The sequence below is a fragment of the Flavobacterium phragmitis genome (genome assembly GCF_900112575.1).
In the GTDB taxonomy this organism is placed as follows: Bacteria; Bacteroidota; Bacteroidia; order Flavobacteriales; family Flavobacteriaceae; genus Flavobacterium; species Flavobacterium phragmitis.
The window spans coordinates 57672-173014 of the sequence record NZ_FOMH01000006.1; the positions used below are offsets into that span (position 1 = coordinate 57672).

The window sequence follows — 115343 nt, forward strand, 5'->3', positions numbered from 1 at the left end:
AAAAATCAAATTTTGATTATCGACTAGAAACTCCTGACAGAATTGGAACTGCTGGAATTCACAAAATTGGTTTGGGTGTTTTACTAGGTTTGGAAGATTGGCGAACAGATAGTTTTTTCAACGCTTTGCATTTAGATTATTTGCAGAAGAAATATTGGCAGACGAAATATTCGGTTTCATTTCCGCGTCTGCGACCTGCTGAAGGCATTATCGAGCCTAATTTTATTATGGATGATAAAGATCTAACACAATTAATTTGTGCTTACCGATTGTGGAATGAAGATTTGGAAATCTCAATTTCAACTCGTGAAAACGAAAAATTCAGAAACAATATTATACCAATAGGTGTTACAAGTATGAGCGCTGGTTCCAAAACAAATCCGGGCGGTTATGTTGTTGATCCGCAATCATTGGAACAATTCGAAATCAGCGACGAGCGCTCAGCAGAAGAAATTTCAAAAATCATAAAAAACGCAGGCTACGAACCCGTTTGGAAAGATTGGGACAAGAGTTTTGTGTAATAAATTCCAATATTAAAATTCCAAATTCCAACCTCAATCTAAAATCTACAATCAACAATCTAAAATTTCAAGATGAACATTATACAAGAATTCCTTCGTTACAACAGGCAAACTATGCTTCCTGAAATTGGAGACGAAGGTCAGGAAAAATTAAAAAAAGCTAAAGTTTTAGTAATTGGAGCTGGTGGTTTGGGCTGTCCAATTTTACAATATATTGCTACTGCTGGAGTAGGTTTTATCGGAATTATGGATTTTGATACTATTGAAATTCACAATCTTCACCGACAGATTTTATATACCGAAAATGAAATTGGCGAACAAAAAGCAATTGTTGCACAAAAAGTAGTTTCAAAATTAAATCCGTTGATTGAAGCTGTTGCCATTAATGAAAAATTAACTGCTGAAAATGCATCGAAAATTATAGAGCAGTTTGATATTATTGTCGATGGTTCTGATAATTTTTCGACACGTTATTTAGTGAACGATACTTGTGTGAAACTAAAGAAAACTTTGGTTTACGGAAGCATTTTAAAGTTCGAAGGACAAATTGCAGTTTTCAATCATAATGGAAGTAAAAATCTCCGCGATTTGTTTCCAGAAATGCCAGATCCAAAAGATGTTCCAAATTGTAATTTGAACGGCGTTTTAGGAACTTTGCCTGGAATTATCGGGAACATGATGGCACACGAAACACTAAAATTGATTTTAGAATTACCTTCTTTAAAAAATGAAATTATAATTTTTAATACGCTGAATTGGAATTTTACAAAGCTGAATTTCTAAAAAACAACCTCATCACCAACAGCAATAATTCCTGAATTCAAACTCACAATATTAGTTCCAAATAAAACCGAATTATCGACATTTCTGTATTTGCTGAGAGTTTTTAAAGGTTCTTTTTTTAAACGCCCATTTTCCGGATCATTGTTCACCATAACACATCTTCCGCAAGGTTTTATGTTTTTAAATTGAACTTCTCCTATCGAAAAAGTCTTAAAATCATCTTCTTCATGAGGATTTTCAGTGCTTACTACTAGGTTTGGGCGAAATCTTTTTATGGTAATTTTTTCATCCAATTTATCATTCAAAAAATCAAGGCTTTCTGTTCCGATCAATAAATACGGATAACCATCTGCCAAACTCACATTGAAGGTTTCTTTTAATCTAGAGCTTTCATGTTTACGGGCTCCGTTATTAAGTATTTTGACCAATTTACATTCAAAACCCAAATGCAGGCTGAACCATTTTGAAGTTTCCTGATTTACCTCAACCACTTTGCTTTTATCATCCCAGACATTTACTTCAAGTGTATCGTCCAAAGATTCATCAATAGAAAATTCATGTTTTTGATTCTGAAAAGTAATGTTGATTTTTCCATCTAAAATCTGTGGATAAAACTGACTCATGATTCGATGTTCTCTCTGTGTCAGCATTTGATTTTCAGCATCAATCAACATCCATCTGCGGTCGTTTACAAATCCCATTTCTTCCGCCTTAGCAGATTGAAGACTAATTCCGGCAAGGCTTTTAATTGGATAAATATAAATTTCTGTTACAACATGAACTTTACTCATCTTATTTACTGCTTAAAATAGACATAAACTCTTCGCGATCAATTTCACGACAGCCCAAACTGTCTAAATGAGGGTTATAAACTTGACAATCCAGCAATTTATAGTTTTCTTTTCTTAGATGATTTACCAAAGATATAAAACCTACTTTTGAAGCATTGGACACTTTAGAAAACATACTTTCACCGCAAAAAATATGGCCCAGATCAATTCCGTACAGACCTCCTACCAAAACCTCATCCTGCCAAACCTCAACCGATTTTGCAATTCCTTGATTATGGAGTTCACAGTAGGATTCCACTATTTCATCTGAAATCCATGTTCCATCCTGGCCATCTCTTAATATCTGCTGGCAATTTAAAATTACTTCCCTAAAACGTGTATTAAAGGTAACAGTAAAAATATTGCGGTTCAAAATGTTACGCATACTTTTGGAAACATTCAGTTCATCTAGAAACAAAACCATACGCGGATCTGGAGCCCACCACAGAATAGATTCTCCTTCATTAAACCAAGGAAAAATACCTCTTTTATAAGCCAGTTTTAATCGTTCGGGACTTAAATCACCGCCCACTGCCAATATGCCTTCTTCATCAGCTTCTGTGACTGGAGGGAAATATAAATTATCAAATAAAAAATACATCTTTTAAAATATTCAATTTTAAAAATTCCAAATTCCAACTTTCACAATCTTCTCATTTCTACGGAGGATAAATCACACTCGAGACTCACCAAAGATTGTCGATTTAGTTTGTGGAATTACTTGTGTGATTTCTCCTTTCAGTCGAAATGACAAATAATCCGCAACTTCTTATTTCTGTAAAAAGCTCAAAAACAAAATTCCAAATTCCAAATTCAGTTATATGAATTGGAATTTGGAATTTATGATATTGGAATTTAAACCTTTTTAGAACGGTAAATCGTCTGGTTCGTCGTCACTTACATTTGTTGCTGGAGCAAAAGTTTCTGCTGTTGGCATTGGCGGTGCTTGTGTAGGCGCAGCGTCTGCTAATCTTTCGATTCTCCAACCTTGAATACTATTAAAATATCTAGTTTCTCCTTGTGGGTTAACCCATTCTCTTCCTCTTAAATTGATAGAAACTTTTACTGCCTCTCCCTGTTTATAGCTACTCAACAAATCGCATTTATCTTGCGTAAATTCGATTAAAATATGTTGTGGATATTGTTCCTCAGTTGTAACAACTAATTCTCTTTTTTTGAATGAGGCACTAACTTGCTGCTCTGGGTTAACCACTTTTACTTTTCCTGTAACTTCCATCTTCGTCTATATTAATTATTGTTTCTATTTCTTTTATTTTTTGGCTAAAAGCACTTTCCAAGCCGATTCTACGTCTCCTTTATCCAAATACTTTTTGGCCTCCAAGTGTACTTTTTTCTGGTCATCAGAGCTTAAAACTCCTTTGACTGCAAAATTTTCTTTCACAAATATACTAACTTCTTCTTTTGTAGGCAAGGCTTCGATGTTCCCAAGTTTTCCCAAATCATTCCCGTCAAAAACAGGACTTTCTTTTACAAAATCCGGTATCGCATCTACTCCTACTCCCAGTGTTGTCAAGGGTTTTGCCACTTCAAAAAGGCCTTGATTCGATCTTGAATACCAGTTATTTCCTAATCGCGAAACCAAATCAATTTTATGCTGATCGATTGCTCCGTTCTCATCCAGAATTGATTCGTGAATGTGAATTTTTACTACTTCACATAAAATCAAATTTCCAGCTCCGCCTTCTTCTCCTAACGGAATAATCTGCGTTACCTTGCATTCAAACTGAACCGGAGATTCTTTTACTCGATACGGTTTTACTAAATCTGAAGGAATCTGAGTTAATCCCGCTTTTATAAATTCATTTACTCCGTCTCCATATTCTGTACTCGCTAAAGAAGTTTGCTGTACTAAATCAAAATTAACCACATTAATTACCACTTCTCTAGTTGCTTCGGCGTTAATTAAAGTATGTTTTATGGTATTATCTCGAACGCGTCTTGATGGCGAAAAAACCAAAATCGGCGGATTGGCACTAAACACATTAAAGAAACTAAACGGAGAAAGATTCGGAATTCCTTTTTCGCTGATTGTACTGGCAAAAGCAATTGGTCTTGGACCTATCGAACTCTGCAGATAGCCCTGCAACTTGGCCGTTGGTATCTCTTTTGGGTTAATGCTGATCATACTTTTTGATTTAAACCAAATCTCATTTTGGTACCTGCAAAAGTATTGAAATCGTTTAATTATGAAAAATAGTTTTGAAGATAAAACAAAAAAACTTTCGGCTTCAGCAAAATATAGAATAGGTATATTTCGTTATATTTATACCACAAAAAAATGAATATGTCTTTTTCTGAAAGAACAAATACAACGCGCTGGATTATAATTTCTATTTGCTTTTTAATCATTTCTCTAATTCTTTGGAATACTTATACTTTCTTCCAAATTTTTAAGAATGAGGAACGTTTGAAGATGAAACTTTTCGTAAATGCGCAGATTACAATTTTGAATGCCAACGAAAATACCGACGTAGAATTACCGCTTCAAATTATCAATAACAACACTTCTATTCCGGCTGTAGTAATATTGTTTGATAAAGTAGTCAGTGCCACAAATGTGCCTGATGAAATTCTTAAAAACAAGAAAAAAAGAAACTCCTATTTGAATAGATTGAGAAATGAAAATGAACCAATCACTTTTGAATATGCTCCAGGAAAATACCAAACCTTATATTACGGAAATTCAGGATTACTGAATAAACTTAAATACTACCCAATTGCCTTATTTCTAATTATTGTTTTGTGTGTTGCTTTGATTTATAATTTTTACAAAAGCACCAAAATGGCTACTCAGAATAAACTTTGGGCGGGAATGGCAAAAGAAACAGCGCATCAAATCGGGACGCCTTTATCATCTTTAATTGGCTGGGTTGAAATATTAAAAACGGAAGATATTGATCCGTCCATTAGTCTTGAAATCGAAAAAGATATTGAACGTCTGCAAACTATTACCGATCGTTTTTCTAAAATTGGCTCAATCCCTGTTTTGGAACCCCGCAATATTATAGAAGAAACCAAAAATGCCTACGAATATCTTCAATCCCGTTTTTCTAAACAGGTTGAGTTTTCATTTAAAGCACCACAAGAACCTATTTATGTCATGATAAATCCAACATTGCATAGCTGGACTATCGAAAATCTGGTCAAAAATGCCATTGATGCCATGAAAGGAAGAGGAACTCTGGATCTTCAAATTGAACAGGATGCTTTCAATATTAAAATCAATATAAAAGATTCTGGAACAGGAATTTTGAAAAAGCAGTTTAAAACGATTTTTGAACCTGGTTTTACTACCAAAAAACGTGGTTGGGGACTTGGTCTTTCTTTAACTAAAAGAATTGTCGAAGAATATCATAATGGAAAAATCAAAGTTTTGAGTTCTGAAATTGGAAAAGGAACTACTTTTCAAATTTCATTAAATAAAAAAGTGCAGTAAAGATTACTGCACTTTTCGTTATTTTTTTGTCTGACTAATCGAAATCTCTTCAACTAAAACGAGGTTTCGACTTCGCTCAGCCTGACATTCATGAAGTCTTTACAAATTCGATTGGATATCTTTTGCCAAAGCTTCAAATTCTTCTTTTGTAAGCGAAACTTTATTGATAAAACGCATTTCATCCATTTCATTTAACGGAATCAAATGTACGTGTGCGTGAGGCACTTCAAGTCCAACAACGGCTATACCTACTCTTTTACATGGAACTGTTTTTTCTAAGGCTCCTGCAATTTTTTTAGAGAATTTCATTAACCCTAAATACAACTCTTCATCCATATCAAAAATCTTATCGATTTCTTGTTTTGGGATACAAAGTGTATGTCCTTTAGCATTTGGATTTACATCTAAAAAAGCCAAATAATTATCGTCTTCAGCAATTTTATAAGCTGGAATTTCTCCGTTTACTATTTTAGTGAATATTGAACTCATTGTCTTTTGTTTAATCATTTCAACTAAAGTTAGTCTCTTGTAATTTCAAGGATTTCAAATTTCAAAACTCCATTTGGAACTGTAATCTCAGCCACTTCTCCAACAGATTTTCCTAGTAAACCTTTACCAATAGGAGATGTTACAGAAATTTTACCTGTTTTCAAATCAGCTTCACTTTCTGCCACAAGTGTATATTTCATCTCCATTCCGTTACTTTGATTTTTGATTTTCACATTTGATAAAACCAAAACTTTAGAAACATCCAATTGAGACTCATCGATTAGTCTTGCATTTGCATATACTTCTTCCAGTTTAGAAATTCTCATTTCTAATAAACCTTGTGCTTCTTTTGCTGCATCATATTCCGCATTTTCAGACAAATCACCTTTATCTCTCGCGTCTGCAATATCTTGAGATGCTTTTGGACGCATTACACTTTTTAAGTGCTCCAATTCATCTTTTAACTTTTTTAGTCCTTCTGCTGTATAATAAGATACTTTACTCATAACTTCATCGTTTATATAAATACAAAAAATCCCATCGCGACGGGATTTTCTTACCACAAATATACTATAATTTTTAATAGTACATAATTATATGTTAATCATATAGATTTCAAATCTAAATAAATTATTTTTGTTTCACTAATTCTTATTCAAATAATGAAAAAAATCTGGTTCTTTATCGCACTTTCCACTGTTTTATTCTCTTGCAGTGACAATAACAGAAGCAATAACAATCCGTATATTCCGAATTATTCTATAAATGCCTATTTGGACACCAATCTGCCAACTTACAATAAACTGCTGTATCCAAGTAATCCTGTTTATGTTGCCAATTATGGTGCTAAAGGAATTATCGTAATGAAAACTGGCGAAGGAACGTATACCGCTTTTGATGCTGCCTGTCCAAATCAAGCTCTTACTTCTTGTACGGCCATGACAATCGACGGAATTTATGCTGTATGTTCTTGTGATAAAGCACAATATAACTTATTCACTGGACTTGGAGGAAAAGAATACCCGATGAAACAATATCGTGTGGAATCTTCTGGAAGTGTGGTTCATGTATATAATTAAAAACTACAATTTATAAGACACCGAAAACATAATAGCTCTTGGTAAAATATAAGTTGACTGCTCACTAATAATATAATCTGAGAACTTGTTGCTGTATTTCTTTTTCACATCAAGCAGGTTATTTACACTCAGCTGAAAACCAAAAGGGTTATTTTTTTTCTGATAAAATAAGGATGTATTTATCATGTCATAAGAGTTGGATTGTTTTTGATTATCCGTATTTTTGAGATAATCATAATCGATTTTGTATTTCCAGAATTTAAAAAATACAGCTTCAAATGCTCCTGTTAATGCATCTGACTGAAAATGAGATTTTGTTATTCCAGAAAAACTACTGAAACCTTTATTATAACCAATACTAATATCTGGCCATTTTTTATAGGCGGTTTTAAAAACCAGACCAATATCCTGACTGTCTCTTTTGTTAATTGTTGTAATATCATTTAATGTTTGTGAATACTCAAACAAGGACAATCTGGTGTTTAGTTTTAAATTAAATCGATAAATTCTTTTAGAAACTGAACCATTAAAACCAATATTTGTTTCGGGATTATCTGTCATCACAGGAGTATTAAATTGATTTATGCCGTCCAATTCTATTTCATTGCGAATTACTTTTGTTTTTTTTGAATAATTTAGCATTCCATTCCAAATAATTCCTCTGTAAGAATTCATTTTTGAGTAACGTAAATTGGCTGTGTGATATTTTTCATTTTCTAATAATGCATTACCTTTAAAAACAGTATTATAAAACTCTAGAGTATATTTGTCTGCTAACTGATTTACTTCTGGAAATCTATTTTCCAATTTATAAGTAAAACTCAGGCTTTCAGACTTATTAAACTCATAATCACTATTCCATTGTGGTTGAAAAAGCGCTTTTGCAACAATATGATCATTATCATTTTGAATGGCATTTAGATGATACCCATGCAAATATAATCCTGGTTTATTGACCCATTTTCCTATTCTGAATTTATACTCTAAACCAATATAGACGTCATTTAGTTTGTATTTAATAGTATTGCCAAAACCTTTATCTGAAAAGTCATTAATAGAACCGTCAGTTAGAATTTGTTTTTCAGTAGTCTGAAAAGCTGAATATTCATGATTATTTCCTGCAACAGTATATAAATGATTGGCATTATTAATAATCCAGTAATACTTAAAAAGCATATCAATGCTATTGGCTTCTGTTTTCTTTATTTGATTTAAAGTGTAGGTATAGTCTTTTTCCAAAGGTATTAATCCTTGTAAAAAAGGCTCATTTGTAAACCAATTATTTATTGGAGTAATTTTATTATAAGCCTGATTAATTACAAATGTTGTCGTATTACTGTTATTATAACTTTTATGCCATTCGACGTACTGTTTTACCGAGATATTATCTGCTTTGTTTATAGTTTCAAAAATCGAAGTCCCTAAATTTGTTGTTGAGTTTAAGATACTCTCCAAATCATTTGTGCTTGATTGATATTGTCCGTTATAATACCATTTTTCTTTATTAGATGGCGAATAATCCAGTTTTACGTTTCCAATTCCTAATACTGCTTTGTTTTTTGCATTTCTGTCTTTATCTTCAAATGCAATGGTGGAATTATTTAAATATTCTACATTATTTTCAACCCTAGAAGCCATTAAAGTTTTAGAAAATATTCCAAAGCCTGAAACTGTAAGCTTCGCTGAAACGTCATGACTAAAATTAAATGCACCAAATTGTGATTTATTTTTCAAAACATCAGTATTATCATTAGAAAAAGAATACAAGTTAGACAATGATTTTCTCCCCGAAAGAAAACTGCTTATCCCACCGCCAAAACGCATTAAATCATCAAATGTAAAAGTACTTTTACCAATAGAATTGGCATCGCCTATAAAACTCACGTTTGTTTTTGGACTGTAATAAAACAAAGCTGTATGTGCCCGATAAAAACCGTTATCGCCTGCTCCAACCTCTGCACCAGCTTCTACGTCTCCAAAAACAAATTTCTTTTTGTCTTCTTTAAGTTTAACATTCATAGCCAGATCATCACTATCCGAAACCTGCTTCATAAACCCCACTTCATTAAAATGATCTATAATCTCAATTTTATCCAAAGCATCTGCAGGAATATTCTCAACTGCCAGTTTAGAACCGCCTCCAAAAAAAGACTTCCCTTCTACGAGCATTTTAGTTACTTTTTTGCCTTGTACTGTAACTATTCCATTTTTATCCACCTCAACACCAGGCAGTTTTTCAAGAATTTCTTTCATTTTACGTTCGTTGCCATTCGCAAAACTATTAACATCAAAAACCAATGTGTCTTTTTTAACTACAATAGGTTTGAACTCGTGTTTGATAACAATTTCTTTAAGGTTTTCGCCCGTCGCTTTAAGATGAAAATCGTGTGCTACTATATCAGAGAATGGCTCCAAAATAAAAGTTTCTTCAACATACCCAATATACGAAACTGTAATTTCATATTTCACTTCTTTTTCAAGCTCCAATCTATAGCGCCCTTTATTATCTACAATAGCAAATTTTAAACTTGCTTTTTCCTGCAGCGGTTTTGCAATGACATTGGCAGATTCTAGAGGCAAATTGTAATTATCAGAAACTGTTCCTTCAATTTTTTTAGTTTGCGAAAAAACAGCAACGGTAATAAAGAAAAAAAGAAAAAGCTTTAACATTTTAAACTCAAATAAATTATTGATCTCTTTTAAAATTTTCAATCATTATATTTTCAAACTCTTTTTCTGTCAGATTTTTACCTCCTTTAGGCTTTTCAATCTCCTTTATTTTTTTATAATCAAACTCTATTTTTGTAGCGTAAATATATTTTTTTCCATTAATAGTCCCCTCTAACACTAATCCCGGTAAACCATCTAGTCCTTTAGGACCAAAAGAAGCTGGTATATCTGGTGTAAACCAAACTACAGGATTAAAAATAAGCTTTCTGTCTTTACGTGGATTATACAAATCCTCGTAAGTGGTTGTTGCTTTATAACATTTATACCCATTAATCTCTTTAGTTTCTGTTGTTATATTCCATTTATATTGTTCAAAAGGAACAATCACATTGTAAAGTACAGAACTTTCAGTTTGATACAATTTTATTTTATTTGTAAGGTTCTTATAATACTTAGCATTATTTGATGGAAAAGTAAAATTAGGCTTTTCTGAAATATCTAGTTTTTCTATTTTTTGATACAGACTCTCTTCTTTATTATACAAAAGTTCAAATTCCATATTAGCTTCATTTTTCATTACCTCGTCTAACAATTCAATTTGCTTAGCAGAAAGAACTTTCATTTTCTCTGGAGGTAACTTTGTTGTGTTAATATCTCCTCCATACAAACTATTTTTATAAATAACTCTAGTCACTTGACTTGACAATGAATTTATAAAAATAAAATTGATAATAACAATCCATATTATTCTTTTTATCTGTGCATTTAACTTTCTCATATTTTAATCTTTTATCCTTTATTCAATAGAACTAGGATAAATTATCCCAGCTCTATTAAATTTAGAATTAATTTAAAACTTATATTTCGCAAATTGCTTTAAAATAGTGATAACCTGCATTATAATCAGCACTATTTAAACATTCATTTAATTCTTCATATGCAGCCATCATGTAGGAAGCAAATGCTCCACAGTCAGCTATAACTAAAATTTCTTTTGCTGTTTGCTTGTTTTTTACATTTTTAGAAGTCTTTGCGAATGAAACACCACAAAAAGCCACTACTGTAAAAGCAGTAAAAATTACTTTTTTCATAATTAAAATGTTTAAAATTTATTAATAATGTTTTGGTTAACCATTTCAAACATCTAAAATTAAATTAACAAAAATAAGAAAAAACTTATTTTTAACATTTTATTAACAAGTTTTTATGTTAATAAAATGGCAATATTTATAATGTAGTTTACCTTATAAATCAAGACTTATTTGAAAATATATTTTAAAAAAAAGCCCGAAAGTGTATCTAAACACCTTCGGGCTTTTCTTAATTATTTAAAAAATTCTTAGAACTTCAACGTCAAACCAACTAAGAAATTAATTCCTGCCTGTGGATAATAATATGGATAAATATCCCACATGGCACCGTTTGAAACATATTTTTTATCTAATATATTATTCACCATTCCGGTAATCGTAATCGATTTGAAAACAGTATTTGGTTTAATCTCATAGGAAACATTCAAATCATTTACAAAGTAATCTGCCAGTTTAGCCGACGCTAATTCGATGTTATTCATGTATTGTTCTCCAACATATTTCTGTAACAATGAAATATATAACCTTTCGATAGGTTTATACACAATTACGTTTCCTGCAATTACTTCCGGAGAATAAGCGATTTTAGTTGTTCCATAATATTCGCCATCAACTGCTAAATCAACATTTTTGTTGCTGCTTAAAGTAAAATTTGGTCTTAATGTAAACTTTTCTGAAAGTGCAATTGTAGCATCAACTTCCAAACCTAAACGATAACTTTTATCTGTATTGGAACGAATCGGGTTTCCAACATCGTCTAATCTTCCTGTTAGAATTAACTGATCTTTGTATCCCATAAAATACACATTCGAATTCAATTGAAATTTCTCTGAATTGAATCTCCATCCTAACTCAAAATCATTTAGTTTTTCTGGTTTTACATTTCCGCCTTCGTAATCTGTTCTGTTTGGTTCACGATTGGCACGAGCATAAGAGAAATAAAGCGTGTTTTTTTCATTGAAAGCATAGTTTAAACCTGCTTTTGGATTAAAGAAATTAAAAGTATCATCAACCAAACCTGTTTCTGCACTATTAGCTTGGTAACGAACTCTTCTATATTGTAAATCTCCGTAGAAACTTAATTTTTTTGTGAATTGATAATTTGCTTTCGCGAAAATATTCCCGTCAGTTTTAGTTGAGAAATCATCATAATAGTGGTCTCCTAATTCTGATTGAGAAGCATATCTTGCCCAGATTACTTTTCCGTAATGATCACCTTCATATTTATTCCAGCCTCCACCAAGAATTACATCCAGTTTCTCATTTTTATATTTTGCCGAAAAAGTAGTTCCATAGAAATCATTATCTAACCATTTCTGACGCACTAAATCGGTTTCTGTAACTGCCCCTACCGGATTTAAACCATATTCAGACATAGCTGCATCTTCTTTATAATTTTCGTAATATCCTTTTCCTTTTGTATAATGAAGTGCTACGTTTGTGCTCCATTTATCAGAAATCGATTCATTCCAATGCAGTTGATAATGATCCTGGTTGTAATTATCAGTTTCGTTATCATAGTAACGAATATTTCCAAACTCGTCCGTGTATGCACCAGCCGAATTGTATCTTCTGTTTTCATTTAAAGTCTCAGCATCAATTCCGTTCCAGGATTGGTATGTTTTCTGAGTTCCACCAAAAACCAATGCTTTAATTAAAGTCGTTTTTCCAACATAAGTCCCTTGAAGAAAATACGATTTTAAATCAGAACTCGCGCGATCTACATAACCATCCGATTTAATTGTAGACAAACGTCCAGCAAGTTCAAAATGATCATTCATTAATCCTGTACTGAATTTTACAGTGTTTTTATTGGAATTGAAACTTCCGAAAGAACTTGAGATTTCTCCTGTAGCTTTAGTTGCATAACTATCTGTAAGCATATTTAAACTCGCACCAAAAGCTCCGGAACCATTTGTGGAAGTTCCTACTCCACGTTGTAACTGAAGGCTTTCTACAGAAGAAGCAAAATCAGGCATATTAACCCAAAAAGTTCCCTGACTTTCAGCATCATTGTATGGAATTCCGTTTATGGTAACGTTTACCCTTGTAGCATCACTACCACGAACTCTAATTCCGGTATAACCAATTCCGCCTCCAGCATCAGATGTTGTTACTACAGATGGCAAATAATTCATCAGAACAGGAATATCCTGACCCAAATTTCTGTATTTGATTTCTTTTTTATCCATATTACTAAACGTAACCGGAGTTTTTGAAGTAACACGAACCGCAGAAACCAAAACATCATCAAGTTGATTTACTTTAGTTGAATCTTGCTGTTGCGCAGAAGAAATAAGAGTAAAGAAAATAGAGAATAGAGTAAAAAAAATAGATTTGGTTCTACTACGGCTTTCAACCTTAGAACCTTTGTTTCTTAGTACCTTAGTACCTTTAAAATAAGTTTTCATTCGTAAAGAATTACGAATAAAAGGGGGAATTATTCTTTTGTTAAATTAATAAATGTGTTTCACGACAAAATAAAGTGTGCACGCTCGATAGTGTCGTTTTCCCTTAGCAACATTACTCGCTCAGGTTCTTTGGGTATGATCTCAGCTCGTTATTTAGAGCACCCCTTTGAGACAGTGCAAATGTAACGTGTTAAATTCCAAAAAACAAATTCCAAATTCCAAAAAATGGCTTTCGACTTATTCTCTGGAATTTGGAATTTTAAAACTTGGAGTTTAATCTATATTCGGTTTTCTTCGCGATTGCTTCAAATCAGAAATATTTTTTTTATCCTTAATTCTTTTCTTAATCACAGATTTTGGAACTTTTGTCGCTTTTCTAACTTTTGGTACATATAATCCTTTCTTAATTATCTCTAAAAATCTTTTAGTAACAATTTCTTTGTTTTTAAGCTGACTTCGGTCCTCATCACAGTTTAAAATTAAAATGTTTTCAGAAGTTAAACGAGGGGCTAAATTATTTTTCAAAAGCATTTTCTCCTCATCAGACAAAGCTTGAGAAGCATTCAAATCAAAACTCAAAACAATCTTTGACGAAACTTTGTTTACGTTTTGTCCTCCTGAGCCACTGCTTCGTACGGCTTTAAAATTTAATTCTGATGTGATTTTTTCTGTATCCATTTTATTGTGGCTGATGTGCCGCTTTCAATAAATCATTTACTGTTTTTACTGGGTTAAAAGTAATCAAAGGAACCGCAACGAAAACAGTCAGCCAATTTGCCATTGATCCATTCCATAAACCTGGTAGTTCATAACTTCTTACAGTTTTACCATCAACACTTTTTTCTACTATAAATCCCGCATTTTGATCTACAAAATCTAATAAATCAAATTTTTCGTTTTTATAATTTTTAGTACCGCAAACCAAATCAACTGGGTTAAAATGTGTTGCTGCTTCCAAAACTGCAAGCTGTTTTTTATTGCTTAAATCAACTTGAGAAGTTTCTACAATTTGAAGAGAAGAAGCTCCCTTATCATTAATTACCCAAAAAGGTCCTCCACCTGGTTCTCCTTCATTTTTAACCATTCCGCACACACGAATTGGCCTATCCAACAGTGATTTTATTTTAGTGATTTTATTTTCAAAAGTAAACTTATTAAAATCATCATTCATTTCAATACTCAGCTTTTCCTTTAGAAAAAGAAGAATCTCTTCCAATTGATTTTCGCTGATTTCATTATCGTCAATAGCATTCAGACATGCAAAAACTTTTTGTTGTATTTCAATTAAAATACCTGCTAAAGCTTTTTTATATAATGTAATTTCTTCAATATGATTTTGAATTACATTATCTATATTTTTAATAAAGATTACATCTGCATCGAGATCATTTAGATTTTCGATTAAAGCACCATGTCCGCCAGGTCTAAAAATTAAATTTCCATTTTTATCTTTTACCAATTTATTGTTTGCATCTATAGTAATAGAATCTGTGCTTTTATTTTGATAAGAATAGCCAATATTAATATCAATTCCCGCCGGTTTTTCAATCTTATCTTTGACCTCAAGAACCGCTTTTTCAAACAAGTCCTGATGTATTTCTGAAACTGTAAAATGCAAATGAGACACATCGTTTGAAGATGCATAGTGCACACATTCATTCAAATGTTCCTCTATCGGATTGGCAATATGGGTTTTATATAAATGGAAAGGCAAAACCGCTTTGGGTTTATTCGCTGAATTAAAATAATCTGGAGACAATAATAATTTTATAAAATAATAATTTTTATAATCTCTTTCTAAACTTTCAAAATCAGGATAAATTGCTCTAAGTTTTTTATCTACCGTTTCAAAAAAAGGAAACTTTTCCATTCCAACAATAAAAATGGCAAGTTCTTTATCATTTTTCCTGTTGATATAAGCATTTATGGTTTCTTTCGTGATATCAAAATCATTTAGAAAAGCAGTCAAAAACTTATACATTCTTGTAGCCGCGCCAGACGCCGGAACAAACTTCTTAATCTTAAATTGATCTTTTTGATTGTCAAAAAACACTGCTTTTTCTTGAAACTCATTTTGAGACAAACTCAAGATTCCATCATTAATCGTTGCCGGTCTAATTAGATTACTCTTTGCAATTCCTTTCTCGAAATTTTTTAATTGTTTTAGAATAGTATCAAAAGAAATTCCTCTATTATAAATCTGAACAAAATCTTCCGAAGAAAAACCATTTTCTTGCGCTAGAGCCAAATCATTTATAATCGAAACTGCTTTTTTCAAACGGCATTCTTTATCTCCTGAAAGTGTAATAAAAGGCTTTTTGGTATCTACTAATGTTTGTTTAAAAACGGAGAAAACGGTTTCTCTTCCTTCAGGAGTGTCTCGAATATCATCTTTTTCCCAAGGCACATCAATATCTGTCAGGAAAAACAAATCGTATTCATGCTTTAATGCAGCTTCATTTAAAAGCGGATCGCAAAAACCATAATACATTTCCGAAAAAACTTTGGTTACCATTAAATTGGTATCGCAAAACAAATATTTATTTGCTGTTTGAAGTTTTTCATTTTCCAGTGCAGTCTGTCCATAAGCAATAGGCATCATATCATCTGCAGTACAGATATGCTTATTTTCTTCCCATTTTTCTTGTAGATAGTCGCGTGCAAACTCAGGAACCCATTCGGTTTCATAATAGTCTGCAAGTTGTTTTGCTAGTGTGGTTTTTCCTGTACTTTCAGGGCCAAACAAAGCAATTTTTATGATAGTTGTTTTTTGCTGTCTAAGATCTTTCTCCATTCTAAATAAGCTGAAATAGCCAAAATTGTAAAAATTATATACTGAAGTGACAGCATCCCTAAACCACGATAAGCGTAGAGAGGCACAACAATAATATCACCAATAATCCAAAGTGTCCAGTTTTCTATTTTTTTTCTGGCCATGTACCACATTCCTGCGAAAAATATTCCCGACGAAATCATATCGACATAATTGTCTGGATGAATTTCGTAATCAAAATATTTATAAATCCCGAAAACTACAAAAACGGTTACAATAAACAGTAAGATTCCAATTATTTTTTCATTAAAAGTTGTACGAGTAATCGGCAGGTTGTCTTCAACAGTTCCTCCTTTTGCCCAAACATACCAACCGTAAATGCTCATAATCGAAAAATATCCATTAATGATCATATCCCCAATGTATCCGGCAATATAAAGCAGATAAACCGAAATTACTGTTGCAATCAAACCTGTTGGATACACCCAGATATTTTCTTTTTTAGCAAACCAAACGCTTAAAATTCCAAAAACAAATACTAAAAACTCCAAAGCGATATGCCATAGTGGAGCATTTTTATAACTATTCAAAAAAAAGTCGATCATTTTGTGGTATTTAAAGGCGTTTAATTTTATTTATGAATCAAAAAAATGACTGTTATTCTCAAAAGCGGTACCAATTACCACCAAATCTGCCCCTGCATTATGCGCTTTTTGAATCCCGTGTAAATCTGCAATTCCACCGCCAACAATAACGGGAATTTCGATATTTTGAGAAATTAATTCAATCATTTTTAATGGAACAGGCTGTTTTGCACCACTTCCCGCTTCCAAATAAATCAACTGGTTTCCTAGCATCTCCCCTGCCTGTGCTGTAGCCAGTACCAAATCAAAATTTTCACGGCTTAACGGTTTTGTTTTACTCACGCGCGCAACAGCTGTTTCATTGCCACTTTCAATCAAAATATAACCTGTAGAAATAACTTCAAGATTTGTCTTTTTTAAAATTGGAGCTGCTTGAACCTGATATTCGATTAAATAATCAGGATTACGCCCAGATAATAATGATAAAAACAAAATTGCATCTGCCTTTGGTGAAATCTGTGAAGGATCACCTGGAAAAAGGATAACTGGTAAATTTGTTTTTTGTTTTAATCCCGAAATTAATTCTTCTAAAATAGTATTCTGCACAATACTTCCTCCCACAAAAACATGCGTTGCAGGCGACTGATTAATCTCTTCAATTAAATGTCCTAAATTTTCCAGTAGAATCTTATCTGGATCCAGAAGTATAGCTAGTAGTTTTTGACCATTACTTTTGGCCTCTAAAATCTGCTGTCTAATTGTGAGTATCTGTTCTTGCATCGTGGGTGTAAAAGTAAAAGTTTTTTAGTGCAGAAGAACTATTATGAATGAATTATATTTGTAATCTCTCTGTTAACAATAAAAGAAAACCTTTATGATTGCAGTTGAATTATTGGAAAAATATGGTGCAATAAAAAAATCTTTCCAGAAAAATGATAGTATTTTCGAAGAAGGAAATCTGCCCACATATTATTACCAGATTATTTCGGGCGAAATTAAAATGTGTAATTACAATGATGACGGACGCGAATTCATACAGGGAATCTTTTATAAAGAACAATCTTTTGGTGAACCTCCTTTATTCTTAAACCAAAAATATCCAGCCAATTCAATAGCCGTTGAAGACAGTCAGATTCTTTTACTCCCAAAATCCAGTTTCACAAAACTGCTGGAAGAAAATCCAGTTATCAGCATCAAAATAATCGAAAATCTTGCGCAAAGATTGTATTACAAATCGGTTATGGCAGCAGAGATTTCTACACATGAACCAGAACATCGTGTTCTAAAATTAATCGATCATGGAATAGCTTATTTCAATTTTCAAAAAGAAACCAACGGTTATTTAATCAATTTTACCCGACAGCAAATTGGAGACTTAACAGGTTTACGCGTAGAAACTGTTATTCGAGCCATAAAAGCTCTCGAAAAAAAAGGCAAATTGAAGATCATTAATCGAAAAGTATACAGATAAAAAAGTTCTCGTTTTATGATTTTAATCATAAAATGCAGTTGTATTGCGGGCGTATCTTTGTCATATAAAAATCTGAATATCATGACACTATATCAAACCACATTTGACATTTTCAATAGAAATTATATGGGTTCTGCTGCAATGGCAGTAATTGGACAAAGCTGTTTAGGAGGCGCTGCTGCAATGTATGTTTTGGCTAACGGAACTTCAATTCCTCAAATGATTCAATTAGGCATTATTGTTTTAGCTTGTGTTTTCGCAAACACTTCAATTTTAGCGCAAATGAAACACAAAGTGGTCTTCAACCTTATTGCACTAAGCACATTCATAAGTATTTTGTTTATACTTTTAAATTGTTTTGTATTTTGAAAAAACAAATAGAAAACAGAGAAGATATTTCATTCTTAGTTAATCAGTTCTACTCTAAAATAAGAGCCGATAAAGAAATCGGCTTTTATTTCAATGAAATGATTACCGATTGGGATTTACATCTGGAAAAGTTAACCGATTTTTGGGAAACCAATTTATTTGCCGTTCGCAAATACAAAGGAAATCCCCATGAAGTTCACAATGAAGTCGATGCGCATTTTGACGAAAAAATTACAGCAAATGAGTTTGGAATCTGGCTCAATCATTGGGCGCAGACTTTAGACGAACATTTTGAAGGCGAAAATGTAGAAACCTTAAAAAGGCGCGCAAGAAAAATGAGTACATTCCTGTATATAAGCATGTTTAAACATCGACAAAAAGAAAGTGAAGTTTAAAACTGAAAACTGCTACTGAGGCTTTCAGCTAAAAACTACTTTTCAAAAGCATAAACTAAAGTAAAAATACCCTCAAAATTATCCGATTTGATTTCCTGATAATGCACATCAAAATCTTTAATCAAATCATCAAAATGAAGACTTGCCTGCGTTTGGGTTTCTCCTAAAGAAAAGTTGTTTATATTAATGTGATCTTTAAAACTAATCCCTTTTTCATTTCTGATTTTAAAGATTGCCTCTTTGGCTCCCCAGATAACGGTAAGTTTTTTTATATACTCTTCAGTAACTTTCGGTTCTAAATAATTGCAATCATAATCTGTGAATTTATCCGCAATTCTCTGAATCTTTTCACGCTGTAATTCCATATCAATTCCAACCTTTTCATGGCTAATAATAATAGCCGCGAAATGATACGAATGCGTAATCGATATATGATTATGGCAATCAAAATAAGGTTTTCCAAACTCATCATAATGCAAGTCTTTATCTGTAAAACCCATTTCCTGAATCAGCATACGAACACTCAAAAAGGCACGCTGATGCATTTGAGATTTCATTCCGTCTAGTCTACGTTGTGTCTTTTCTTTCAAGGTAACGCGACTATACAAATCATCAAAGGATTCTGTAATTTCCCAAATTAAAATTTTAGTCGTTTCGTTGAATTGTATGGTCTGAAATAGAGGCATTATAGTAAGTTGTATATTATTAAGTTATTGTCTTCTTAAACCATATAAGTCATATAAGAAAATATAACTATTGGCAAAAAAACACATTTAAGTTAATATAAGCAATTCATAACAAGGGTAATTTATGCAAGAAACTTTATCAAATGAACTTACATCACTTATATGGTTAAAAAAAGCGTTACGTAAATTTAAGCAATTCCCAAGAATTCTGCATAGTTAAGAATCTTTTTTAAATGAACTTATAACACTTATAAGGTTAAAAACAATTTTTAGAGTAACATTCTAGAGATTAAGAAATTAAAGATTTCACAAATCTTACGGAAATTAGTAAAAATAAAAAGCTATTCCTTAAATTTGCAAAAATTTCACACCCGAGCCTGAAAGGCGAACGGACGAAGTAATTATACAAATATAATATTTAAACTATAAATGAGTACAACGACTACGCCTTATGTGGCTTACAAAGTAAAAGACATTTCTCTGGCTGCTTGGGGAAGAAAAGAAATTGAACTAGCTGAAGCTGAAATGCCAGGTTTAATGGCGCTTCGTGCTGAGTACAAAGACGAACAACCATTAAAAGGTGCTCGTATTGCTGGATGTTTACACATGACTATTCAAACTGCAGTTTTGATCGAAACTTTAATCGCTCTTGGTGCAGAGGTTACTTGGTCTTCTTGTAACATTTTCTCTACTCAAGATCAGGCTGCGGCTGCTATTGCTGCTGCTGGAATTTCAGTTTACGCTTGGAAAGGTCTTGACGAAGAATCATTTGACTGGTGTATTGAACAAACTTTATTCTTTGGTGAAGACAGAAAACCATTGAACATGATTTTAGATGACGGTGGAGATTTAACTAACATGGTTATCGATCGTTACCCAGAATTAGTTCCCGGAATCAAAGGTCTTTCTGAAGAAACTACAACTGGTGTACACAGACTTTACGAAAGAGTAAAAGCTGGAACTTTACCAATGCCTGCAATCAACATTAACGACTCTGTTACTAAATCTAAATTTGACAACAAATACGGATGTAAAGAATCTGCTGTAGATGCTGTACGTCGTGCAACTGACTTAATGTTAGCTGGAAAAAGAGTAGTAGTTTGCGGATACGGTGACGTTGGAAAAGGAACTGCAGCTTCTTTCAGAGGTGCTGGTTCTATCGTAACTGTTACTGAAATCGATCCAATTTGTGCTTTACAAGCTGCAATGGACGGTTATGAAGTTAAAAAATTAAACACTGTAATTGCTAATGCTGACATCATCATTACCACTACAGGAAACAAAGATATCGTTCTTGGAGAGCACTTCGAGCAAATGAAAGACAAAACTGTTGTTTGTAACATCGGACACTTCGATAATGAAATCGACATGGCTTGGTTAAACAAAAACCACGGTGCTTCTAAAATCGAAATCAAACCGCAGGTTGACAAATACAACATCAACGGAAAAGATATCATCATCTTGGCTGAAGGTCGTTTAGTAAACCTTGGTTGCGCTACAGGTCACCCAAGTTTCGTAATGAGCAACTCATTTACAAACCAAACTTTAGCTCAAATCGAATTATGGAACAACAGCGCAGCTTACAAAAATGAAGTTTACATGTTACCAAAACATTTAGATGAAAAAGTGGCTGCTTTACACTTAGCTAAATTAGGTGTTGAACTTGAAGTTCTAAGAGAAGATCAGGCTGCTTATATTGGTGTTGAAGTTCAAGGACCATTCAAACCAGAATACTACAGATATTAATATAATTGTAGATTTAAGATTGTAGATCTTAGATTTTTAATACATATTCAAACCCGACAGTTTTTAAAACCTGTCGGGTTTTGTTTTTGTTTCAAGTCTCAGGTTTCAGGTTTCACGTTCCCGAATAACTTCAAACCTGAAACTTAAAACAAATAATAATTCGGGCGTGCCACCAACCCGATAAAAGGGCAAACTCACTATACGCTTATACGCCCTTTTATCGGGTTGCTGTCGGGCTATCCACGCTACTTCGGTAGCTTGCTCCTATCCCTCACGCTTACGTAGCCCAAGAACCAATTAAATTAACAAGATCTTTATAGTCTTTAAACTTTATAACTTTAAATTTGAAGTATAAACTTATGAAATGAAAGACGAAAAGAGTTCTCAAACCGCCTTCCACCTAAACTCCGAATTAGTAGAAAATATTAATTCTATGAACTTTGAAAACTTAAAAACCAATTTCGGAATCAATTCAGCTGTTTTTGAAGAAATAAAAGAAGAATTATTCGACTATTTTGAAACCGAAGATCTCCCAAAACTAAAAATCCTTGAAACAAATTTCACTATCTTTAAATATGATTCAATGGAAGGATTTGGAATCGAGACAAAGTTATTTACAGCCGACAACAAAGAAACCGAATTGACTTTACATACTGAATTCAACAATAATACAGTACGTTTTAAGTTAATTGAAGTAATGTAGAATTGCTTTTTGCCAAAAATAAACATAAAAAATGATTGAAAAAGTTTCATGCGAAGTACACGGTTTAAAAGAAATGTCTTTTTCCTGCATCCATATTGCAATGACAATAGATTCAAAAGAGAAAATCGGTTTTTTCTATTCAGAAGCTGAGGAAGATTTACCCCAAATTGCCTGGTGTAATTCATGCGAACAACATCTTCTGGAAAATGGCGAAGAATGGACGGAAGTTTTTCAAGCCAAAGCCGATTTTAAAATGTTGTGTTCCGATTGTTTTGAAGAAGCAAAAAACAAGGAATCAGAAGCCCATCTCCGATAAATAAATTTTCATGAAAAAGATTCTCGCCCTTTGGATATTTTTATTTCTTAATTTCCTAGTATCTGCCCAAAACAACGATATCTGGACTTCATTTCCAAATAAAGACACCACTCTGATTGGATTTAAAGACAAAAATGGAAATGTCAAAATAGAACCCAAATTTTCAGGTTTCACAACAGCCCGACAATTCGAAAATATTATTGCCGTTACAGAAGAAAAAAAAGGAAAATGGGAAAGTTATTATTTAACCAAATCCGGAAAAATAATTGGGCGTGACAGTTTATACGTTTTTGATAATGGCCCAGACTGCGAAAACGAAGGTTTTATCAGATTTACAGATCGTAAAACAGATAAAATGGGAATATTTAACAGTGACGGAAAAATAGTTATTCCAGCAGAATACAGCAATTTGACCAAAGTCAAAAACGGAATGTTTATTGGATTAAAAGACGCTAAAAAAGAGACCGATGGAGAACATTCTTTCTGGACGGGCGGAAAAGAATTCTTAGTTGATATTCATAATAAGATTTTAGTTGAGAGTTTTACCTATAATGATGATTTGAACTTTTATTCAGTAGAAAAATCCAAAGAGCCAAGTAAAGATCCAATTAGAGATAACTTTCTGGGAGTCGACGGGCAATATTATTCGTTTATCAATTTTGGTAAAGAGTTTAAAGAATGGCTCCAAAACACCTTTCTTAAAAATTTATCTAAAGCTAATTTAGAAAAACATTCTTTTGACAAAATAACGTATTGGAAAGAACCAAATGGTTGGATTAGTGAGCCTAAAACTAAATTTGTCGATCAGAATTATACCTACCTGAAATTAAAACTGGAAGAACTCAAAAATCCAAAAACAGATTACTTTGTTACTTCAGATGGATTAAATCAGTTTATTTTTGAAACAGAAGAATACGATATTTATTTCAATAATTGTAATGAATCTAAAGATTGGATTTATCCTGTAAAAAGTATAATCATAAACCCAAAAAACAAAGCCGATTTCAAGCAAGATCATTTTGAGTTTCTACGAACCGAAAACGGCTATAAATTAATTAGTATTTCATTGGCAAAAGATAATCTTAAATAATTCTTCTCCTTCAATAAAGATTAACTTTGTAGAAAAAGTCAATCATGAAGAATTTCCTATTTCTATTTATTGCCATTGTATTCGAGATTATCGCAACCTCAGCATTAAAGAAGTCCGAAGAATTCACCAAACTGCTTCCAAGCATTATTACAATTATTGGTTATTGCGGTGCCTTTTATTGCTTAAGTTTTGCTATTAAAACCATTCCTGTTGGATTTGCGTACGCCATTTGGTCTGGAGTCGGAATTGTTTTAATCACAATAATTGGTGCTATTTTCTTCAAAGAAATTCCTGATTTACCTGCTATTATCGGATTGTCATTAATCATTGCAGGCGTTGTTGTGATTAATGTTTTTTCTAAAACTACGGCGCATTAAATCAAAAAACATTATTTTTGATAGTATCAAATGATACTATCATGAAACCTCCGTATGACATTACTCCTGTTATTTTAAAACTGATAAGTTCTATATCTGAAAAGATTGGGGCAATAAATGCAATGTATCTAGACAAACATTCGCCTCAACTTAGAAAACAAAATAGAATCAAAACGATTCATTCTTCTCTGCAAATTGAAGGAAACACTTTAACAGAAGAGCAAATAACAGCTTTAATAGAGAACAAAAGAGTAATTGGCCCACAAAAAGATGTACTAGAAGTTATAAATGCAATTAGAGTTTATGAAGATTTAGGAAAATATAAATCTACCTCGTCAAAAAGCTTTTTAAATGCTCATCAGTCATTGATGAAAAATCTTATTTCAGATGCTGGAAATTACCGAAAACAAGGTGTTGGAATTATAAAAGGAACAAAAGTTGCGCACATAGCGCCTCCTCATGAGAATGTTCCGTTTTTAATGAACGATTTGTTTGATTATTTAAAAAACAAGGATGAACTAGCCCTAATAAAAAGTTGTGTTTTTCATTATGAAATGGAATTTATCCACCCTTTTTTAGACGGAAATGGCAGAATGGGCAGATTATGGCAAACTGTTATTTTAATGGAAGAATATCCCGTTTTTGAATTTCTTCCTTTTGAAACATTAATTAGCAAAACACAAGATAGTTATTACAAGTCTCTCGCGATGAGTGACAACAGCGGGAAATCGACTCATTTTATTGAATACATGCTCGATGTAATCAATAAATCTTTAGAGAACCTTCTTAATTACGAAAACCGAATAATAAAAGACATTGATCGTTTGGAGTATTTTTGCTCTCTAAAGATTAAAGAATTTACACGAAAAGATTATATGCATGTTTTCAAAGATATCTCTCCAGCCACAGCCAGCAGAGACTTAAAAAAAGGGTTAGCATTGAATTTCTTTAATATCACTGGGCATCAAAGCACTGCCAAATACACTTTAGTTGAATCTTAGTTTTCTTTCATAATTAATTTACAAATGGATTTTAGAAAAGCCACAATTTCAGATTTGACCGAGATGCAGGAATTGTATATCGATACCATTAAATCGGTTTGCAAAAACGATTACAATCCGGAACAAATTGAGGCTTGGATTTATGGTGTAAACAATAAAGAAAGATGGATTGAAGTTATCGAAACTCAATTTGTTTTACTGGCTATTATTGGAGATAAAATTGTGGGTTACGGTACGTTAGAAAACGGGAATTATATTGATTTCTTCTACATTCATAAAGATTTTCAACGAAAGGGAATTGCAGATAAAATTTTAGCAAAATTAGAACTGGAAGCCCAAAAACAATATTCCAAAATTATAACTTCGGATATTAGCATAACGGCAAGGCCTTACTTTGAAAAGAAAGGTTATATAGTGAAAGCAGAACAAAAAAATATACGTTTAGGAGTCGAATTGATTAATTATAAAATGGAAAAAGAATTATGATTTTTTGTTTCAAGTTTCACGTTCCAACAACCTGAAACCTGAAACTTGAAACAAAACAAAAAAACTCCGCAAGTTTCGGATTTTATTCCCGCCTAAACCAATCGATCTTTGTCTTATAAAATTGAATGAAGATGAACACACAGGAAACCATCAATTATAATCGTATTGCGGAAGCTATCGATTATATCAAAGCGAACTTTAAAGATCAGCCTAATCTTGACGAAGTGGCTGAAAAAGTACATTTGAGTCCGTTTCACTTTCAGAGACTATTTAGCGATTGGGCAGGAACAAGTCCGAAGAAATTTTTGCAGTATACGAGTTTAGAACATGCTAAAAAATTACTCAAAGACAATCGGGCAACGATTTCTGAAACAGCCTACGAAACGGGTCTTTCAGGTACAAGCCGACTGCACGATTTATTTGTAAATATCGAAGGCATGACGCCAGCAGAATATAAAAACGGTGGAAGAAATCTGGCAATAAATTACAGTTTTGCCGAAAGTCCGTTTGGAAATATCATTGTTGCTTCTACTCAAAAAGGCGTTTGTTTTATGGCTTTCGCCGAAGATGAAGCAAACGGATTTTCTGCTCTGAAAGATAAATTCCCGAATGCGGAATTCTCAAGGAAATTAGATTTAGTACAACAAAATGCGTTGTTTATTTTTCAAAATGACTGGAGCAAATTATCAGAAATTAAGCTTCATTTAAAAGGAACCGATTTTCAGTTAAAAGTTTGGGAAACCTTATTAAAAATCCCAATGGGACAACTTTCAACTTACGGAACAATTGCCCAACAAATTGAAAAACCAAATGCATCCAGAGCTGTAGGAACTGCAATTGGAAGCAATCCTGTTGCATTCCTTATTCCTTGTCATCGTGTAATCCAGTCTTCAGGTGTTTTTGGCGGTTATATGTGGGGAAATACCCGAAAAACAGCCATAATTGGCTGGGAAGGTGCGCAAACAAATCATCAATTATAATTTATACACAAGTCACATCTGTAGAGACGCACCGCAGTGCGTCTACGCAAAGATTGTCGACAAAGAAATCCGTTGTATAAATACAAGACGTTAGACGCACTGCAGTGCGTCTCTACAGATAAACGGTATGAATTATTTATCATTTTTTTTATTCCTCAAAAAAATATTATGCAAAATATACAATCCAAAATTGCTTCTCAAAACTGGGAAAGCATCACCGAATCTATGCACGAAAATGGATTCGCCATAATTCCAAATATTCTCAATGACGAACAATGCGAAGACTTAAAATTCGATTACGATAACCCAATGACATATCGAAAAACGGTTGTAATGGAACGTTATCGATTTGGTCTGGGCGAATACAAATATTTCAATTATCCGCTTCCTGATTTAATTCAGAATATACGGACTTCAATTTATCCAAAATTGGCACCAATTGCAAATGCCTGGATGAAAGCCTTAAAGATCAATACTTCTTTCCCAAATGAGCATTCAACATTATTAAAACAATGCCATGATAACAATCAGCTTAAAGCGACCGTTTTAATTCTAAAATATGGCAAAAGTGGCTTCAATACTTTACATCAGGATTTGTATGGCGATATTTATTTTCCGATTCAGATTGTGCTTTTTCTTTCGGAACCTGATGAAGATTTTACGGGTGGCGAATTTGTTTTGACACAACAAACGCCGAGAGCGCAATCAAAAGCGATTGTTTTAAAACCTAAAAAGGGAGATGTTTTGGTTTTTACAACTAATTTCAGACCCGTAAAAGGAACAAAAGGCTATTATCGCGTGAATATGAAACACGGCGTAAGCGAAGTGTATTCAGGCGAACGTTTTACATTAGGAATTATTTTTCATGATGCGTTAAATTAAGGTGCAAAGAGGCAAAGGTTCAAAGGCGCAAAGATTGGAAGCCTTTGTCTCTTTGTAACTTTGAACCTCTGCAACTAAAAAAGAAATGATTCAACATAACAAAATTTCAGATTCAGAGCTTCGAAATAAAATTAAAAAAGGCGAAATTTGTTTCGGTGGCAACCAAAAATTAAAAATCTACGGAAGATTGAAATGTTCTTCCGGAAAAAGAATGAAACGGGAAAATCGTGTTTTCTTTTCTTCAGAGAATGATGCAAAACAAAACGGTTTCAGACCTTGCGGACATTGCATGAAATCCAAATATCAAAAATGGAAAAATGGACTTATTTAATCCTCATACAGACGAAAATACCAACTTACTTCCTCAAGATGGAACCGTAAATTACTACGGAAAATTGTTCTCGAGAGAAGAAGCCGATTTCTATCGTGACACTTTATTGGAAACAATAGAATGGAAAAATGACGAAGCAATTATCTTTGGAAAATTAATTTTAACCAAACGAAAAGTGGCTTGGTATGGCGAAAAAGAATTTGAATATACGTATTCCAATACCACAAAAAAAGCGCTTCCGTGGACTCCGGAATTATTAAAATTAAAATCGATTATTGAAGAAAAAACAGGAGAAACATTCAATTCTTGTCTGCTCAATTTGTATCATTCCGGTGAAGAAGGAATGGCGTGGCACAGCGACGGTGAAAAAGATTTAAAGAAAAATGGCGCTATTGGTTCTTTAAGTTTTGGTGCCGAACGTAAATTTGCTTTTAAACATAAAGAATCTAAAGAAAAGGTATCTTTAGTTTTAGAACACGGCAGTTTATTAGTCATGAAAGATGAAACACAAACTTACTGGCTTCATCGTTTACCGCCAACAAAAACAACTCACAAACCCAGAGTGAATTTGACTTTTCGAACTATTGTGGAATAAAACATAAAGTTTTTTATTTGAACCATTAAGAGATTAAGAAAATTAAGTTAAACTTTATGAACCTTTATTTCTTAATGGTTAATTTATTTCTTTCTTGGAGTGACATTTTGGTAAGAAAGCTGTAATGCATCTTCAAACATTTTAGGTCTTACTCTCGCTAAATCTACAATTGTCCAACCCTGTTTTCCCCACTTATTCGGAATTGGATAAAAAATCTTTTCGCTCGAAGCACAGAAAACTGACTGATCTATTTCGTTTAATTTTAAAACAGCGTGGTTGTTCTTTTCATCAAAAGTGGCAAATATTTTCTTATTTACACGGAAAGAAGTTTTCTCAAAATGAGCTTCCTCTGTTGTATTTGGAAACGACAAAGCTAATTTTCTAAAATCTTCGATTGTAACCATAATTACAAACTTTAAAATTAAACCTTAATTTACCAACCTTGATTCAGTCCATTTTTTAAAACCTCATCGTATTTTTCTTTATCAAAAGAATATAAGTTTGGCGCTTTATGTGCTACGTTGCTTTTCTTTTCGTCCAGTTTTGTCAGAATTCCAATATTGGTTATTTTCCGCAAAAAATTTCGACGATCCAGTTTTTTATCTAAAATAGTCTCATATAATTTCTGAAGCTCCGGAATTGTAAATTTCTCTGACAATAAATTATATCCTATTGGCATTAAATTTAATTCGACTCTCAAAGTATCCAACGCTTTATCCAGAATTTCACGATGATCTAATATCAATTCAGGAACTTCCTTATGATCGATCCATTCTACAATTTCATGTTTATTCACCGGATTAGGCAGAATTTTAGAAAAATCTACCAAAGCATAATAACCAATTGTAACAAAACGGCGTGTAAGCCATTTTCCTTTTTCTTCTTCAATCTGAAGATATTCCAAAGTCTTTTTATCAAAATGCTGTTCATTTCTTTTTACTTTTCCAAAGGTTGCAAATTGCCTTAAAAAAACACCTTCTACTCCGGTTCTGCCATTTAGAACTGTAATTGCTGCAGTATCTATATCCTGATCAACAGGAATAAATCCGCCTGGTAAAGACCATTTATCCGCTCGATGGGCTTTAATTAATAAAACTTTCAGCTGATTATCATGAAAACCAAAAATTACGCAGTCAATAGAAAGTCCCGGCTGATAATTTTCATTATTATCTATAATGTCTTTTAACATTCAAAATTTGTATAAATTCTTTCTTTTAATACCCTGCAATTTACTTGATTTTTGGAAATTCATGAGCTTTCTTAAAAAATTAGGATTTTATTTCCATTAAAATTAGAAGTGTATAAATCACAATTTTAACGAAAATTTAAAGTCAAATTTAAAAAAAATAATTACATTGCGTCACAATAACACATTAAAGGTTCGGATTGTTAAAATTCAGATCAAAAACAAAGAAAAATAATACAAACTGTTCCATTTTTCTTCAAGTGAGCGTAGAAATTTAAATACAGAAGTTATGATTGCCAATCCATTAAAAAATATTAATCAAAAAATTAGAACAAAAATCTGGACATCATTCGGATTTGTTTCAAAAACTTATCTTCTGGAAGCTTCTTTAAAATACAGTGAGGAACAGGAAAGAATTTTTAATGAAATGATTGTTGATAAAGATGCCAAAAATAAAAAAGCAAAACAGGAAGCTTATGAAAAAGCCTTGTTTGCTTCATATAAAGGAATAGGCGCAATGGATTTTATAAATACCGTTTTAAAGTGACCATTTACACATTTCTATAATTTATAATGCCAACCTCGCTTCTTTCCAGCGAGGTTTTTTTATTGTCATAAATTTCACATTTTTAATCGAACGAAATCGAACATTATTACTTATTTTAGCTATTTCAAAAGTAAGAATATACCCCTGTAAAATCATAAATATGGAAAACATCCTCGAATCAGAAAGTTATAAAATTCAACAGCCTGAAAACTGGGCCTCTAAAATTGATGATAATCAATTAATCGAATACATCAAAGAATCTGATTTCTCCAATAAACAAGTAGAAGAAGGCCGTGATTTTTGCTACTTTTTAGATAAAATCTATTATACAAGCGATACTGAAAACAGCGAATATGCCTGCGTTGCCTACACTCTTAACGAGCCAGGAAATCTTGAAAGTGCTTCTGCCAGAGATGTAATTGTGGAAGAAAATGAGACTTATATCATACATAGAATTAGTGTACTTCGTGAAGGGGTTTTAATTGATAAAATTGCGGATACAAAAATTAAAGTTCTGGACAATGAAAACCAAAGTGAGGGCGGTATTCTGAGCAGTAGCAAAAAAGTAAACATTACCATCAAAGATTTACGTCTTTATGATGTTTTAATTACTGAAGATTCCAGAGTTAAAATTTTTACGGATCGTGATTTTCTTCGTAAAGAGTTTTTAAAATATGTTTACATTACTCCTAGCACCTATTGGGCTTACGGAAATTATAAATTTACTTTTATTAATGACCGAAAAGAAACTATTGCTTACAAAAAAACTTTCTTTAGAGATGAAAATGGAAATGTTCTAGAAGCAGAAACTAATTATCTGAAAAAAGGAGAACGTTTTGTAATCGAAAAAGAAGATTACATCAATTCTTTTGATCAAAATAGAGAAATTGCTCCTTACATCGATTTTGCCACAGACCGCAACTGGACTGATTTATCAAATTATATTTCACCTTTATATGAAGAAATATACAGCAAATCTTCACTAAAAGAATTTGCTCCAAAACTGGTTGAAAAATTGGATGCCATTACAGACAAAGATGAACAGTTACAGTTTGCCATAGATTATGTACAAAACCATATCTATTACGTATATAATGCTGACGAAATGAACGGCCACAAACCGCAGGAACCAGCCATAACTTACGAAAATAAACAGGGTGATTGTAAAGCAAAATCTGTTTTATTGAAAGTAGTTTTAGATTACATCAATGTTGATTCTTCTGTGGTTTTGGTCAATTTTAATTCAGATCATTACATCACACATTATTTGCCTTCGCTTCTCACGTTTAATCATGTGATTGTAAAAATTAATCACAAAGGCGAAACGTATTTTATAGACGCCACAACAAGAGACGAATTTGGATTGATTGAGAATCGTGGTTTTATTTACTTTTTACATTATCTGGAAGTAAAACCAAACAAACAATTGGAAGTTAGAAAACCATATAAATTCCCTTATTATGGAATTAATGAAAAGGTTGATTTAACAGCTCAGAATCAAAAAGGAGATTTAAAACTTGTAACAACTTACAAAGGAAATCGCGCCAATTATATGCGCAAGTATTTCAAAAACACTAATAAAAGAGAGATTGTAGACAGCTGGAATAATTTCTTATTTTATACTTTGAATTACTCCGGAGATCGTGAAGGAACAGATATCAGAACTATTTTTAATGATGCTTCTATTGAAATTGTAAATGATGATAAAAAACTAAACGAATTTACAATTCAGTATAAAACCAGTATTGAGAATCCTTATTTTACGGATCAGCAAAAGAACCGTTTCTTAATGTATTTTGATCGCAATGTAGTGAAGAATAATGCTAGAGATTTTATGCATAAGGACATTTTGTTCTGGCATAATTTCGATAATGAAAAATATGAAATCAACCTTCAGACGGATCAAAGAATAGATACTGAAGAGAAATTTACGATTCAGGAAAGCACCATTAATAATCCGTATTTTGATTTTACAAGCCGTAAAAAAGTGAATAAAAACGGAGCTTCTATAGTTGTTGATTTCAAACCTTTGGTCAATTTAGAAATTCCTTCAGCCGATTTTGAGAAATTCAGAAATGACCACCATACTATTGCTGACAGTAATTTCGGAATTGGAATTGATATTATTGAACAAGGTTTGCTGAATCTTTTGAAATTCAATTTCAAAAAACGTCTTAAATAATTTCAATAAAAAAATGGAGCTTTTAACAGCTCCATTTTTTTGTTTGATTAAGTATTTATTAAAACACATAGAAACATAGATTTTGCTGGTACAATAAAAGGCGTTTCACTTGCATAAATACACATAGTCTATGTGGAAATAGATTTACTTGTCAGACAGTCTGCAAGATTGGAAAGCTTAATATTTGCCACGAATTACACCAATTTTCACGAATTAATTTGCGGAAATTGGTGTAATTCGTGGCTAAAAACTTTTTTTATTAATTTGCCAGCAACTCAAAATCTGATCTTAGTTTAATATCTGCTGAAGAAGTTCCAATCATTACTTCGAAATCTCCAGGTTCAGTTCCCCATTCTAGTTTGTTATTATAGAATGAAAGTTTTTCTTTGTCAATGGTGAACTCGATTGTTTTAGATTCTCCTGCATTTAATTTCACTTTTTGGAAATCTTTCAATTCTAAAACCGGTCTTACCACCGATCCGAATTTATCTTTTAAATACAATTGAACTACTTCTTCTCCAGCCACTTTTCCAGTGTTTTTTAATTGGAAAGAAACTTTAATCGTTTCATTGTTTTTTATTTTTGTTGAGGATAATTTCAATCCTGAATAATCAAAAGTGGTGTAGCTCAAACCGTATCCGAATGGGAATTTAGGAGAATTTTTTAAATCGATATAAGCCGAAACATAGTTCGTTGAATTTTCATCTTTTGCTGGTCTTCCTGTGCTGAAATGATTGTAATAAATTGGCACCTGTCCTACTTCTCTTGGGAAAGTCATTGGCAATTTCCCAGACGGATTATAATCTCCAAACAGCACATTTGCAATCGCATTTCCAGCTTCTGATCCTAACCACCAAGTGTAAACTACAGCTGGAACATTGTCTGCAATCCAATTGAAAACAAGCGGTCTTCCTGCATTAATCAAAACTACAACCGGTTTTCCTGTTGCCTGAATTGCCTTTACTAAATCTTCCTGAACGCCTGGTAAATGAAGATCGCTTCGGCTTTTTGCTTCACCGCTCATATCGTGTCTTTCACCAACGCTCAAAATCACAACATCTGCTTGTTTTGCAGTTGCGACAGCTTCAGCAAAACCATCTTTATTGTCACCGGTTACATCACAGCCTTTTGCGTACAATAATTTGGTGTTTTTGCCTACTTTATTTTGTAAACCGTCCCATTGCGAAACCACCCATTTATCGTAATTAACTTCTGGTAATTCTACAGCCCAAAAACCCATATTGGCTTTGTACTCTTTTACCATTGGCCCGATAAAAGCAATTGTTTTCATACTTTTTGAAAGCGGTAAAATCTGTTTTTCATTCTTTAATAAAACAATACTTTTCTCCGCTATTTCCAGAGCAGCTTTTCTGTGCTCTGGATTTGCCAAAGCTTTTTCTTCTCTTTTTGGATCTGAATATTTGTATGGATCATCAAATAATCCTAATTCGAATTTCTTACGAAGAATGCGTCTTACCGCATCGTCAACCAAATCTATAGAAACTCTGCCTTCTTTTACTAATTCTGCTAAATTCTTGCGGTAGGCATTACTTTCCATATCCATATCGCTTCCTGCTGTAATGGCTGCATAAGCTGCTTCTTTAAGATCTTTAGAGTAACCATGAGCTACCATTTCTCCAATCGATCCCCAGTCAGAAACTACGAAACCTTGAAAGTTCCATTTTCCTTTTAGAATATCTCTTTGTAAATGGGCATTTCCTGTTGCCGGAATTCCGTTTATATCATTGAATGAGTTCATGAAAGTTGCTGCACCTGCATCTAAAGCCGCTTTAAATGGAGGTAAATAGGTTTCTAAAAGCATTCTTTCACTCATATCTACAGAGTTGTAGTCTCTTCCTCCAACACCTGCTCCATAAGCTGCGAAGTGTTTTACGCAGGCCATAACGGAGTTTAAATCACCTAATTTAGCCCCCTGAAAACCTTTTACTCTTGCATAAGCAATTTTAGACCCTAGATAAGTATCTTCTCCGGCACCTTCCATTACGCGTCCCCAACGTGGGTCACGTCCAATATCAACCATCGGTGCAAATGTCCAATGAATACCGCTTGCCGAAGCTTCTGTTGCGGCAACTCTTGCACCTAATTCAATTGCAGCTAAATCCCAGCTTGCCGCTTCTGCTAACGGAATCGGGAAAGTGGTTTTGTAACCGTGAATTACGTCCTGACCAAACAACAACGGAATTTTAAGTCTTGACTGCATCGCCAATTCCTGATATCCTCTGGTGTATTTTGTTCCAATTACATTCAACATCGAACCAATTAAACCTTGTTTAATTTCATTTTGTTTGTTCGGATTGATTGTAATTGGTCCTGTTGCCTGATTGTCACCAGTGTATTGATTTAACTGGCCGACCTTTTCTTCAATTGTCATTTTCTTCAACAGATCATTGACTTTCTGATCTATTGACTGCTGCTGTGCCGACGCAAAAAGCGAAAGCACTAACAGCGTGATTGTGGTTACTTTTTTCATCTATTTTAAGTTTTTACCAAACGTAAGTTGCTACTGCACCTGCGTTTAGTGAGGTTGAAGTTTGTTTTTGGTTGTATTTAATATTAAATGTTTCAGCCGAAGCTCCGTCATTTTCTACAATTAAAACGATTTGTCCTGATGGCGTTTTGAAAGCAACATTGTGCAATTTTCCTGCAATATTACTTCCAATTCTCACTGAACCTTCCGGAACAAATTTAGAAGCATGTCCGATAATATAATATCCTACTTCTCTTTTAATATTCTGATTTTGATCAATCATCAAAGCACCTTTGCAAGTCGAACATCCTCCTGGCGTGAACGGTTTATAAAACTCATCATTTGCCAATCCCCATGAAAGTGCATTTTTACTCCAGTTACGCATTGAACCAATTACTACATTCTTCACACTCCATTTCAAATCATTTTCAAAATTGCTTCCGGAACCTGTATATTGTTCGGTAAAATACAAATCTTTATTTGGAAATGCATTATGAACTGTTGTTAAAGCACTAATATCTCCTTCGTACAAATGAAAAGCAGAACCTGCCACATACGGATTTGCTTTTGGATCTTTCAAGATTGTTAAAGGATATTCTGGTTTGTTGCAGTTATGATCGTAAACGATAATCTTGGTTTTGATTCCTGCTTTCGCGAAAGCGGGACCTAAATGATTTCCAATAAAATCTGCCTGCTGTTCTGCCAGCATCAATAAACTTGGATTATTTCCCGGGTGCAATGGTTCATTTTGCGGTGTAATTGCATCGATAACAATTCCGTGAGATTTCATTGCCTGAATGTATTTCACAAAATACTGTGCATACACTCCATAATATTTTGGTTGTAAACTGCCACCTTTTGAGCTTCCGTTGTCTTTCATCCAAACTGGAGGCGACCATGGAGAGCCCATAATTTTAATCTTTGGATTTATGGCTAAAATATCTTTTAAAACAGGGATAACATCGTTTAAATCCGGACCAAGATTAAAGTGCTCCAGATTCATATCTGTTTGTCCTTCTGGCATATCATCATACGAAAAAACTTTTTCATTCAAATCAGATGCTCCAATACTTAATCTTAAATAACTTAAACCGATTGCGTCATTTTTTCTGGAAAACAATTCCTGAAGCAATGCTTCTCTTTTTGGTTTGTCCAGTTTGATAATCGCCTGAGCGCTTCCTCCTGTTAACGAAAATCCAAAACCTTCTATAGTTTGAAATTTCTCAGCTGGATTGATCTCAATAGTCTGATTTGAATTTGTTTCTGAACTGAAAACTAAATCAGCTTGTTTTTTAAGTTTTGAAGTTTCGTCTGTAGTGGTAATCCAAGATTCTACTTTTCCAGCATTAGCCGTTACATTTTTTGAAGACCCACAGTTTAACTGCATTGCAATTAAAGGCAGTAAAACCAGAATTTGAAGTTTTTTGTTGATGTTTTTCATTTAATCTATTTCTATTAAAACAGGCAAATGATCCGAAGGATATTTTAAATCTTTAGAATCACTCAGCACTGCGTGTTTTTGAATTGTAAGTCCGCTGTTTTTGGATACAAAAATGTAATCCAATAATAATGTTACGGGCTCATTATGCTTGAAATCGTTAAACGTTCCTGATGGTCCAAAAGGTTTTTCTTTAGAAACATCTTTGGTATCATTCATGACGTTTTTGATTGCTGCAATTTGTTTTGTGTCTGGTTCTGAGTTAAAATCTCCCATTAAAAAAACAGGATATTTTTTTGTATTTAATGCTTCAATTTTAGACAATACAAGCTCTACGCCTTTTACTCTGGCTACTTCTCCCATATGATCCAAATGAAGATTAAAAACCCAAAACGTTTTTTTTGTTTTTAAATCTTTAAAAAGTCCGTAAGTACAAACTCGGTTACAAGCGGCATCCCAGCCTCTGGAAACAACATCCGGTGTTTCGGATAACCAAAAAGTATTGGATTGTTCTACTTTAAAACGATCTTTTTTGTAATAAATCGTACATGCTTCTCCCAATCCTCCTTCTTCTCTTCCTACTCCAAATCGATTATATTTTGGTTGAGCCGACGCGATATCGGTAACCTGACCTGGCGTTGCTTCCTGGACACCAAAAATGTCTGGGCTATAAAATCCTATCTGCGCATTAAAATAATCCTTTCGTTTTGGCCAAGCATTTTCTCCGTCAGATTCGACATTCAGACGAATATTATAGGTCATAATTTTCAAGTTTTGACCATAGAATGAATTTCCTGCCACAAGGAGTAGTAATGCTAAAACAAGTTTGTTTATCTTTTTCATGTTTAAAAATTTTAATCCGTAAAGCTAGTTTTTCCAGAACTTTAGAGAAAAAAATCCGTTTAAAACTTATGTTAATTAATCAATTGGATAATTATTTTTAAACACATAGGAACATCGTTTTTGCAACCGCTAAAAGACATTTCATTTGCATTAATTCACATAGCAAGCTATGTGTTAGAAACTAGTTCCTTTCTGCTTTCTATTTTAGATAAGTAAATACCTATGTTTCTATGTGTTTACTTTTTAATCCCCATAACGAAATGTTAATTATACACCCTTACATAATCAATTTCGTAAGTCGAACTTTTGTAGTTTGGATCAACTGCTCCGCCAAAATTTCCTCCCATTGCAAAATTTAAAATCACGAAAAATTTAGCATTGAATGGTGTTGTCGCTGAGTTTTTGTAGGTATAAAATAAATTATCATCTACATAAAACTTAATACTTTCGGCACTCCATTCTGCCGCATAAATATGATAAGCTGTAGCCGAAGTCGGATTGGTAGTTGTTGCTGTATCTGGCGTATTTCCTGAACGTCCCGGAGAATGTAAGGATGAATGAATCACATTAGGATTATTCCCTACTGATTCTAAAATATCAATTTCGCCACAAGCTGGCCAGCCAACAGTATCAAGATTATCTCCCAAAAGCCAGAAAGCAGGCCATGTTCCTCCGCCAACTGGAAGTTTAGCTCTAATTTCAGCTCTTCCGTACTTGAATGAAAATTTTCCTCTTGTTAAAATTCTTGCCGAGGTAAATTGGCTTCCCATATAGTCCTCTCTAATAGCTTTGATTTTTAAGATTCCGTTCTCTACAATTACATTTTCTGGACGTTTGGTATAATATTGTAATTCATTATTCCCCCAGCCGTCTCCAGTTCCTGTATTGTAATCCCATTTGTCTGGATTTGGAGCACCATTAACATCAAATTCATCTGAAAAGATTAGTTTTCTTGCTACGAAAATATTTACTGATGTAGAGGCATTTGTATATTTTAAACCATCAAAAGCGGTAACTTCAATGGTGTAAGTTTTGGTTCCCGGCTCTGTAAATTCGTATGTAAAATCGCTGGTTGTAATCTCTTTCGTTTCATTATTGATTTTTACTTTATACGATTTTGCATTTGCTGCTGTAATCTTCAAGTTTATCTTTCCGCTTCCGTCTCCATTTGGCATTTCTGTCGTTTTTCCTACTATATCAACTTGAACAGACATTTTTTCAGGAGCAACTACTTCTGGAGTATCAGCCGAATCATTACTACTGCTGCAAGACTGAAATACAAATAACAGGATTAGCGTAAAAATTCCTGCTCTATTTACGAGATTGATCATTTTCATCTTTATTTATTTTTAGTGGTTTAGTTAATAAATTGATTATCAAGATAAATATTATTTCTTCTACTTTTTTGTTTTGCTCAAAACAAAGTCAAAATAGTTCAAATTGAAACCGCCTTTTTCAAAGACAAACTTTACTTTATTCGATCCTGATTTCAATGTTACATTAGATAAAATAACAGTCTGCCATTTTTCATTCCCACCTGTTGAAGGAAGTGTAATCAAAGTTGATTTTTTTCCTCCATTCGTTTCTAAATACAATTTCCCTCCAGCTTTTTCATTTGAGTAACGAATGGCAACATTGTAAGTTCCGGATTTTGCATCCAGCGTATATTGAATCCATTCTCCGTCTTCAATAAAAGATACCTGATAACCATTTGAACCTTTGTCTTTACACGGCAAAATATCTACCCCGTCGTTTCGCATTGAATTTCCGCGATTCCACTCGTCAAATTTTCCTGTTACAGATCTGTAGTTTATAAAATCGGTATCGGAATAAGCTTTGCCGTTTGTTCCTAAATCATAATGAGTCGCAGCAATTTTACCCGGAACTGCATTTTTCTTATATGGTTTTGTGTCATCTGTTTGTACTTGTCTGAACATAGCATCAACTACATCTGGTTTAACGGTTACGTTTTCCATTTTATAATTATCAGCCATTTTCATTAATGCTTTTTTAGCAAAATCTGCAGATGGTTTTTGTCCGCCATCTTTCCAGTATTTTAACAAAACATCGTATTCCGGAATTTTGGTTACTGAAGTGACACCGGCAATGTTTTCGATTTTTTTCATTGGCCAAAATGCCCAGCCAATGTTGTTGCTTTCCACCAATGTCAAGACATCTTTAAACCAGACATTTGAGTTTTCGCCACTTTCTCCCATCCAGATTGGAACATTATATTGGGTTCTGTATCCCATAATCTGTTCAATAGAAGCTTTATCATTATAATTCCAATATTTATGAAAACTTAAAGCCAGATTATCATCCCAAAGTGGAAAAATTCCGTTGTAGTTATTTCCCCAACAGTTTCCTTCAATAAAAATTAAATGATTGGTATCGACTTCGCGAATGGCTTTTGTAACCGCCACCATTAGATCTCTTAGAGGTCCGTTGGAGTTCTCGTCGCAACCATTTTTGTTAGATCCTGTAAAATTCCAGTTCGGTTCATTGATAATATCATAAGCTCCAATCCACTGATTATCTCTGTAACGGGAAGCTAGTTTTTTCCATAAGGCAATCATCTTTTTCTGATTGGCTTCGCTTTCCCAAAGTGATGGTTTAGTCGTATCATAATCAGAAATTGCAGCATCATTTCCTTGTCCGCCCGGCGCTGCGTGTAAATCGAGAATCAAATACATCTTATTTTCTGCACACCATTTCAAAAGATTATCTGTCATGGTAAAACCTTCTTCAATCCAAGTGATTTCTCCATTCTTTTCCTCCTGAATTGGCGGTGTATACAGATTGTAATGCATTGGAAGACGAATCGAATTGAAACCCCATTTTGCTAAAGAATCGATATCTCGTTTTGTAATTCCGTTTGCTTTATAGGTAGCATAAAACTCTTTGGTCCCCTGCTCTCCTATTAAATCTTGGATTTTCTGCTTAATTTGATACTGTGGACTGGCAAATGACTGTGTCTGCAACATATATCCTTCCTGCACCATCCATCCGCCAAGACCTAAACCTCTTAAAAGAACATTATTTCCATTTCCATCAACAATTTTTTGTCCGTCTCTATGGAGAAAACCTTGTCCGAAAGAAGCGATTGAAATTAAAAACTGTATAATTAAAAATATCTTTTTCATGGAGAATTTTTTAAGTTTCTATTTCCACGTATAAGTTCCAACGGATCCAGCTTCAAGAGAAGTTGCCACCCATTTTCCGTTAAATTTGATATTGAAAGTTTCTGTTGCGTTTCCATCATTTTCAACAATTAAAACTTTTGTTCCTGAAGGAGTTATAAAAGCTACATTTTGTAAATTCCCTCCAGAATTACTTTCAATTCGAACAGAACCCATTGGAACAAATTTTGACGCATGAGCTATAATATAATACGCTACATTTCGCTGATAAGCATCACCAGATGTTATGGTTATTGCACCTTTACACATTGTACAACCACCATCTGTATGAGGGCCAAAACTTGAATTATTAGCGACATTCCATTCTAATGCATTTTTACTGTAATTTCTCATCGAACCAATAATTACGTTTCGAAGATGCCATTTTAAATCTCCCGCAAACTGCCCTTCTGAAGAAGTCCATTGTTCTGTGAAATAAACATTTTTCGTTGGGTACGAATTATAAACATTAAGCAAAGCACTAATGTCTCCAGCGTACAAGTGAAATGCAGATCCGTCAACAAAAGGAAAAGCATCGGCATCGGCTAAAATTGCTTTTGGATAATTTGGATTGTCACAGTTATGATCGTAAGCAATAATTTTCACATTTAAGCTTGCTGCTTTAAATGCCGGACCTAAATTATTTTTAATAAAGTTTGTCTGGTCTGTAGCAGACATGTACATACTTGGATTATTTCCGTCGTGAAGCGGTTCGTTTTGAGGCGTTACGGCATCAATAGTAATTCCTTCTGCTTTCATTTGCTGAATGTATTTTACAAAATACTTCGCATAAACATCATAATATTCCGCTTTTAGTTTTCCGCCTTTAAAACTATTCACATCTTTCATCCAAACAGGAGCCGACCACGGTGTCGCTAAGATTAATATTTTAGGATTAATTGCCAGAATTTCTTTTAGCATAGCAATTAGATTTTTATCTTTTTCTAAACTAAATTTAGCCAAATTCAAATCTGTTTCTCCGGTTGTAAGATCATTATAAGTAAAAGGTTCCGCATTTAAATCTGATGCTCCGATACTTATTCTGATATAACTTACTCCAATTGCATTTTCGCCTGAACCAAATAATTCCTGCAAAAGCGCAGTTCTTCTTGTTGGGTTTAATTGATTGATTACATCAACACTTCCTCCCGTTAATGTATATCCAAAACCATCAACAGTTTGATATTTCTGAGATTCTTTTACTTCTATCGTATTGTATGCATTTACTGTTGTTCCAAATCCTAATATTCCGGATTGTTTTGCCAATAAAACACTTTGGTCTCCTTTTGTAAGCCAAAAATCAACATCATTAGTCGTTACAGGTGGATTCACGACAGGAGGGTTAACAACTGGCGGATTCTCTACTGCATCATTAGAAGAAGAGCATTTTACCTGAGCCAGTACGGCCGCCATAAAGAAAAATGCTTTTATGGTATTTTTAATATTCAATTTCATCTTTGTGGTTTTAAGGTTAGTAAAGCACATTTAGTACACTATAGTTTGTATGGCATGCGCTGGAATTGTAATAGTGTTTTTTGTATTTTGATTTTCCAAAGAATAAACAATCTCTTTATCAGATTGGTTCATCACGATAGTAATCAATTGTCCGTCAGAATTTTTAAAAGAAGTACTTAACAACGATTTATCACTTATGGTTTCCACCACTCTTTTGGCATTTGGCCTAATAAATTTGGAGAAATGTCCAATATAATAGTACATCGGAGTATAAATCAACTCATCTTTTGTAGTATCGGCATGAATAGGTGCAAAACAAAAATTGCCAACATGATTGGGTCCTCCGCTCTGATCTAAAAGAATATTCCAGTCTGTCCAGGCTACTGTTCCGTTATTAAAATCATTAATCATATTGATTCCGTAACGTTCTGCATTACCCCAGAATTGATATTTTGAGGCATCGAATTTTTCAATACATCCTTCTGTAAATATTAGATTTTTGTTTGGAAAAGCTTCGTGTACTTTTGCGACAGACTCAAATTGAGGCGGGCCACCGTTCCAGGTTTCATACCAATGGAATCCAATTCCCCAGGCATATTTTGAAACTTCAGGATCTGAAAAAACAAGATTGGCTCTTTTCTCCAGCATATCTCCTCTGTTATGATCCCAGATAATAATTTTTTTAGAACCTAATCCTTCTTTTTCTAAAGTTGGTCCTAAATGATTTTTAAGAAAATCTCTCTCTGCTTCAGGAGAGTAGATACAAGATTCCCATCGTTGTTTTGCCATTGGCTCATTCTGAATTGTTAATCCCCAAACCGGAATTCCTTCTTTCTCATAAGCTTTAATAAATTTAGCATAATATAAAGCCCATGAAGAGGCAAACTCAGGCAACAAAACGCCGCCGTGTAAAATATCATTATTATCTTTCATAAAAGCTGGGGGACTCCATGGACTGACAAATAAGGTTAGTTTTCCGCCGGCTGTTTCAATTGCTTTTTTAATCAATGGAATTCTATATTTTCGATCGTGATCAATATTAAAAGTCTTTAACTCTTTATCACCTTCTGAAATATAAGTATAGCTGTCACTGCTGAAATCACAGCTGTGAATATTTGTTCGTGCTAAAGTATAGCCAATTCCTTTGTTTTTATCGTAACAAGCATTTAAAAATTCCTGCTGTATTTTAGGAGATAATTTTGCGAAAACTTCTGCACTGGCATCTGTAATTGCTCCTCCAATTCCGATAAAGGTCTGGTCTGTTTTTTCAGTATTTACCATAATAGATACTGTTGGATTTTTTTGTTGTGTAGTGTTGTTTTTCAAAATTAAATCATTAGATAATGACAATTTCAAAGTGGAATTTTCGGCAGTAGTAAAAACCTTTATTTTATTATTTTTTTGTGATGAAGCACTGGTCTTTTGAGCTGTTATCTTTGAGATAAAACAGCTTGATTGTATTAAGATAAAGGCTGATAAAAATACTTTAGTTACTTTCATATTGCTTAAAATTAAAAGTAAGAGAAGACTAATTTGGATGATTCAAATTAGTCCTCTTCTCTACTTTACTACAAAATATTAATAAACAAGTGTTTGTATAGCTCTTGGCGGAATTTTAACGACCGCTTTTTCAGCTCCAATAATCAAATTATAGGTAAGTTCATTTGCTGACTGATTCATTACAATCGTTGCCATTGTTCCGTCAGTATTTAAAAATGATGTACTTAATAATGCGCTTCGGCTTGTTGCTGTACTTACTCTTACTGCATTCAAACGAATGAATTTTGAGAAATGTCCAATGTAATAATAAGATGGAGTGTAAATTAACTCGCCTGTTGTTGTATCTGCATGAATTGGTGCAAAACAAAAGTTTCCAACATGATTAGGTCCTCCGTTTTGGTCTAGTAAAATATTCCAGTCTGTCCAGGCCACAGTTCCGTTGTTAAAATCATTAATCATATTGATTCCGTAACGTTCTGCATTACCCCAGAATTGATATTTTGAGGCATCAAATTTTTCGATACATCCTTCTGTAAACATTAGTTTTTTGTTTGGATAAGCTTCATTTACTTTAGCAACATTATCAAACATCGGCGCTCCGCCAGACCATGTTTCGTACCAGTGAAATCCCATTCCCCAAACATATTTTGATGCTTCAGGATCGGAGTAAATTACATTAGCGCGGTAATTCATTAAATCACGGTTATGATCCCAAACGATGATTTTTTTATCTCCCAGATTTTCTTTTTTCAAAGTCGGCCCAAGATAATTTTTAATAAAATCTCTTTCTGCTTCAGCTGTGTAAATACAAGATTCCCATGTTTGCACTGCCATTGGTTCATTTTGTGTAGAAGTTCCCCAAATTGGAATTCCTTCTTTTTCGTATGCTTTGATAAACTTGACATAAAAGTTTGCCCAAGTTTGATAGTATTCTGGAAGTAACGTTCCACCTTTCAATACATTTTTATTGCTTTTCATAAAAGCATTTGGTGACCAAGGAGCAACATAAGTAGTTAATTTTCCTCCTGCTTTTTGAATAGCCTGCTTTATTAAAGGAATTCTATACTGTCTGTCATGATCAATAGAAAATGTTTTGAGATCCTTGTCACCTTCTTCAATATAAGAATAGCTTCCACTGCTAAAATCAGAACTTTGAATTGTTGTTCTTAGCAAAGAATAACCAATCCCTTTTTGCTGATCGTAGTAAGCATTTAAGAATTCTGCTTGTTTTTCTTTTGAAAGTTTTGCAAATATTTCGGCACTTGCATCAGTAATAGCGCCACCGATTCCCATAAAAGTCTGAAACTTTTTTGCTGGTTCGACAAATACAGAAGTTTCTGTTTCTAATGGCTGTTTTGCTGCAGAAAAAGTAACATTATCTGTTGATGTCAATCTTAACTTTGAGTTTTCTGCTGTGGTATAAACAGTTACTTTTTTACCGTTGGTTGTAAATTCTTTTTTTATTTTTGGCTGTTGCGCAAAAGTAGCAACAGCTGCAAACAAAAGGCATATTATTTTTAGACTATTTTTTTTCATTTGCTCCCAATTATTATAGTTTTAATTGAAGTTTTGGAGAAATCTAAAACTGATTTTAATCCTTTAAAGAATTTAAAAATAGCCCATACTCATAATGATTACGGGCTATTTTACAACCAAACTTAAACTTAAACTTAACTTAACTCTTTATTTTCCTCTGAATTCAACTTTTGAAATTGTGATCCCATCTTTGGTAAACGTATTACCTCCAGAACGGATTAGTAAGTAAATTTTTCCTGATTCAGAGAATTTTACTACGTTCGAAACTGTACCTGTTTTGTCGTTTTTTACACACCCAACTACAGAAAGCATCCCTGAGAAACCTGCTTTTGCACAGCCATCCCAAGTACTTAGTCCCATAACTTTATTGTCTTTGTATTCAACTCCAGATTGTGGAACCGATTTACCCGCATACACTTCAAGCCAAGTTTCATCAGAACCACTTGGACTGGAAACTTTCATATCAATTGTATATTCTTTATCTTTTACAACATCAATCGCCTGATAAATTCCTTCTTGTGCCCATCCGCCAGAAGAGTGAATTGTTGCACTATTATTAGCAAATGACCAAAAGGCGGCACCTGTAGCACTTAAGTTTAACACTGTCCACTTTGCCTGATCTGCAGCTGTTGTAAAAGAACTTCCTTGAACTAAATTTCCTTTTAAAGGATCAGAAGTTGCTACTACTAAATCTTTTGAAACTGTTGCTTTGCCCCCTCCTGCACCAATTGCAGTGTGCACAATAGTATAAATTCCGGCGTCTGGCAAAGAGATTTCTTGCTCCATTTTACCTACAAACTCTCCTGCACCAGTGTCCCATAAAGATTTCATAACTCCTTTAGGCTGTGCGACTAATTTATACGTGTTTACTTTTCCATCTACTGGAGTAATTGTAAAAGAAGCGTCAACATTATCATTTGTTAATCCATTATTAACAATAGAATCATCTGGCTGGCAACTAGTTAAACCTAATACTGCTGCCATAAAAAACAACGCCGAAAAACTTTGTCTTTTTGTTATATTTATTTTCATGTGATTTCGTATTAACTAATTAGTAATTAGGATTTTGAACAAGTTTAGTATTCTCTAAATCTTTCTGTGGAATTGGCCAAATTTCATTTTTACCAGATACAAATCCGCTGCTAGAAAGTACAGAAGCCGCTTTGCCTGTTCTAACTAGGTCAAACCAGCGGTGTCCTTCACCAGCTAATTCTAATCTTCTTTCGTTTGCAATCGCATCTAGTGATACTGGCACAGAAGCCAATCCAACTCTAGCTCTTACTGCATCTAATAAAGCTTGTGCTCTAGCACCAGTTCCTCCTAAAGCTTCGGCCTCCATTAAATAAGTATCTGCTAAACGAATCGCGTAAGTATCTTGTTTGTAATTTAAAGCTTGTGCTCCACCACCCTGAGAGGTATCAGAATTTAATGGCATAAATTTCTTTAAGAAATATCCTGTATCTTGATCCCCTGGTGCATACTTAGCTTTTCCAGAAGCTGTCAAAGCACGCAGATCAAAAATTGTAGCATTAAAACGAGGATCTCCTTTTAAAGCATCATATAAACTTTGAGTTACTGGATTAAAACTCCATCCTGAGATATAATCTGGTAGCGTTTGGTCTTCTCTGCCATATCCTCTTGGTCCCACCATGATATTTACAGAATTCCCTTCGTCGGCTCCACCGCCCCAGAATCCCCAGTCTGCATTACTTTTATCTGTATGCATAATTTCGATAATAGCTTCTGAGTTGAATTTATTACTGATCACCCATAAATCTGAAAAATTACTTAGTAATTTATAACCATAAATGCTGGTTCCTCCCGGCGTACCGTTTACCTCTGCAAATTCAGTAGCAGCTAGAGAATTTTTTCCTTCATATAAATAAACTTTACCTAATAGAGCTTGTACAGATCCTTTAGAAAAACGTCCTGCTTCTGTTGCTATGTCGATAGTATTTGGCAAAGCAGCTTTAGCTTCAAGTAAGTCTTTTTCAATTTGTGCATATACTTCTTCTGGCTTAGACTGTGTAATAGTATAAGTCTCTGCCGGTGAAATTGGCGCCGTAATTAATGGTAAGTTTCTAAAAGTTCTAACTAATTCAAAATAGTAATATCCTCTCATTGCTTTTGCTTCGGCTGCAAAACGAACTTTTTTAGCTTCGTCCATTTTTACGCCAGGTAATTTCTCTAATAGGATGTTTGCTCTAGCAATACCTTGAAAAAAGTCTCCCCAGAAACTTCTAGGCATATTAATTTTATCTATTGTATAATTATCAAAAGCATGAATACCGGCTCCATCTCCAGGACCTCCTCCTCCAGCATAAAAATCATCTGAACCCGCATTTAGCATACAGATCATATTTTCAAAACCTTTGGACTGTTTGCCCATTATATCATAAGCAGCAATCAATGCTGAATAGGCTTCTGTTTCATCTTTATAATAATTGTCTACTAATGGCAATCCTTTTGGATCTACTGTTAAAAAATCTTCACCACAAGAAGTGCTAAGAAGCAGCAATCCAACTGCGATAAATGAATATCTTATATTTCTAATTTTCATGATTTTAAATTTTAAAATTGTAAATTAACCCCTAACATCACAGTTCTAGCTTGTGGATAATATCCTTTATCAATACCTAAAACTCCTCCACCAATTTCTGGATCATAACCAGAGTATCTTGTAAATGTCAATAAATTTTCGCCTGTTAAATAAACCCTAGTTTTTGAAAGTCCTGCTTTTGACACAACATCACTTGGCAGATTATATCCAATTTGTACTGTTTTTATTCTCCAGTAATCCCCATCTTCTAAGTAAAAATCTGAAGGGCGTGAAAAGTTTTTGTTGTTATCAACAGAAGACAAAATGGGATAAGAATTAGTAGAACCTTCTCCTGTCCAGCGTCCTAATGCAGATGTTTGATAGTTAGCATCTGTAATATCTAGACGACGAAGTCCTTGGAAAATTTTGTTTCCTATTGCTCCTTGCGTAAAGATTAATAAGTCAAAGTTTTTATAATCTAAATTAAGTGTAAAACCGTACGTGTATTTTGGAAGTGGGCTTCCGATAAAAGTTTTATCATCATCATTAATTTGTCCATCTCCATTAAGATCCTGCCATCTAAAATCACCTGGTCTTGCATCTGGCTGGATTAAACCTCCACTAGCATTTGTGTAAGCATTAATTTCAGCTTGATTTTGAAAAATACCTTGTGTTTTAAATCCGTAAAAAGAGTTATATGACTGTCCAACTTGTGTTCTTGTAACTGCTCCCATATTTTGGAAAGAAGCATCTCCAGAGATAAACTGAATTCCTTGTCCTAAATTCGTAACTTCATTTTCTAAATAAGAAATGTTTCCACTTATGCCAATGTTAACTTGTCCAATTTTTTTGCGATAAGATAATTCTAAATCAACACCTTTATTTTGCATATCTGCAATATTTGCAGATGGTCTTCCAGGGCTGCCAACGTGTCCAGGTAAATCGATATCCTGTAAGATACCTTTTGATTTTTTAATATAAAAATCAGTAGTTAAAGAAAAATCATTAAACAATGTAAGATCAAATGCAACGTTAGCCTGGCTCGTTTCTTCCCATTTCAAATCTGGGTTAGCAGGTGCATTTGGGCTGTTTCCAATTACAACAGAACCTTGGTTTCCAATTGTATAATTTCTGCCTGATCCAATTGTAGGCAAGAATTTGAAATCTCCGATAGCGTCACTACCTGTTATACCGTAACCTCCTCTAAATTTCAATTGTGTAACTACTTTGTTTTCTGGCCAGAAATTTTCTTTTGTTGGAACCCATCCTAAAGAGAATGATGGAAAAGTTCCATATTTATTATTTTGACCAAAACGAGAAGAACCGTCACGACGAACAATACCAGTCACCAAGTATTTTTCTTTATAATCATAATTTAATCTTGCAAATAATGAAGTTACTTTATGCTCATACCCATCGTAAGCCGAAGCAGTAATATCGTCTGTAACCGCACCAGAATTAAAAGTAGCTTCATCAAAATTAGTTGCTGGCAAGTTTTTATAAGTAACCGTAGATCCAGAAGTAATATTATCTACATAAGCTCCTTGTCCAACTAATACAGAAAAATTGTGATCATCAATTTGTTTCGTGTATGAAATTGTGTTTTCAATATTCCAGCCAAAACCTCTGTTGTTGTTTCTAGTCAAACTATTATTTGGATTAATAGTAGAAGAGTTGAAATAAAATACCGGAGTGAAACTTTCTGCTCCCCAGTACGCTAATTTACCTCCTAAAGTACTTCTAATTTTTAGGCCTTTTATAGCCTCTAATTCTAAGTAAGCGTTTCCAACAAAATTATCAGCCCATCCATAATTTCCTAATCTTGTTTGAATATAAGCCAATGGATTACTCATTTCTTGAGTAACTACTTGAGAAATACCATATGGATTTCCGTTTGGATCTCTCAAAATATAATTTTGATTGTATGGATATCCGCTTGCAACAGCTGGATCAGTAACGATTGCAGGTGTAGTTGGATCTAAATTGATTGCAGAACTTAATGGTCCTCCATATTCATTATTGGTATTTCCAATTCCAACATTTTTTTCGTGAGAGTAACCTAAAGTTTGACCAAAAGTTAATCCTTTTACAATTTTATGTGTTGAGTTTAAACGAATATTTTTTCTGTTGTAGCTTGAAATTGGAGTAGCTACAATTCCTTCCTGATCTAACAATCCAAAAGAAACATAAAAAGTCGAAACATCATTTCCTCCAGATAAGCTTAATTCATGACCATATTTCTGAGCATTGTCATTAAAAATCGTTTTTTGCCAATCTGTACCTGCTCCATAAGAAGATGGATTTTCATAAGGAAGTTTATATGGCTTGTTAGGATCTGGAGTGTAACCATTTGCATATCTTTCATTCATCAAAGTAGCATACTCTGTAGCATTAAGCAAATCTAGTTTTCTCGCTGCTGCTGAAAAACCTGTATAACCATTATAATTAACTGTCATTTTTCCAGATTTCCCTTTTTTAGTAGTAATAAGGATAACTCCTGCAGCCGCTCTTGCTCCATAAATAGCTTGAGATGCCGCATCTTTAAGAACCTCCATAGAAGCAATATCTGATTGATTTAAATAACCAATACCGCCTGCGTCGACAATTACACCATCAACTACCCATAATGGTTCGTTGTTGCCAAAAGAAGTAATACCCCTTACACGTATTGTAGAAGAAGATCCTGGCTGCCCTGCATTTGCTGCAATAGTAACCCCCGAAACCCTTCCCTGAAGGGACTGCTCAACTCTTGTAATTGGCAAATCTTCCAGGTCGGAAGCTTTTACACTGGAAATTGCTCCAGTAACAACAGATTTCTTTTGAGTACCGTATCCAACCACTACAACCTCATTTAAAGATTGTGATTCTGGTTTTAATTGAATTGAGATTTTTGTTCTACCATTTACAGCTTCATTTACTGTAGTGTAACCAATAAAGGTAATTGTTAAAGTTCCGTTTGAAGGTACTTGTATCTGAAACTTCCCATCAAAATCGGAAGCTGTTGATTTAGTTGTACCTTTTAATAAAACTGTTGCACCTGGAACAGGCATTCCACTTTCATCGCTTATCATTCCATTTACTGTGACATCCTGAGCCACAGCTATAACCGAGAATAACAAAGATGAAATACAAAAAACAAGTAATTTTGTTAATTTCATTTTTCTAAAAATTTTGGTTAATTAATTAGTAATTCGATGCAATACTAAAACTAAATTTTTGTTTTTCGTATTTATAAATCCATACAAAAACACATCAAAATGAAAATTTTAATATTATAAAAACACATCAAAAAAAATATAATAAATTAATAATCAATCATTTACAAAAACAAAAAATAGTACTAAAGAAAAGTTAATTTTAAAAATAAACACTACATAGATTTTTAAATATAAATTAGACGTAAAATTTATAAAACTACAACGTGATAGTAGTACAAACAATTACGTAAACACTTATTTTACAAACATTTAAAACCAAAACAGCTATAAAAATTCCTAAAGAACCAAAACAGAGAATATGATATTTTTACCTTAGTTTTTTTTCATTATTAATAAAAATTTTAACGGAGGAAAATTCTTATTTTTATATTTTTATATAGGTTTTACTTACAAAAAAGTATTTTTACATATCGTTTTTTTAGGTTATTTTCATTGTGAAGAAGGGTAAAATTGATTTTTAAATACACTTTTGGAAGATGTAATCCCCAACGTCTCTGATTTACTCCCAAAAAACATCAGAAAGAAAGTTTTAGCTAGGTACGTTTTTATTTTTAATGATTGCTTTCAGCCTCTCACTCTCTTAAAAGGAAAAGATTTAGGATTTCAAACAAAAATGTAACTAAACAAAGCGTTTGTTATAGCAGAATGATATTAATTGTCTTTTGGATTTTAAGGCAAATTAATATTGCATAAGTGCTTTCTAATCAAATAATTTCTGTTGACAAACCAAACAAGATCAAAAATGGGCAAGAAAAACGATGATATTAAGACTGAAAACTAAATAAAAGCCCTGGTTGGGACTTCAATAGAAAATACAAGCTTAAAACAGATCAAAAAACGAATTATTAGTGAATACAGAAGACAATTAAACAGAGAAATAATGCATCTTAAAGTTCATTAAGTTATAAACAAAAAAATAGCCCATAATCGAAATTATGGGCTACCCAGGCAATAAACTTAACTTAAACTAACCATAGTAGTTTAAACTTTCTATTATTTTACTCTATGTCGTTTGAGTAAAATAAATAATGTTTGAAAATTCGAAAAAGGAATGTTTTAATCTTCCTTTTTCGAAGATAACTAACACAAAATATTATTGAGGTTTATAAACAAATGTCCATCCTGTACCAGCATCTTTTAAACTTCTTGGCACATATAACACTAATTTATCTTCTGTAAGCGTAATAATATTATATTCATTAGCTGTATTACCAGCTTCATAACCTAAAATTTTTGAACCTGTAATAAACAGTTTTTTATTAGCAATATCTAAAACAAAACTTCCTTTTTCTGCAGCTGCAGAAGCGGTTTGATAGTGATTATAGTTTGCGGCACCATTTAAATCAAAATGCATGCTTCCAGCTACATCAAGAGGAGGACAGCAATCTCCGGCATTCCACCATGCACTCATCGCAGAATCTGGGTTATCTGGGGGCGACATAAACCAATACATAGCACCAGTACCTGCTGCTCCATCAAAAACCCATGTTTTTCCGGCAGAAGTATTCGTACTTACTAAGTCATACCAATCTTGATCTAAAGGCGTATCTAATTTATCAATTTGCGCATCTATGGTCTTGGTAAAAAATTCACCTCCTAAAGTCCCTACAAAAGTAAATGTAGATTTACCAGGAATTGGATATACAAGTGTTATTTCATTTGTCAGAGCTTTGCCTAGGTTATAATCCCAATAACCAGTAACACCTGGTGTATCCATAGTCAAAGTAATTTTATTACCTCCAGGAGTGCTGTGGGTTACTTTTAGATTAACCCCTGCAACATCTGTTGAATTTGTCAAATGCTGTTCATCTACAATTGGGTCACATGCCGAAAAGACCAGCATAAACGCAGCAATTAATAAATATTTTATATTATAAATTTTCATCTTTCTAATTATTAATAGTTACTAAATATTACCAACCCGGATTTTGAGTATAAACTCCATTTAACACCCTCATTTCTGTTTCTGGAATTGGAACCAATCCTTTAGTTTCTGGTCTGTATTTAACACTGTAATTAGCATCCACACCAGAATTTCTAACCTGGATTACATCATTAAATGCACTGTCAACATCACCCCAGCGTACCAAATCAAACCAGTGCAACCCTTCAAAAGCCAATTCATGTAAACGCTCATCTTTAATAGCTTCCATAGAGTAAGCAACTGGACCTAATTTTGCACGTGCTCTAACGGCATTCATACCATCTGCCGTTTTAGTAATTTCTGAATGCATTAATAATACATCTGCGAAACGCATGTAGATAAAATCCTGAGCATGCATCAACTGCATATCTGTATTTCCCCACGCATACATTTGAACAAACATACCCACATTTGAACCATTCCTATCATGCTGAATTGAACAGTATTTTTTATTGAAATATCCTGTTTCATGATCTCCTTTATCCTTAGCATAAGTAGCTGTTCCCTGATCTGCTCTTCCAACTTCTAGGATAGAACCACGTTTTCTTGGATCAAGATCTGACCATCCACTATATAATTTAGGATTGATAGTGCACCATCCCCATCCTTCACCAAAAGGAACTAAAGAGTTACCACGCATAGAGCTAAATAAAGCAAGCCTATTAGTATAGATATTACCATTTGTCCAGCCCCAGTCTCCAAATGAGAATCTTTGTACAAACATTGATTCATAGTTTCCAGTCCCAAAAGTTGGACTAATACCGTCTTGTCCAACCCATGACAAATTTTCTGTTGCTGCCCAAGGCAGTACATTATTGCCTGCATTTTTGTTTACATAGGAATATGGCCAAAGATTTCTAAAATCTGGAGTTAATTTATGACCACTATTATTGATGCAATCATCTAAGTAAGCAGCAACCTGCGTTCCTGTTATTGTTCCTCCACCTACAAGAGGAAGATCAGTAGTAGCCTGCTTTTCTATATTACTCATATATCCAGTATAGAATAAAAAGACACGTGCCATATAAGCCTCTGCAACCCACTTATTAGCATGTCCATATCTTGCTGTTGGAATACTTGTAAAAGGTGTCGCTGGCATTGTCTCTATGGCTGCTTTTAAATCTGAAGCAATTACTGCAAAAGTTTCTGAATAGGTTGATCTAGCAGCATATCGATCTGCATCATAAGTCATAATAAGAGGTACTCCTCCAAAAAACTTGGCCAATCTAAAGTAAAAGAAAGCTCTCATAAACAAAGCCTCTCCTAATGCTTGTTTCTTAAAACTATCTGCCTCTGCAACAGTGCTAAAATATTTAGAAAAATCTGCTGTTTGGAGCGACTCTATAATAGCATTAGATCTTGAAATACCATTATAAGATTGTTTCCACATATCATGATAGGTATCTTCAGCAGGGTCTTCAAAATTATCCACCCATTTTGCTGATTTATCATCTGGTCCACCACCACCTAACATCATATTATCCATCAAGTTTGCGGCCATTTGCTCTTCACTATGAATATTTACTGTATAAAGAGCATTGTAAACTCCTGCCATTGCTTCGTCGATATCTGTTGGTGTCTTATAAAAAGTATCAACACTTTTCTCTTTAAGATTATCCTGATCCAGGAAATCATCACAGCTTATCGCGATAAAAATTGCCGAAATTGCTATAATAAATTTTATATTTTTCATTTTAATTTGTGTTAATATTAAAAATCTGCACTTAATCCAAACATTACCGTTCTAGATTGCGGATATAAACCAAGATCAATTCCCGAAGCCCATTGGAAGTTTTCATTATGTCCTCCCCAGCGAACTTCTGGATCCATACCGTCATACTTAGTAAATGTGTATAAATTGTTCACTGCTACATAGAATTTAAGATTAGAAATAAACTTAACATCTTTTAACAGCTCATTGAAATTGTACCCCACCGTTAAATTATTAATTCTCAAATAATCCGCGTCTTGCATATAGATATCAGAAATGTAATTTGTATTTCTGTTTGATACAGAACTTAAACGAGGCATTTTGTTTGAAGTTCCTTCTCCATGCCAACGATCAAAAACATCTGAAGTATAATTCTGTTTAGGCATATCTGCAAAAGATCTGTAGGACTGCATTACCTGCATACCATATTTACCACTCATTGTTGTATTCAGATAAACATTTTTATACTCTAAATTCAATTGAATACCTAATTGGAAATCTGGATTTGGATCTCCCAACATTGTTTTATCTTTTTCATCAATAATACCATCATTATTTAAATCAACAAATCGAACATCACCAGGACGCTGATCATTAAAATACGGCTGTCCAGTTGGTCCTACATACGCATCAACTTCTTGCTGATTTTGTAAAATTCCAGCTGTTTTAAAGCCATAGAAATACCCAATTGGATAACCAATCTGTGCTCTTGAAATTTCAGAAGTTCCTTGTGATAATACATGGCTTGGTCCATGAATGATACCATCAGCATTTGCTACCTTTGTAACTTTATTCTTGTTTGCTGCCCCGCTTAGAGTTAGTCCATATTTAAAATCTCCAATCTTATCTTTCCAGCTCACAGAAATTTCAAATCCTTTATTTTCAATATCCCCACCATTGATGTAAGGAGGTTCTGCTCCAGATGTTCCTGGAGGCTTAGCTATAACCAGCCAGTCTCTTGTTGTTTTATTATACCAGTCGAACGTAACACCTAATCTAGAATCAAATAGACTTGCATCCAATCCAAAATCTAACTGTTCTGATGTTTCCCAACTAACACTTGGATTAGGTACTCTTGCAGGATAAGCAGTTGTTCCAGAAACGGGTTTTGTATCTCCAAAAAAGTATCCTGGAAAAGCATAAGCAATTGTAGATGAATAGTAAAAAGGATCAATAGCCTGATTTCCATTTTGTCCCCAACTACCTCTTATTTTCAAGAAATTAAGAACTTTTGAAGTACTAGACATAAAATCTTCTTTGGAAAGGACCCAACCTGCAGACACAGAAGGGAAATTACCGTATTTGTAGCCGTTACCAAAATTAGACGATCCGTCACGACGTATTACAGCAGAAAGAAGATATTTCTCTTTATAATCATATTGTGCTCTAGCAAAATATGACATAATACCTCCGCCACCAGCAGCTGAATCAAATCCACTTGCACTAATATCAGCTATTGAAGCTGGATTCTTGGTATTATTTAAATAGGCATATCTTGGATCTCCAGGAAATAGTAATCCATTTCGTGAACCACTCATTTCTGTATTTACTGCATTTTTTATTTCTTCAATTCCAATAACCGCATTAACATTATGATTCCCAAATTGTTTTTGATAGGAAAGCGTATTCGTCCAAGTAGAATTAGCTCCAAAATAAGAATACTGTGAAGCACCATCAACTGAGTCATTATATAAAACTCCTAAATGATACACCGGATTCATAGATCTGCCATTTCCAAACCAAGAATCAATACCAAAAACTGATTTAAATCTAAGTCCTGCAACAGGTTCGATTTCTACATAAGCATTTCCTGCAATTTTATAATCTTTAGGATAATTGTAGTTACTTCTGTAATACATTACCGCCAATGGATTTGTTTGGTTAGTAGATAATCCATCTAATGTTGGTGAAAAAGCAAATTCACTGATATTTCTATCAAAAGCAGTCTGCCAATAAGCTGGTTGCAAGGGATTTTGAGTAAGCGCATTATGCAAATCATTACCATAAATATCTCCAGATGATACCCCTCTATTTTGTGTACTTGTGAAAGTTATATTCTCTCCTACAGTAATAATACTATGGCTTTCATTTTTTTTCAAGACCATCTGGCTATTCATTCTTGTAGTTAACCTTTTGTAACCAGCATCTACAATATTTCCACCAATTATACCATCTTGATCGTAATAAGAAACCCCTAATGAATAAGTGATATCCTCACTTCCACCAGTAATATTAAGTGCGTGGCTAACTACTGGCGCATCCTTTTTAGACATCTCATTAATCCAGTTAGTTCCTTTCCATCCATTTTGAAGATTTTGCCAAATCTCTTCGCCATACTGTACTCCCGCACCTGGATAATTGCTTTCTAACCATGAATTATTGGTTAACATAGCATGCCAATCATTTGGTGCCAACCCATCATTTACACGTCCTTCATCCATAATATACATGTACTCTTGCGCATTTAGAGGATCAAGATTTTTGTATATATTCTGAATTCCGTAAAATGAATCGTAGCTAATTCTAGCTGGGCGTCCTTTACGTCCCTTAACTGTAGTAACTAGTACAACCCCATTTGCAGCTCTTGAACCATAAATTGCAGAAGATGCCGCATCTTTCAAAACGTCAATAGACTCAATATCCGACGGGCTCAAATAATCAATGTTTCCAACGGTTACACCATCAACAATATATAATGGATTTGAATTTCCAACTGTACCAAGTCCACGAATAGTAACTTTCGTACCGGCACCTGGCGCACCACTATTTCTTGTAATACTAATACCTGGCGCAATTCCTTGAAGCGCTTCCATTGCAGTTCCTGTATTTAACTCCTGAAGTGTTTCTCCTTTAAAGTTCGAAGAGGCACCAGTAATCAAAGCTTTCTTTTGGGTACCGTATCCAATAACCACTACTTCATTTAAACTTTGAGATACTGCTTTAAGTACAATATTAAGCTTTGTCCTTCCGTTTACTGCCTCATTAGCAGTTTCAAAACCAACGAAACTAACAACCAAAGTTCCATTTGATGGAACACTAATCTGAAACTTCCCATCAAAGTCAGACGCAGTTGCTTTATTAGTTCCTTTTACTAAAATTGTTGCCCCTGGGACGGGCAATCCGCTTTCGTCATTAATTGTCCCCGTTACCGTCACATCCTGAGCAAATGCGATAACTGAAAACAGTAAAGACGAAACACAAAAAATAAGTAATTTTGTCAATTTCATTTTTCTAAAAATTTTGGTTAATTAATTAGTAATTTGATGCAATTATAATGTTAAATTTTAATAATGTAGAATTAAAATTCTTTACAAAAACACTTCAAGCTAAATATGATTACACTACAAAAACACAACATTTATTTTTTAATTAACTAATTTACTGTAATTTAGATTTGAAAAAAAATTGTTATAAAAATGTTAATTATAAAAATCGTATATTACATAAGTTAACAGACAACTACAACGTTGTAAAATAAAAATAATTTAAAAAAACAGATTTAATAAGATTGAAAAATCAACAATCAAATAACATAATACAGCATTTATAATAAAAATACATTTAAAATTTTATGAAATTCATAGTTACCCCATTTATAACTATATTACTATTTTTCATACAAAATATAGGACTGTGTCAGGTAAAAAACATTGGAATTCCAGACATAAAAAACTACAAAAGATCAGAATACAAAGGAGGAACCCAAAACTGGAGTATCGATCAAGATAAAAACGGCAATATTTATTTTGCCAACAACAGCGGTTTAATACAGTTTGACGGCTCAAACTGGCATAAATATTCTCTACCTAATAAATCGGAGATAAGAAGCTTAAAAATCGATGCTTTGGGAAGGATTTTTGTTGGAGGAAATAATGAATTTGGATATTTTAAGATTGATGAGAAAGGAATTTTAAAATACCATTCTTTATACAACTTACTAAGTCCTATTGACAAAGAAAATATCAACTTAATCTGGAGAATCCACATTTTTAATGGAGAAGTTATTTTCCAATCTTTCTCTAAGGTATTTTTCTTAAAAGGAGAAAAAATCACCACATTAAATGCCCCACATAAATTCCAATTTTCTTTTTTGGTAAAAAATCGCCTTTATTTTCAAGATAAAACTCTAGGCGTATTAGAATATAAAAACAGACGACTTACAGCTGTAAAAGGCACAACTGTCTTTAATGACAAGGAAATCTGGTCTCTTTTTCCGCTTCCTGACAATCGCTTAATGTATGCCACTTTAGAGAAAGGACTTTTTGTATCTGAAAATGGCGTAATAAAACCTTGGGATACCGAGGCGAATGATTTTATAAAGAAAAACACGTCTCTTGGCGGTTCTATAATTAAAAATAAATTCATCGTACTTAATTCTGTACTAGACGGCGCTATTATCTGTGACTTAAGCGGAAAAATAATACAACACTTAAACAGACAAAAAGGAATACAAAACAACACCATTTTAGCGTCATTTGTTGATAATAAAAATAATATCTGGTTGGGACTTGACAACGGTATCACTTTTATAAACGAAAACTCTCCTTTTTCGTATTTTGATTATAGTTACAACATCGGAACAGTTTATGCTTCAACAACATTTCAAGGCAATTTGTACGTTGCTACAAATCAAGGTTTATTCTACCATCCGTGGGGAAACACTTTTAAAGACAGCCCATTTATAAGAGTCGAAGGAACAATTTCTCAGGTTTGGAACATCCAAGTTCTAAACGACGTATTAATCTGTGCCAGCAACAGCGGCGCTTTAATTATTGACAAAAATCGGGTTTCGAAAATACTAGATACTAAAGGATATTTTGGATTCAAAAAAATCCCAAATCATCCTGATTATATTATAGGAGAAAGTTACAACGGTTTTTCTGTTTTCAAAAAATCGAGCTCAGGATATGATTATTTGCATCAAGTAAAAGGTTTTGATGAGACAACCAATAACTTTTCTGTCGAAATAGATGAAAATTATTTATGGCTGAAGAAAAATCCATTCTTATATCAGGTAAAATTGTCAGATGACTTAAAGAGATTTGATTTCATAAAGAAACATGTTAATATATCAGATAAATACAAGGGAATTAACAGCCTTCAAAACATTAACAATAAAGTTTACTTTCAAGTGAACAATCATTTTTACAGATATTCAGTTGAACAAGAGGTATTTTTTGAAGATAAAAAAATCACCAATTTATTCAAAGGAATCCCTACCATTAACACATTAATTGAAGACCCTTCTGGCAACTTATGGTATGCATTTAATGAATCACTAGGGGTTTTAATTAAAAATAAAAACGGAAGTTATGTTAAAAAACAGGCTATATTCTCCAATTTGACAGGAAATTTAGTTAACAACTATGTTTCTGTAAATGCAATTGATCCTCAAAACATTTTTATAGGATTAACTGATCGATTGGCGCATTATAACTCGGACATCCCAAATACTTTTATGGCTAAACCAAAAGCATTCATTGAAAGCTTTTCCTTCCCAGGAGATACTATTCTAACAGGTAACCTTATCAGTAAAACAGAGTCCTACAACCTTCCATATAAACACAATCGCGTAAAATTTACTTTTGCATCGCCTACTTATGAAAATCAGGAAAATGTGATGTACTCCTATAAATTAGAACCATTTGAAGAAAACTGGCGAAACTGGTCTTCCACAGCCATAAAAGAGTACACTAATTTAAGAGAAGGCAATTATGTAATGAAATTAAAAGCCAGAAATAGCTACGGTATAGAATCTGATATCAGCGAAGTTGAATTTACGGTATCCCCACCTTGGTACAGGCATTTCCTAGCTTATTTATTCTATCTTATTCTTGTATTATTGGGAGCTTATCTTATCTCAGTTCGAATTAAACTTAAAATTAGAAAAAACAGATATTATGAAACCATTGAACAAAGAAGATTATATTTAGAAAAAGAATCCAAAATTAGACACGAACAGCATGATTTGGAGAAAGAAATTGAAAAACTAAAAAATGACAAACTCCAAATCAAAATCTTAGCAAAAGACAAAGAACTGGTAAACAATTCATTACAAGTTGTCAAAAAGAACAAAGTATTAAATGGGATTATTCACAAACTGAAAGATATTGACACCAATATTCTAGACGAAAACACCAAATCTGAATTCAGTAAACTGCATAAAAGTATCGTAAAAGAAGTCAATACCGACAAGAGCTGGAAAGACTTGGAAAAACATATTAAAAATGTGCATTTTGAATTTTTAAAGCGTTTAAAAGGGCAATACCCTACCATTTCTCCAAGAGAATTAGACTTATCCACTTATTTATTAATGAATATGTCGACCAAAGAAATAGCCGAAATCATGAATATATCAACAGGTGGCGTTGAACTAGCACGTTATCGTTTAAGAAAAAAACTAGGTTTAAATAAAAAGGAAAACTTAATTGGATTCTTAATGACTATTTAAAAAACGAAAGCCATTCAAATTTGAATGGCTTTTGTTTTAAGCAATATATTCTAAAGTTCGTTCAAGAGCCATTCCTCTCGAACCTTTTATCAAAATAGTATTAGAATCAAATTTGAAACTTTTCAGGAAGTCGGCAAATGCATCAAAAGTTTCAAAAAACTTTATATTGTCACTCAAAACCCGATTCGAATAAAAGGATTTTCCAATTAAAAAAGATAATGACTGATCTTGAGTTGCCAGAGAATCTACAATAACTTTATGCTCATATAAACTCTCTTTTCCCAGCTCAAACATATCTCCAAGAATCATAATCTTATTATTCTTATCCAATTGAAGAAAGTTTGTAATCGCCACAGCCATACTGCTAGGATTTGCATTATAAGCATCTAAAATAATCTCATTTGAACCTTTTTGCATCATTTGAGATCTATTGTTAGCTGGAACATAATCTTCAACAGCGTTCTTTATATCGGCTTCTGTTACTTCAAAATATTTCCCAATTGCCGTTGCGGCATTTATATTATTAGCATTATAAAGTCCAATTAAATGCGATTCGATTTTGAAATCATTATAACTAACAGCCACAAACGGATTTGCTGTAATTTCTTGAATATTCAAATCGGCACTTTCCTTTTTTACACCAAAAGTAAAGGATTTAATTCCTTTTGATTTCTCTATTTGAATAGGATCTTCGAGATTTACAAAAACAGTCTTTTGATTTGCATACAGATATTGATACATTTCGCTTTTTCCGGCGATCACACCTTCAACCCCTCCAAAACCCTCTAAATGCGCTTTTCCAAAGTTCGTAATATAACCAAAATCCGGCTGCGCTATCTGACACAGGAATTCAATTTCTTTCTGATGATTAGCTCCCATTTCTACAATCCCAATCTCTGTTTCTTTTGTAAACGAAAGTAAAGTAAGAGGCACACCAATATGATTGTTTAAATTTCCAATAGTAGCTTTTGTTTTAAACTTTTTTGATAATACAACATTTATTAATTCCTTAGTTGTTGTTTTTCCATTGCTGCCTGTTAGAGCAACAATTGGAAGCGCCAAATAAGAACGGTGAAATTTTGCTAATTCCTGAAGTGTCTGCAAGCTATCTTCAACCAAAATAGTCCTATCATCAATAAAGTATGATTCGTTATCAATAACAACATACAAAGCCCCCAAATCTAGTGCTTCCTTAGCAAATGTATTAGCATCAAAATTCTCTCCTTTGATTGCAAAAAACATTGAATTCCTTTCAATCTTTCTGGTATCAATAGAAAGTGAACTACATTGTAAAAACAAATTATGAATGTCCTGAATATTCATTTATAAAATTTTAAATAGACCATAAAAATAGAAAAAAACAATAAAAAAATTCCAAATTCCAGACTGAATATTCAGCTTTTGGAATTTGGAATTTTTATGCTAGAAATTCTAATTCTTAGTTTCTAGGAGATTTTCTTCTTTCAGATTTTGCACCCACTCTAGACATTGCACATCTGAAACCAATATAGTCAGTTGCCATATCTTGAGGGAAGTATCTTCTTTGAGCTGGATCTAACCAATAAGCTCTATCTCTCCAAGATCCTCCTTTGTAAACTCTTACTTTATCATCGATTAAAGTAGTACGTTTACTAGAATTATCATATTTTCTTATCATTTTTCCTAAACTGTCAGTAGTTACATTATGTTTAGGAGAATTGTACATAGCTTGGTCTGCTTTTGAACCTGATTCAGAATCACCAAAGTCGAAATATCTTGAAGATTGTTTATCACCATCTCTGTAGTTGATATTATCACTTGTGCTGAAGTTTTGTCTCAAATAAGTTTCTTGCTCATCAACCGGCACCTGTGCAATTTCTCCAGGAAGGTTTCTCGCAATAACTTTACCGTTACTTAAAGTATCATACTTAATTGTAGCAGTTGTAACAATTTCCACTTTACCATCTTTACCAATTTTGTTTTTAGCATATTGGTTTCCTCTGTAATAGTTGAAATCATTTGCTTCATTATCAATAATTGGTCTGTAAACGTCAGCTACCCATTCTGCAACGTTTCCGGCCATATCATATAATCCGAAATCGTTTGGAGCATAACTTTTCACAGCATTAGTAATATCTGCTCCATCATCTGACCAACCTGCAATTCCACCGTAATCACCGTTTCCTTGTTTAAAGTTAGCCAATTGATCCCCTTTATTTTTACGTTTGTTAGAACGTGTATAATCTCCAGACCAAGGATATTTCTTTTGCCCTTTGTAGATGTTATATTCTCTTTGTCCAACATCAGCAGCAGCTGCATATTCCCATTCTGCTTCAGTAGGAAGTCTGTACTCTGGTAAGATAATTCCAGAAGATCGTTGTGCGTACACATTTTTCTCTTCAGGAACTACACCATCTTTTCCTGCTTTTGGTCTTCTTCCAGTTGGGTTTTTCTTTAATACAATTTCTTCGCTTCCACCACGTGATGTACTTGGAGACATTAAGTATCCTTCAGTATTAAATGCGTTTTCAGCATTAACATCATTTGTTTTAGCACCTTTTTGAAGATATCCGTTTTTCTCTAAAACTGCTTCGTTCACACGGTCAGTTCTCCATTTACTAAATTCAACAGCTTGAATCCAGTTAACACCAACTACAGGATAGTTAGCATAAGAAGGATGTCTTAAGTAATTATTAGTCATCGTTTCGTTGTAACCTAAACGATTTCTCCAAACAAGTGTATCTGGCGATGCTCCTTCGTAAATATTTTTGTAATTTTCTTCTGTAGGCGGGAAAACTTTCTTTAACCACTCTAGGTATTCTAAGTACATACCGTTCGTAACTTCGGTTTCATCCATATAGAATGACTGAACGTGTTGTTGAGTTGGTGTGTTATTCCAATCGTGCATAACATCATCCTGTACCTTACCCATAGTAAACGTACCTCCTTCAACAAAAACCAAACCAGGACCAGCCTGTTGTTTTTTACCTGCATTTCTAGCAGCAGTTCCATTCTGACTATCTACATCCCAACCAGTTGCTCTAGAAGCGTGGCTCGAACTCGATTTTTTGCTACAACTAGCCGTGCCCAACATCAATACCATTGACATCATTAATTGCAAGACTACAATTTTGTTTACTTTCATACTCATTCTTAGGTGATAAATTTAGGTGCTGCAATATAATAATTAACATTTAATTGGCAACATCTGTTCTAATAATTTTATTTAGCTGTTTTTTATCAGGAAAATAACCTTTAGTTACGAACGCAAAAATATACTTTTTATTATTTACTGTAACATGAAATACTATATTTTTACTTACTAATTATTTTTTAATTAATTTTCACTTTTTAAACCAATGAAACAGCTATTTTTCATCTACTTTTTTTTAATTCCAATTCTTGCTTTTCCCCAGCTAAATGGCGAGGTAACGCTAAATTGGCAAGACAAAAAAGAAGCAAATTATGGTGAAAATAGAATTACAATTCCGTACTTCTCTGGAAGCGGTTTTCGCTTTGATATGACTAAAAAAAGCGTAACATTATTAGAAAACCTAAACCTCTCGAACCTATCAAATGGCGGCTCAATACAAATTAGCAACGTCATTTATGAGTCTATATCTAAAGCTGATTTAGGTGATTTAGCTCCTGAAAATATCCCTGCAAAACCAAATGAGACCCTAATAATTACGAATGCAAGAGACTTAAAGCGTACTTTTTTATCCTTAAACCCGATAATAAAAGATGGAAATGGCTTTAAACGCATCAAGTCTTTTTCTTACTCTATCAACAGTTCTACAGCAAGAAGCTCCAATAGTTCCATTTTTCAAAAAACCGCAGCAATTTCAAATTCTGTGTTAGCATCTGGAGACTGGTATCGTTTTTATGTTCAAAAATCTGGGGTTTACAAAGTCACAAGATCTTTTTTGCAAAGTTTAGGATTAGATCCATCAAAAGTTGATCCGCGAAGAATCAAAATTTACGGAAATGGAGGCCGAATGCTCCCTTTAGCCAACAGCACTTATTACCCCGATGATTTAACCGAAAATGCAATTCAAATAATTGGCGAAAATGACGGTGTATTTAACAATGAAGATTATATTCTTTTTTATGCAGAAGGAGTTGAAAACTGGAATACTGAAAGCGAAACTAATCTAAACCTATACGACTCGAAATCTTATTATTATGTTACCGCTTCTGGCGGAGACGGAAAAAGAATTCAAAACCTTAATCAGCCTACTGCTAGCACTACATTAGAGCTAAACACGTTTGATGACTATCAATTTCATGAAATTGATCAAACCAACATTGTTCACTTAGGCCGTCAATGGCTTGGAGAATCATTCGATATAAATCAAGAACAAGAATTTACTTTTAACTTCCCTAATCTTGACTCTTCAGTACCTGTAAAAATAGAAACAGCTGCAGCATCAGCTGCTTTTACCAATACTTCTTTTACAGTTTCTGCCAACGGACTAAGCGTAGGAACCATAAACTACCCTTCCTTAACACCAAGCTCAGAAATTAAATACATAAACAACAGCCTGCCTCCTAACACAACATTTACAGGAACTGATAATATTAAAATAAAACTTACCTATAATAATAATGGAGTCCCAGGATCTAAAGGCTATCTAGATTACATCAATCTAACCGCAAAACGAAAACTTCTGGGAACAGGAAAACAATTTCATTTTCAATATAATGATGCAGGTTCCACAGCAGGAGTCGTTAATTACACCTTTGGAAACGCCACAACAATTTCTCAAGTCTGGGATGTTACCGACCTATATAATGTCTTAACAATTCAAAATTCAAATCAGCCCAGCTTTAGCTTCAAAGCCAATTTAGGCGAAGTTAGAAAATATGTCGCAATAGACGCTTCTGACTATTATACTCCTTTAAAAGAAAATCAGTCCAAAATTGCGAATCAGAACTTAAAAGGAACTATTTTCAGAAACAGCCAAAACACTTTCCAAGACATAGATTATCTAATTGTCACAATCAAATCTTTAGTTTCTCAAGCCGAAAGACTGGCGAACTTCCATCGAACCAATTCCAATTTAAATGTAAAAGTGGTTTCTCTCGAAGACATCTATCAGGAATTCTCATCAGGAAAACAAGATATTGCCGGGATTCGAAATTTTGTAAAATACATTTATGAAAATGCTTCTTCTCCTGAAAAAAGAATAAAATACCTAAACTTATTTGGTGACGCTTCATACGATTATAAAGATCGAATCTCAAACAACAACAACATTGTTCCTATTTATCAATCTCTAATAAGTTATACTATAGGCGAAGCTGGATTTGCCACCGATGACTTTTATGGACTTATGGACGCAAACGAAGGAATCGTAGGTTATCCTTTTGACGGAATTGACATCGCAACAGGACGCATGCTGGTTTCAGATAACGCTCAGGCACAAGAAATGGTCAATAAAGTTTTAGAATACCATGATACTAAATCCTATGGGAACTGGAGAAATAATTTTGTTTTGATAAGTGACGATACAGATACAGCGGGAGACGAAACGCTACAAGCCAATCAAAACGCGCTAGCAGACTTAATTGCAACCGAAAAACCTTTTTTCAATATCGAGAAAATATTTTTAGACGCTTACACACAAGAAGCTTCCGCAGGAGGAGCAAGATACCCTAAAGCCAGAACCGATTTCTTTAATGCTTTTGAAAAAGGAGCTTTAGTTTTTAACTATTTAGGTCACGGAGGAGAAGATGGACTTGCGAGCGAAAGAATTTGGGAAAAATCAGATGGTCAAAATCTGAATAATCAATACAAATATCCTTTATTCATAACCATAACATGTGAGTTTTCAAGATTTGATGATCCGTCAAGACCAACTGCTGGAGAATATGTCTATTGGAATCCTAAAGGAGGAGCGATTTCTATGCTGACCACAATTCGTCAAATTGGCAAGATAAACGGAGAAAGCTTCAATAGTACTTTAAGCAGAAACCTTCTATCATACGGTTCAAATCAATATAACAGCATAGCCGAATCTCTTCGAATTTCTAAAAATGAAAACTCCAGTTCTGGCAGCAACGTTGTTACCTATTTAGGCGATCCCGCCTTGATGCTGGCAATTCCAAAGCCTAGAATCAACTTAACAAAAGTAAACGACATTGCAATTTCGCAACCAATTCCAGATTTCAAGTCATTATCTAAAATTAAAATATCGGGAGAAATCACAGACGAAAACAATACCTTATTAAGTAACTATAACGGAGAATTGGCAACCGCTATTTTCGACAAAATGCTTACGAACTCAACTTTAAACAATGACGGATTAAGCCCGCCTATGCAGTTTAAAACTTTAGGCGAAACTATTTTCAGAGGGAATGCATCTGTTACAAATGGACAATTTGAATTTAGCTTTGTAGTTCCTAGAGATATTAGAATTCCTGTTGATAATGGAAAAATTAGTTTTTATTCAAAGAAAAATACTACTTTAGAAAATCAAACTGGATATAATAATACTATCAAAATTGGAGGGATTAATGAAAATGCACCTCAGGACAATATTAGTCCAAAAGTGAAGTTATATATGAACGACGAAACTTTTGTATCTGGAGGCATCACAAACGAATCTCCATTCCTTTTAGCGTTTTTAGAAGACGAAAACGGAATCAATACAGCAAGTGGAATCGGACATGATATCGTTGCAATTTTAGATGGAGATGTTAGCAATCCTTATATTTTAAATGATTACTATCAGACAAAATTAGATGATTATACAAATGGAAACTTACGTTTTCCATTTAGAAATTTAGCTCCAGGACTGCATACTATAAGTTTTACTGCTTGGGATGTTTACAACAATCCCGTTACAAGCGAGATTCAATTTACAGTTGTAGGAGACGAATCGTTAACCTTATCACATGTTCTTAACTACCCAAATCCTTTTTCAACTTATACTCAATTTTGGTTTTCACACAACAGGCCTTACGAACCACTGGACGTGCAGGTACAAGTAATGACCATAACGGGTAAAGTAGTTTGGACAAAAAACCAAACCATAACAACAGAAGGATTTTTATCTAGAGAGATTACATGGGACGGAAAAGACGATTTTGGTGATAGAATCGGAAAAGGAGTGTATATTTACAAACTAACTGTAAAATCAAATTTAACAAATAAAAAAGCAGAAAAATACGAAAAGCTTGTCATCCTATAATATTATATATATTTGCACCACCAAAAAACATATGTCCCTTAAATGAAAAAACTATCATTTTTATTAATTTGCCTTTTGACCCTTTTTAATTCAAAGGCTCAGGAATCAAGACCAATAGTAACCGGGGTTCCTTTTCTATTAGTTGCTGCAGATGCTAGAGCAGCGGGTTTAGGTGACCAAGGAGTCGCTACTTCTGCTGACGTTTTCTCGCAACAATGGAATCCCGCGAAATATGCTTTCTCAGAAGATGCACAAGGTCTTTCTATCAGTTACACTCCTTACTTAACAGATCTTGCAAACGACATTTCTTTAGGTCAGGTAACCTATTATAACAAATTTAGCGAACGAAGCGCTTTTGCTGGAAGTTTTCGTTATTTTGGTTTCGGGGGAATTGAATTACGATACACAGGAGACCCTAACGAGGCTGTAAGAACCGTAAATCCAAACGAATTCGCCTTGGATGGATCTTACTCTCTAAAATTAAGCGAACAATTCTCTATGGCTGTTGGAGCGCGTTTTATAAACTCCAATTTAAAAGTGGCTTCAGAAGAAGTTGATGCATCGGCTGCAAGTTCATTTGCTGTTGATGTAGCTGCTTTTTATCAATCAGAAGAAATTGCTTATCAAGACTTCAATGGAAGATGGAGAGCCGGTATCAATCTTCAAAACTTAGGGCCAAAAATCAGCTATGACAGAGACGATTTAAGCTCAAACTTCTTACCTGCCAATTTAAGATTAGGAGGAGGATTTGATTTTATTTTTGACGACTACAACAAACTTGCTGTAAGTGCTGAACTTACTAAACTTTTAGTTCCAACACCTCCAGGAATTCAAGCCGCTGTTGACGGAAATGGCGATGGAGATTTTGACGACCCAGAAGATATTACACAACAGCAGGCTACAGATGCCGCTTACAATGACTATAGAAATATTGGATGGGTTTCTGGTATCTTCAAATCTTTTGGAGATGCCCCAGGCGGATTCAAAGAAGAGATGAAAGAGGTTACCTATAGCCTTGCAGCAGAATACATGTACCAAGATTCATTTGCAATGCGTTTAGGTTACTATCATGAAAGCCCTGAAAAAGGTGCTAAACAGTTTTTCTCTTTGGGAGCAGGATTCAAATACAATATCATGAAAATCGATGTTTCTTACCTATTCTCTGCTTCGAAAATAAAAAACCCTTTAGAAAATACACTTCGTTTCTCTTTAACGTTTAACTTTGGAGACAAATACGAGACGTATTAAAAGAACAGAATAAAATAAAAACAACATAATCCAAATTCCGGCATTTTAGGAATTTGGATTTTTTTTCCCTTAAAAACAGATGAAAGAAATCAATATAACAACTTCATTTACAATTTTTGAGAATTTAAACGAACTGCCTGAAGAAATTCAGGACTTAATGAACCAAGCAATTGAAATAAGAAAAAAGGCGTATGCTCCTTATTCGAAGTTTAGAGTTGGCGCTGCCTTACTTTTAGATAACGGAAAAATTATTCTAGGTTCCAATCAGGAAAATGCCGCTTATCCGTCTGGACTTTGCGCAGAAAGAACCGCTATTTTTTATGCAGGAAGCGCATATCCAGAAGCAAAAATTTTAAAAATGGCTATTACAGCAGCTTCAGATACTAATCAAACCACCGCTCCTATTCCACCTTGCGGCTCTTGCCGACAATCGATTGCAGAATACGAAATAAAACAAGAAACACCAATCGAAATTTATTTTATGGGTGAAATTGGAGAGGTTTACAAATCGTCATCATTAAAAAATTTGCTTCCATTGATGTTTGATAAAAAGTTCTTGTAAAAAAAAGCCAAAAAGTAGTCATTAAATTTTAGTTCTTAAATGTAATGTCTTATTTTTGCATCCCGAGCTTTCGGGCGCAAATTTGTGGGAGGAAACTATTTTGCGTTACAGGCAACAATAATCGATAACACAAACAACTTTAGCAAAAGAAAGAATTCAGATGAAAGAAGTTACAAAAGAGGTATATTTAAAGTGGTATGAGGACATGCTGCTTTGGAGAAAGTTTGAAGACAAACTTGCAGCATTATACATCCAACAAAAAGTTAGAGGTTTTCTACACCTATATAATGGTCAAGAAGCTGTATTAGCTGGCGCACTGCACGCTATGGACTTGACTAAAGACAAAATGATTACTGCTTACAGAAACCACGTTCAGCCAATTGGTATGGGCGTTGATCCAAGAAATGTAATGGCGGAGCTTTTAGGAAAAGCAACAGGAACTTCTAAAGGTATGGGAGGTTCTATGCACATTTTCTCTAAAGAACACGGTTTTTACGGTGGTCACGGAATTGTAGGAGCTCAAATTCCTGTGGGAGCTGGTATCGCTTTCGCAGACAAATATTTTAACACTGGTGGTGTTACCATGACTTACTTTGGTGATGGAGCTGCTAGACAAGGTTCTCTTCACGAAGCTTTCAACATGGCTATGTTATGGAAACTTCCAGTTGTATTTATCGTTGAAAACAACGGTTATGCAATGGGAACTTCTGTAGAAAGAACTGCAAACCATACTGACATCTGGAAATTAGGTTTAGGTTACGAAATGCCTTGTGGGCCTGTTGACGGAATGAACCCTGTAAAAGTTGCTGAAGCAATGCACGAAGCTATCGAAAGAGCACGTCGCGGAGATGGGCCAACTTTCCTTGAAATGAAAACGTACCGTTACAGAGGACACTCTATGTCTGACGCACAATTATACCGTTCTAAAGAAGAGGTTGAAGAGTACAAAAAAATCGACCCAATTACTCAAGTTCTTGACGTAATCTTGGATCAAAAATATGCTACTGCAGAAGAAATCGAAGTAATTGACCAAAGAGTTAAAGACTTGGTTGAAGAATGTGCGAAATTCGCTGAAGAATCTCCATATCCAGACTTACAACAATTATACGATGTAGTATACGCACAAGAAGACTATCCATTTACACCTCATAAATTATAAGAATTATGGCAATTAAAGTAACAATGCCTCGTTTGAGCGATACAATGACGGAAGGAACGGTAGCAACTTGGCTTAAAAAAGTAGGCGACAAAGTAAGCGAAGGTGATATCTTAGCAGAAATCGAAACAGACAAAGCAACAATGGAGTTCGAATCTTTTAACGAAGGAACTCTTTTACATATCGGAATTCAAGAAGGAGAAACTGCTCCTGTTGATTCATTATTAGCCATCATTGGTAAAGAAGGAGAAGATATATCTGCTCTTTTAGCTGGTGGCGATGCTCCTGCTGCCAGTTCTGAAGCTTCGGAACCAAAAGCGGACGCTCCTGCTGTTGAAGCAAAAACCGAAACTGCTGCTCCTGCAAAAGCAGCTGAATTACCAAAAGGTGTTATAGTAGTTACTATGCCACGTTTAAGTGATACAATGACGGAAGGTACAGTAGCGACTTGGTTGAAAAAAGTTGGCGATACTGTAGCTGAAGGAGATATTTTGGCAGAAATTGAAACAGACAAAGCTACTATGGAGTTTGAGTCTTTCAATGCTGGAACATTATTATACATCGGAATTCAAGAAGGAAGCACTGCTCCTGTTGATAGCTTATTAGCTATCATTGGACCTGCAGGAACTGACATTTCTGGAGTTGCCGAAAACTTTACTGCTGGTGGTGCTGCAACTGCAAGTGCTCCTGCTGCTGAAGAAACAAAAGCTGCCCCTGCTGCTGAAAAAGCGCCAGAAGCTGTTGCTGAAACTTCAAACGGAGGAAGAATTTTAGCTTCACCTTTAGCTAAAAAAATCGCTTCTGACAAAGGAATCCAATTATCTCAAGTAAAAGGATCTGGAGAAAACGGACGTATCGTAAAAAGCGATATCGAAAACTTTACTCCATCTGCTCAGGCTCAAACTGCTGCTTCTGCACCTGCCGCTAAACAAGAAGCATCTGCTCCTGCTGCTCCAAAAGTATTTGTTCCTGCTGGTGAAGTTTTCACAGAAGAGATCAAAAACTCTCAAATGCGTAAAATCATTGCAAAACGTCTTTCTGAATCTTTATTCACTGCTCCTCACTACAACTTAGTGATCGAAGTAAGCATGGACGAAGCAATGCAAGCTAGAGCTGCTATCAACAGCGTTCCAGATACAAAAGTGTCTTTCAACGATATGGTTATCAAAGCTTGTGCTTTAGCATTGAAAAAACATCCAAAAATCAACTCTACTTGGAAAGAAGATGCTATTATCATTAACCACCACGTAAACATTGGTGTTGCTGTAGCTGTTGAAGATGGATTAGTTGTTCCTGTATTGAGATTTACTGACGCTATGAGTTTATCTCAAATTGGTGGTTCAGTAAGAGATCTTGCCGGAAGAGCTAAAAACAAAAAATTAGGACCACAAGAAATGGAAGGAAGTACTTTTACAGTATCTAACCTTGGTATGTTTGGTATTACTGAATTCAATTCAATTATCAACCAACCAAACTCTGCTATCCTTTCTGTAGGTGCAATTGTTGAGAAACCAGTAGTTAAAAACGGTCAAATCGTAGTTGGAAACACAATGATGTTATCATTAGCTTGCGACCACAGAACAATTGACGGTGCAACTGGCGCTCAGTTCTTACAAACATTAAAACAATACATCGAAAGCCCAGTTACAATGTTGGCGTAATCTTTGTTAATTTTATAATTAAATCCCGTTCCGAAGTTTCAGAACGGGATTTTTTGTTTAATTTTCATCCTCAAATTCAAAATCTCATAAAATGAAAAAATTAATTCTTGTCGCTTTATTTCTTACGGCATTTGCTTGCCAGAAAAAAGAGCAATCAGAAAAAACGGCTATTGTTGTTGACGAACACAGTTATTCTAAACCAGAACTTGCTGTCGCAAAACATCTTGATCTTGATATCAAAGTTGATTTTGATACTCAAACCATTTCAGGAAAAGCATCATGGACAATTGATAATATTAGCAAAGGAAACGAAATTATTTTCGATGAAAACACTTTGAATATTACAAAAGTTACTTTAGGACAAGGAGAAGAAGAAAAAGAAACCAAATTTGAACTTGGAAAAGACGTTGAATTTCACGGAAAGCCAATTCATATTACTATTGAGCCAAATACAACTAGAGTAAACATTTACTACAGCACAACTAAAGATGCTGTTGCATTACAATGGCTAAAACCAGAACAGACAGCAGACAAAAAGAAACCTTTCCTGTTCTCACAAGGAGAAAGCGTTTGGTCGCGCACTTGGATTCCGTGTCAGGATTCACCAGGAATTCGTTTTACTTATAATGCTAAAGTTACAGTTCCTAAAGATTTATTAGCGGTTATGAGCGCTGTAAATCCGCAGAAGAAAAATGATACTGGAGTTTACACTTTCAAACAAGATAAAGCGATTCCGTCATACTTAATGGCAATTGCCGTTGGAGATATCGAATTTCAAGCCATTGACAACAGAACCGGCGTTTATGCAGAACCATCTGTTTTAAAAAGCGCTGCTTACGAATTTGCTGAACTAGGAAAAATGGTAAACGCTGCAGAAAAATTATACGGCCCATACAGATGGGGACGCTATGATGTTTTGGTTTTACCTCCAAGTTTCCCTTATGGAGGAATGGAAAATCCAAACTTGACTTTCTTGACTCCAGGAGTAATCGCTGGAGATCGTTCGCTTACAAGTTTGCTAGCACACGAATTAGGACACAGCTGGAGCGGAAACTTAGTTACAAACGCAACTTGGGATGATATTTGGTTAAACGAAGGTTTCACTACTTATGTTGAGCACCGAATTGGCGAAGCGATCTTTGGAAAGAAAGAATTTGACATGCAAAACGTTATTACCAATAAAGAATTGACTGATAATGTTGCAGAATTTGGAGATACAAATCCAGACACAAGATTAAAAGTGAGTTTGACAGGAAGAAATCCTGATGACGGTATCAGCCAAATTCCGTATGTAAAAGGATATGCGTTTTTAAGAGTTATTGAAAATGCGGTTGGTCGCGATAAATTCGATCCGTTTATTAAGAATTATTTTGATTCGCATGCTTTTCAATCGATCACAACAGAAGATTTTGTAAAGTATTTAAACGAAAATCTTATAAAAGGAGATAAAGCTTTAGCCGATAAAATCCAATTAGAAGACTGGATTTACAAACCAGGAATTCCATCAAATATCCTTCCGGTAAGTTCTGCAGAATTTGATGCTATTGACGCCATTCAAAAAAACTGGAGAGAAACTGGCATAACCGGTTTAAGCAAAAAAATCACCACAACTGCGGAAAAACAGCATTTTATAGATCATCTTCCAGCTGATATTACAGCAAAAGAAATGGAAGCAATTGATAAAGAATTCAACTTTACAAAAGGCGGTAATTTCATTATCAAACGTCAATGGTTTGTTCAGGCAATTCGCCATAAATATAAAGCTGCTGATCCTGCAATTGAACAATTCTTAATTGGAATCAGCAGAACAGGTTCTGTTATGATGTTGTACAAAGAAATGGCTAAAACTCCAGAAGGAAAAGTTTGGGCTAAAAATGTTTTTGATAAAGCCAAATCTGGGTATCATGCAACAACTATTCAAGCTGTTGAAGGTGTTTTGAAATAGTATTCAGTCTCTGTCGCAGTTTTCAGTGCCAACTGAGACTGAATACTGTGACTGAAAACTTAAAAAAATCCTCGTTTACAAATTGTATTCGGGGATTTTTTATGCGTACCATTTGTCATTTCGACTGAAAGGAGAAATCACACTAGAAATTCCTTAACAATTATCGACAATCTTTGCAGAATCCCGAGTGTGATTTCTCCTTTCAGTCGAAATGACAAACTAAACAAAAAACACTCTTTTGAAACCCAGTGCCCTAGCCCCGATAGAAGTGGAAATCCTTTAGTGGCGGGGTTCGCCACTAAAGATTGGAACGGATAGCGGGATTAGCTCCTAAAAAAATTAATTACGAAAACCGAAACATCTAGATAATTCTCCTTTAAAAAAAACTCAGGGAAAATTATCCATCACATAGCGTCAATCCTCCATGTTTTAAAATCTGCAATCGTCGCAACTTTGTAATGTCAAAAGACAACAACAAATAACAACTTTAAAAAATTAAATAAAATGGCACGATTAACAGCATTAAACCCAGAAGAAGTAACAGGAAAAACTAAAGATTTATTCAACGCAGTTCAGGCAAAATTAGGCGTTGTACCAAACATGATGAGAACAATGGGAAATTCTCCAGCAGTTTTGGAAGGATATCTGAATTTAAGTGGCGCTTTGAGCCACGGAAAATTAAGCGCAAAAACAGGAGAATTAATCGCTCTAGCAGTTTCAGAAAGCAACTCTTGTGATTATTGTTTAGCAGCTCACACTTTTATTGGAGAAAAATTGGTAAAAGCTGATCCAGCAGTTTTAAAAGCAGCAAGATCTGGAAATTCTGCTGATACTAAAACAGAAGCGATTTTACAATTTGCGAAAACCTTAATCAGTAAAGGTGGTTTAGTAAATGATGAAGATGTAAATAAAGCGAAAAATGCAGGAATTTCTGATGCTGAAATCGCTGAAACTATTGGTCATGTAGCTTTAAACGTTTTAACAAACTACTTTAATAATGTAGCCAATACAGAAATTGATTTTCCAGCAGTTTAATCAAGATTTGCACATTCACTATAACAAAAAACAATTTATAAAGATAGCTACGGATTTATTTCATGGCTATCTTTATGCTTTCAAAAACAAAACACATGAGCTCTCAAAATGTTTTCACTTTAATCAATCCGCAAAATGGGAATTTGGCTTTTAAAATTCTTCCTTTTGATGACAACAGCCATTTCGACCATTTACAGCGCAATAATTATTACTCGCTAATTTGGGTCACCAAAGGAAAAGGCAAGGTAAAAGCCGATTTTGCGGAACATCATTTTGAAGAAAACTCACTTCTCGCCTTTTCGCCTTACCAGCCTTTTATGCTTTGTGTAAATGAGCCAATTGAAGGAATTGCAATTCATTTTCATCCTGATTTTTATTGCATTCACATGCACCAAAAAGAGGTTTCTTGCAATGGTGTTTTGTTCAATAATATTTATCAGCCACCGTATGTTCAAGTTACAGAACAAGCAGAGCAGACTTTTAAAATGGTGATTGAACAAATGAAAGCTGAAATCCAGAATGCAGAATTGGCACAATATGAGTTATTGATTTCATATTTAAAAATCTTTTTAATTACGGCTTCAAGATTAAAAACAGAACAGTTGGAAGAAATGAAATCGGTTCCAGATTCAAAAGAGCCTTTGATTCTCCAAAACCTGAAAGATGCAATTGAGCTCAATTTCAAAACCAAACATTCGGCCGGAAATTATGCTGATTTATTAAATATTTCTCCAAAAGCGTTAGCAAAATTGTCTAAGAATTATTTCAATAAAACCTTAACCGATTTGATTTCGGAAAGAATTATTATTGAAGCCAAAAGAGAACTTTATTTGACCAACAAAACGGTAAAAGAAATCGCCTACGAATTAGGCTATGATGACGAACATTATTTCAGCCGTTTCTTTAAAACGAATGCCGATGTTTCGCCACAGATTTATCGTGAAACTGTTGGTTTTGGAAAAATGGAAGCTTAGTTTAGAGTCGCAGTTTTCAGTCGCAGTCTGCTGATTACTGTAAACTGTTACTGATTACTTATTTTTCGCTTCAATCCATTTGGACATGTACATGGTACTTTTATAAGCATGATGCTGGAGCAGATTTCCCATAAAATTATGCAGACGATGACTTCCAGAATCGATTAAAAGTGAATTTACCAAAGAAATCAGTTGAGCGGAATAATTGCTTTTTTTATAACATTCATTAATAATTGCAATTCCGTTTTTCTGAGCTTGTTTCCAAAGATTTTCATCTTGATAAAGCTCAATTGCTTTTTTTGCAAAAACTTCGGGATTATCTTCAATGAAACCATTCCAAGGTAAATTGGCATGCATGGCTTCAGAACCAATTGAAGTTGTTGCACTTGGCGTTCCGCATTGCATAGCTTCTAATAATTTCCCTTTTAAACCTGCTCCAAAACGAATCGGCGCGAGAACAATTCTTGCTTTTTTTACAATTTCATTAGCATCTTTAGCCCTTCCCATTATAAAAAAACCATTTTTAGGCTGATGCAATTGCAAAACTTTTTGCGATGGATAGGCGCCGTAAACTTCCAAAACTGCTTCTGGGAATTCTTTTCTCAGCGAAGGCCAAATAGCTTCTTTCATATATTGAATCGTATTCCAATTTGGTTCATGAAGAAAATTTCCAATGAAAACAAAATTCTTGCGATCTTCAAAAGATGGTAATTTCAGTAGTTCATCTTCCTTCATTTCATCAACTAAAAAAGGAAGATAAGAAAGTAAAGTTTCATTGATTTTGAAAACCTCTTTCAGAATATTCATTTCAAATTCAGAAATAATCAAAGATAAATCACATCTTAAAATACTCGCAATTTCGCGTTTTGCGACTTCTTCAGACAATAAATCAGAAAGCTCAAAAGTTCGGTTTTCTTTAAAAGCTTTTTGTCTCGCTGTTCGCAGACAATGTAAATCTTCGGTATCTAAAATTCGGATTGCTTTTGGGCAGTTTTCAATTACTCTCCATCCAAATTGTTCTTCGACCATAAAGCGATCAAACAAAACAACATCTGGATTTAATTCTTTTATAAAATCATCAAAACTCGACGAATTGAGTTCGATGCTCCTTTTTATCACTCCAAATTCAGCTAAATCAACCATAAAATCGCTGTCCTGAGCCGCGCTTGCAAATGTGATTTCAAATCCATTTTCTTTGAAAATAGAAATCAACTGCATCATTCTTCCACCTGCTGCAGAAGACTTTGGCTCGGGCCAGACAAACCCAATAATTAAAAGTTTTTTTAGCTGATTCATCGTAATTGGTTTCATCTTACAAAATAATACTTTTTTCCGCGGATTTGCACCCAATTAACCAATATTCGGTCACAAAAAAACACTAATTTTGTACCATCTAAAAATGTTGGGAAATCATGTTGGGATTAAAATTAGCTACAGACCCTCGCTGGGTAAATATTGTTGAGTCAAATATCGAAGAAATTTTAACGGATCACGCTTGGTGTGAACAAAAGGCAGCTTCAAATGCCATCAGTATTGTCACTTATAACTCTGAAATCGAAGAATTGGTAACCGAAATGCTTGAAATTGCAAGAGAAGAACTAGAACATTTTCAAATGGTCCACAACATTATAAAACAACGCGGACTTACTTTAGGCCGCGAGCGTAAAGATCATTATGTAAATGAACTTTTTAAATTTATGAAAAAAGACGGAAGCCGACGAGACGCTCTTTGCGACCGATTATTGTTTTCGGCCATGATTGAAGCAAGAAGCTGTGAGCGTTTTAAAGTGCTTTCCGAAAATATTAAAGATGAAGAATTAGCAAAATTCTACAGAGATTTAATGATTTCTGAAGCCGGACATTACACAACATTTTTAGGATTCGCCAGAAAATATCAAGACAATATTGACATTGATAAAAGATGGAAAGAATGGATTGAATATGAAGGTTCTATTATTACCAATTATGGTAAAAGTGAAACCGTACACGGATAAATCATACTCGCTTTTTGACATCATTTTACACTTTAACACCCACAATTCGTTATGCAAAAAAGTAAATCCAGATCAATCGTATTTAAAATTGCGAAGTATACCGGAATCACTTTAGCTGTTCTTTTAGGATTACTATTTTTAACGCCTATCGTTTTTGAAGATCAGATTAAGGAACAAATTAAGAAAACAGCTAACGAAAGATTAAGCGCAGAGCTTAATTATTCTGATGTTTCAGTTTCTTTTTTCCGTCATTTCCCTTCTTTAACTTTAACATTAGACAATTTAAGTCTTAATGGTTCGGCTCCATACAAAAACGAAAAATTTATCACAGCGAAAGAGGTTTCTTTTGGAATTAACGTTGCTAGTTTGATTTTTAGTAAATCGGTAAAAATCGATCAGATTTATTTGTCCGATTCTTTTATCAATGTAAAGGTGAATTCAAACGGAGAAGCTAATTACAACATTTACAAATCACAGGAACAGGCTTCAAAATCGAAAGACAGCAGTGATACTGCATTAAAACTAGAGCGAATTGAAATCTTAAACAGTAAAATTGTTTACGATGACAAATCGACAAAAGTACATTTTGATGCTTTTGGATTTAATTATTTAGGAAAAGGAGATTTAAACAAAGCCGTTTTTGACTTGTATTCAAAAGCAAAAATCGAAAAATTAAATATCGTTTATGAAGATGAACCCTATTTAATGAACAAAAAGATTGATGCCGATTTGATTACGAAAGTAAACATTAACTCGCTTTCGTTCTTTTTCCAGCAGAACAACTTAAAAATCAATCAGCTTTTGGTGGATTTTAAAGGGAAATTTGATATCCTGAAAGATGGTTACAATATGGATTTTGTAATTAAATCGGACAACAGCAAGTTGTACGATGTTTTTACCGCTTTTCCTCCAAAATACATTACTTGGCTTGCCCAAACTGAATTAAAAGGAAACACAAACCTTCTTTTTACTTTAAAAGGAAAATACATTACATCACAAAATATAGCTCCAGACCTTAATTTAGACGTAAAAATCAATGATGGATTTGTGAATTATAATAAAAGTGCCTTTCCGGTTTCTAATTTAAATTTAGACATCAAAACAAAAGTTCCGTCTTTAAATCCGGACTTAGTTATTGTTGATGCTCAAAACTTATCTTTAAATATCAATCAGGATTATTTAAAATCTAAGTTTATTGTTAAAGGTGTAAATACACCGGATATTAATGGCGATTTTAAAGCTAAAATTGATCTTGAAAAACTAGTTAACGCACTTGGAATTCCTGATATAAAACTAAAAGGATCTTTAGTAAGCGATATCAAAACAAACGGAGTATTCGATCAAAAAAACAAACGTTTTCCGGTAACTAATGGTACAATTAATCTGGAAAATGGTTATTTGAAAACACCTTATTATCCAAATCCGATTACGAATATTACCATCAAATCTAAAATTGAGAATCAAAAAGGAACTTTTCAGGATTTGAAAGTAAACCTAAAACCAACTCAGTTTACTTTTGAAGGAAAACCTGTTTTTGTGGAAGCCGACCTTAGCAATTTTGATGATTTGACTTATGACGTAAAAGCAAAAGGCGAATTGGACGTTAATAAAATCTATAAAGTTTTCTCTCAAAAAGGACTTGACTTAGATGGTTTTGTAAAAGCCGATTTGGTTTTAAAAGGAAAACAAAGCGATGCTGAAAAAGGAAATTACAGCAAATTACACAACAAAGGAACTCTTGAATTGAGAAATATCGGAATTGCCTCAGAATTCCTTCCAAAGAAATTTGTTATCAAAGAAGGGATTTTCAAAATCAATCAAGATAAAATGTCGTTCAATAATTTCTTAGCCGCTTACGGACAGTCTGATTTTAAAATGAACGGTTATTTGCAAAATGTAATCAACTATGTAACAACAAAAACGGGTGTTTTACGTGGCTCTTTTAAAGTTTCGGCAAGATATATCAATGTAGATGAATTTATGTCTAATGCACCGGAAGACACACCTGTAACACAGACTCAAAACCCTGCTCAGAAAAAAGAAACAACGACAAACGAAACTGGCGTAATCGTTATTCCAACCAACTTAGATTTGCAATTATTAGCAAATGCACAAAAAGTAAATTTTGATAAACTGACCTTAAACAAAGCCACTGGAAATCTGAAAATGAACAAAGGAAAGCTGACAATGCAGAACACAGGCTTCGATCTAATTGGATGCAAGGTTGATATGAATGCCAATTACCAAGCTGTAACAACTAAAAAAGCCAATTTTGACTACGCTATAAAAGCTAATGATTTTGATATTAAAAGAGCTTACAATGAAATTGAAGTTTTTAGAAAAATGGCCAGTGCCGCAGAAAAAGCACAAGGAATTGTTTCTTTAGATTACAAATTAAAAGGACGTTTAAATTCAAAAATGGAACCAGTTTATCCTTCGCTTGTTGGAGGCGGAACACTTTCTGTAAAAGATGTAAAAGTCCGTGGACTGAAAATGTTTAATGCAGTCAGCAAACAAACCAGTTCTGAAAAAATGAAAAATCCAGATCTTTCAAAAGTAGATATAAAAACTACAGTTAAGAATAATATTATAACCGTTGATCGTTTTAAATTTAAATTTGCTGGCTTTAGACCAAGAATCGAAGGAACAACAAGCCTGGACGGAAAACTGAACTTAAAAATGCGCTTAGGACTTCCCCCATTAGGTATCTTTGGAATTCCGTTAACGGTTACAGGAACTCAGGATAATCCTAAAGTAAAAGTGGGACGTAAAACTGAGGATTTGGAGGAAACGAAAGATACTGAGGATTAAATCTCAATTTTGAAATTCCAAATTCCAATCTTTTTGCTAAAGCTCGAATCCAAATTCCCTTTTTTCAAATAAAGCATTCCAAAAGTTTTAATAAAAATGGTCTTCAAAAGAATAAAAATAGTTTTAATAATAATTGCGAATTTAGGATTCTTATGGGCTATTTACAACATGTTTTATTACAAAAAAGCTTCTTTTGACACTTCTGAAAAAGCCCAAATAAGCACAGATAAGATAATCAAAATAAGTAGCGAGGCAGGAAACTGGGAATGGAATAAAATAAATTATGATTTTTACAAAGAATTCTATTTTGACTTAAACAAAAATGAAATCATTGAATTTTGCAAGATTGCAAATTCGTCAAATGCAAAATATATTGAAAACATTCGAGCCGAAAAATGGATTGAAATAGAAATCAAAGAAAACACATCTAAAACAACAATATATTTGAAACAGAATATTGAAAATGAAGTGTACTTTGAAATCAATCACAAAACTTTCGAAGGAAAAGAATTAGAAAAATATATTCAAAAACATATAAGAGAGCAGCTTTAAAATCAAAATATTATAGAATAAAATTCCAAATATTTGAAGCATCAATTCCAAACCTTTGTCAAAGTTTAAAACTTTGACAAAGGTTTTTTCTTTTTACAGATAATTAAATTGCAAATAATAGTTTAGAAAAATATAAAATTCCCTGCCCTAAAGACCATAATAAAGCAGCAAGCCCCAACAATTTCCAAGCCCAAGAATTCCCTCTTTTCCAACTCGAAAAGAAAGAGAAAATCTCCAAGTATTTTAAAATTACAAACACACAGCTTCCTGTCAACGAAAACCAGATTATTTCATTTGAATTAATTTGATAGCCATACAGAAACATTAAAACAAGAAAAAGAACAACAACAAACTGCAAGTAATAATAGTTTCCTAAGTTATACTTATGATTCTCTTTTGAGGATAAAATGAGAAACGCAAAAATCTCCAAACTTATGAATGCTGCAATAACATTGTAAAAAACAGCATTCCATTGCAAAATCAAAACAACCGTCAAAATAACTGCTATAACTGTACACGCGCCAAGAGAATCAATACTTCTTGCACGATAGCCATCATTCTTAAAAGGAAATAAAATGGGATAAATATATTTTTCTAAAATACGCCAAAAAGGCAATGCATAAAAAGAAGCAATTCCTGAAATTACAATTTCATAATTATAAAAAACATCAGCAGGAACTTTATACAAAACATAAGAAAGAGCCAATGTCACCAAAACAGCTGGCAGACATATTGTTTTTATGGTTTCCCACGGATCTTTTCCCCAGAAATTATTTTCTATTTCTAAAACATATTTTTTTACCCAATATTCTTTGGTAAACAAAGCTGTAGACTGACTCCATAACAAGAACAATCCTAAATGAATAATTACGGTTCGCACTACAAAATCTTCAATAGAAACTGCATAAAACACACAAGCGATTCCAACTATCAACAATTCACAGGTCAATAATAAAGGAGAAAACAAATACCTTAAAACAGGCTCTAAACGCTTAAGAAGAAATCCAATTAATAAACTCCAATACTTTTTAAAAAGCGCAATAACAGCACAAATGGCTATAAAAGCCGACAAATAAAACATCCAATTGGTCAGCAATTGCGTCTGCATCCAGATTTGAACTGCGGAATTTTTTTGAGGCTTATAAACAATAGTGGAATTTTCAAAAATCTGCTTTGCTAGTTCATCTCTCGTTTCTGCATCGAATTCTGAAAACTGATTTTTATTTCCCTGCCAGAAATGATCTGTTTTACAGCCGTTTCTTTTTAGGACTTCAAATTCATATAAAATAGTTCTTTGTTTCTCATTTAAAGAACTTAAATGACTTCCAATGTTCTCTGAAGATGTTTTTGCATAAGCACTAAGACAACACAACAAGAGCAACAATAATATCTTTTTCAAACTTTCTTTGTTTAAGAGGCAAAACAAATGTAAGTTTTAAAGTCTTCCTAAAAAAGTTATAGAAATAAAAAAAACCCGATCATTTCTGAACGGGTTTTATAAAAAGTAATCTATGCTTATTATGCCTCGAATGGGATAATAGATACATAAGATTTGTTATCTCTTTTCTTTTGGAACTTAACAACTCCATCAACTTTAGCATGTAAAGTGTGATCTTTACTGATGTAAACGTTTTCACCTGGATTGTGTTTTGAACCTCTTTGTCTAACGATGATGTTCCCAGCAATGGCAGCTTGTCCACCATAAATCTTAACGCCTAGACGTTTTGATTCTGATTCTCTACCATTCTTCGAACTACCGACACCTTTCTTGTGAGCCATGACGTATGAGTTTAAATATTGTTATTATTCTTTAGTAGCTTCTTTTTTTGCTTTTGGAGCTGCTTTTTTTGCTTTTGGAGCTTCTACTTCTTCAGTAGCCGCTTCTTCTGCTACAACTGCTTTTTTAGCTGCTGCTTTTTTAGTTCCTCCTGCTGCAGAAATACCTTCAATTACAATTTGTGTAAGATATTGTCTGTGACCATTTCTTTTTTTGTATCCTTTTCTTCTTTTCTTTTTGAAAACGATAACTTTATCACCTTTTAAGTGTTGTAACACTTTAGCTTCTACTGAAGCACCTTCTATAGCTGGGGCGCCTAAAGTTACATTTCCGTTATCATCTAATAAAAGAACTTTGTCAAAAGTAACTTTTGAACCTTCTTCGTTAGCTAAACGGTGAACATAAACCTTTAAGTCTTTGCTTACTTTAAATTGTTGCCCTGCTATCTCTACGATTGCATACATATCAAATTGATTTATTGAATTTTAAGGTTGCAAATATACAACTAATAATTTACTATGCAACCTGTAAAAGCAAAAATATTTCATTCTCAAAAAACACTGTATATCAAGCACTTTTACGATAGAATTTTAATTTATTTAAAGTAAAAGACTGTTAAAATAATATCTAATTATAAACAAATCTGCAATTGATAATTAAAAAAAACTATTTTTGATGTAACTAAAATCAACTCTAGTCAACCTACTCTTGTTTGATATTTAAAATTATTAATCTTTATGAAAAAATCACTAATGATGTTAAGTGCTGCATTAATGCTTGGCGGAGTAGCTCATGCTCAAAAAGTAGCTTTTGAGGAATACAATTTAGATAATGGACTGCATGTTATTTTACACAACGATCCTTCTGCTCCTGTTGTCATTACATCAGTAATGTATCATGTGGGATCAAAAGACGAACGTCCTGACAGAACTGGATTCGCACATTTCTTTGAACACTTATTATTTGAAGGAACACAAAATATCAAACGGGGCGAGTGGATGAAAATCGTTACCGCAAATGGAGGTGTTAATAACGCTAACACATCTGATGACAGAACGTATTACTATGAAGTTTTTCCTTCTAACAGTTTAGAACTTGGTTTATGGATGGAATCTGAAAGATTAATGCATCCTATTATTAACAAAGTTGGTGTTGACACTCAAAATGAGGTTGTAAAAGAAGAAAAGAGAATGCGTTACGATAATCAGCCGTACGGAAATATCTTGGCAGAGGTTAAGAAAAACATGTTCAAAAACCATCCTTACAGATGGACAACTATTGGATCTATGAAAGATCTGGATGCTGCAACTTTGGAAGAATTTCAGGCTTTTAATAAAAAATTCTACACACCAAATAATGCCGTTTTAGTCGTAGCTGGAGATTTCGAAAAGGCAAAAACAAAAGAATGGATTCAGAAATACTTTGGACCAATTCCAAGAGGCGAAGAGGTTAAAAAACAAACTTTTACCGAAGAGCCAATTACACAAACCATCAAAGCTACTTATGAAGATCCGAACATTCAAATCCCAATGATCGTGGCTTCGTACAGAACACCCTCAATGAAAACGAGAGATGCACGTGTTTTAGATTTAATTTCTTCTTATTTAAGCGACGGAAAAAGCTCTAAACTTTATAAAAAAATAGTTGACGACAAAAAAATGGCGCTACAAATTGGCGCTGTTGGATTTAGTCAGGAAGATTACGGAACTTACATTTTATACGGTTTGCCAATGGCACCCAATACAACTGCAGATATTTTAAAAGAAATAGACGAAGAAATTGTAAAAATCCAAACCGATCTTATTTCTGAAAAAGATTATGAAAAACTACAAAACAAATTCGATAATAATTATGTGAATGCAAATTCAAGTGTTGAAGGAATTGCTGAAAATCTTGCTTCTTATTATCTGCTTTATGGTGATGTAAATCTAATCAATACAGAAATTGATATTTACCATTCTATCACCAGAGAAGAAATTAGAGAAGTTGCCAAGAAATATTTGAATCCAAATCAACGCTTAATTTTAGATTACATTCCGACGCCTAAATCTCAAAACTAAGAATATCGAATCATGAAAAAAATATATACTTTTTTAATCCTTTTATTCCTAACTGGAATTATGCAAGCACAAGATCGTCCACAACCCAAACCAGGAAACGCCCCAGTAGTCAACATCAAAAAACCGCAGACCTTTGTTTTGGCAAACGGAATGAAAGTTTTGATTGTTGAAAACCACAAATTACCTCGAGTAAGCTTTACCCTTACTTTAGATAATGCACCGTTTACTGAAGGCAACAAAAAAGGTGTTGACGAATTGACCAGCAGCTTAATAGGAAACGGAACTAAAAAAACAACAAAAGAAGCTTTTAACGAAGAAATTGACTTTTATGGAGCCAATATAAACTTCAATTCACAAGGTGCATACGCAAGTTCATTATCAAAATATTCTGGACGTGTTTTAGAGCTTTTGGCCGAAGGTGCTTTACAGCCCAATTTCACTCAAACTGAATTCGACAAAGAAAAGGCTAAATTGCTTGAAGGCCTTAAAGCAGACGAGAAAAGCGTTCCTGCAATTTCAAATAGAGTTGTTGATGTTTTAGCGTTTGGAAAAAGCCATCCAAACGGAGAATTTCTTTCAGAAGAAACCGTAAAAAATGTGACGTTAGAAGATGTTCAAAACAACTACAATACTCATTTCGTTCCAGAAAATGCATATTTAGTAATCATTGGAGATATTAAATTTAAAGAAACAAAAGCTGCTGTTGAAAAATTATTCAGCAAATGGAAAAAACAAAGTGCGCCAAAAAATACTTATCCTGATCCAGTCAACCCTTCGAAATTACAAATTGATTTTGTAGATGTTCCAAATGCAGTTCAATCTGAAATTTCATTGGTAAATACTGTCAATTTAAAAATGAGCGATCCTGATTTTTTTCCTGCGGTAATTGCAAACCAAATTTTAGGAGGTGATTTCAACAGTTATTTAAACATGAATTTACGTGAGCAGCATGCTTGGACTTACGGAGCAAGCTCAAGCATTGGAAGCGGAAAATATGTGACTAAATTCAAAGCCAATTCTGCAGTTAGAAATACAGTTACAGACAGCGCTGTTGTTCAGTTTATTAAAGAAATTAAAAGAATACGAACTGAAAGAGTAGATCCAGAAGTTTTAAGAAATGTAAAAGCTGGTTATATTGGAAGATTTGTAATGCAGGTTGAAAAACCACAGGCTGTTGCTCGTTATGCACTAAACATCGAAACAGAGAAACTTCCAGCCGATTTCTATGAAAAATACATTCAGACCATCAACAATGTTAGTGCTGATGATATTTACCGCGTTGCCAACAAATACTTTTTATTGGACAATATGCGAATTGTAATTGTTGGAAAAGGTTCTGATGTTCTTGCTGGCTTAGAAAAACTTCAAATTCCAATTTCCTATTTCGATAAATACGGAAATCCTACTGAAAAACCTTCAACTAAAAAGGAAGCTCCTAAAGATTTAACTGCCAAAACAGTTTTTGAAAATTACATTAAAGCAATTGGAGGAGAAAAAGCGGTTACAGCAGTAAAAACACTTTACATGAACGGTTCCACAACTATTCCACAAGCCCCTACTCCATTAACTTTTACATCTAAATTAGATTCTAAAGGCAAAATGATGGTTTCGCTTTCTATGGGAACTATGAATATAATGAAGCAGGTTGTTAACGAAAAAGGCGCTTATATTGAACAACAAGGTCAGAGAAAAGATCTTCAAGGAGAAGATTTAGCCGAAATGAAAGCAAACGCCACCCCTTTTGAAGAATTACAGCTTGTAAAAAGAACCGATCTTAAAGTAGAAGGAATCGAGCCAATTAACGGAAACGATGCTTATGTTATTAAAGACGGCAAAACAACTTATTACTATGATGTTAAATCAGGTCTAAAAACAGCCGAATCTAAACTTCGCGAACAAGGTGGAAAATCAGCAACACAAATCACAAACTTCAACGATTACAAAGAAGTAAAAGGTGTAAAAGTTCCTTTTAACTTAGTTCAAAATGTTGGTTTTGAATTGGATATTAAAATGTCTGACATCAAAATAAACGAAGGAGTTTCTGAGAAAGATTTTCTTTAAGGCATTAAGGTGCTAAGATTTTTGAAGGCTTTGTCAAAGTTTTAAACTTTGACAAAGCTTTTTTTTAGAGACTTTGTTTTGTCAGGCTGAGCGAAGTCGAAGCCCCCGTTCCAATTGACGTGCCCTTCTCCCGAAGCCTCGGGACCGCTCAAGGTGACATCCGTTGTCAATTTAAAAATGAAACTTTACAAAAATCATTTCGACTCAAAATCATTTCTTAGCCGACAAATAAACCCCTATCAAAATAATAAAAGCACCAACCGACTGAATCGGAGTCAGCATTTCGTTATCTAATAATCCCCAGAAAAAGGCAACGATTGGAATCAAATAGGTTACAGATGTTGCGAAAACCGGCGATGACATCTGAATTAGTTTAAAGAAAAGAATATTAGCTATTCCAGTTCCTAAAACTCCCAAAATCATCACAAAAAATATCGAATGTTGTGTTTCAGCAAAATGTATTTTCTGGCTGATATCTGTTGCACTTAAAATGATTAATGCAGGCAGAAAAAGCACTGCAAAATTCCCCGTTGTGATACTTATCGAATTTAAATCGTGCAGGTATTTTTTAATCAAATTGACATTAATGGCATAACTAAGCGTTGCAATAACCACCAGTAAAACATAGAGATAATTTTGCGTTCCGCTTGAGGAATCTCCGCTTAAAACCAACAACAGGCAACCAACAAGACCAATAAAAACACCTAAAACCTGCCTTTTTTGAAACTGAATTCCAAAAGCTATTATTCCTAAAATTAATGTATTTAAAGGCGTCAAAGAATTCAAAATTGCTACAATCGAACTATTTACTTGAGTTTCGGCGATAGCAAAAAGGTAAGCTGGCATAAAAGTTCCAAAAAGAGAAGTGATTGCTACATATTTCCATTGCTGGCGGGAAATTTTTCGCAAACTATTAAATCCAAAAATCAATAAAAACAATGCCGCAAAAATGATGCGGAAGGAACCAACCTGAATCGCAGTTAAACCAATTAATCCCTTTTTTATCAGAATAAAAGAACTTCCCCAGATAAGAGAGAGAATCGCCAAGTACAGCCATTTTAACTGTTTTGTTTCCATAGATCAAGTTTTACTGCAAATTTGTAATTATTTTACGAACTGACGGCTCACTTTTTAGTAATTTTGCAGGCAACTAATTAGCAATTTAAAATTTATATATAATGAAAATTTCAAAAATCTTAATCACTGCAACAATCGCTGGCTTAGTGTTCATTGGCTGTAAAAAAGAAGAAGATAAAAGTCTTCAGGTCGTAAATGCAGAAAAAAGTGTTCCAAAAGAACACAAACCAATTGCTGCCGAAAATCTTCAAACAGCAAGTTTCACAATCGACGGAATGACTTGTGCTGTTGGATGCGCTAAAACAATCGAAGAAGAATTAGCCAATCTTGACGGAGTTGAAAAAGCAACTGTCGATTTTGACAAGAAAACAGCAACAGTAAGTTTTGATAAAACGATTCAAAACTCAGAATCTTTAACAAAAACAGTTCAGGAAACAGGAGACGGAAAAACATATAAAGTTTCGAATTTTAAGTCTTAAATTCGAAATTCAACCAAATAAAAACGGCTGTTTCAAAAATTGAAATAGCCGTTTTTATTCTACATTGTTCCGTAGGAACATTTCGTCGGTAGAAAATTATATTATCATCCAGATTTTACGTTCCGTAGGAACGTGTGGTTTTTTAATTGTTTTTGCTGAAAATTGCATGCCAAACGTTCCTACGGAACGTGTAAATACATCTGGTTACATTTTTTTTCTACCAACGAAACATTCCTACGGAATGATAGTTCAAGATTAAAATATAAACAATTGCAATAAAAAAGGGCTGTTTCAATTTTTAAAACAGCCCTTTTATTTTTTATTTCCACTTCAGCGTTTCCATCAGACGCTGCATATCGTTTTTAACATAACTCGCAGCAGGCATAATCGAATCAAAATTTGGTTTTGCGTAAAAGTACATCGAACCAATTAAAAAATGTTTTGTACTGTCGGTAACGTAAAACTGAGAATTTGTTGCTGCGTTTCCATCAACTTGGTAAAACATTCCGTAAACCTTTTTCTGCGGATTTAAATAAGGCTGTTCCAAAATATCATCTGCTTTAATTACGTGTTCGTAAGTTAGCTTTTGAGCATCTCTCAACAACTTATCGATATTGCCGTTTACAGGCTTATAAGTCAAATAAATAGTTGCTTTCATCTTTGGATAAGTAATCGCAAAGCCGCATTCTTTTTCTCCTTTAATAATAGCATCTTCATTCATTTCAAAAGCAAACGGACAGTTATTTTCAAAATTCATGTATTTTGCTTCCGGATAATCCAATCGCAGAAAACTCGCCGGTTTTGGCACAACATCATTTTTACAGCTCAAAACTGTTAGTGCAAGTAAAATTGCTGTTATTGAAAATATTCTATTAAACATTTTTATTAATTGTTACTTTTATTTGTTTTACGCGCTTTTTATCAACTGTTTCTACTGTAAAAACACAGTTTTCAAAGGGCACTTTCTGATCTTTTTTCGGAAAATTACCTAAGATTTCCAGAATAAATCCCGCCAGTGTTTCGGCTTCTCCTTTATGAGATTCAAAAACATCTTCGTCAACATCTACAATTCTGTAGAAATCTTTCAGGTTTATTTTTCCTTCAAAAAGAAAATTATTATCATCAATCTGCGAGAAGTTCAGATTTTCATCATCAAACTCATCACTAATATCCCCTACAATCTCTTCAATTACATCTTCCAAAGAAACCAATCCCGACGTTCCTCCATATTCGTCAACTACAATCGCCAAATGGCTTTTTAAGCTCTGGAAATCTTTCAATAAATTGTCCAGTTTTTTATTCTCCGGAACAAAGAACGCTTCTCTAATCAAAGAAGTCCAATCAAATTCTTCTTTATCAATATGAGGAAGTAGATCCTTTACGAAAAGCACTCCTTCAATCTGATCAATATTATCTCGATATACTGGAATCCTGGAAAAACCTGTTTCGATTATTTTCGGATAAATTTCTGCAAATGTCTCTGATATTTCCAATGCAAAAATATCAATTCTTGGACTCATTACCTGTTTTGTATCGGTATTTCCAAAAGAAACAATTCCTTCCAAGATTTTCTGTTCTTCTGTTGATGTTCCTTCCGAGTCCGTAAGTTCCAAAGCCTGAGAAAGTTGATTGACTGAAAAATTACTTTTCTGCTTTCCTAATTTATTTTGAAAATAGATGGTTATTTCACGCATTGGCAGACTTATCGGCGAAAGCACTTTATCTAAAAACGCCAAAGGATAAGCCACTCGTTTTGCAAAACTTTTACTGTTTCGGCTTGCGTAAACTTTTGGCAAAACCTCTCCAAATAATAAAATCAGGAAAGTCACCAAAATAACTTCTAAAGTAAATTTAAGCACTGCCGAACCTACACCTGCAAAAATGCTACGGCCTATGTAAGCAAACAGGATAACAACTCCTATGTTAAAAAAATTATTAGCTACGAGTAATGTTGCCAAGAGTTTTTTAGGTCTATCTAATAAATTGGAAATAATTTTACCTTTTGCCTGATTATCGTTTAAAGTATCATCGATATCTTGCTGAGACAAAGAAAAAAGGGCAACTTCGGCACCTGAAACTATGGCTGACAGAAATAACAATATAAATATTCCGACAAAGCCAATAATTAAATTAGTGTCTAGATTTGTAGAGAAAAGTAAACTGGGCTCCGGGTCCAAATTGCATAAAATTAGTTAAACATCACTTAGAAAGGCAGATCATTAATCGGAAGCCCTTCATTAGCAGCATCAAAGTTAGTATTTTTTGTTGATTCCGCCTCTTGATTTTGTCTGGTATGTGCAGTTTCTTTTTTGGTAGTCAGAAAAGTAAACTCGGTAACTTGAATTTCTGTCGTATATTTGGTAGTTCCATCTTCGGCCTGCCATTGGCGAGATTTAATTCTACCTTCAACATATATCTTATCTCCTTTTGAGAGATATTTTTCGCAGATTTCCGCTGCTTTGTTTCGAACAACCAAGTTATGCCATTCTGTGGAAGTTATTTTTTCATTGGTTGTTTTATTGATATACACCTCATTGGTTGCCAGCTGAAAACGTCCGATGCAGTTCCCTCCATCAAAATAATGCATCTTCACATCATCGCCCAAATGGCCAATAAGCATCACTTTATTTAATGTTCCGTTCATAGTTTTTGGTAGTATTTCTCCCAAAGATACATTTTTTTAGCAATTTATTTCCTGCTTTTCTATAAAATTATAAATCACAATTGGGAAAGGAAAAGTTTTTAATATTTCAGCATCTACTCCGTTCTCAATTTTCTCTTTTACTTTAACTTTCCAAAACTGTATATGCAAGTGCTGGTGAGAAAGTTTATGTATAATTGTTGACTCACTGTAATCTTCTATACTTATAATAGTATAAAAAGGAAACATTTCATCTTTTGCGGCTTTTGAAATCACATCAAAGTCCACAATCGTCTGAGTTTCCAAAAGTGGAAATTCATATAGATTATGCCAGATTCCTTTTTCTGTTCTCTTTTGAATTAAAGTATTCCCACAAACATCTTCTAAAATCAAATAGTTAAAATAACGATTGGTAACTTTAATCTTTTTAGATTTTACAGGCAGCTGATTCACTTTCCCTTTTTGTAATGCAGCACAACTTTCATTAAAAACACATTTAGAGCAATCAGGACTTTTAGGAACGCATTGCAAGGCGCCAAATTCCATTATCGCCTGATTAAAAATCGCAGGATTAGCTTCGCTCAATTCGGCTTCGCCTCGGGTTTCTTTAGGCATTAATTCTTGTGCCAAAGCTGCAAACTCTTTTTTAGCAGACGGAAGCGCAATATCTGTTTCTACATCAAAATAACGTGACAATACTCGAAATACATTTCCATCAACCACAGGAACTGCTTCATTATAAGAAAACGAAGCAATTGCAGCCGCCGTATATTCGCCAACACCTTTAAGTTTTAAAAGCTCTTTATACGAATCTGGAAAAACACCATTTAAATCGTAAGCAATATATTGAGCCGTTTTATGAAGATTTCGAGCTCTGGAATAATAGCCTAACCCCTGCCAAAGTTTCAAAACTTTTTCTTCAGGAGCATCGGCCAAATCTTTTACAGTAGGAAATTCCTTGGTAAATGCAAAAAAATAAGGCATTCCTTGAGCAACTCGCGTTTGCTGAAGCATAATTTCTGAGAGCCAAATTTGGTACGGATCGACCGTTTTTCGCCACGGCAAATCACGCTTGTTTTGTAAATACCATTTTATCAATATGTTAGAAAAATCCATTCGAAAATACTTAGAATACAAAAGTAAATGTTTATGTAATTAAAATTTAACGAATTAGCTTGATTAATTATTTTTTTAATTCCTATATTTGCAAACTCAAAAAAATAGTACACCATTTATAAAATAAAATAGGAAAGAAAATGACGAAAGCAGATATCGTAGCGAAGATTTCAGAGAAACTAGGTCTTGAAAAAGGAGACGTTCAAGCAACAGTAGAAACTTTTATGGAAGAAGTTAAGACTTCTTTAGAAACTGGAGACAATGTTTACCTAAGAGGTTTTGGTAGTTTTATCGTTAAAACTAGAGCTGAAAAAACTGGAAGAAACATTTCTAAAAACACAACAATTAAAATTCCAGCACACAATATTCCTGCGTTTAAACCTGCAAAAGTTTTTGTAGAAGGAGTTAAAACAAACAACGAAGCAAAATAATATTAATTAACATAAATCAGACACGATATGCCAAGTGGTAAAAAAAGAAAGAGACATAAGGTAGCGACTCACAAACGTAAAAAGAGAGCGAGAGCTAACCGCCACAAAAAGAAAAAGTAGTTTTAAACTACTTTTTTCTTTTTAAACGTTCATTGAAATTGAAAAAAGATGAAAGGGAAAAGAAAATAGAATATAGACCACAAAAAGTCTATTCTCTTTACTCTATTCTCTACCAATCTTCTTTTCACCGGGTTAATACCTGTTAAAAATATTGTTTAATCCATCTGTAGATAAGATTTTAGATTTTAGATTTCAGATTTTAGATTTTTCATTAAGTCTATACTCTATTCTCTATATTCTATTTTCTGAAAAAACAGATAAAAATTTACAGTGTGAATAAAGAATTAATCATTAGATCTAGTTCTGAAGCAGTAGATTTTGCCTTATTAAAAGATGGAAAACTAATTGAATTACACAAAGAAGAAGAAAAAAGCAACTTTCAGGTTGGTGATATTTTTATTGCCAAAATCAGAAAACCAGTTGCAGGACTTAACGCTGCTTTTGTGAATGTAGGCTTCGAAAAAGATGCCTTTTTACATTATCACGATTTGGGTCCAAATCTAGCTTCTCAGCTGAAATTCATAAAACTTGTAAGCGCAGGTAAATTAAAAGATTTCTCCCTAAAAACCTTTCAGTTTGAAAAAGAGATTGACAAAGATGGCATCATTACTGATATTTTAAGTGCCAATCAATCTGTCTTAGTTCAAGTAGTTAAAGAACCTATATCAACCAAAGGCCCAAGAATAAGTGCTGAGCTTTCTCTTGCCGGAAGATTTATTGTTCTAGTTCCTTTTTCTGATCGTGTTTCTATTTCTCAAAAAATAGAAGACAAAAAAGAAAAGGATCGTCTAAAAAAACTTGTTCTATCGATCAAACCTAAAGGATTTGGTGTTATTGTTCGTACAGTAGCCGAAGGCAAAAACGTAGCCGAATTAGAAAAAGATTTGCAGAACCTGCTTGGCAGATGGTCTGCAATGTGTAAAAAATTACCAACTGCTCATCATCCATCAAAAGTATTAGGAGAGCTTAACAGAGCTTCTTCAATATTAAGAGATGTATTCAACGATACCTTCAGCGGTATTCAAATAGATGATGAAGAGTTGTACCATCAAACGAAGGAATATCTGCAAGAAATTGCACCTTCAAAACAATCGATTGTCAAGTTTTATCAATCAAATGATACTCCGATTTTCGAGAAATACAATATAGAGAGACAAATCAAAACTTCATTTGGCCGAACTGTTTCCATGAGCAAAGGTGCTTACCTAATCATAGAACACACTGAAGCATTGCACGTTATAGACGTAAATAGCGGAAACCGTTCCAACAAGGCGACCAACCAAGAAGACACAGCCATGGAAGTGAATATGATTGCTGCAGCAGAAATCGCAAGACAATTGCGTCTTCGAGATATGGGCGGCATCATAGTAGTTGATTTTATCGATATGTCTAATCCAGAAAACAGGAAAGTTTTGTTCGACTTCTTGCGAGAAGAAATGAGCGACGATAAAGCAAAGCATAAAATATTACCGCCAAGTAAATTTGGACTTGTTCAGATTACAAGACAGCGCGTAAGACCAGAAGTAAATATAAAGACCAGGGAAGAAGATCCTGATAAAATTAATGGCGAAATTGAAGCGCCAATTTTAATCATTGATAAGATTACCGCGGATTTAGAAAGACTTTTAAAAACCCACAATAAAGTTGTGCTTAACACACATCCGTTTGTGGCTGCATACCTCAGCAAAGGTTTTCCATCATTACGTTCAAAATGGTTTTTTGAACATAAAAAGTGGGTGAAAATCATACCTCGTGACGCTTACACGTACTTAGAATACCATTTCTATGATAAAAAAGGAAATGTTATTTCAGAATAAAAAACAAAACCGTCCCGATGCATCGGGACGGTTTTTTTGTGGCTTTTTTTTCGCCACGAATTACACGAATGAGCACGAATTAATTTGTGATAATTTGTGGAATTCGTGGCAAAATATTTTTTATTCGAAGCAATTTCCAGCTATCCGCTTGTATCTTTTCCTGGTCTCGTTTTTAGGAACGAGACCAGAAAAAGGATACCGCTTCTATCTGGGCTAGGCACTCATTTTCATAAGAATATTTCTTTTTTACTATTTTATATAAAGCTCCTTTCTGTCATATAATGACATAAAAAAAACTTAAGAGAGCTACTAAATTATTTATATTTAAATATGTTTATGAAGATTTAAATTTTAATACTCTATTATGCCTTTTAGCCATTTTCATAAATCATATTCAGGAAGATTAGGTATTTTTTGCGTACTGCTAGTCTTATTTTCTTCCAATACAAATGCTCAAAACACCAAATCTGATTTTACGTTTGAGCCTATTTTTTACATAAACTATTCAGTAGCAAACAAAAGTCTTCTCACTGGCGGACTAGAATTTTGTTTGGACTGCAAAAATGAAAACAAACTCTTTCTGGGCGCTGGATACGGAGTCACAAACAGTTACAACGGAAACTATTATGGACTTCCTGATTTACATTTATCCTATAGCAAGGAATTGTTATTTATAAAAACAGGAACTTCTCATAAAAATGTCTATGCAATAGGCGGATTTACTTTTTTAAATCGGTTTGATTTAGGTTTTGGTTATTCCCTTCCCTACAACAACGACAAAATTCCTGTATATAAAGGTTTTACCACCTCGCTCACTTTACGTCTAACAAAAAACGAAAAAGCGTACCAAAAGTTTAATATCATACAATAAACTTTAATCCCTCACAATTTCAATTCTTCTCCTAATTTCATTTCCCGAAGCATCTACAACCGTGATATAATGAATTCCTGTTGTCGGGGTAATTGGCAGTTCATGAAACGTTTTGGTTGTTGCTTTGTAAACATCATCTACATACCAAAATAATTCTTTATCTCTTTCAGAATAAGCCACTTTCAAAATCACAGGCTGTACATTACTATTGAAATCTTTTGTCAAATAGATTTTGCTGTTAGCTTTTGGATAAATAAAATCCATTGTAGTGGTTTGTGTTCCTTCGCATCCTTCTTTGAATGGTGGTAAAGGCAGATATTCTATATGCTGACTTTTGTAATACCACGCCATAACTGGAGGCAGTACAAACCAGTTTTTAGTTACAATATTATCGATACTCTCGCAACTGCTGTTTACCTGAAACTGCTCTGTTTTATCCAAATGAATTGTTCTGTGATACGGACAAACTTTAGTCGATTTTCCTTTTTTTGTAACCCATTGTTTGATTTTCGGACAATTATCTTTTGCTAAATAACCACTTAATTTACAAACCTCAACCTCTGCCAAATCTTTATAAGGCGTATCAAACCACCTTTGTCTTGGTAGTAAATTAAAAACATCGAACAAAATTGGTGCAGCGCTTGTAACTCCGGTTAAAGTTGGTCGCCCTTCTCCCGTAGCATTTCCAACCCAAATTCCAACCACATATCTTGAATTGGTTCCAATTGCCCAAGCATCTCTATTTCCGAAACTGGTTCCTGTTTTCCAGGCAATTTTAAGCGAACTGTCATAAAATTTCCACGCTTCATCTCCTTCTGGTCTGTTGACCTCTTCCATTGCGTTGTAAGTCAGCCAAATTGATCCTGCACCCAAAATATTCTTCTGGTCAGTTTCTGAGCCAAAATCAGGCTTAAAATCGTTTTTATAATTTAGTTCCGTAAATTCATTCGTTCTATATTGCGCCTGATGTTTTGTAAAGTAATTCAGTGTTGAAGATAAATTAGCATAGGTTCTGCATAAATCCCACAAATTACTTTCAGCGCCTCCTAAAATAAGTGACAAGCCGTAATGATCGGGCGTTTTATTAATATTCTTTAATTTAAACTTTTGCAGTTCTTCATAGAATTTATTTACCGTAAACTCCTGAAGCATCAAAACTGCTGGAATATTTAGCGAACGTGATAATGCACGATGCGCCGGAACTGCTCCGTCAAATGTCAAATTAAAATTCTGTGGCGTATATCCTGAAATTTGCGTTGGAATATCAGCAACTAAAGTATTGGGCAACAACTCACCATCATCCAACATAGCGCCGTATAGAAGCGGTTTCAAAATACTTCCTGTACTTCTTGGCGCATCAATAATATCAACATCTTTTTGATGATCGCTGTCTGCTGGAGAATTCCCTACATAGCTCATTACATTTCTGTTCTGAACATCGATTACCAAAATAGCCAGATTATGTACTTCGTTCTGTTTGTATTGATTGTAATAATACCTCGCAATCTGGTTGACACGATTTTGCAGTGCATAATCAATGGTAGTTTTGACTCTCGTTCCTTCTTCACTTTTAGCCACTCTCTGCAATAAATGAGGTGCGATTTGAGGCAGATCATAAGGTTTTTGAGGTAATGGTTCTTCTATTGAAAGTTCGTATGTTTGTTTGTCAATAATTCCTTCTTGGTGCAGTTTTAATAAAAGTCGGTTTCGTTTATTCAGTAATTTAATTTGATTTTTTCCTGGATAAATTAAACTCGGGGCATTTGGCAAAACCGCTAAAACTGCATTTTCCGCCCATGATAATTGATTAGATTGGACACCAAAATAACGCCACGAAGCCATTTCTAATCCCACAACATTTCCTCCAAATGGTGCATGTGCTGCATACATTTCTAGAATTTCATCTTTAGAATAGCCTAACTCTAGTCTTGTTGCCAAAATGATTTCGATAATTTTTTCAAAATAAGTTCTATTTTTTCCTTTTCTGGATAATCTGATTACCTGCTGTGTCAATGTACTTCCGCCTCGAACCACTTTACCCGCTTTTTTATTTTGTTTAAAAGCATTGATCATAGCTCCTGGATTAAATCCTGGATGTTTATAGAAATATTCGTCTTCAAAATACACAATGCATTTTTTGAATTTATCTGGTACGCTGTCCTGGGCAGGAAAACGCCATTGTCCGTCACGGGCAATTTTAGCTCCAAGCAATTCTCCTTCTTTGCTTTCTATAACGGTTGAATAAGGCTCTTTGAACAAAGTTCGGGGTATCGAAAAATAGTAAATCAGCAAAAGCAGAAATGCAATTGCTGATTTTATCTTGTTTCTTTTTATCCAGTTTATAATGCGCTGAAGAAACGCTTTTAATTTATTTTTCAATACTGATTTATTTTTTAACCGCAAAGACGCAAAGTTCGCAAAGTTTTTCTCTCGCAGATTCCGCAGATTGGGCCGATTTAATTTTTATCTGCTTAATCTGCAAAATCTGCGGGAGACCTTTTATCACCAAGATTTTTTGCCACAGATTAAATTGATTCGCACAGATTTTCAAAAATCCTTTTAATCCATTAATCTGCGGCTAATAAATTTACTTCACAACCTCAACCCAGAATCCTTTTGTTCTAGCTAAGAAAGTATTATCATACATCGCTTCGCATTGCAAGCCTGGTAAATAGTAATTTCCTAAGTACGATGCATTCAGCAATATTCTGAAAACTTTTGTTTCTCTACTTGCCAGACTGAAATAGAAATTCGTTCTATCGTCACGAATATCAATATAATCGGCAATATTGTTTACAGCGTCTCCATAATCTGTGAAACGAGTGTTTACAATTTCGAATCCTGAAGGCAGAATCTGCGATAAAGCTACATTCTGAACCCTTTCATTACGCTGGTTTTTAATTGTAACCTCAGCAACAAATTCAGTTCCCTGATTAATTCTGGAAACATTGATTACACTTCCTTTTCTGTTTTTGAATACAATACTTGCCAAAACATCATTCTGTGTTGCATTTTCTTGTCCGACTGGTAAAATTCCTGTATTTAATACACGAACATAAACTGTATTATTTTTATTGTTTTTCAACGTAATACTGTTTGTTCCGCTTGCAGCAGACAAACTACGATCAGCAACTGTTTTTTGCGTGTTTATCGCCTCTCCTTTACCATTTTTACTAAACTGAATATTGATTCCTTTTGGCCCGTTGTTTATGGCAAATTTCGACATTGCATACAAACAATACGCTGTAGTCTGTGTACTCATCCATTGATTAGCCGACATTTCTTTGGCTAATTTAGAAGCCATTGCAAATGCTTTCTGCTGTTGGCCTAAAAGCAACATCGTTTCCAAAGCCATTGCTCTGTTCCTTTCACTGGAACCATAGTAATAATAATTATAACCATCGGAACCATCAATGTTCGTGCGCAACAGTAAATTCTGTCCAGCCGATTTCTGACCTGCCAAAACATAAGCCGCAGCTAAACGAAGCATACTTTCATTTGAAATGCCTTTCGTTTCTCTCAATCTATTCATTGATGATAAATCGGCATTTCCTGATAATGCTAAAGTGTATAATCGATAAGCCTGTGCCAAATCGTTTCCATATTTTTGTTCAAAACGCCACTGCTTCGCTTCTTTTTGCTGATATGACAACCATTTTGATTTGAAATTAATTGGTAGTACATATCCTTTTTTCTCTGCTTCAATTAAGAAATGTCCGGCATACGAAGTTCCCCAATCGTCTGGAACTGCATTTCCTTGCCAGTAAGGCAATCCGCCATTTGACAATTGGAAATTTCCTAATCTGGCAATTCCTGCCGCAATATTTTTCTGAATTAAATCTTTGCGTTTCGCATCAATATCAGCAACATCGTTTAAGAACAATTGTGGGAAAACAGAAGAAGTTGTCTGTTCTACACAACCATGCGGATACTGAATTAAGAACTGCAATCTTCCATTCAAATTCATCGAAGGCATAGACGAAACTTCTAATCTTGCTTTATTGCTTCCTGCCACGCCAAAAGTTTTCCACGAAAGCGTTTTTGAGCTGTTTGGCCCCAAAACAACATCTGTAAATGTACTCGTAACTGGGTTTGGATTCGTCATATCGATTTCAACATCATAAGTTGATTTCTCACTTCCTGATGTTGCTACAACCTGTACTTTTGCAATTCCAGTTGTAGCACCTACTACCAAATTAAAATAAGCCATTTTTTCATCTGGCTGTGCAAAATTCAGTTTCTGAACAGCAATTCCTGCTACTTTCAATCCGTTGCTTGTTTTTACCTGGATCGTTACATTTTTAATTTTACTTTCAGTTGCAAAAACCGTAACTGGAAGCGTTACTTTTTCTGATGGCGAAATTTTCCTTGGCAACGAAGCCAATACCATCAATGGACTTTTAACCTGCGTTGCTTTTTCAGCACTACCGTAAGCGCTTGTATTTGCATCTCCTGCCACAACCATAGTTCTAACAGATCCAATGTATTTTGGAAGTTTTAACTCGTGTGATTTTGTTTCTCCTTTTCCTAATTTAAATGGTCCGTAATATAATACCACTGGTTTAAAGCGATTCGCTTTTTTAGCTTTTCCGCCTCCTAAATCCTGATCTCCACCAATACTGAAAATCTGATTTATTTTTCCACCATAAGCACCAATCACATCATCATAAACGTCCCATGTTTTTACGCCCAAAGCTTCGCGAACATAGAAACTATCCCATGCATTTGGGGTTTTAAAACGGGTTAAATCTAAAAGACCTTCATCAACAACGGCAATCGTGTACGTCATTTCTTTACCTGATTTCTCCCCTACTTTAACCGTAAAAGGCTGTTCTGGTCTTAATACGTCTGGCATATTTAGGGTAGGAGCTAAAATCGTGTTTTTATCTACTACTTCAATCGGAACAATTCCGTACATACGAATTGGCGAATCGTTTTTGGTTGAAGCATGTGGCTGTAATAACGTAATATTGAAATACACATTCGGCGCCATAGCTCCTGTAATTGGAACTTCAACTTTTGTTTCTCCTTTTTTAGTTTCAGCCCAAAGAGTCTGTACAACTCTCGAACCATTTTCGATTGAAATCAAGGCACGTCCACCTTCACTTGAAGGGAAAGAAATCTGCGCTTTTTCTCCCACTGCATAGTTTTTCTTATCGGTTGAAAAAACTAACATATTAGCGGTTGAGGCATCTCTGTTTCTTGTTTTTCCGGACCAGATTGGCCAGTCGATATTAACTGTTAAAGAAGTTGCGTGTCCACTTTCTCCGTCTTCAACACGAATCAGATAACGCCCCCATTCTTCATCGCTTAAAGCAAATTGGAAACTTCCTTTCCCACTTGAATCAGTGTTAATTACAACTGTTTTATACGATGTTGTCGAATTCGAAGAGTTATAATTAGACAAATTATCGCTTGACGAATCCCACCACCATCTCCAGTCTACTTTATAAATTCTGACTTCCAGATTTCTAACCGCTTTTGGTCTTCCGTTTTCATCTACGGTTACCACATCAAAACGGTTGTTCGTTCTGGTTTCAAGCATATTATACTTGTTTAATTCAGGTGTCTTTAATCCGACATACGTTTGGTACGGCGAATACGTTGTTGACATGACATCGGTGCTGAAATCGCCACCTTCTTCATATACTTTCGTAATAAATGCAGCGCGAAGCATTCCAGGCGCCTGCCCTTGCAATCTTGGCTGAATGTTTACAGATGCTTTTCCGCTTTCGTTTAATTTTCCGGAGAAAACATTGATTTCTTCTGTACTGAATTGGCGTGTTATATCATCAAAAGTATATTTATCATAACCTTTAAAAGTGGTGCTTTGTTGCGAAAATTTAGCCTGCATTTCTACATTCAGGTTTTTCGCAATCGCTCCATGAAGCCAAGTTACTTCCAGATTATCTGTATTTGGATACGAAGCCGAAAGTGTTTTTCGGCTAAATGTATTTTTGATTTTTAAACGATTTGGCTTGATTGTTTCTATTTTAATGCTCTTATAGAATTTAGCACCACCAACGCTTACCATTGCTTCCCAATTTCCTGTTGGAGCATCCTGATTGGTTGGTACTGTAAAAGCATAATGATTTAAATCGTTTGTCTTCTGAACGGTTTGATAAACCGTTTTTCCATTCGGATCATTTAATCTGAATTTAATTGGATGCGATTTAGGCAATTTATTCGCAGCATCATTTAAAATAAATGATAAATACAAATTATCTCCAGGGCGCCAAACACCTCTTTCTCCATAAATAAATCCTTTCAGACCTTTCTGTAAAGTTTCACCCGCAACATCAAAATTACTGACAGATAACGAAAGTCCGTCATCCAGCTTCACATAAGTTGACTGATCACCTAAAGTTACAATAGCAAAATAAGCGAATTTGTCCAACTGGAAAGACGCAATACCTTCGCTACTTGTAGCTTCAGTTGCTATTTTCTGCTGTTGGAAATTATATAAATCTACTCTTGCGTTTGAAACTGGTTCAGTCGTCACGATATTATTTACAGCAAACAAATACGATTTATTTTCTCCTCTTTTGGCAATAACGCCTAAATCTGAAGCTAAAATATTGGTCGCAATTCTCGCATTATAATAATAAGAACCTGTGCAAGGATCTTGACTTTCTCGCCAATCGTAATCATCATAATAGTAATAATCGTCGTAAGAGTTTCCGCTGTAGTTTACGTCGTTTTCATCTACTTCTTCCTCTTCTACTTCATCATCATTTCCGTCTGATGTTTCGCATTTATAAAGAGAATATTTCTTTTTGTAGACAAATTCCACTCTGTAAATCGCTCCTGGTTCTGGTTTGATGATTTTAGATAAATCCAAAGCATACGTATTCCATTTGGATAGATTGACGAGCGTGCTTTCTCTTAAATTGAGTGTAGTTTTAGCAATTGGCTGTGCTACTTTTTTAAGATTTTGCCCGCCGTTTAATTCGTTGTATTGTAAAAACTGAAGTATATTATTTTTGTAAATTTTATAAACCTTTACATCAACAGCGCTTAAGTTTACGGCTTCAAAATTTAGTTTTAGATTGTTGGAACTTGGCAGAATCGTTCCGTTTTTAACAAAGCGGATATTGGGTTTTATCTGGTCAAACGAGATTTTTTCAGAATAGTTGTTTTCCATTTTTTTGCCGTATTGGCTTTCAATTCCTTGAAAAACTTCCAACAATAATTCTCCCGTAACCACTTGCTCCGGTTCTTCATCCGGCACATATTCAACTGCTTCTTCTACAACTGCAGCTGCTGAATCTACCGCAACGGCTGCTGAATCAACCATCACTGCCGCCGAATCTACTGCAACCGCTGCAGGTTCTGCCACAGCTACTGCTATTGGTTCTTCTTTTTTAGGAGCATTTTGATTTTTAAAATATACTTTCAGTAAATTTCCTTGAGTCGAAAATTTTAAGTTATTCGTATTTTGAATCGAAACCAATCCCGCAAAATCCTGTCCTTTTTCTAAAGGTTCCGAGAAATTAATTAAAACCTGCTGATTGTTTCCGTCTGGAACTTCAACTTTTATGACTTTAAATTCGTTTATACTCGTAATTGGGAAATCGATTTGTCCTTTTTGGTCAATATCAAAATCACTTCCGTCATAAATAATCTCTAGATTTGAAGCTTCCGACTGACGCTGAATACTGTCAATTATAAAGCGAAATTCTTTTGCAGGTCCGTTTGTTTTTTCAAACTTAATTTTAAGGTTATTTCCATTATGTTTGGCTTCAACCAGCTTTTGAGCCGTTTCCAAATCAATATTATCGGCTGTTTTCAAAACGCAGTTTAAGTATTGATATTCCTTGCTGTAGGATTGAATATCGCCCGTATTGATAGTAAAATCCTGTTTTACCGTTTTAACTGTAAAATTGAATTTAGAAAGCTCTTTTTCTTTCTCTTTGGGAATAGCAGTCAGTTTATCGAGGTTTAATGTAACCTGATATTCAGTTCCCATTTTTAGTTTTTTCTCCGGAATAAAAGCCAAGGTATTGGTTGAAAGCGCAACGATTTTCCCTTTCACACTTGGCGAAATATCGAACAAATCGTCGTCTAATTCCTGATTGGGTTTCCAGTCGTTTTTATCAAAAGCCAAAACCACACGAATATCAGAATCCGCCGAAACGATGCCGCCCGTAAAACTGGTTATGTAATCTTTGAATAATGAAAAATCCGAATTGAAGTCGGCAGCTGATTTTCTGCCACAGGATTGAAAAATAAAAAACAAAAAAAATACGAGAGCTAAACCTTTTACTTTCACTTTTACCTAGAGTTAATGGTTAACAAATTAGAGTTTTATTATACTTTACTTTCAAAAGCAATAACAGCAAAATACAAATTAAATTACCATAAAAGTAAATTATTTTTTGGACTATTTAAGAAGAAAATTCCCTAATATATTTTTTTAACTTTTGTTCAAGTTTATAAGCTATTGTAGAGGTATTCAGGAGCTTATTCCAGCTATCCGCTCTATCTTTTCATCCGTAAAAAAGCGGATAAAAAGGATGCCGCTACTATCTGGGCTAGGGCAATCATTTTCAAAAGACTATTTTACTTCATATTATATATAAAACAGTATATTCGCACAGAATCAAAATAGAGCGAATGCAAGAAAGAAGCTTTACAGAAAAGAAATTTGTAACCAACAACAAAAAGAAGATTATCAATATTTTGTATTTGATAACTTTCTTAATTTCTATCGCTTTTATTGATTATTATTTATTGCCTAAAACAAGTGCTAATGACAATATTGACTACTATATTGAGAATGTTGGAAAAAATAGGAATGGGCGTTCAAAAAATATAGTTTCTTATAATTATTATACCAAAAAACGAAATTCCTTTTCAACTAAAAATTTTCTTGTAGAGGAAGACGCTATAGAAATCGAATATACGCTATTATTAAAAAGTGTTACAAAAGTCAAATCAAAAGATGCTGATTATACAAAATATCTCGTAAATGGTTTAAATCCTAACGGAATTGAGCTTTACTGCTGTTTTGTAATTCTTTTTTCTACAGCTGTAAGCTTAAAAATACTAATTTCAAAAAAAGCCGTCTCTGAAAACACATTTTACAATATCATCTGTTTCAATAGCTTTCTCTTATTTGTAACTTTTTACATGATGTCTCTATTTTGAACTGAGAAATCTTCATGGATTTAGCTTTTAAAGCTCTGCTCCAAGTTTTGAGAGAACTTTATCCAACTCTTCAAAATGCTCTTCACTTGCTGACGAATAAAAAAGCTGCTCATTACTCATTACAATAATTACTTCATCGTCATGATTTCCGTAGAAGCTGATGCCTTCTGCCCACTGTGTAAAAGAGACTCCTTTGTTTTTATACTTTTCAACAATAAATTTCAAATCCTTATCCTCTATTTCATAAAAACATTCAGCAGTATATTCTAACGCAAAACCAGCCTGAAGATATGCCATCGCAGTAAAGAAATCGGTTAAAGTTTCGGTTTCCTTTTTCCATTCTTTTTCGTCGTAACTCATATAAACTGGCGGATTCGGTTTTGACAAATCCTCTTTATGAATTCCCCAAACACAAACTCTTTGGTTTTCGCAGTAAAAAATCAAATAATCATTATGTTTAAAATATTGAAATTGATCTGGTTTGTTTAAAGAATCCTGTGTATTATTTAGATTTTCGATTTTACCCAATTCTGCATAATAATCGATAAAAACTTTTGGAAGGTCTCCAAAAATATCTTTTATAATCTGAATTTCATTTTCAGTGAAACCTTTAGGTTCTGTAATTCCAAAAAGCTTTTTTATTGTTGAAAAGTCCGTCATGATTTCAGTAATTATTTTCGTCTTTCCAGAAAAAAACGTTTCATTAAATCGGCGGCTTCGTTTGCCATTACACCAGAAACTACTGTCGTTTTCGGGTGAAGTTTCGTTCCCATATTAATAAAACCGCGCTGTTCATCTCGAGCGCCAAAAACAATTTTTGAAATCTGGCTCCAATACAACGCTCCTGCACACATCTGGCAAGGTTCAAGCGTAACGTAAAGCGTACAATCTTTTAAATATTTTCCGCCTAGAAAATTTGCTGCTGCAGTTATGGACTGCATTTCGGCATGGGCTGTGACGTCATTTAATAATTCTGTCAAATTATGACTTCTTGCAATAACTTTATCAGCAACCACAATTATAGCTCCAACAGGAATCTCGCCTTTTTCAAAAGCCATTTCAGCTTCCTGCAAAGCTTTCTTCATAAAATATTCGTCAGTGAAAGGATTTATCATAGTTGCAAAAATAGGGTTTTGGAAGGATTTCTTAAGTATATCAAAATTAATTGCCTCAAAAAAAGTCATTTCTTGAGGCAATTAATAAAAATAATCGACTCATTGACGATGTATTAAAAAAAATATACAAACTAAGAAAACCAATTTTTCTGTATAATTTTTATTACATTTATTTGTTGATATTTGAATATGGAAAGAAATTATAAGATAACTATTCCAGAGCCATGCCATGAAAACTGGGATGAAATGACGCCAAAAGATAATGGCCGTTTCTGCATGAGCTGTTCTAAAACGGTTGTTGATTTTAGTTCTATGCTTCCAGAGGAAATCCAGCATTTTTTTATTCAAAATAAAAATGACAAAATTTGTGGACGATTTAGAAAATCGCAATTAGGAACCATAACAATTCAAATTCCAAGTAAAGTTTTGTATACGCAACCCAATTATTATAAAATGTTTCTTTTAGCCTTATTCATAGCTATGGGAACTACCTTGTTCAGCTGTCAAAATAAAGACGGAAAAAAACAAAAAATTGAGAAAGTTGAAGTGGTAAAAGATTCTGATGCAAACTCACCTATAGTTGTTGGAGAGCCAGCTATCGATGAAAACAGTACAAATCAAGCTGTTGTACCGCCTCCGCCACCTCCCAAAATAGATCAGGTTAAATTTGTAAAACCAGTCGACGACAGCAAATCAAAATCAGATAAAACCAATGGCAAAAAAAACGCTTCAGTAGAGAAACCTATTTATGTTAGCGGTGAAGTAGTTTCTGAAACTAATGCAGAATTCCCTGGAGGTATTGACCAATTTTACACCTTTTTTGCAAAAGAATTTAAGAGACCCGAAGATTCTAACACCACAAATACCAGACTCGCTTTTGCGGTGGAAAAAAATGGTTCTGTCTCTTTTCTGGAATGTTCACCGGCAGTTGATCAGGCAATCGAAAATGAAATTATCCGAGTTTTAAAATTATGTCCCAAATGGCAACCAGGACAATCGGATGGCAAAAAAGTAAAAAGACAATATTCTTTACCCATTACGTTGCAATAGTAATTCCTGTAACATATCTCGTCGCTGAAATTAAATTTAAAACCGTAAATTTGCTTTTTTCCTTACAATGAAAAGCGATTTACTTTCCAACATATACAATCCAGCCGATTTACGTCTTTTAAAAGAAGAACAGCTTGCTCAGGTTGCTCAGGAATTGCGTCAGTTTATTATTGATGTCGTTTCTGTAAAAGAAGGGCATTTGGGTGCGAGTTTAGGCGTTATTGAATTGACAATTGCCCTGCATTATGTTTTTAATACTCCAGACGATTTACTGGTTTGGGACGTTGGACATCAGGCTTACGGTCATAAAATCTTAACCGAAAGAAGAGAAAATTTCCACACGAACAGACAACTGAACGGAATTTCTGGTTTTCCAAAAAGAGATGAAAGCATTTACGACACTTTTGGCGTTGGACATTCTTCTACTTCTATTTCTGCAGCTCTTGGAATGGCAATTGCCTCCAAATTAAAAGGCGATTTAGACAAAGAACATATTGCAGTTATTGGTGATGCTTCTATTGCCAGCGGAATGGCATTTGAAGGCTTAAATCATGCCGGAGTTACAGATGCTAATATTCTGGTAATTTTAAATGATAATGCAATTGGAATCGATCCGAGTGTTGGTGCATTAAAAAAATATCTTACAGCTGTTAAAAACGGTAAAAATCCGAAACAGAATAACATCATAAAATCGTTGAATTTTGATTATTCTGGTCCAATTGACGGACATGATTTTCCAACTTTAATCAAAGAATTAAACCGACTAAAAAAGATAAAAGGCCCTAAATTCCTTCATATTGTTACTACAAAAGGAAAAGGTTTACAACAGGCCGAAGAAAATCAGGTGAAATATCATGCGCCTGGAAAATTTGACGCTTCAACCGGAGAAATTCATTTAAAATCAGAAGAAAATCTTCCGCCTAAATATCAGGATGTTTTTGGTTTAACCATTTTGGATTTAGCCAAAAAGAATGAAAAAATAATCGGAATCACACCGGCAATGCCGTCAGGAAGTTCATTGAAATTTATGATGGAAGAATTGCCAGAACGTGCTTTTGATGTAGGAATAGCAGAACAGCACGCCGTAACACTTGCTGCTGGAATGGCGACTCAGGGCATGATTGTCTATTGCAATATTTATTCGACCTTTTTGCAACGCGCCTATGATCAGGTTATTCACGATGTGGCATTACAAGATTTACCTGTAATCTTCTGTCTAGATCGTGCCGGTTTAGTAGGCGAAGATGGCGCAACGCATCATGGCGTTTTTGATATCGCCTACCTGCGTTCGATTCCAAATATGATGATTTATGCACCGCTTAACGAAATTGAACTCCAAAACATTTTATACACTGTTCAATTAGGATTAAATCATCCTATCGCCATTCGATATCCGAGAGGACGTGGTGTAATTCCAAATTGGGAAGTAGAAAATTTCAGACATTATGAAAAAATTAAAATCGGAGAGGCAAAATGCCTAAAAGATGGTACGGAAATTGCTGTTCTGTCGGCCGGAACAATTGGGAATAATGTTATTGAGGCTTTGAAAGAATCGACCCATTCCGAAACTATTGCCCATTACAATTTTAGCTTTATTAAACCTTTAGATATCAAAACCTTAAAAGCCATTTTCTCAACTTTCAAACACATCATTACAATTGAAGACGGAGTTAAAAATGGTGGATTTGGAAGTGCAATTTTGGAGTTTGCAGCATCTAATAATTTCAAAAATGAGATTGAAATTATGGGTGTTCCAGATGAATTTATCGAGCATGGAACAGTAAACCAACTGCAACAAATCTGTAAAGTTGACGTTAAAAGTTTAGTAAACCTTTTTTCTAACCGTTCAAAATAATTATTTTGCGATACCAAAAAAAAATTACCTAATGAAATTATTGCGTTCTACCCTTTTATTATTTTTACTTTTATGTGCCTCGAGCAGTTTCGCACAGATTATACAAACGACTTTGAGTCCGAATCAGGCGCCAAAACCGCCTTCTAACTGGTCAAAAAAGAATCAACTTGGTTTTGATATTTCCGAAATTGCTTTTGTAAACTGGAGTGCCGGGGGAACCAGCTCTATCTCGGGTTTATTTAAAGGAGAATTTGGACGAACTTATATAAAGAAAAACCATAAATGGGTTAACGAACTTATCGTAAAATATGGTTTAAACAAACAAGATGGAACAGAGTTAAGAAAAACTGACGACGCTCTCCAGTTTAACTCGACTTACGGGTTTAGAAAAGACACAGCTTCAAACTGGTACTACTCATCAAAATTAAATTTCAACACTCAGTTTACAAACGGTTATAATTATCCAAACAGAGATGTTGCAATCTCTAAACCTTTTGCTCCAGCCTATATCTTTCTGGGAGCCGGAGCGGAGAATGCCAATAAAGCTAAAAACAGAGTATTTTATTTCTCTCCAATTACGTTAAAAACTACTTTAGTATTAGATCAATATCTTGCGAATCAAGGTTCTTTCGGTGTTAAGAAAGCGGTATATGCACCAGACCCGCTTGATCCTACACAGCAAATTTTAATTGAAGAAGGTCAAAAGGTAAAAGCCGAGTTTGGTATCCTTTTTACAGCTTACATGAAAAACGAAATCTATAAAAATGTTTTCTACGAAAACAGATTAAGCTTATATACCGATTATTTAAACAAATTCGGAAATGTCGATATCGATTATGATACTCGTCTAGATCTTGTGGTAAATGCGTATGTAAAAGCAAATATTGGAGTTCACTTGATTTATGATGATGACATTAAAACTAAAAAAGATGTTGTAGATCCTACTACAGGAGCAAAAAGTCAAGTAAACGACGGACCAAGAATGCAGTTAAGACAAGTACTTGGAGTTGGTCTGGTTTATGCTTTCAAATAAATAAAGTAACAGCTATAAAAAAAGCATCTTTTAGAATATTCTAAAAGATGCTTTTTTATTTGTTTAATATTTTACTAACGCTTTTTCTGGCCTTGGATTGTTTCGTATAATTCCAATGCATTTCCGTCTGTCAGCAATGAAACATAATGACAAATATGTAATAAACGTTCGTATAAATTTCCTTTATCTAAGTGATGTTTTTCCGGCAACATCTTCAAAATCAATTTGTCGTAGTTTGAAGCTGTTCCTTCATATTTATTATTGAAAGCGGTAATAAATTTGTCCAATAAAGTCTGGATGATCTGATAACCCACAATCTCTTTTTCAATCACTTCACGACTTTGGTAAATTTTCTCAATACTTAATTTGATGATATCATTCATCTGGGCCTTGTATTTGCTTTTATCTGTTAAAGCATAAGGGAATTTCCCAGCCAGAATTGCTTCTTCATTTTCAATAAAAACATCAACAGCATCATTAATTAAAGAGCCAATTGCAAGCGCGCGCAAATAGCTGATTCGATCTTCTTTGGTTTCTAATGTTTTGTATTTTGCAACGCCAATATTATCTTTTACCAATTTGATCAGATATTCTAAAGCATAATCTTCAGAAACCAGGCCTAAATTTATTCCGTCTTCAAAGTCAATGATCGTATAACAAATATCGTCTGCCGCTTCAACCAAATAAGCCAATGGATGTCTTTCAAAACCAATATCATCTCCAGATTTATTGGCAATCATTCCCATGTCCTTAGCTACTTCCTCAAAAAATAATTTATCCGACTGGAAGAAACCGTATTTTTTATCTGCAATATCATTGGTCGGTTTCTTCGGAAGACTTTCTTTTGGATATTTCATAAAAGCACCTAAAGTAGCATACGAAATACGAAGTCCGCCATCAATTCCTGGACGGCTTGCCGTTAATACAGAAAATCCGTTTGCATTTCCTTCAAAATCAATGAGATCCTGCCATTGTTTATCAGTTAATTGATTTCTGAATTTCAGTCCATTTCCAATCGAAAAATATTCTCCAATTGCTTTTTCACCCGAATGTCCAAAAGGCGGATTACCAATATCGTGTGCCAAAGAAGCTGCCGCCACGATAGCTCCAAAATCATTCATATGATAACCATGAACTTCTTTTAGATAAGGATATTTCTCTATGATTTTCTTTCCAACCAAACGCCCCAGCGAACGTCCTACAACCGAAACTTCCAGACTATGCGTTAAACGCGTGTGCACAAAATCGGTTTTAGAAAGCGGAATAACCTGTGTTTTATCTTGTAAACTTCTAAAAGCAGATGAGAAAATAATTCGGTCATAATCTACCTCAAAACCCAAACGAGTATCATCTTGTTCTACACGTAATCTTTTGCTTGTATCTCCCTGACGTCTTAAGGATAAAAGTTGTTCCCAGTTCATTTTTGAATTTTAGATTTCTGAATTTAGATTTTAGATTATTCATCTAAACGTCAAAAATACGTTTTATTTTAGGATAAAAATAGGCAACAGATTAAGTTTTATTCGCCACGAATTCACGAATTATTTTAAACTTAAGATTTGTAAAAATTCGTGAATTCGTGGCTAAAAAATTAAAATTTCAATGTTGTACTATGCTTAATTACAAAAAACAGTCATACCGCAGTTCATTTTCTGCTTGTTCAAAAGCGCTACATATTTGGTTATGATTCGTTTCGGTTTTACTTTCGCTGGCATTTGCAAAGCCAAATACTGACAATGCAAGAATAAGTAGCATTTTTTTCATTGTTTATGTCTATTTAAGATTTCATAGACAAACAACAATTTAAGTACCAAGACAAATCAGTACTAATTTTCTTGACAATTAAATAAACTAGATGTTTTAAAAAGTCTAATTATTAAAGAAAATAAAAAGAAATAGTTATAAAAAAAAGCATCTGCCGCGACAGATGCTTTCTGAAATTGAATTTTATAAAACTTAAGATCAGAAGTTTTTAGAAATTCCGATATTAAATGTTTTACCGAAATTGAAGTAGAACTTGCTGTAATCTTCTCCATTATCGTCATAGCTTAATGTTTCGTATCCTAAACCACCAATACTGAAGTTAAGACCAAAACCTTTTTTCATGTTGATGAAAAGTGCTGGAGTTACATCTACATAAGCACCATCTCCTTTGTATCTTACATAACTATTGTTAGTAGCATAATCTTTGTTTTTTACAGTTTGGAAACCTGCTCCCATATCTGCAAAAACAGAAAAAGTCTGGCTTAATGATTTCGTATAACGTACGAAACCTCCAGTTCTAAATTTATTGTCTTTATATTTTTCGCTTGAATTGTCAACATCGGTTGAGCTTAATGAAAGTTCTCCTCCAACTGTCCAGTTTTCGTGGAATTGGTAACCAACTTTAGGAGCGAAAGTAAAAGTACTTGCTTTAGCTTCAGTAAATCTGAACTCTGATTTTTCAGAAGTGTAACCGATGCTACCACCAACTAAGATTGTTCCTTTTTGTGCATTTGCAAAACTGCAGATAGCTAATGCAGCCATCACTAGAATTTTTTTCATGATTTGGGTTTATTTTTAATTTTAGCATTCCTTTAACAATAACAATGCCGTGAATAAAGGACTTTATGTTTTTTTTATTAATTACTTTAAAAGGTAAAATGTAGCAATCGAAACTATTTCTGTTTACTTTTGTAGCAAACAAAAAGTCATGTCGATAGAAGTAAACAGTATATCAAAAAGTTACGGAGAGCAAAAAGCTTTAAATGAAATTTCTTTTAAAATTGAGAAAGGAGAAATCGTAGGATTTCTTGGTCCAAACGGAGCTGGAAAATCTACTTTGATGAAAATTTTGACCACTTATTTACTTGCCGATAGTGGCTCAGCCCTTGTAAATGGCCACGATGTCATGACAAACGAAAAAGAAGTACAACGTTCGATAGGGTATTTGCCAGAGCATAATCCGTTGTATTTGGACTTGTATGTTCGTGAGTATTTGGCTTTTAATGCCGATGTTTACAACGTGCCAAAATCAAGAATTGAAGAAGTCATTCAACTGACAGGACTGACACCTGAAAGCCATAAAAAAATCAGCCAGCTTTCTAAAGGATACCGCCAGCGTGTTGGTTTAGCAAATGCTTTACTTCATGATCCAGAAGTTTTAATTTTGGATGAACCAACTACCGGACTGGACCCTAACCAGTTAATGGAAATTCGTAATGTGATTAAAAATGCAGGTAAAAATAAAACTGTTTTTTTATCCACTCATATCATGCAGGAAGTTGAAGCCATCTGCGATCGTGTCATAATTATTGACAAAGGACAAATCGTTGCCGATAATAAATTAGACCATTTAGTGACTGCAGATAAAGAACAAGTTATTGAAGTTGAGTTTGATTACAAAGTAGAAGAACAGCTTTTAGCTAAATTGGAAAACATTTCTTCTTATATCAATACACATGACATGACCTGGGAACTAACTTTTATTACCGAAAAAGATATGCGTCCTGCCATCTTTGATTTTGCCAATGAAAATGGTTTAAAAACATTGCAATTGAATCAAAAAAATAAAAACCTGGAAGCTGTATTTAGAGAGATTACTAAATAAGTTTTCGGTCACAGTAACAGTTTCCAGTAAAAAAAGCGGTATGTTTTTGATTAAAAACATACCGCTTTTTCTTTTACTTACCCTTTAAAATCAATCATTTACACATAAATCACAAATTAATTCTATTTTTATTTAGACTTATTATAAATAGTTTATATCTTTGGCACATCAAAATATAAATGCCACAAGTATGTTACGTACACTCCACACCTTCAAAAAAAATATTTCAGCTGTTTTAATTTACGCATCAAATCTTCAAGAAAAGTTTTCAAATCAATTGGAAAAAATTGTACTGCAATAAAATTCTAGTTCAAAAGCTTAAAAAAGATTGTTTTCTAAATCATGGATTTAGAAAATGCTAAAATTCAAACCAAATGAAAAATATCATAACCTCCATAATGCTTGCTTTTTCGGTATATGGATTTTCACAAGAAAAAGAAAAAAATGACAGCATTGTTGAAACGACTATAAATGCATTAGAAGAAATTGTGATTAGCAAAAAGAAAGTTCTATACACACAGAAGTCAGACCGTCTCGTTTTTAACGTAGAAAACAGCATCGTGTCTGAAGGCGGGACCGCACTTGACGTATTGTCACGTGCGCCAGGAGTTGTTGTGTCTCAGGATGGCGATTTGTCTATTCGCGGACAACAAGGTGTTGCCGTAATGATAAATGGTAAACTGACACAGCTTTCACAGAAAGAATTAGCCAATTATTTAAAAGCTACTACCTCATCTAATATCAAGCAGATCGAAGTGATTACAAATCCTTCTTCTAAATATGATGCAGCAGGTAAAGCTGGAATTATCAATATTATTTTAAAGAAACCAAATACTTCTGGATTAAAAGGAACGGCTTTTACAAGCTATGGAAGAGGCCGAAAAAACAGAACCAATTCTGGTTTCAACTTAAATTATAATAAAGACAAATGGGGCGTTTTTGGAAATTACAGCTATACTTTCCGAGGCGAAGAAGAACATAAAAAATTCAATCAAGTTCAGTTTACCAATCAGACGCGTCAGGAAATTGCTAGTAAAAATCATCAGACCTCGATTACAGATGAACCTTTAACTTCTAATAATTTTAAAGTTGGAACACAATACGAGGTTTCTCCTAAAACTAATTTAGAGGTTTATGTTGATGCCAAAATTGGCCGTTATCAAAATATGGCTGACGGAACTAATACTGTTGTAAACACAGCCAATCAGCCTATTTTTGATGCCATTACTTATAATGACAGTAAAGAAAAATGGTTTGATTATACCTATGCTTTTTCTGGAGTTCATAAATTTAATACCGAAGGAAAAAATATGTCTTTTGATTTTGAATATGAAACTTCAAAATTCAGATCAAATCAGTTTCAAAGTGCTGCTAATACAGCCAATGCAACGACCGTAAACGATCGACGCGGATACATCCCTTCTCAGTTAAAAGTCTTCACAGGAAAAGTTGATTTTGTAAATCCGTTCAAAGAAAAGCAATCTATGGAATGGGGTTTTAAAACCAGTATTAAAAACAACAACAATCCATCTGTTTACGAATATTACGATAACAATCAATGGTTAATCGATTTTAATTCGACCAATCATTTTGAATACAATGAGCAGATTTATGCCGCTTATGCGAATTATAAATATCAGCTGGAAAAATTAAATATTCAGGCTGGTTTAAGAAC

The 115343-nt window shown here is 34.0% G+C and carries 92 protein-coding genes (2 of these 92 cut by a window edge); 44 read left to right on the plus strand and 48 right to left on the minus strand.

What is annotated here, in order from left to right; translation table 11 throughout:
• On the plus strand, positions 1 to 521 hold the final stretch of the coding sequence (thiH, locus tag BM289_RS11810; protein ID WP_091493537.1) for a 2-iminoacetate synthase ThiH. Its footprint begins 592 nt before the window's first position; 521 of the gene's 1113 nt are visible here — the last part of the coding sequence; the start codon falls outside the window, past its left edge; it ends in the stop codon at positions 519 to 521.
• Between the two features lie 72 nt (positions 522 to 593).
• A complete protein-coding gene (locus BM289_RS11815; protein WP_091493540.1) occupies positions 594 to 1304 on the plus strand; it encodes a HesA/MoeB/ThiF family protein in 711 nt (236 codons plus the stop codon).
• On the opposite strand, the gene BM289_RS11820 is transcribed toward BM289_RS11815, so the two are convergent.
• The 4 genes from BM289_RS11820 to BM289_RS11835 all read right to left on the minus strand — a co-directional run bounded on the left by BM289_RS11820 (position 1301) and on the right by BM289_RS11835 (position 4280).
• Positions 1301 to 2095 (minus strand): MOSC domain-containing protein, encoded by a 795-nt coding sequence (locus tag BM289_RS11820; protein WP_091493542.1) that lies wholly within the window; start codon positions 2093 to 2095, stop codon positions 1301 to 1303. The genes BM289_RS11815 and BM289_RS11820 overlap by 4 nt on opposite strands.
• A 1-nt stretch (position 2096) precedes the next feature.
• Positions 2097 to 2735: a leucyl/phenylalanyl-tRNA--protein transferase gene (aat, locus tag BM289_RS11825; RefSeq protein WP_091493545.1), complete on the minus strand. Its 639-nt coding sequence runs from the start codon at positions 2733 to 2735 to the stop codon at positions 2097 to 2099.
• Between the two features lie 264 nt (positions 2736 to 2999).
• Positions 3000 to 3371 (minus strand): DUF3127 domain-containing protein, encoded by a 372-nt coding sequence (locus BM289_RS11830; RefSeq protein WP_091493548.1) that lies wholly within the window; start codon positions 3369 to 3371, stop codon positions 3000 to 3002.
• Positions 3372 to 3404: 33 nt separating this feature from the next.
• Entirely contained in the window at positions 3405 to 4280 is an 876-nt protein-coding gene (locus tag BM289_RS11835) for a flavin reductase family protein (RefSeq protein WP_091493550.1), read from the minus strand.
• A gap of 159 nt (positions 4281 to 4439) precedes the next feature.
• Between BM289_RS11835 and BM289_RS11840 the strand changes: the two genes are divergently transcribed.
• The gene (locus BM289_RS11840; protein WP_091493553.1) at positions 4440 to 5591 is read left to right on the plus strand and encodes a sensor histidine kinase; all 1152 of its coding nucleotides are present in this window, start codon (positions 4440 to 4442) and stop codon (positions 5589 to 5591) included.
• Positions 5592 to 5690: 99 nt separating this feature from the next.
• Here BM289_RS11840 and BM289_RS11845 read toward each other — a convergent pair whose 3' ends face one another.
• Positions 5691 to 6080 (minus strand): HIT family protein, encoded by a 390-nt coding sequence (locus BM289_RS11845; RefSeq protein ID WP_091494217.1) that lies wholly within the window; start codon positions 6078 to 6080, stop codon positions 5691 to 5693.
• Positions 6081 to 6109: 29 nt separating this feature from the next.
• Positions 6110 to 6586 carry a transcription elongation factor GreA gene (gene greA, locus BM289_RS11850; RefSeq protein ID WP_091493555.1) on the minus strand — a complete coding sequence of 159 codons (477 nt, stop codon included), beginning with the start codon at positions 6584 to 6586 and terminating at the stop codon, positions 6110 to 6112.
• A 156-nt stretch (positions 6587 to 6742) separates the two neighbouring features.
• Here greA and BM289_RS11855 point away from each other — a divergent pair, with 156 nt between their 5' ends.
• Positions 6743 to 7159, plus strand: a complete 417-nt coding sequence (locus tag BM289_RS11855; protein WP_091493558.1) for a Rieske (2Fe-2S) protein — start codon at positions 6743 to 6745, stop codon at positions 7157 to 7159.
• Between the two features lie 3 nt (positions 7160 to 7162).
• Here the strand turns inward: BM289_RS11855 and BM289_RS11860 are convergent, their stop codons facing one another.
• The 8 genes from BM289_RS11860 to BM289_RS11895 all read right to left on the minus strand — a co-directional run bounded on the left by BM289_RS11860 (position 7163) and on the right by BM289_RS11895 (position 17468).
• Positions 7163 to 9829, minus strand: coding sequence for a TonB-dependent receptor (locus BM289_RS11860; protein ID WP_143102073.1), 2667 nt, complete (start codon positions 9827 to 9829; stop codon positions 7163 to 7165).
• 16 nt (positions 9830 to 9845) lie between these two features.
• Complete coding sequence (locus tag BM289_RS11865) at positions 9846 to 10607, minus strand: GLPGLI family protein (RefSeq protein WP_091493564.1); 762 nt, start codon at positions 10605 to 10607, stop codon at positions 9846 to 9848.
• A gap of 79 nt (positions 10608 to 10686) precedes the next feature.
• Complete coding sequence (locus BM289_RS11870; RefSeq protein ID WP_091493566.1) at positions 10687 to 10920, minus strand: hypothetical protein; 234 nt, start codon at positions 10918 to 10920, stop codon at positions 10687 to 10689.
• A gap of 248 nt (positions 10921 to 11168) precedes the next feature.
• Positions 11169 to 13331, minus strand: coding sequence for a TonB-dependent receptor (locus BM289_RS11875; protein WP_091493569.1), 2163 nt, complete (start codon positions 13329 to 13331; stop codon positions 11169 to 11171).
• A gap of 273 nt (positions 13332 to 13604) precedes the next feature.
• A complete protein-coding gene (gene arfB, locus BM289_RS11880) occupies positions 13605 to 14009 on the minus strand; it encodes an alternative ribosome rescue aminoacyl-tRNA hydrolase ArfB (RefSeq protein ID WP_091493571.1) in 405 nt (134 codons plus the stop codon).
• A 1-nt stretch (position 14010) separates the two neighbouring features.
• Positions 14011 to 16125, minus strand: coding sequence for a DUF4301 family protein (locus BM289_RS11885; RefSeq protein ID WP_091493574.1), 2115 nt, complete (start codon positions 16123 to 16125; stop codon positions 14011 to 14013).
• A complete protein-coding gene (gene pnuC, locus BM289_RS11890) occupies positions 16086 to 16709 on the minus strand; it encodes a nicotinamide riboside transporter PnuC (protein WP_091493577.1) in 624 nt (207 codons plus the stop codon). Before pnuC ends, BM289_RS11885 begins: the two co-directional genes overlap by 40 nt.
• Positions 16710 to 16739: 30 nt before the next feature.
• Complete coding sequence (locus BM289_RS11895) at positions 16740 to 17468, minus strand: phosphoglycerol geranylgeranyltransferase (RefSeq protein WP_091493579.1); 729 nt, start codon at positions 17466 to 17468, stop codon at positions 16740 to 16742.
• Positions 17469 to 17562: 94 nt separating this feature from the next.
• Between BM289_RS11895 and BM289_RS11900 the strand changes: the two genes are divergently transcribed.
• From BM289_RS11900 to BM289_RS11910, 3 genes are all read left to right on the plus strand, one after another.
• Positions 17563 to 18159, plus strand: a complete 597-nt coding sequence (locus BM289_RS11900; RefSeq protein WP_091493582.1) for a Crp/Fnr family transcriptional regulator — start codon at positions 17563 to 17565, stop codon at positions 18157 to 18159.
• An 81-nt stretch (positions 18160 to 18240) separates the two neighbouring features.
• Positions 18241 to 18528: a hypothetical protein gene (locus BM289_RS11905; RefSeq protein ID WP_091493584.1), complete on the plus strand. Its 288-nt coding sequence runs from the start codon at positions 18241 to 18243 to the stop codon at positions 18526 to 18528.
• Positions 18525 to 18923 (plus strand): group III truncated hemoglobin, encoded by a 399-nt coding sequence (locus BM289_RS11910; RefSeq protein WP_091493587.1) that lies wholly within the window; start codon positions 18525 to 18527, stop codon positions 18921 to 18923. Before BM289_RS11905 ends, BM289_RS11910 begins: the two co-directional genes overlap by 4 nt.
• 35 nt (positions 18924 to 18958) lie before the next feature.
• On the opposite strand, the gene BM289_RS11915 is transcribed toward BM289_RS11910, so the two are convergent.
• A complete protein-coding gene (locus BM289_RS11915) occupies positions 18959 to 19609 on the minus strand; it encodes a 4'-phosphopantetheinyl transferase family protein (protein WP_091493589.1) in 651 nt (216 codons plus the stop codon).
• Positions 19610 to 20038: 429 nt separating this feature from the next.
• Between BM289_RS11915 and ahcY the strand changes: the two genes are divergently transcribed.
• From ahcY to BM289_RS11970, 11 genes are all read left to right on the plus strand, one after another.
• Positions 20039 to 21355, plus strand: coding sequence for an adenosylhomocysteinase (gene ahcY / locus BM289_RS11920; RefSeq protein ID WP_091493592.1), 1317 nt, complete (start codon positions 20039 to 20041; stop codon positions 21353 to 21355).
• Between the two features lie 364 nt (positions 21356 to 21719).
• Positions 21720 to 22058: a hypothetical protein gene (locus BM289_RS11925; protein ID WP_091493595.1), complete on the plus strand. Its 339-nt coding sequence runs from the start codon at positions 21720 to 21722 to the stop codon at positions 22056 to 22058.
• Positions 22059 to 22089: 31 nt separating this feature from the next.
• Positions 22090 to 22374 (plus strand): hypothetical protein, encoded by a 285-nt coding sequence (locus BM289_RS11930; protein ID WP_091493597.1) that lies wholly within the window; start codon positions 22090 to 22092, stop codon positions 22372 to 22374.
• A gap of 10 nt (positions 22375 to 22384) precedes the next feature.
• Positions 22385 to 23464 (plus strand): WG repeat-containing protein, encoded by a 1080-nt coding sequence (locus tag BM289_RS11935; RefSeq protein ID WP_091493601.1) that lies wholly within the window; start codon positions 22385 to 22387, stop codon positions 23462 to 23464.
• Between the two features lie 44 nt (positions 23465 to 23508).
• Positions 23509 to 23841 (plus strand): DMT family transporter, encoded by a 333-nt coding sequence (locus BM289_RS11940; protein ID WP_091493603.1) that lies wholly within the window; start codon positions 23509 to 23511, stop codon positions 23839 to 23841.
• Positions 23842 to 23882: 41 nt separating this feature from the next.
• A complete protein-coding gene (locus BM289_RS11945; protein ID WP_091493605.1) occupies positions 23883 to 24842 on the plus strand; it encodes a Fic family protein in 960 nt (319 codons plus the stop codon).
• A 24-nt stretch (positions 24843 to 24866) separates the two neighbouring features.
• Positions 24867 to 25328 (plus strand): GNAT family N-acetyltransferase, encoded by a 462-nt coding sequence (locus BM289_RS11950; RefSeq protein ID WP_091493608.1) that lies wholly within the window; start codon positions 24867 to 24869, stop codon positions 25326 to 25328.
• 131 nt (positions 25329 to 25459) lie between these two features.
• Positions 25460 to 26308 carry a bifunctional helix-turn-helix domain-containing protein/methylated-DNA--[protein]-cysteine S-methyltransferase gene (locus tag BM289_RS11955; RefSeq protein ID WP_091493611.1) on the plus strand — a complete coding sequence of 283 codons (849 nt, stop codon included), beginning with the start codon at positions 25460 to 25462 and terminating at the stop codon, positions 26306 to 26308.
• Between the two features lie 168 nt (positions 26309 to 26476).
• On the plus strand, positions 26477 to 27190 hold the full coding sequence (locus tag BM289_RS11960; RefSeq protein WP_091493614.1) for a 2OG-Fe(II) oxygenase: 714 nt from the start codon (positions 26477 to 26479) through the stop codon (positions 27188 to 27190).
• Between the two features lie 85 nt (positions 27191 to 27275).
• Positions 27276 to 27521, plus strand: coding sequence for an Ada metal-binding domain-containing protein (locus BM289_RS11965; protein ID WP_091493616.1), 246 nt, complete (start codon positions 27276 to 27278; stop codon positions 27519 to 27521).
• A complete protein-coding gene (locus BM289_RS11970) occupies positions 27508 to 28116 on the plus strand; it encodes an alpha-ketoglutarate-dependent dioxygenase AlkB family protein (RefSeq protein WP_091493619.1) in 609 nt (202 codons plus the stop codon). The genes BM289_RS11965 and BM289_RS11970 overlap by 14 nt, the downstream gene beginning before the upstream one ends.
• Positions 28117 to 28199: 83 nt before the next feature.
• Here the strand turns inward: BM289_RS11970 and BM289_RS11975 are convergent, their stop codons facing one another.
• Complete coding sequence (locus BM289_RS11975; protein ID WP_091493621.1) at positions 28200 to 28520, minus strand: MmcQ/YjbR family DNA-binding protein; 321 nt, start codon at positions 28518 to 28520, stop codon at positions 28200 to 28202.
• Positions 28521 to 28549: 29 nt separating this feature from the next.
• Positions 28550 to 29305 carry an NUDIX hydrolase gene (locus BM289_RS11980; protein ID WP_091493623.1) on the minus strand — a complete coding sequence of 252 codons (756 nt, stop codon included), beginning with the start codon at positions 29303 to 29305 and terminating at the stop codon, positions 28550 to 28552.
• Between the two features lie 286 nt (positions 29306 to 29591).
• On the opposite strand from BM289_RS11980, the gene BM289_RS11985 reads away from it, so the two are divergent.
• Together BM289_RS11985 and BM289_RS11990 are read left to right on the plus strand one after the other, a co-directional pair.
• Entirely contained in the window at positions 29592 to 29849 is a 258-nt protein-coding gene (locus BM289_RS11985; protein WP_091493625.1) for a hypothetical protein, read from the plus strand.
• A gap of 160 nt (positions 29850 to 30009) precedes the next feature.
• Positions 30010 to 32031 (plus strand): transglutaminase-like domain-containing protein, encoded by a 2022-nt coding sequence (locus BM289_RS11990; RefSeq protein ID WP_091493628.1) that lies wholly within the window; start codon positions 30010 to 30012, stop codon positions 32029 to 32031.
• Between the two features lie 259 nt (positions 32032 to 32290).
• Here BM289_RS11990 and BM289_RS11995 read toward each other — a convergent pair whose 3' ends face one another.
• The 14 genes from BM289_RS11995 to BM289_RS12060 form a co-directional block, all read right to left on the minus strand.
• The gene (locus BM289_RS11995) at positions 32291 to 34522 is read right to left on the minus strand and encodes a glycoside hydrolase family 3 N-terminal domain-containing protein (RefSeq protein ID WP_091493631.1); all 2232 of its coding nucleotides are present in this window, start codon (positions 34520 to 34522) and stop codon (positions 32291 to 32293) included.
• A gap of 13 nt (positions 34523 to 34535) precedes the next feature.
• Complete coding sequence (locus tag BM289_RS12000) at positions 34536 to 35960, minus strand: glycoside hydrolase family 30 protein (RefSeq protein ID WP_091493634.1); 1425 nt, start codon at positions 35958 to 35960, stop codon at positions 34536 to 34538.
• The gene (locus BM289_RS12005) at positions 35961 to 36800 is read right to left on the minus strand and encodes an endonuclease/exonuclease/phosphatase family protein (protein ID WP_091493636.1); all 840 of its coding nucleotides are present in this window, start codon (positions 36798 to 36800) and stop codon (positions 35961 to 35963) included.
• Between the two features lie 263 nt (positions 36801 to 37063).
• Positions 37064 to 38137, minus strand: coding sequence for a glycoside hydrolase family 16 protein (locus BM289_RS12010; RefSeq protein WP_091493640.1), 1074 nt, complete (start codon positions 38135 to 38137; stop codon positions 37064 to 37066).
• 60 nt (positions 38138 to 38197) lie between these two features.
• Entirely contained in the window at positions 38198 to 39943 is a 1746-nt protein-coding gene (locus BM289_RS12015) for a cellulase family glycosylhydrolase (RefSeq protein ID WP_091493643.1), read from the minus strand.
• Positions 39944 to 39961: 18 nt separating this feature from the next.
• Positions 39962 to 41434: a glycoside hydrolase family 30 protein gene (locus BM289_RS12020; RefSeq protein ID WP_091493645.1), complete on the minus strand. Its 1473-nt coding sequence runs from the start codon at positions 41432 to 41434 to the stop codon at positions 39962 to 39964.
• 30 nt (positions 41435 to 41464) lie between these two features.
• Entirely contained in the window at positions 41465 to 42934 is a 1470-nt protein-coding gene (locus tag BM289_RS12025) for a glycoside hydrolase family 30 protein (RefSeq protein WP_091493648.1), read from the minus strand.
• Positions 42935 to 43012: 78 nt separating this feature from the next.
• Positions 43013 to 44470 carry a glycoside hydrolase family 30 protein gene (locus tag BM289_RS12030; protein ID WP_091493651.1) on the minus strand — a complete coding sequence of 486 codons (1458 nt, stop codon included), beginning with the start codon at positions 44468 to 44470 and terminating at the stop codon, positions 43013 to 43015.
• Between the two features lie 147 nt (positions 44471 to 44617).
• Positions 44618 to 45502: a hypothetical protein gene (locus BM289_RS12035; protein ID WP_143102074.1), complete on the minus strand. Its 885-nt coding sequence runs from the start codon at positions 45500 to 45502 to the stop codon at positions 44618 to 44620.
• A gap of 19 nt (positions 45503 to 45521) precedes the next feature.
• Positions 45522 to 47030, minus strand: coding sequence for a RagB/SusD family nutrient uptake outer membrane protein (locus tag BM289_RS12040; protein ID WP_091493656.1), 1509 nt, complete (start codon positions 47028 to 47030; stop codon positions 45522 to 45524).
• An 11-nt stretch (positions 47031 to 47041) separates the two neighbouring features.
• Entirely contained in the window at positions 47042 to 50167 is a 3126-nt protein-coding gene (locus BM289_RS12045) for a SusC/RagA family TonB-linked outer membrane protein (protein WP_091493660.1), read from the minus strand.
• 1153 nt (positions 50168 to 51320) lie between these two features.
• On the minus strand, positions 51321 to 52112 hold the full coding sequence (locus BM289_RS12050; protein ID WP_091493663.1) for a hypothetical protein: 792 nt from the start codon (positions 52110 to 52112) through the stop codon (positions 51321 to 51323).
• A 28-nt stretch (positions 52113 to 52140) separates the two neighbouring features.
• Positions 52141 to 53844 carry a RagB/SusD family nutrient uptake outer membrane protein gene (locus BM289_RS12055; protein WP_091493666.1) on the minus strand — a complete coding sequence of 568 codons (1704 nt, stop codon included), beginning with the start codon at positions 53842 to 53844 and terminating at the stop codon, positions 52141 to 52143.
• 17 nt (positions 53845 to 53861) lie between these two features.
• The gene (locus tag BM289_RS12060) at positions 53862 to 57089 is read right to left on the minus strand and encodes a SusC/RagA family TonB-linked outer membrane protein (RefSeq protein WP_091493668.1); all 3228 of its coding nucleotides are present in this window, start codon (positions 57087 to 57089) and stop codon (positions 53862 to 53864) included.
• A gap of 344 nt (positions 57090 to 57433) precedes the next feature.
• On the opposite strand from BM289_RS12060, the gene BM289_RS12065 reads away from it, so the two are divergent.
• A complete protein-coding gene (locus tag BM289_RS12065; RefSeq protein WP_091493671.1) occupies positions 57434 to 60313 on the plus strand; it encodes a helix-turn-helix and ligand-binding sensor domain-containing protein in 2880 nt (959 codons plus the stop codon).
• Between the two features lie 36 nt (positions 60314 to 60349).
• Here the strand turns inward: BM289_RS12065 and BM289_RS12070 are convergent, their stop codons facing one another.
• Together BM289_RS12070 and gldJ are read right to left on the minus strand one after the other, a co-directional pair.
• Entirely contained in the window at positions 60350 to 61636 is a 1287-nt protein-coding gene (locus tag BM289_RS12070) for a UDP-N-acetylmuramoyl-tripeptide--D-alanyl-D-alanine ligase (RefSeq protein ID WP_091493674.1), read from the minus strand.
• A 115-nt stretch (positions 61637 to 61751) separates the two neighbouring features.
• Positions 61752 to 63437 carry a gliding motility lipoprotein GldJ gene (gldJ, locus tag BM289_RS12075; RefSeq protein WP_091493676.1) on the minus strand — a complete coding sequence of 562 codons (1686 nt, stop codon included), beginning with the start codon at positions 63435 to 63437 and terminating at the stop codon, positions 61752 to 61754.
• A gap of 214 nt (positions 63438 to 63651) precedes the next feature.
• Here gldJ and porU point away from each other — a divergent pair, with 214 nt between their 5' ends.
• From porU to BM289_RS12115, 8 genes are all read left to right on the plus strand, one after another.
• Positions 63652 to 67488, plus strand: coding sequence for a type IX secretion system sortase PorU (gene porU, locus BM289_RS12080; protein ID WP_091493679.1), 3837 nt, complete (start codon positions 63652 to 63654; stop codon positions 67486 to 67488).
• Between the two features lie 42 nt (positions 67489 to 67530).
• The gene (gene porV / locus BM289_RS12085) at positions 67531 to 68736 is read left to right on the plus strand and encodes a type IX secretion system outer membrane channel protein PorV (RefSeq protein WP_091493681.1); all 1206 of its coding nucleotides are present in this window, start codon (positions 67531 to 67533) and stop codon (positions 68734 to 68736) included.
• Between the two features lie 79 nt (positions 68737 to 68815).
• Positions 68816 to 69298: a cytidine deaminase gene (gene cdd, locus BM289_RS12090; protein ID WP_091493684.1), complete on the plus strand. Its 483-nt coding sequence runs from the start codon at positions 68816 to 68818 to the stop codon at positions 69296 to 69298.
• A gap of 160 nt (positions 69299 to 69458) precedes the next feature.
• Positions 69459 to 70457, plus strand: coding sequence for a pyruvate dehydrogenase (acetyl-transferring) E1 component subunit alpha (gene pdhA, locus BM289_RS12095; protein WP_012023629.1), 999 nt, complete (start codon positions 69459 to 69461; stop codon positions 70455 to 70457).
• 5 nt (positions 70458 to 70462) lie between these two features.
• Complete coding sequence (locus BM289_RS12100) at positions 70463 to 72115, plus strand: pyruvate dehydrogenase complex dihydrolipoamide acetyltransferase (RefSeq protein WP_091493686.1); 1653 nt, start codon at positions 70463 to 70465, stop codon at positions 72113 to 72115.
• Positions 72116 to 72206: 91 nt separating this feature from the next.
• On the plus strand, positions 72207 to 74060 hold the full coding sequence (locus BM289_RS12105; RefSeq protein WP_091493690.1) for a hydrolase/aminopeptidase: 1854 nt from the start codon (positions 72207 to 72209) through the stop codon (positions 74058 to 74060).
• Positions 74061 to 74564: 504 nt separating this feature from the next.
• Complete coding sequence (locus BM289_RS12110; RefSeq protein WP_091493694.1) at positions 74565 to 75095, plus strand: carboxymuconolactone decarboxylase family protein; 531 nt, start codon at positions 74565 to 74567, stop codon at positions 75093 to 75095.
• Positions 75096 to 75190: 95 nt separating this feature from the next.
• Positions 75191 to 76069 carry a helix-turn-helix domain-containing protein gene (locus BM289_RS12115; protein WP_091494220.1) on the plus strand — a complete coding sequence of 293 codons (879 nt, stop codon included), beginning with the start codon at positions 75191 to 75193 and terminating at the stop codon, positions 76067 to 76069.
• A gap of 54 nt (positions 76070 to 76123) precedes the next feature.
• Here the strand turns inward: BM289_RS12115 and BM289_RS12120 are convergent, their stop codons facing one another.
• Positions 76124 to 77365, minus strand: coding sequence for a glycosyltransferase family 4 protein (locus tag BM289_RS12120; RefSeq protein WP_091494223.1), 1242 nt, complete (start codon positions 77363 to 77365; stop codon positions 76124 to 76126).
• Positions 77366 to 77481: 116 nt separating this feature from the next.
• Between BM289_RS12120 and miaE the strand changes: the two genes are divergently transcribed.
• The 3 genes from miaE to BM289_RS12135 all read left to right on the plus strand — a co-directional run bounded on the left by miaE (position 77482) and on the right by BM289_RS12135 (position 81426).
• Positions 77482 to 78063, plus strand: coding sequence for a MiaE family protein (gene miaE / locus BM289_RS12125; RefSeq protein ID WP_066032854.1), 582 nt, complete (start codon positions 77482 to 77484; stop codon positions 78061 to 78063).
• 51 nt (positions 78064 to 78114) lie between these two features.
• Entirely contained in the window at positions 78115 to 80874 is a 2760-nt protein-coding gene (locus BM289_RS12130; protein ID WP_091493697.1) for an AsmA-like C-terminal region-containing protein, read from the plus strand.
• A 96-nt stretch (positions 80875 to 80970) separates the two neighbouring features.
• On the plus strand, positions 80971 to 81426 hold the full coding sequence (locus BM289_RS12135) for a hypothetical protein (protein WP_091493700.1): 456 nt from the start codon (positions 80971 to 80973) through the stop codon (positions 81424 to 81426).
• A gap of 103 nt (positions 81427 to 81529) precedes the next feature.
• Here BM289_RS12135 and BM289_RS12140 read toward each other — a convergent pair whose 3' ends face one another.
• The 3 genes from BM289_RS12140 to rplU all read right to left on the minus strand — a co-directional run bounded on the left by BM289_RS12140 (position 81530) and on the right by rplU (position 83667).
• Complete coding sequence (locus tag BM289_RS12140) at positions 81530 to 82825, minus strand: hypothetical protein (RefSeq protein WP_244165366.1); 1296 nt, start codon at positions 82823 to 82825, stop codon at positions 81530 to 81532.
• Positions 82826 to 82944: 119 nt separating this feature from the next.
• Positions 82945 to 83205 carry a 50S ribosomal protein L27 gene (rpmA, locus tag BM289_RS12145; RefSeq protein WP_008466657.1) on the minus strand — a complete coding sequence of 87 codons (261 nt, stop codon included), beginning with the start codon at positions 83203 to 83205 and terminating at the stop codon, positions 82945 to 82947.
• A 24-nt stretch (positions 83206 to 83229) separates the two neighbouring features.
• Positions 83230 to 83667, minus strand: coding sequence for a 50S ribosomal protein L21 (rplU, locus tag BM289_RS12150; RefSeq protein ID WP_091493706.1), 438 nt, complete (start codon positions 83665 to 83667; stop codon positions 83230 to 83232).
• Between the two features lie 273 nt (positions 83668 to 83940).
• Here rplU and BM289_RS12155 point away from each other — a divergent pair, with 273 nt between their 5' ends.
• Positions 83941 to 85263, plus strand: a complete 1323-nt coding sequence (locus tag BM289_RS12155) for a M16 family metallopeptidase (protein ID WP_091493709.1) — start codon at positions 83941 to 83943, stop codon at positions 85261 to 85263.
• Between the two features lie 12 nt (positions 85264 to 85275).
• The gene (locus tag BM289_RS12160) at positions 85276 to 87324 is read left to right on the plus strand and encodes an insulinase family protein (RefSeq protein WP_208610251.1); all 2049 of its coding nucleotides are present in this window, start codon (positions 85276 to 85278) and stop codon (positions 87322 to 87324) included.
• A 210-nt stretch (positions 87325 to 87534) separates the two neighbouring features.
• Here the strand turns inward: BM289_RS12160 and BM289_RS12165 are convergent, their stop codons facing one another.
• On the minus strand, positions 87535 to 88401 hold the full coding sequence (locus tag BM289_RS12165) for a DMT family transporter (RefSeq protein ID WP_091493714.1): 867 nt from the start codon (positions 88399 to 88401) through the stop codon (positions 87535 to 87537).
• A 101-nt stretch (positions 88402 to 88502) separates the two neighbouring features.
• Here BM289_RS12165 and BM289_RS12170 point away from each other — a divergent pair, with 101 nt between their 5' ends.
• Positions 88503 to 88880 carry a heavy-metal-associated domain-containing protein gene (locus BM289_RS12170; RefSeq protein WP_091493717.1) on the plus strand — a complete coding sequence of 126 codons (378 nt, stop codon included), beginning with the start codon at positions 88503 to 88505 and terminating at the stop codon, positions 88878 to 88880.
• 319 nt (positions 88881 to 89199) lie between these two features.
• Here BM289_RS12170 and gldD read toward each other — a convergent pair whose 3' ends face one another.
• From gldD to mutY, 4 genes are read right to left on the minus strand one after another with little or no spacing between them, the layout of a single operon-like run.
• The gene (gldD, locus tag BM289_RS12175; RefSeq protein WP_091493720.1) at positions 89200 to 89760 is read right to left on the minus strand and encodes a gliding motility lipoprotein GldD; all 561 of its coding nucleotides are present in this window, start codon (positions 89758 to 89760) and stop codon (positions 89200 to 89202) included.
• On the minus strand, positions 89753 to 91057 hold the full coding sequence (locus BM289_RS12180; protein ID WP_091493723.1) for a gliding motility-associated protein GldE: 1305 nt from the start codon (positions 91055 to 91057) through the stop codon (positions 89753 to 89755). Before BM289_RS12180 ends, gldD begins: the two co-directional genes overlap by 8 nt.
• A 26-nt stretch (positions 91058 to 91083) precedes the next feature.
• Positions 91084 to 91524: a single-stranded DNA-binding protein gene (locus tag BM289_RS12185; RefSeq protein WP_091493726.1), complete on the minus strand. Its 441-nt coding sequence runs from the start codon at positions 91522 to 91524 to the stop codon at positions 91084 to 91086.
• Between the two features lie 36 nt (positions 91525 to 91560).
• A complete protein-coding gene (mutY, locus tag BM289_RS12190; RefSeq protein WP_091493728.1) occupies positions 91561 to 92637 on the minus strand; it encodes an A/G-specific adenine glycosylase in 1077 nt (358 codons plus the stop codon).
• A 140-nt stretch (positions 92638 to 92777) separates the two neighbouring features.
• On the opposite strand from mutY, the gene BM289_RS12195 reads away from it, so the two are divergent.
• The 3 genes from BM289_RS12195 (at position 92778) to BM289_RS12210 (ending at position 95876) form a co-directional block, all read left to right on the plus strand.
• Positions 92778 to 93068, plus strand: coding sequence for an HU family DNA-binding protein (locus BM289_RS12195; RefSeq protein ID WP_007805026.1), 291 nt, complete (start codon positions 92778 to 92780; stop codon positions 93066 to 93068).
• A 392-nt stretch (positions 93069 to 93460) separates the two neighbouring features.
• Positions 93461 to 95005 carry an Rne/Rng family ribonuclease gene (locus BM289_RS12200; RefSeq protein ID WP_091493731.1) on the plus strand — a complete coding sequence of 515 codons (1545 nt, stop codon included), beginning with the start codon at positions 93461 to 93463 and terminating at the stop codon, positions 95003 to 95005.
• Positions 95006 to 95369: 364 nt separating this feature from the next.
• On the plus strand, positions 95370 to 95876 hold the full coding sequence (locus tag BM289_RS12210; protein ID WP_091493736.1) for a hypothetical protein: 507 nt from the start codon (positions 95370 to 95372) through the stop codon (positions 95874 to 95876).
• Positions 95877 to 95879: 3 nt separating this feature from the next.
• On the opposite strand, the gene pbpC is transcribed toward BM289_RS12210, so the two are convergent.
• Together pbpC and BM289_RS12220 are read right to left on the minus strand one after the other, a co-directional pair.
• Positions 95880 to 98255 carry a penicillin-binding protein 1C gene (gene pbpC, locus BM289_RS12215; RefSeq protein WP_091493739.1) on the minus strand — a complete coding sequence of 792 codons (2376 nt, stop codon included), beginning with the start codon at positions 98253 to 98255 and terminating at the stop codon, positions 95880 to 95882.
• Positions 98256 to 98463: 208 nt separating this feature from the next.
• Entirely contained in the window at positions 98464 to 104148 is a 5685-nt protein-coding gene (locus BM289_RS12220) for an alpha-2-macroglobulin family protein (protein ID WP_091493741.1), read from the minus strand.
• 344 nt (positions 104149 to 104492) lie between these two features.
• Here BM289_RS12220 and BM289_RS12225 point away from each other — a divergent pair, with 344 nt between their 5' ends.
• Entirely contained in the window at positions 104493 to 105026 is a 534-nt protein-coding gene (locus BM289_RS12225) for a hypothetical protein (RefSeq protein WP_091493744.1), read from the plus strand.
• Positions 105027 to 105053: 27 nt separating this feature from the next.
• On the opposite strand, the gene BM289_RS12230 is transcribed toward BM289_RS12225, so the two are convergent.
• Together BM289_RS12230 and BM289_RS12235 are read right to left on the minus strand one after the other, a co-directional pair.
• The gene (locus BM289_RS12230) at positions 105054 to 105686 is read right to left on the minus strand and encodes a hypothetical protein (RefSeq protein WP_091493764.1); all 633 of its coding nucleotides are present in this window, start codon (positions 105684 to 105686) and stop codon (positions 105054 to 105056) included.
• A gap of 11 nt (positions 105687 to 105697) precedes the next feature.
• Positions 105698 to 106141, minus strand: coding sequence for a nucleoside deaminase (locus BM289_RS12235; protein WP_091494225.1), 444 nt, complete (start codon positions 106139 to 106141; stop codon positions 105698 to 105700).
• A 189-nt stretch (positions 106142 to 106330) separates the two neighbouring features.
• Here BM289_RS12235 and BM289_RS12240 point away from each other — a divergent pair, with 189 nt between their 5' ends.
• The 3 genes from BM289_RS12240 (at position 106331) to BM289_RS12250 (ending at position 110079) form a co-directional block, all read left to right on the plus strand.
• Positions 106331 to 107191, plus strand: coding sequence for a hypothetical protein (locus BM289_RS12240; RefSeq protein WP_244165367.1), 861 nt, complete (start codon positions 106331 to 106333; stop codon positions 107189 to 107191).
• Between the two features lie 67 nt (positions 107192 to 107258).
• On the plus strand, positions 107259 to 109046 hold the full coding sequence (locus tag BM289_RS12245; protein ID WP_091493767.1) for a 1-deoxy-D-xylulose-5-phosphate synthase: 1788 nt from the start codon (positions 107259 to 107261) through the stop codon (positions 109044 to 109046).
• 31 nt (positions 109047 to 109077) lie between these two features.
• Positions 109078 to 110079, plus strand: coding sequence for a DUF3078 domain-containing protein (locus BM289_RS12250; protein WP_091493771.1), 1002 nt, complete (start codon positions 109078 to 109080; stop codon positions 110077 to 110079).
• A 74-nt stretch (positions 110080 to 110153) separates the two neighbouring features.
• Here BM289_RS12250 and BM289_RS12255 read toward each other — a convergent pair whose 3' ends face one another.
• On the minus strand, positions 110154 to 111500 hold the full coding sequence (locus BM289_RS12255; protein WP_091493773.1) for a deoxyguanosinetriphosphate triphosphohydrolase: 1347 nt from the start codon (positions 111498 to 111500) through the stop codon (positions 110154 to 110156).
• 541 nt (positions 111501 to 112041) lie between these two features.
• Positions 112042 to 112623: an outer membrane beta-barrel protein gene (locus tag BM289_RS12260; protein ID WP_091493776.1), complete on the minus strand. Its 582-nt coding sequence runs from the start codon at positions 112621 to 112623 to the stop codon at positions 112042 to 112044.
• 148 nt (positions 112624 to 112771) lie between these two features.
• Here BM289_RS12260 and gldA point away from each other — a divergent pair, with 148 nt between their 5' ends.
• Both gldA and BM289_RS12270 read left to right on the plus strand, forming a co-directional pair.
• Positions 112772 to 113668 carry a gliding motility-associated ABC transporter ATP-binding subunit GldA gene (gldA, locus tag BM289_RS12265; RefSeq protein ID WP_091493778.1) on the plus strand — a complete coding sequence of 299 codons (897 nt, stop codon included), beginning with the start codon at positions 112772 to 112774 and terminating at the stop codon, positions 113666 to 113668.
• A 374-nt stretch (positions 113669 to 114042) separates the two neighbouring features.
• Positions 114043 to 115343, plus strand: partial view of an outer membrane beta-barrel family protein gene (locus tag BM289_RS12270; protein WP_091493781.1) — the 5' portion only. The gene runs 817 nt beyond the window's last position; 1301 of the gene's 2118 nt are visible here — the first part of the coding sequence; it begins with the start codon at positions 114043 to 114045; the stop codon falls past the right edge of the window.

Coding starts and splice junctions, on each gene's coding strand:
- BM289_RS12020 (WP_091493645.1), bottom strand. CDS start 41,434: ATGAAATTGAATATTAAAAATACCATAAAAGCATTTTTCTTTATGGCG.
- BM289_RS12185 (WP_091493726.1), bottom strand. CDS start 91,524: ATGAACGGAACATTAAATAAAGTGATGCTTATTGGCCATTTGGGCGAT.
- BM289_RS12120 (WP_091494223.1), bottom strand. CDS start 77,365: ATGAATCAGCTAAAAAAACTTTTAATTATTGGGTTTGTCTGGCCCGAG.
- BM289_RS12130 (WP_091493697.1), top strand. CDS start 78,115: ATGCAAAAAAGTAAATCCAGATCAATCGTATTTAAAATTGCGAAGTAT.
- BM289_RS11965 (WP_091493616.1), top strand. CDS start 27,276: ATGATTCAACATAACAAAATTTCAGATTCAGAGCTTCGAAATAAAATT.
- miaE (WP_066032854.1), top strand. CDS start 77,482: ATGTTGGGATTAAAATTAGCTACAGACCCTCGCTGGGTAAATATTGTT.
- BM289_RS11975 (WP_091493621.1), bottom strand. CDS start 28,520: ATGGTTACAATCGAAGATTTTAGAAAATTAGCTTTGTCGTTTCCAAAT.
- BM289_RS12005 (WP_091493636.1), bottom strand. CDS start 36,800: ATGAAAAAGATAAACAAACTTGTTTTAGCATTACTACTCCTTGTGGCA.
- porU (WP_091493679.1), top strand. CDS start 63,652: ATGAAACAGCTATTTTTCATCTACTTTTTTTTAATTCCAATTCTTGCT.
- BM289_RS12105 (WP_091493690.1), top strand. CDS start 72,207: ATGAAAAAATTAATTCTTGTCGCTTTATTTCTTACGGCATTTGCTTGC.
- BM289_RS12010 (WP_091493640.1), bottom strand. CDS start 38,137: ATGAAAATGATCAATCTCGTAAATAGAGCAGGAATTTTTACGCTAATC.
- BM289_RS12115 (WP_091494220.1), top strand. CDS start 75,191: ATGAGCTCTCAAAATGTTTTCACTTTAATCAATCCGCAAAATGGGAAT.
- BM289_RS12245 (WP_091493767.1), top strand. CDS start 107,259: ATGAAAAGCGATTTACTTTCCAACATATACAATCCAGCCGATTTACGT.
- BM289_RS11940 (WP_091493603.1), top strand. CDS start 23,509: ATGAAGAATTTCCTATTTCTATTTATTGCCATTGTATTCGAGATTATC.
- BM289_RS12165 (WP_091493714.1), bottom strand. CDS start 88,401: ATGGAAACAAAACAGTTAAAATGGCTGTACTTGGCGATTCTCTCTCTT.
- BM289_RS12110 (WP_091493694.1), top strand. CDS start 74,565: ATGGCACGATTAACAGCATTAAACCCAGAAGAAGTAACAGGAAAAACT.
- porV (WP_091493681.1), top strand. CDS start 67,531: ATGAAAAAACTATCATTTTTATTAATTTGCCTTTTGACCCTTTTTAAT.
- BM289_RS11980 (WP_091493623.1), bottom strand. CDS start 29,305: ATGTTAAAAGACATTATAGATAATAATGAAAATTATCAGCCGGGACTT.
- BM289_RS11905 (WP_091493584.1), top strand. CDS start 18,241: ATGACACTATATCAAACCACATTTGACATTTTCAATAGAAATTATATG.
- BM289_RS11970 (WP_091493619.1), top strand. CDS start 27,508: ATGGACTTATTTAATCCTCATACAGACGAAAATACCAACTTACTTCCT.
- BM289_RS12225 (WP_091493744.1), top strand. CDS start 104,493: ATGCAAGAAAGAAGCTTTACAGAAAAGAAATTTGTAACCAACAACAAA.
- BM289_RS12170 (WP_091493717.1), top strand. CDS start 88,503: ATGAAAATTTCAAAAATCTTAATCACTGCAACAATCGCTGGCTTAGTG.
- rplU (WP_091493706.1), bottom strand. CDS start 83,667: ATGTATGCAATCGTAGAGATAGCAGGGCAACAATTTAAAGTAAGCAAA.
- BM289_RS12230 (WP_091493764.1), bottom strand. CDS start 105,686: ATGACGGACTTTTCAACAATAAAAAAGCTTTTTGGAATTACAGAACCT.
- greA (WP_091493555.1), bottom strand. CDS start 6,586: ATGAGTAAAGTATCTTATTATACAGCAGAAGGACTAAAAAAGTTAAAA.
- BM289_RS12050 (WP_091493663.1), bottom strand. CDS start 52,112: ATGAAAATTTATAATATAAAATATTTATTAATTGCTGCGTTTATGCTG.
- BM289_RS11870 (WP_091493566.1), bottom strand. CDS start 10,920: ATGAAAAAAGTAATTTTTACTGCTTTTACAGTAGTGGCTTTTTGTGGT.
- BM289_RS12025 (WP_091493648.1), bottom strand. CDS start 42,934: ATGAAAGTAACTAAAGTATTTTTATCAGCCTTTATCTTAATACAATCA.
- BM289_RS12100 (WP_091493686.1), top strand. CDS start 70,463: ATGGCAATTAAAGTAACAATGCCTCGTTTGAGCGATACAATGACGGAA.
- BM289_RS11955 (WP_091493611.1), top strand. CDS start 25,460: ATGAACACACAGGAAACCATCAATTATAATCGTATTGCGGAAGCTATC.
- BM289_RS12210 (WP_091493736.1), top strand. CDS start 95,370: ATGCCTTTTAGCCATTTTCATAAATCATATTCAGGAAGATTAGGTATT.
- BM289_RS12065 (WP_091493671.1), top strand. CDS start 57,434: ATGAAATTCATAGTTACCCCATTTATAACTATATTACTATTTTTCATA.
- BM289_RS11915 (WP_091493589.1), bottom strand. CDS start 19,609: ATGCCTCTATTTCAGACCATACAATTCAACGAAACGACTAAAATTTTA.
- BM289_RS12055 (WP_091493666.1), bottom strand. CDS start 53,844: ATGAAAAATATAAAATTTATTATAGCAATTTCGGCAATTTTTATCGCG.
- BM289_RS12195 (WP_007805026.1), top strand. CDS start 92,778: ATGACGAAAGCAGATATCGTAGCGAAGATTTCAGAGAAACTAGGTCTT.
- BM289_RS12235 (WP_091494225.1), bottom strand. CDS start 106,141: ATGATAAATCCTTTCACTGACGAATATTTTATGAAGAAAGCTTTGCAG.
- BM289_RS12060 (WP_091493668.1), bottom strand. CDS start 57,089: ATGAAATTGACAAAATTACTTATTTTTTGTGTTTCGTCTTTACTGTTT.
- BM289_RS12030 (WP_091493651.1), bottom strand. CDS start 44,470: ATGAAAAAAAATAGTCTAAAAATAATATGCCTTTTGTTTGCAGCTGTT.
- pnuC (WP_091493577.1), bottom strand. CDS start 16,709: ATGATCGACTTTTTTTTGAATAGTTATAAAAATGCTCCACTATGGCAT.
- BM289_RS11815 (WP_091493540.1), top strand. CDS start 594: ATGAACATTATACAAGAATTCCTTCGTTACAACAGGCAAACTATGCTT.
- BM289_RS11960 (WP_091493614.1), top strand. CDS start 26,477: ATGCAAAATATACAATCCAAAATTGCTTCTCAAAACTGGGAAAGCATC.
- BM289_RS12160 (WP_208610251.1), top strand. CDS start 85,276: ATGAAAAAAATATATACTTTTTTAATCCTTTTATTCCTAACTGGAATT.
- BM289_RS12255 (WP_091493773.1), bottom strand. CDS start 111,500: ATGAACTGGGAACAACTTTTATCCTTAAGACGTCAGGGAGATACAAGC.
- BM289_RS11935 (WP_091493601.1), top strand. CDS start 22,385: ATGAAAAAGATTCTCGCCCTTTGGATATTTTTATTTCTTAATTTCCTA.
- BM289_RS12135 (WP_091493700.1), top strand. CDS start 80,971: ATGGTCTTCAAAAGAATAAAAATAGTTTTAATAATAATTGCGAATTTA.
- aat (WP_091493545.1), bottom strand. CDS start 2,735: ATGTATTTTTTATTTGATAATTTATATTTCCCTCCAGTCACAGAAGCT.
- cdd (WP_091493684.1), top strand. CDS start 68,816: ATGAAAGAAATCAATATAACAACTTCATTTACAATTTTTGAGAATTTA.
- BM289_RS12040 (WP_091493656.1), bottom strand. CDS start 47,030: ATGAAAATTAGAAATATAAGATATTCATTTATCGCAGTTGGATTGCTG.
- BM289_RS11860 (WP_143102073.1), bottom strand. CDS start 9,829: ATGTTAAAGCTTTTTCTTTTTTTCTTTATTACCGTTGCTGTTTTTTCG.
- BM289_RS12045 (WP_091493660.1), bottom strand. CDS start 50,167: ATGAAATTAACAAAATTACTTGTTTTTTGTATTTCATCTTTGTTATTC.
- BM289_RS11950 (WP_091493608.1), top strand. CDS start 24,867: ATGGATTTTAGAAAAGCCACAATTTCAGATTTGACCGAGATGCAGGAA.
- ahcY (WP_091493592.1), top strand. CDS start 20,039: ATGAGTACAACGACTACGCCTTATGTGGCTTACAAAGTAAAAGACATT.
- gldA (WP_091493778.1), top strand. CDS start 112,772: ATGTCGATAGAAGTAAACAGTATATCAAAAAGTTACGGAGAGCAAAAA.
- BM289_RS12070 (WP_091493674.1), bottom strand. CDS start 61,636: ATGAATATTCAGGACATTCATAATTTGTTTTTACAATGTAGTTCACTT.
- BM289_RS11925 (WP_091493595.1), top strand. CDS start 21,720: ATGAAAGACGAAAAGAGTTCTCAAACCGCCTTCCACCTAAACTCCGAA.
- BM289_RS12155 (WP_091493709.1), top strand. CDS start 83,941: ATGAAAAAATCACTAATGATGTTAAGTGCTGCATTAATGCTTGGCGGA.
- BM289_RS12240 (WP_244165367.1), top strand. CDS start 106,331: ATGGAAAGAAATTATAAGATAACTATTCCAGAGCCATGCCATGAAAAC.
- BM289_RS12015 (WP_091493643.1), bottom strand. CDS start 39,943: ATGAAAAAGATATTTTTAATTATACAGTTTTTAATTTCAATCGCTTCT.
- BM289_RS11930 (WP_091493597.1), top strand. CDS start 22,090: ATGATTGAAAAAGTTTCATGCGAAGTACACGGTTTAAAAGAAATGTCT.
- BM289_RS11830 (WP_091493548.1), bottom strand. CDS start 3,371: ATGGAAGTTACAGGAAAAGTAAAAGTGGTTAACCCAGAGCAGCAAGTT.
- BM289_RS11835 (WP_091493550.1), bottom strand. CDS start 4,280: ATGATCAGCATTAACCCAAAAGAGATACCAACGGCCAAGTTGCAGGGC.
- BM289_RS11875 (WP_091493569.1), bottom strand. CDS start 13,331: ATGAAAACTTATTTTAAAGGTACTAAGGTACTAAGAAACAAAGGTTCT.
- BM289_RS12000 (WP_091493634.1), bottom strand. CDS start 35,960: ATGAAAAACATCAACAAAAAACTTCAAATTCTGGTTTTACTGCCTTTA.
- BM289_RS11840 (WP_091493553.1), top strand. CDS start 4,440: ATGTCTTTTTCTGAAAGAACAAATACAACGCGCTGGATTATAATTTCT.
- BM289_RS11895 (WP_091493579.1), bottom strand. CDS start 17,468: ATGCAAGAACAGATACTCACAATTAGACAGCAGATTTTAGAGGCCAAA.
- BM289_RS11865 (WP_091493564.1), bottom strand. CDS start 10,607: ATGAGAAAGTTAAATGCACAGATAAAAAGAATAATATGGATTGTTATT.
- rpmA (WP_008466657.1), bottom strand. CDS start 83,205: ATGGCTCACAAGAAAGGTGTCGGTAGTTCGAAGAATGGTAGAGAATCA.
- BM289_RS11845 (WP_091494217.1), bottom strand. CDS start 6,080: ATGAGTTCAATATTCACTAAAATAGTAAACGGAGAAATTCCAGCTTAT.
- BM289_RS11820 (WP_091493542.1), bottom strand. CDS start 2,095: ATGAGTAAAGTTCATGTTGTAACAGAAATTTATATTTATCCAATTAAA.
- BM289_RS12035 (WP_143102074.1), bottom strand. CDS start 45,502: ATGAAAATAAATATAACAAAAAGACAAAGTTTTTCGGCGTTGTTTTTT.
- BM289_RS11995 (WP_091493631.1), bottom strand. CDS start 34,522: ATGAAAAAAGTAACCACAATCACGCTGTTAGTGCTTTCGCTTTTTGCG.
- BM289_RS11945 (WP_091493605.1), top strand. CDS start 23,883: ATGAAACCTCCGTATGACATTACTCCTGTTATTTTAAAACTGATAAGT.
- BM289_RS11900 (WP_091493582.1), top strand. CDS start 17,563: ATGATTGCAGTTGAATTATTGGAAAAATATGGTGCAATAAAAAAATCT.
- BM289_RS11990 (WP_091493628.1), top strand. CDS start 30,010: ATGGAAAACATCCTCGAATCAGAAAGTTATAAAATTCAACAGCCTGAA.
- gldD (WP_091493720.1), bottom strand. CDS start 89,760: ATGTTTAATAGAATATTTTCAATAACAGCAATTTTACTTGCACTAACA.
- arfB (WP_091493571.1), bottom strand. CDS start 14,009: ATGGATACAGAAAAAATCACATCAGAATTAAATTTTAAAGCCGTACGA.
- BM289_RS11985 (WP_091493625.1), top strand. CDS start 29,592: ATGATTGCCAATCCATTAAAAAATATTAATCAAAAAATTAGAACAAAA.
- BM289_RS12260 (WP_091493776.1), bottom strand. CDS start 112,623: ATGAAAAAAATTCTAGTGATGGCTGCATTAGCTATCTGCAGTTTTGCA.
- BM289_RS11855 (WP_091493558.1), top strand. CDS start 6,743: ATGAAAAAAATCTGGTTCTTTATCGCACTTTCCACTGTTTTATTCTCT.
- BM289_RS12250 (WP_091493771.1), top strand. CDS start 109,078: ATGAAATTATTGCGTTCTACCCTTTTATTATTTTTACTTTTATGTGCC.
- mutY (WP_091493728.1), bottom strand. CDS start 92,637: ATGGATTTTTCTAACATATTGATAAAATGGTATTTACAAAACAAGCGT.
- gldJ (WP_091493676.1), bottom strand. CDS start 63,437: ATGAAAGTAAACAAAATTGTAGTCTTGCAATTAATGATGTCAATGGTA.
- pdhA (WP_012023629.1), top strand. CDS start 69,459: ATGAAAGAAGTTACAAAAGAGGTATATTTAAAGTGGTATGAGGACATG.
- BM289_RS11885 (WP_091493574.1), bottom strand. CDS start 16,125: ATGGAGAAAGATCTTAGACAGCAAAAAACAACTATCATAAAAATTGCT.